The 113,780-nt window shown below is 57.6% G+C and carries 109 protein-coding genes (1 of these 109 running past the window's edge); 58 read left to right on the forward strand and 51 right to left on the reverse strand.

The features are described 5' to 3' along the window. The 6 genes from Q0903_RS17380 to Q0903_RS17405 all read right to left on the reverse strand — a co-directional run. Positions 1-4,446 (reverse strand): calcium-binding protein (locus Q0903_RS17380; RefSeq protein WP_299417432.1); only part of this gene is annotated, 4,446 nt, incomplete at its 3' end. Between the two features lie 1,192 nt (positions 4,447-5,638). Then, positions 5,639-6,919: an FGGY-family carbohydrate kinase gene (locus Q0903_RS17385; protein ID WP_299417434.1), complete on the reverse strand. Its 1,281-nt coding sequence runs from the start codon at positions 6,917-6,919 to the stop codon at positions 5,639-5,641. Beyond that, complete coding sequence (locus tag Q0903_RS17390) at positions 6,916-7,881, reverse strand: class II aldolase/adducin family protein (RefSeq protein WP_299417436.1); 966 nt, start codon at positions 7,879-7,881, stop codon at positions 6,916-6,918. The genes Q0903_RS17385 and Q0903_RS17390 overlap by 4 nt, the downstream gene beginning before the upstream one ends. A gap of 4 nt (positions 7,882-7,885) precedes the next feature. After that, positions 7,886-8,731: a TIGR01459 family HAD-type hydrolase gene (locus tag Q0903_RS17395; protein ID WP_299417438.1), complete on the reverse strand. Its 846-nt coding sequence runs from the start codon at positions 8,729-8,731 to the stop codon at positions 7,886-7,888. 3 nt (positions 8,732-8,734) lie between these two features. Further along, positions 8,735-9,670, reverse strand: coding sequence for an N-acyl homoserine lactonase family protein (locus Q0903_RS17400; RefSeq protein WP_299417440.1), 936 nt, complete (start codon positions 9,668-9,670; stop codon positions 8,735-8,737). Positions 9,671-9,755: 85 nt separating this feature from the next. After that, complete coding sequence (locus Q0903_RS17405; RefSeq protein WP_299031277.1) at positions 9,756-10,424, reverse strand: GntR family transcriptional regulator; 669 nt, start codon at positions 10,422-10,424, stop codon at positions 9,756-9,758. A gap of 132 nt (positions 10,425-10,556) precedes the next feature. On the opposite strand from Q0903_RS17405, the gene ugpC reads away from it, so the two are divergent. The 7 genes from ugpC (at position 10,557) to Q0903_RS17440 (ending at position 17,867) form a co-directional block, all read left to right on the forward strand. Then, complete coding sequence (gene ugpC / locus Q0903_RS17410; protein WP_299417442.1) at positions 10,557-11,645, forward strand: sn-glycerol-3-phosphate ABC transporter ATP-binding protein UgpC; 1,089 nt, start codon at positions 10,557-10,559, stop codon at positions 11,643-11,645. A gap of 33 nt (positions 11,646-11,678) precedes the next feature. Further along, positions 11,679-13,019: an extracellular solute-binding protein gene (locus Q0903_RS17415; RefSeq protein ID WP_299031273.1), complete on the forward strand. Its 1,341-nt coding sequence runs from the start codon at positions 11,679-11,681 to the stop codon at positions 13,017-13,019. 115 nt (positions 13,020-13,134) lie between these two features. Next, entirely contained in the window at positions 13,135-14,052 is a 918-nt protein-coding gene (locus tag Q0903_RS17420; protein ID WP_299417444.1) for a sugar ABC transporter permease, read from the forward strand. Between the two features lie 3 nt (positions 14,053-14,055). Then, entirely contained in the window at positions 14,056-14,991 is a 936-nt protein-coding gene (locus Q0903_RS17425; protein WP_299031269.1) for a carbohydrate ABC transporter permease, read from the forward strand. Positions 14,992-14,993: 2 nt separating this feature from the next. Continuing rightward, positions 14,994-16,133 carry a Tm-1-like ATP-binding domain-containing protein gene (locus Q0903_RS17430; RefSeq protein WP_299417446.1) on the forward strand — a complete coding sequence of 380 codons (1,140 nt, stop codon included), beginning with the start codon at positions 14,994-14,996 and terminating at the stop codon, positions 16,131-16,133. Further along, the gene (locus Q0903_RS17435) at positions 16,126-16,812 is read left to right on the forward strand and encodes a class II aldolase/adducin family protein (RefSeq protein WP_299417448.1); all 687 of its coding nucleotides are present in this window, start codon (positions 16,126-16,128) and stop codon (positions 16,810-16,812) included. The genes Q0903_RS17430 and Q0903_RS17435 overlap by 8 nt, the downstream gene beginning before the upstream one ends. A gap of 170 nt (positions 16,813-16,982) precedes the next feature. Further along, positions 16,983-17,867, forward strand: a complete 885-nt coding sequence (locus tag Q0903_RS17440; RefSeq protein ID WP_299031263.1) for a bifunctional 5,10-methylenetetrahydrofolate dehydrogenase/5,10-methenyltetrahydrofolate cyclohydrolase — start codon at positions 16,983-16,985, stop codon at positions 17,865-17,867. Here the strand turns inward: Q0903_RS17440 and Q0903_RS17445 are convergent. Further along, positions 17,862-18,707, reverse strand: a complete 846-nt coding sequence (locus tag Q0903_RS17445) for a DMT family transporter (protein ID WP_299417450.1) — start codon at positions 18,705-18,707, stop codon at positions 17,862-17,864. The two genes, Q0903_RS17440 and Q0903_RS17445, sit on opposite strands and share 6 nt — an antisense overlap. Positions 18,708-18,964: 257 nt before the next feature. On the opposite strand from Q0903_RS17445, the gene Q0903_RS17450 reads away from it, so the two are divergent. Genes Q0903_RS17450 through Q0903_RS17465 form a run of 4 tightly spaced genes read left to right on the forward strand, consistent with a single transcriptional unit; the run spans position 18,965 to position 22,546 of the window. After that, the gene (locus Q0903_RS17450) at positions 18,965-21,334 is read left to right on the forward strand and encodes an aminomethyltransferase family protein (RefSeq protein ID WP_299417452.1); all 2,370 of its coding nucleotides are present in this window, start codon (positions 18,965-18,967) and stop codon (positions 21,332-21,334) included. Then, a complete protein-coding gene (locus Q0903_RS17455; RefSeq protein WP_299417453.1) occupies positions 21,331-21,702 on the forward strand; it encodes a hypothetical protein in 372 nt (123 codons plus the stop codon). The genes Q0903_RS17450 and Q0903_RS17455 overlap by 4 nt, the downstream gene beginning before the upstream one ends. Positions 21,703-21,704: 2 nt before the next feature. After that, entirely contained in the window at positions 21,705-22,103 is a 399-nt protein-coding gene (locus Q0903_RS17460) for a group II truncated hemoglobin (RefSeq protein WP_299417455.1), read from the forward strand. Further along, on the forward strand, positions 22,100-22,546 hold the full coding sequence (locus tag Q0903_RS17465) for a hypothetical protein (protein WP_299417457.1): 447 nt from the start codon (positions 22,100-22,102) through the stop codon (positions 22,544-22,546). The genes Q0903_RS17460 and Q0903_RS17465 overlap by 4 nt, the downstream gene beginning before the upstream one ends. Before the next feature lie 36 nt (positions 22,547-22,582). Here the strand turns inward: Q0903_RS17465 and Q0903_RS17470 are convergent, their stop codons facing one another. Beyond that, positions 22,583-23,917 carry an NAD(P)/FAD-dependent oxidoreductase gene (locus tag Q0903_RS17470; protein ID WP_299417459.1) on the reverse strand — a complete coding sequence of 445 codons (1,335 nt, stop codon included), beginning with the start codon at positions 23,915-23,917 and terminating at the stop codon, positions 22,583-22,585. Between the two features lie 145 nt (positions 23,918-24,062). Between Q0903_RS17470 and Q0903_RS17475 the strand changes: the two genes are divergently transcribed. After that, positions 24,063-24,461 carry a hypothetical protein gene (locus tag Q0903_RS17475; RefSeq protein WP_299417461.1) on the forward strand — a complete coding sequence of 133 codons (399 nt, stop codon included), beginning with the start codon at positions 24,063-24,065 and terminating at the stop codon, positions 24,459-24,461. A 35-nt stretch (positions 24,462-24,496) separates the two neighbouring features. Here Q0903_RS17475 and glnT read toward each other — a convergent pair whose 3' ends face one another. The 4 genes from glnT to Q0903_RS17495 all read right to left on the reverse strand — a co-directional run bounded on the left by glnT (position 24,497) and on the right by Q0903_RS17495 (position 28,864). Further along, the gene (gene glnT, locus Q0903_RS17480; RefSeq protein ID WP_299031248.1) at positions 24,497-25,825 is read right to left on the reverse strand and encodes a type III glutamate--ammonia ligase; all 1,329 of its coding nucleotides are present in this window, start codon (positions 25,823-25,825) and stop codon (positions 24,497-24,499) included. 66 nt (positions 25,826-25,891) lie between these two features. Further along, on the reverse strand, positions 25,892-27,238 hold the full coding sequence (locus tag Q0903_RS17485; RefSeq protein ID WP_299031246.1) for an FMN-binding glutamate synthase family protein: 1,347 nt from the start codon (positions 27,236-27,238) through the stop codon (positions 25,892-25,894). Between the two features lie 11 nt (positions 27,239-27,249). After that, complete coding sequence (locus Q0903_RS17490) at positions 27,250-27,933, reverse strand: GXGXG domain-containing protein (RefSeq protein WP_299031244.1); 684 nt, start codon at positions 27,931-27,933, stop codon at positions 27,250-27,252. A gap of 1 nt (position 27,934) precedes the next feature. Next, positions 27,935-28,864, reverse strand: coding sequence for a glutamine amidotransferase family protein (locus Q0903_RS17495; protein ID WP_299031242.1), 930 nt, complete (start codon positions 28,862-28,864; stop codon positions 27,935-27,937). Positions 28,865-29,075: 211 nt separating this feature from the next. Between Q0903_RS17495 and Q0903_RS17500 the strand changes: the two genes are divergently transcribed. The 6 genes from Q0903_RS17500 (at position 29,076) to Q0903_RS17525 (ending at position 34,700) form a co-directional block, all read left to right on the forward strand. Continuing rightward, the gene (locus tag Q0903_RS17500; RefSeq protein ID WP_299031240.1) at positions 29,076-30,491 is read left to right on the forward strand and encodes an ammonium transporter; all 1,416 of its coding nucleotides are present in this window, start codon (positions 29,076-29,078) and stop codon (positions 30,489-30,491) included. Positions 30,492-30,512: 21 nt separating this feature from the next. Next, entirely contained in the window at positions 30,513-30,683 is a 171-nt protein-coding gene (locus tag Q0903_RS17505; RefSeq protein ID WP_299031238.1) for a hypothetical protein, read from the forward strand. Positions 30,684-30,843: 160 nt separating this feature from the next. Further along, a complete protein-coding gene (locus Q0903_RS17510; RefSeq protein WP_299417464.1) occupies positions 30,844-31,992 on the forward strand; it encodes an aminomethyltransferase family protein in 1,149 nt (382 codons plus the stop codon). 67 nt (positions 31,993-32,059) lie between these two features. Beyond that, on the forward strand, positions 32,060-32,656 hold the full coding sequence (locus Q0903_RS17515; RefSeq protein WP_299417466.1) for a dimethylamine monooxygenase subunit DmmA family protein: 597 nt from the start codon (positions 32,060-32,062) through the stop codon (positions 32,654-32,656). Beyond that, the gene (locus tag Q0903_RS17520) at positions 32,653-33,615 is read left to right on the forward strand and encodes a PDR/VanB family oxidoreductase (protein ID WP_299417468.1); all 963 of its coding nucleotides are present in this window, start codon (positions 32,653-32,655) and stop codon (positions 33,613-33,615) included. The genes Q0903_RS17515 and Q0903_RS17520 overlap by 4 nt, the downstream gene beginning before the upstream one ends. Positions 33,616-33,632: 17 nt before the next feature. After that, the gene (locus tag Q0903_RS17525) at positions 33,633-34,700 is read left to right on the forward strand and encodes a DUF3445 domain-containing protein (protein ID WP_299031230.1); all 1,068 of its coding nucleotides are present in this window, start codon (positions 33,633-33,635) and stop codon (positions 34,698-34,700) included. Positions 34,701-34,703: 3 nt separating this feature from the next. On the opposite strand, the gene Q0903_RS17530 is transcribed toward Q0903_RS17525, so the two are convergent. After that, entirely contained in the window at positions 34,704-35,333 is a 630-nt protein-coding gene (locus Q0903_RS17530; RefSeq protein WP_299031228.1) for an XRE family transcriptional regulator, read from the reverse strand. Positions 35,334-35,456: 123 nt separating this feature from the next. Between Q0903_RS17530 and Q0903_RS17535 the strand changes: the two genes are divergently transcribed. From Q0903_RS17535 to Q0903_RS17550, 4 genes are all read left to right on the forward strand, one after another. Next, entirely contained in the window at positions 35,457-36,461 is a 1,005-nt protein-coding gene (locus Q0903_RS17535) for a GlxA family transcriptional regulator (protein ID WP_299417470.1), read from the forward strand. A gap of 252 nt (positions 36,462-36,713) precedes the next feature. Next, positions 36,714-37,655 (forward strand): ABC transporter substrate-binding protein, encoded by a 942-nt coding sequence (locus tag Q0903_RS17540; RefSeq protein ID WP_299031224.1) that lies wholly within the window; start codon positions 36,714-36,716, stop codon positions 37,653-37,655. A 71-nt stretch (positions 37,656-37,726) separates the two neighbouring features. Beyond that, the gene (locus Q0903_RS17545; protein ID WP_299031222.1) at positions 37,727-38,746 is read left to right on the forward strand and encodes a glycine betaine/L-proline ABC transporter ATP-binding protein; all 1,020 of its coding nucleotides are present in this window, start codon (positions 37,727-37,729) and stop codon (positions 38,744-38,746) included. After that, positions 38,747-40,720, forward strand: a complete 1,974-nt coding sequence (locus Q0903_RS17550; protein ID WP_299417473.1) for an ABC transporter permease subunit — start codon at positions 38,747-38,749, stop codon at positions 40,718-40,720. A 684-nt stretch (positions 40,721-41,404) separates the two neighbouring features. Here Q0903_RS17550 and Q0903_RS17555 read toward each other — a convergent pair. From Q0903_RS17555 to Q0903_RS17565, 3 genes are all read right to left on the reverse strand, one after another. Then, positions 41,405-41,659, reverse strand: coding sequence for a hypothetical protein (locus tag Q0903_RS17555; protein WP_299417475.1), 255 nt, complete (start codon positions 41,657-41,659; stop codon positions 41,405-41,407). 139 nt (positions 41,660-41,798) lie between these two features. Further along, on the reverse strand, positions 41,799-42,275 hold the full coding sequence (locus tag Q0903_RS17560) for an Ig-like domain-containing protein (protein ID WP_299417477.1): 477 nt from the start codon (positions 42,273-42,275) through the stop codon (positions 41,799-41,801). 405 nt (positions 42,276-42,680) lie between these two features. Continuing rightward, positions 42,681-43,475 carry a hypothetical protein gene (locus Q0903_RS17565; protein ID WP_299417479.1) on the reverse strand — a complete coding sequence of 265 codons (795 nt, stop codon included), beginning with the start codon at positions 43,473-43,475 and terminating at the stop codon, positions 42,681-42,683. Positions 43,476-43,893: 418 nt separating this feature from the next. On the opposite strand from Q0903_RS17565, the gene Q0903_RS17570 reads away from it, so the two are divergent. Genes Q0903_RS17570 through Q0903_RS17600 form a run of 7 tightly spaced genes read left to right on the forward strand, consistent with a single transcriptional unit; the run spans position 43,894 to position 49,629 of the window. Continuing rightward, positions 43,894-44,553 (forward strand): TetR/AcrR family transcriptional regulator, encoded by a 660-nt coding sequence (locus tag Q0903_RS17570; RefSeq protein ID WP_299417481.1) that lies wholly within the window; start codon positions 43,894-43,896, stop codon positions 44,551-44,553. Positions 44,554-44,555: 2 nt separating this feature from the next. Beyond that, on the forward strand, positions 44,556-45,611 hold the full coding sequence (locus Q0903_RS17575; protein ID WP_299031209.1) for a C4-dicarboxylate TRAP transporter substrate-binding protein: 1,056 nt from the start codon (positions 44,556-44,558) through the stop codon (positions 45,609-45,611). Further along, on the forward strand, positions 45,611-46,108 hold the full coding sequence (locus Q0903_RS17580) for a TRAP transporter small permease (protein WP_299031207.1): 498 nt from the start codon (positions 45,611-45,613) through the stop codon (positions 46,106-46,108). The genes Q0903_RS17575 and Q0903_RS17580 overlap by 1 nt, the downstream gene beginning before the upstream one ends. Then, positions 46,105-47,409, forward strand: a complete 1,305-nt coding sequence (locus Q0903_RS17585; RefSeq protein ID WP_299417484.1) for a TRAP transporter large permease — start codon at positions 46,105-46,107, stop codon at positions 47,407-47,409. The genes Q0903_RS17580 and Q0903_RS17585 overlap by 4 nt, the downstream gene beginning before the upstream one ends. Positions 47,410-47,422: 13 nt before the next feature. Then, entirely contained in the window at positions 47,423-48,199 is a 777-nt protein-coding gene (locus Q0903_RS17590) for a cyclase family protein (RefSeq protein ID WP_299031203.1), read from the forward strand. 3 nt (positions 48,200-48,202) lie between these two features. Continuing rightward, positions 48,203-49,132, forward strand: a complete 930-nt coding sequence (locus Q0903_RS17595) for a 3-keto-5-aminohexanoate cleavage protein (RefSeq protein ID WP_299417486.1) — start codon at positions 48,203-48,205, stop codon at positions 49,130-49,132. Then, a complete protein-coding gene (locus Q0903_RS17600) occupies positions 49,132-49,629 on the forward strand; it encodes an OsmC family protein (protein ID WP_299031199.1) in 498 nt (165 codons plus the stop codon). The genes Q0903_RS17595 and Q0903_RS17600 overlap by 1 nt, the downstream gene beginning before the upstream one ends. A gap of 14 nt (positions 49,630-49,643) precedes the next feature. On the opposite strand, the gene Q0903_RS17605 is transcribed toward Q0903_RS17600, so the two are convergent. Next, on the reverse strand, positions 49,644-50,276 hold the full coding sequence (locus Q0903_RS17605) for a TetR/AcrR family transcriptional regulator (RefSeq protein WP_299031197.1): 633 nt from the start codon (positions 50,274-50,276) through the stop codon (positions 49,644-49,646). Positions 50,277-50,637: 361 nt separating this feature from the next. On the opposite strand from Q0903_RS17605, the gene Q0903_RS17610 reads away from it, so the two are divergent. The 4 genes from Q0903_RS17610 to Q0903_RS17625 all read left to right on the forward strand — a co-directional run bounded on the left by Q0903_RS17610 (position 50,638) and on the right by Q0903_RS17625 (position 54,833). Beyond that, positions 50,638-51,789, forward strand: coding sequence for a C4-dicarboxylate TRAP transporter substrate-binding protein (locus tag Q0903_RS17610; protein ID WP_299417488.1), 1,152 nt, complete (start codon positions 50,638-50,640; stop codon positions 51,787-51,789). A gap of 82 nt (positions 51,790-51,871) precedes the next feature. Next, on the forward strand, positions 51,872-52,420 hold the full coding sequence (locus Q0903_RS17615) for a TRAP transporter small permease (RefSeq protein WP_299417490.1): 549 nt from the start codon (positions 51,872-51,874) through the stop codon (positions 52,418-52,420). Further along, complete coding sequence (locus Q0903_RS17620) at positions 52,417-53,724, forward strand: TRAP transporter large permease (RefSeq protein ID WP_299417492.1); 1,308 nt, start codon at positions 52,417-52,419, stop codon at positions 53,722-53,724. Before Q0903_RS17615 ends, Q0903_RS17620 begins: the two co-directional genes overlap by 4 nt. Positions 53,725-53,951: 227 nt before the next feature. Further along, positions 53,952-54,833, forward strand: a complete 882-nt coding sequence (locus tag Q0903_RS17625) for an MBL fold metallo-hydrolase (RefSeq protein ID WP_299417607.1) — start codon at positions 53,952-53,954, stop codon at positions 54,831-54,833. 6 nt (positions 54,834-54,839) lie between these two features. On the opposite strand, the gene Q0903_RS17630 is transcribed toward Q0903_RS17625, so the two are convergent. Then, the gene (locus tag Q0903_RS17630) at positions 54,840-55,073 is read right to left on the reverse strand and encodes a hypothetical protein (protein ID WP_299417494.1); all 234 of its coding nucleotides are present in this window, start codon (positions 55,071-55,073) and stop codon (positions 54,840-54,842) included. A 71-nt stretch (positions 55,074-55,144) separates the two neighbouring features. Further along, positions 55,145-55,858 (reverse strand): LuxR family transcriptional regulator, encoded by a 714-nt coding sequence (locus tag Q0903_RS17635; protein ID WP_299417496.1) that lies wholly within the window; start codon positions 55,856-55,858, stop codon positions 55,145-55,147. A gap of 638 nt (positions 55,859-56,496) precedes the next feature. Here Q0903_RS17635 and aspS point away from each other — a divergent pair. Then, positions 56,497-58,275: an aspartate--tRNA ligase gene (aspS, locus tag Q0903_RS17640; protein ID WP_299031185.1), complete on the forward strand. Its 1,779-nt coding sequence runs from the start codon at positions 56,497-56,499 to the stop codon at positions 58,273-58,275. Between the two features lie 55 nt (positions 58,276-58,330). On the opposite strand, the gene Q0903_RS17645 is transcribed toward aspS, so the two are convergent. After that, the gene (locus Q0903_RS17645) at positions 58,331-58,807 is read right to left on the reverse strand and encodes a hemerythrin domain-containing protein (RefSeq protein WP_299417498.1); all 477 of its coding nucleotides are present in this window, start codon (positions 58,805-58,807) and stop codon (positions 58,331-58,333) included. Between the two features lie 66 nt (positions 58,808-58,873). Continuing rightward, positions 58,874-59,065: a hypothetical protein gene (locus Q0903_RS17650; RefSeq protein ID WP_299031181.1), complete on the reverse strand. Its 192-nt coding sequence runs from the start codon at positions 59,063-59,065 to the stop codon at positions 58,874-58,876. A gap of 152 nt (positions 59,066-59,217) precedes the next feature. Between Q0903_RS17650 and Q0903_RS17655 the strand changes: the two genes are divergently transcribed. After that, on the forward strand, positions 59,218-59,952 hold the full coding sequence (locus Q0903_RS17655; protein ID WP_299031298.1) for a GNAT family protein: 735 nt from the start codon (positions 59,218-59,220) through the stop codon (positions 59,950-59,952). On the opposite strand, the gene Q0903_RS17660 is transcribed toward Q0903_RS17655, so the two are convergent. Further along, the gene (locus tag Q0903_RS17660; RefSeq protein ID WP_299417500.1) at positions 59,949-60,668 is read right to left on the reverse strand and encodes a response regulator; all 720 of its coding nucleotides are present in this window, start codon (positions 60,666-60,668) and stop codon (positions 59,949-59,951) included. The genes Q0903_RS17655 and Q0903_RS17660 overlap by 4 nt on opposite strands. A gap of 131 nt (positions 60,669-60,799) precedes the next feature. On the opposite strand from Q0903_RS17660, the gene mce reads away from it, so the two are divergent. After that, on the forward strand, positions 60,800-61,204 hold the full coding sequence (gene mce / locus Q0903_RS17665; protein ID WP_299031177.1) for a methylmalonyl-CoA epimerase: 405 nt from the start codon (positions 60,800-60,802) through the stop codon (positions 61,202-61,204). A 3-nt stretch (positions 61,205-61,207) separates the two neighbouring features. Then, positions 61,208-61,504, forward strand: coding sequence for a DUF1467 family protein (locus Q0903_RS17670; protein ID WP_299031175.1), 297 nt, complete (start codon positions 61,208-61,210; stop codon positions 61,502-61,504). Here Q0903_RS17670 and Q0903_RS17675 read toward each other — a convergent pair. From Q0903_RS17675 to trpS, 6 genes are all read right to left on the reverse strand, one after another. Further along, positions 61,434-62,159, reverse strand: coding sequence for an EI24 domain-containing protein (locus Q0903_RS17675; RefSeq protein ID WP_299417503.1), 726 nt, complete (start codon positions 62,157-62,159; stop codon positions 61,434-61,436). The genes Q0903_RS17670 and Q0903_RS17675 overlap by 71 nt on opposite strands. Positions 62,160-62,161: 2 nt before the next feature. Continuing rightward, positions 62,162-62,734: a nitroreductase family protein gene (locus Q0903_RS17680; RefSeq protein WP_299417505.1), complete on the reverse strand. Its 573-nt coding sequence runs from the start codon at positions 62,732-62,734 to the stop codon at positions 62,162-62,164. Positions 62,735-62,739: 5 nt separating this feature from the next. After that, positions 62,740-63,846, reverse strand: a complete 1,107-nt coding sequence (locus Q0903_RS17685) for a class II histone deacetylase (protein ID WP_299417507.1) — start codon at positions 63,844-63,846, stop codon at positions 62,740-62,742. A 215-nt stretch (positions 63,847-64,061) separates the two neighbouring features. Beyond that, positions 64,062-64,682, reverse strand: a complete 621-nt coding sequence (locus tag Q0903_RS17690) for a cysteine hydrolase (protein ID WP_299031167.1) — start codon at positions 64,680-64,682, stop codon at positions 64,062-64,064. 95 nt (positions 64,683-64,777) lie between these two features. Continuing rightward, entirely contained in the window at positions 64,778-66,805 is a 2,028-nt protein-coding gene (locus Q0903_RS17695) for a hypothetical protein (protein WP_299417509.1), read from the reverse strand. A 63-nt stretch (positions 66,806-66,868) separates the two neighbouring features. Beyond that, complete coding sequence (gene trpS / locus Q0903_RS17700; protein ID WP_299031163.1) at positions 66,869-67,891, reverse strand: tryptophan--tRNA ligase; 1,023 nt, start codon at positions 67,889-67,891, stop codon at positions 66,869-66,871. A gap of 89 nt (positions 67,892-67,980) precedes the next feature. Here trpS and Q0903_RS17705 point away from each other — a divergent pair, with 89 nt between their 5' ends. Then, the gene (locus tag Q0903_RS17705; RefSeq protein WP_299031161.1) at positions 67,981-68,676 is read left to right on the forward strand and encodes a rhomboid family intramembrane serine protease; all 696 of its coding nucleotides are present in this window, start codon (positions 67,981-67,983) and stop codon (positions 68,674-68,676) included. On the opposite strand, the gene murJ is transcribed toward Q0903_RS17705, so the two are convergent. Continuing rightward, complete coding sequence (gene murJ, locus Q0903_RS17710; RefSeq protein WP_299417512.1) at positions 68,677-70,224, reverse strand: murein biosynthesis integral membrane protein MurJ; 1,548 nt, start codon at positions 70,222-70,224, stop codon at positions 68,677-68,679. Between the two features lie 115 nt (positions 70,225-70,339). Between murJ and Q0903_RS17715 the strand changes: the two genes are divergently transcribed. Further along, positions 70,340-71,284 (forward strand): NAD(P)H-binding protein, encoded by a 945-nt coding sequence (locus Q0903_RS17715; protein ID WP_299417609.1) that lies wholly within the window; start codon positions 70,340-70,342, stop codon positions 71,282-71,284. On the opposite strand, the gene Q0903_RS17720 is transcribed toward Q0903_RS17715, so the two are convergent. The 3 genes from Q0903_RS17720 to Q0903_RS17730 form a co-directional block, all read right to left on the reverse strand. Then, complete coding sequence (locus tag Q0903_RS17720; protein ID WP_299417514.1) at positions 71,269-72,528, reverse strand: MFS transporter; 1,260 nt, start codon at positions 72,526-72,528, stop codon at positions 71,269-71,271. The two genes, Q0903_RS17715 and Q0903_RS17720, sit on opposite strands and share 16 nt — an antisense overlap. A 72-nt stretch (positions 72,529-72,600) precedes the next feature. Beyond that, positions 72,601-75,375 carry a [protein-PII] uridylyltransferase gene (locus Q0903_RS17725; protein ID WP_299417517.1) on the reverse strand — a complete coding sequence of 925 codons (2,775 nt, stop codon included), beginning with the start codon at positions 75,373-75,375 and terminating at the stop codon, positions 72,601-72,603. 8 nt (positions 75,376-75,383) lie between these two features. Further along, a complete protein-coding gene (locus Q0903_RS17730) occupies positions 75,384-76,568 on the reverse strand; it encodes an ABC transporter substrate-binding protein (protein ID WP_299031152.1) in 1,185 nt (394 codons plus the stop codon). A gap of 87 nt (positions 76,569-76,655) precedes the next feature. Between Q0903_RS17730 and rsmI the strand changes: the two genes are divergently transcribed. Genes rsmI through Q0903_RS17750 form a run of 4 tightly spaced genes read left to right on the forward strand, consistent with a single transcriptional unit; the run spans position 76,656 to position 79,800 of the window. Beyond that, positions 76,656-77,519, forward strand: a complete 864-nt coding sequence (rsmI, locus tag Q0903_RS17735; RefSeq protein ID WP_299417519.1) for a 16S rRNA (cytidine(1402)-2'-O)-methyltransferase — start codon at positions 76,656-76,658, stop codon at positions 77,517-77,519. A gap of 11 nt (positions 77,520-77,530) precedes the next feature. Continuing rightward, entirely contained in the window at positions 77,531-77,905 is a 375-nt protein-coding gene (locus tag Q0903_RS17740) for a YraN family protein (RefSeq protein ID WP_299031149.1), read from the forward strand. Between the two features lie 57 nt (positions 77,906-77,962). Continuing rightward, positions 77,963-78,898 (forward strand): glutathione synthase, encoded by a 936-nt coding sequence (gshB, locus tag Q0903_RS17745; protein WP_299417521.1) that lies wholly within the window; start codon positions 77,963-77,965, stop codon positions 78,896-78,898. Beyond that, positions 78,895-79,800, forward strand: a complete 906-nt coding sequence (locus Q0903_RS17750; protein WP_299417523.1) for an alpha/beta hydrolase — start codon at positions 78,895-78,897, stop codon at positions 79,798-79,800. Before gshB ends, Q0903_RS17750 begins: the two co-directional genes overlap by 4 nt. Here the strand turns inward: Q0903_RS17750 and Q0903_RS17755 are convergent. From Q0903_RS17755 to cobU, 4 genes are all read right to left on the reverse strand, one after another. Beyond that, entirely contained in the window at positions 79,772-81,286 is a 1,515-nt protein-coding gene (locus tag Q0903_RS17755) for a YifB family Mg chelatase-like AAA ATPase (protein ID WP_299031143.1), read from the reverse strand. The genes Q0903_RS17750 and Q0903_RS17755 overlap by 29 nt on opposite strands. 88 nt (positions 81,287-81,374) lie before the next feature. Then, a complete protein-coding gene (locus Q0903_RS17760; RefSeq protein ID WP_299417525.1) occupies positions 81,375-82,052 on the reverse strand; it encodes a glutathione S-transferase in 678 nt (225 codons plus the stop codon). Positions 82,053-82,112: 60 nt separating this feature from the next. Further along, positions 82,113-82,697: a histidine phosphatase family protein gene (locus Q0903_RS17765; protein WP_299417527.1), complete on the reverse strand. Its 585-nt coding sequence runs from the start codon at positions 82,695-82,697 to the stop codon at positions 82,113-82,115. Further along, a complete protein-coding gene (cobU, locus tag Q0903_RS17770) occupies positions 82,694-83,215 on the reverse strand; it encodes a bifunctional adenosylcobinamide kinase/adenosylcobinamide-phosphate guanylyltransferase (RefSeq protein WP_299031137.1) in 522 nt (173 codons plus the stop codon). The genes Q0903_RS17765 and cobU overlap by 4 nt, the downstream gene beginning before the upstream one ends. Before the next feature lie 96 nt (positions 83,216-83,311). Between cobU and Q0903_RS17775 the strand changes: the two genes are divergently transcribed. From Q0903_RS17775 to Q0903_RS17800, 6 genes are all read left to right on the forward strand, one after another. Then, a complete protein-coding gene (locus Q0903_RS17775; RefSeq protein ID WP_299031135.1) occupies positions 83,312-84,190 on the forward strand; it encodes an RNA polymerase factor sigma-32 in 879 nt (292 codons plus the stop codon). Beyond that, complete coding sequence (locus tag Q0903_RS17780) at positions 84,187-84,993, forward strand: ChaN family lipoprotein (protein ID WP_299417529.1); 807 nt, start codon at positions 84,187-84,189, stop codon at positions 84,991-84,993. The genes Q0903_RS17775 and Q0903_RS17780 overlap by 4 nt, the downstream gene beginning before the upstream one ends. Before the next feature lie 65 nt (positions 84,994-85,058). Continuing rightward, positions 85,059-86,255 carry a bifunctional phosphopantothenoylcysteine decarboxylase/phosphopantothenate--cysteine ligase CoaBC gene (gene coaBC / locus Q0903_RS17785; protein ID WP_299031131.1) on the forward strand — a complete coding sequence of 399 codons (1,197 nt, stop codon included), beginning with the start codon at positions 85,059-85,061 and terminating at the stop codon, positions 86,253-86,255. Beyond that, on the forward strand, positions 86,252-86,713 hold the full coding sequence (gene dut, locus Q0903_RS17790) for a dUTP diphosphatase (RefSeq protein ID WP_299417531.1): 462 nt from the start codon (positions 86,252-86,254) through the stop codon (positions 86,711-86,713). Before coaBC ends, dut begins: the two co-directional genes overlap by 4 nt. Before the next feature lie 52 nt (positions 86,714-86,765). Beyond that, a complete protein-coding gene (gene moeB / locus Q0903_RS17795) occupies positions 86,766-87,770 on the forward strand; it encodes a molybdopterin-synthase adenylyltransferase MoeB (RefSeq protein WP_299417611.1) in 1,005 nt (334 codons plus the stop codon). A 54-nt stretch (positions 87,771-87,824) separates the two neighbouring features. Next, a complete protein-coding gene (locus Q0903_RS17800; RefSeq protein ID WP_299417533.1) occupies positions 87,825-89,834 on the forward strand; it encodes a M3 family metallopeptidase in 2,010 nt (669 codons plus the stop codon). Here the strand turns inward: Q0903_RS17800 and Q0903_RS17805 are convergent. The 7 genes from Q0903_RS17805 to Q0903_RS17835 all read right to left on the reverse strand — a co-directional run bounded on the left by Q0903_RS17805 (position 89,823) and on the right by Q0903_RS17835 (position 96,955). After that, positions 89,823-90,752, reverse strand: a complete 930-nt coding sequence (locus Q0903_RS17805; RefSeq protein ID WP_299417535.1) for a glyoxylate/hydroxypyruvate reductase A — start codon at positions 90,750-90,752, stop codon at positions 89,823-89,825. The two genes, Q0903_RS17800 and Q0903_RS17805, sit on opposite strands and share 12 nt — an antisense overlap. Then, positions 90,749-91,159 (reverse strand): VOC family protein, encoded by a 411-nt coding sequence (locus tag Q0903_RS17810; protein WP_299417537.1) that lies wholly within the window; start codon positions 91,157-91,159, stop codon positions 90,749-90,751. Before Q0903_RS17810 ends, Q0903_RS17805 begins: the two co-directional genes overlap by 4 nt. Before the next feature lie 69 nt (positions 91,160-91,228). Beyond that, on the reverse strand, positions 91,229-92,368 hold the full coding sequence (rodA, locus tag Q0903_RS17815) for a rod shape-determining protein RodA (RefSeq protein WP_299031122.1): 1,140 nt from the start codon (positions 92,366-92,368) through the stop codon (positions 91,229-91,231). Further along, entirely contained in the window at positions 92,365-94,287 is a 1,923-nt protein-coding gene (gene mrdA / locus Q0903_RS17820; protein WP_299031120.1) for a penicillin-binding protein 2, read from the reverse strand. The genes rodA and mrdA overlap by 4 nt, the downstream gene beginning before the upstream one ends. A 22-nt stretch (positions 94,288-94,309) precedes the next feature. Next, entirely contained in the window at positions 94,310-94,942 is a 633-nt protein-coding gene (locus Q0903_RS17825) for a rod shape-determining protein MreD (protein ID WP_299031118.1), read from the reverse strand. A 6-nt stretch (positions 94,943-94,948) separates the two neighbouring features. Further along, positions 94,949-95,866 carry a rod shape-determining protein MreC gene (mreC, locus tag Q0903_RS17830; protein ID WP_299031116.1) on the reverse strand — a complete coding sequence of 306 codons (918 nt, stop codon included), beginning with the start codon at positions 95,864-95,866 and terminating at the stop codon, positions 94,949-94,951. Positions 95,867-95,908: 42 nt separating this feature from the next. Continuing rightward, on the reverse strand, positions 95,909-96,955 hold the full coding sequence (locus Q0903_RS17835; protein WP_299031114.1) for a rod shape-determining protein: 1,047 nt from the start codon (positions 96,953-96,955) through the stop codon (positions 95,909-95,911). Positions 96,956-97,135: 180 nt separating this feature from the next. Here Q0903_RS17835 and Q0903_RS17840 point away from each other — a divergent pair, with 180 nt between their 5' ends. Then, positions 97,136-97,720 (forward strand): VOC family protein, encoded by a 585-nt coding sequence (locus Q0903_RS17840; RefSeq protein ID WP_299417540.1) that lies wholly within the window; start codon positions 97,136-97,138, stop codon positions 97,718-97,720. Between the two features lie 92 nt (positions 97,721-97,812). Beyond that, positions 97,813-98,688 (forward strand): sulfotransferase domain-containing protein, encoded by an 876-nt coding sequence (locus Q0903_RS17845; protein WP_299417542.1) that lies wholly within the window; start codon positions 97,813-97,815, stop codon positions 98,686-98,688. Positions 98,689-98,711: 23 nt separating this feature from the next. On the opposite strand, the gene Q0903_RS17850 is transcribed toward Q0903_RS17845, so the two are convergent. Beyond that, positions 98,712-99,056: an antibiotic biosynthesis monooxygenase gene (locus Q0903_RS17850; protein ID WP_299031109.1), complete on the reverse strand. Its 345-nt coding sequence runs from the start codon at positions 99,054-99,056 to the stop codon at positions 98,712-98,714. Further along, complete coding sequence (locus Q0903_RS17855; protein WP_299031107.1) at positions 99,053-99,376, reverse strand: NIPSNAP family protein; 324 nt, start codon at positions 99,374-99,376, stop codon at positions 99,053-99,055. The genes Q0903_RS17850 and Q0903_RS17855 overlap by 4 nt, the downstream gene beginning before the upstream one ends. Positions 99,377-99,447: 71 nt before the next feature. Between Q0903_RS17855 and Q0903_RS17860 the strand changes: the two genes are divergently transcribed. Next, complete coding sequence (locus tag Q0903_RS17860; protein WP_299417545.1) at positions 99,448-100,134, forward strand: winged helix-turn-helix domain-containing protein; 687 nt, start codon at positions 99,448-99,450, stop codon at positions 100,132-100,134. 48 nt (positions 100,135-100,182) lie between these two features. On the opposite strand, the gene Q0903_RS17865 is transcribed toward Q0903_RS17860, so the two are convergent. Next, on the reverse strand, positions 100,183-101,622 hold the full coding sequence (locus Q0903_RS17865; RefSeq protein ID WP_299417547.1) for a 2-isopropylmalate synthase: 1,440 nt from the start codon (positions 101,620-101,622) through the stop codon (positions 100,183-100,185). A 150-nt stretch (positions 101,623-101,772) separates the two neighbouring features. Between Q0903_RS17865 and Q0903_RS17870 the strand changes: the two genes are divergently transcribed. Together Q0903_RS17870 and Q0903_RS17875 are read left to right on the forward strand one after the other, a co-directional pair. Then, positions 101,773-103,431: an NAD+ synthase gene (locus Q0903_RS17870; RefSeq protein WP_299417549.1), complete on the forward strand. Its 1,659-nt coding sequence runs from the start codon at positions 101,773-101,775 to the stop codon at positions 103,429-103,431. 170 nt (positions 103,432-103,601) lie between these two features. After that, complete coding sequence (locus Q0903_RS17875; RefSeq protein WP_299417551.1) at positions 103,602-104,399, forward strand: prolyl oligopeptidase family serine peptidase; 798 nt, start codon at positions 103,602-103,604, stop codon at positions 104,397-104,399. Between the two features lie 22 nt (positions 104,400-104,421). On the opposite strand, the gene Q0903_RS17880 is transcribed toward Q0903_RS17875, so the two are convergent. Further along, positions 104,422-105,348 carry an MBL fold metallo-hydrolase gene (locus Q0903_RS17880; RefSeq protein ID WP_299031098.1) on the reverse strand — a complete coding sequence of 309 codons (927 nt, stop codon included), beginning with the start codon at positions 105,346-105,348 and terminating at the stop codon, positions 104,422-104,424. Positions 105,349-105,515: 167 nt separating this feature from the next. Here Q0903_RS17880 and gltX point away from each other — a divergent pair, with 167 nt between their 5' ends. After that, positions 105,516-106,850, forward strand: a complete 1,335-nt coding sequence (gene gltX, locus Q0903_RS17885) for a glutamate--tRNA ligase (protein WP_299031096.1) — start codon at positions 105,516-105,518, stop codon at positions 106,848-106,850. A 7-nt stretch (positions 106,851-106,857) separates the two neighbouring features. Here the strand turns inward: gltX and Q0903_RS17890 are convergent, their stop codons facing one another. Next, entirely contained in the window at positions 106,858-107,418 is a 561-nt protein-coding gene (locus Q0903_RS17890) for a gamma-glutamylcyclotransferase family protein (RefSeq protein ID WP_299031094.1), read from the reverse strand. A 127-nt stretch (positions 107,419-107,545) separates the two neighbouring features. Between Q0903_RS17890 and Q0903_RS17895 the strand changes: the two genes are divergently transcribed. After that, positions 107,546-107,911, forward strand: coding sequence for a glycine cleavage system protein H (locus Q0903_RS17895; protein ID WP_299031092.1), 366 nt, complete (start codon positions 107,546-107,548; stop codon positions 107,909-107,911). Positions 107,912-107,921: 10 nt separating this feature from the next. On the opposite strand, the gene Q0903_RS17900 is transcribed toward Q0903_RS17895, so the two are convergent. The 3 genes from Q0903_RS17900 to Q0903_RS17910 form a co-directional block, all read right to left on the reverse strand. Beyond that, complete coding sequence (locus tag Q0903_RS17900; RefSeq protein WP_299417554.1) at positions 107,922-108,833, reverse strand: inositol monophosphatase; 912 nt, start codon at positions 108,831-108,833, stop codon at positions 107,922-107,924. 79 nt (positions 108,834-108,912) lie between these two features. Then, positions 108,913-111,429 (reverse strand): FtsX-like permease family protein, encoded by a 2,517-nt coding sequence (locus tag Q0903_RS17905; RefSeq protein WP_299417555.1) that lies wholly within the window; start codon positions 111,427-111,429, stop codon positions 108,913-108,915. Continuing rightward, complete coding sequence (locus tag Q0903_RS17910) at positions 111,426-112,121, reverse strand: ABC transporter ATP-binding protein (protein ID WP_299031086.1); 696 nt, start codon at positions 112,119-112,121, stop codon at positions 111,426-111,428. Before Q0903_RS17910 ends, Q0903_RS17905 begins: the two co-directional genes overlap by 4 nt. 50 nt (positions 112,122-112,171) lie before the next feature. Between Q0903_RS17910 and Q0903_RS17915 the strand changes: the two genes are divergently transcribed. Together Q0903_RS17915 and Q0903_RS17920 are read left to right on the forward strand one after the other, a co-directional pair. Next, positions 112,172-112,837 (forward strand): arylesterase, encoded by a 666-nt coding sequence (locus Q0903_RS17915; protein ID WP_299417557.1) that lies wholly within the window; start codon positions 112,172-112,174, stop codon positions 112,835-112,837. Between the two features lie 135 nt (positions 112,838-112,972). Next, positions 112,973-113,780 carry the 5' portion of an NAD(P)-dependent oxidoreductase gene (locus tag Q0903_RS17920; RefSeq protein ID WP_299417559.1) on the forward strand. It continues 515 nt past the right edge of the window, so only the first 808 of its 1,323 coding nucleotides appear in the window; it begins with the start codon at positions 112,973-112,975; its stop codon lies off the right edge, out of view.

Below are 113,780 nucleotides of genomic sequence, written 5' to 3' on the forward strand. Positions count from 1 at the left end.
GTCGGCAAAGACAAAGGTATCGGCGTCGTCCAGACCGGTCAGCAGATCGTCGCCTTCCCCGCCTGTCAGCGTGTCATTGCCCGCGCCACCTTCCAGCGTATCAGTGCCGATCCCGCCATCCAGACTGTCTGCACCGGTGTTGCCACCCAGCAGATCGTCGCCGTCTCCGCCATCGAGGTGGTCCGACCCGTTGCCGCCATCCAGCGTATCGTTGTCGCCCCCCCCTAAGAGAGTGTCGTCCAGATTGCCACCGGACAGCAGATCATTGCCAGCATCGCCATGGATCTCGTCCGCGCCGTTCAGACCCGCAAGGATGTCATTGCCCGCGCCGCCAAAGAGGTCATCACTACCATCCCCGCCGTTCAGGTCGTCATCCCCTTCTCCACCATCCAGCGTATCGTTGCCGAGGTTGCCTTGCAGCGTATCGTTGCCGTTGCCGCCGCTGATCACGTCGGTGTTGCCTCCACCTGTCAGGAAGTCATTGCCATTGAGGCCGATAATTTCGTCCTTGCCGGTGCCGCCACGGATGGTGTCGTCACCACCGCCGCCATTCAGGTAGTCGGCCTGCGCATTGCCCAGCAAGAGATCATTACCCAAATTTCCCGATAGGCTGTCCGCCCCGTCACCACCGCTCAGGGTGTCCGCGCCGCTCCCGCCGTTCAGGGTATCCGCACCAGCGCTACCTTCCAACAAATCGTCTCCGCCAAGGCCGTTGATCTCGTCGTTACCGCCGAGGCCATCAATCGTGTCAGCCTGCGCAGAGCCGTCCAGTACGTCATCGCCTTCGGTCGGTGTCCGCGATATCAACACATCTGCCGCGGTAAAGGTGCCGTTGATGAATTCGAGCAGCTCAACCGAGGTCAGCTGATCAACATCTCCGTTTGCGCCGGTCACAGTCAGAACACCGGAATTTGTCGCAAATGCGTAGGTTTCAAAGGCCTCCGAGAAGCGTGCGGTGTCGCTACCATCCCCGCCAAACAGCGCGTTGTCACCCGTGCCACCGATCAGCAGATCGTCACCATCGCCACCTTCTAGGGTATCGGAACCTTCCGCACCATCAAGCCTGTCGTCACCATCGCCACCGCTCAGGACGTTTTCCTTTACGTTGCCAACAATCCGGTCATTGAGGGCCGTGCCAACGACGTTTTCAATGGACACCAGCGTGTCACCTTGGGCAAATCCACCGCTGCCAACTCCCGCGACTGTGGCGGAGGTATCAAGCTGGACTTCGACGCTTGCGGCGGATGCGGAGTAATCCACTGTGTCGGTGCCGCTGCCGCCGTTGATCTGGTCAGCGCCTGCGCCCGCGATGATAAGGTCGTTGCCGCTGCCGCCATCGACCTCGTCGTCGCCATCGCCACCGGTCAGGGTATCTTGACCACTGCCACCGCTAAGCGTGTCGGCACCTGCGCCGCCATTCAAGAGGTCATTGCTGTCCCCACCAGAAAGACTGTCGTTGCCCGCGTCGCCGTTGACTGTGTCGTTACCAGATTCGCCATCGACAGTATCATCCCCGTCGCCACCGAAAAGCAGGTCATCGTCGTCTTCGCCATTAAGATCATCGTTCCCTTCGCCGCCCGACAGAATATCCGCACCATCGCCGCCATCGATCGCGTCAGTTCCAACGCCGCCATCAAGCGTATCATTGCCTGATCCGCCATCGAGATCATCATCACCTGCGTCGCCGGAAAGCATGTCGTTGTCGTCGCCGCCGTTGAGCCTATCGTTCCCTTCGCCGCCTGACAAAATGTCATCACCATCCTCGCCTGAAAGGCTGTCATTTCCTGCGCCACCGTCAAGCGTATCATTGCCCGTACCGCCGCGCAGGATGTCAAAGCCATCATTGCCAAACAGGGCGTCATCGTCCTCCTCGCCGTTGAGAGTGTCTGCGCCCAGACCGCCGATCAGGCTGTCGTTGTCCAATCCACCAAAGATGGAGTCATCTCCGTCACCGCCATCGATGGTGTCGGCCCCACTATCACTAGATTCGATCGAACCCCCTTCAGTGTCGATGCCACTATCGCCATCGATAAGGTCATTGCCCGCGCCGCCCTCAATGAGGTCATCGCCTTCGCCGCCAAAGATGGTATCGTTACCCGCGTCACCGAACAGCTGGTCCTCACCGTTGCCGCCGAAGATGTTGTCATTGCCCTCGCCGCCTTCGATGGTGTCGTCATTGTCGAGGTGGACGCTGAATTCATCGCCATCATCGCCGATCAGGGTGTCATTGCCCTCGCCGCCCTCGATGGAGTCGTTGCCCTCATCCCCATTGATTGTGTCGCCGCCGCCTTCGCCAAGTATGCTGTCGTTGCCAGTGCCACCGTTGCTTGTGTCAGAGGTGTCAGACCCCGTGATGGTGTCATTGCCCGCATCGCCGTTTAGAATGTTATCTGTGTGACCCGTATCAACGACCCCGTCTGCCGTCGCAAAAATCAGATCATCGCCATCGCCACCGTTGATGGTATCTGTGCCAAAACCGCCGCTCAGGACGTCATCACCCTCACCCCCATCGATGGAGTCGTCATCTTCCCCACCGTTGACTGTGTCGTTTCCTGTGCCGCCCAAAATGTTGTCGTTCCCGTCGCCACCTTCCAGCGTGTCATCGCCATCGCGACCGTTGATAAAGTCGTCGCCGTCGTTGCCGTGGAAACTGTTCGCAACTGCATCGCCGAGAATTTCATCATCTTCGGTAGACCCGATGATGTTTTCAATGCCGTCGATTGTGCCGCCGTTAAGCGAAGCGAACGTACCCAGCAAACCAGATTCCAAATCTATGCGAAGGGAATCTCCGATGATGCTTGTACCTACTGTGGTGAAATCAGCCGTGTCGATCCCATCGCCGCCGTCCAATGCTACGGATTCTCCGTTTGACTCACTTAGAAAATCACCATCCAGATCGACAACAAGCGTATCGTCGCCCACGCCGCCAGTAAGGGTAGCGTTGCTTGACGTGGTGGTCAGCACATCATCGCCGATACCGCCGACTGCTTCCTGATCGTTACCAACGGTCAATGTGTCGTTGAAATCCGAACCAATGGCGACTTCGAAATTGCTGTACACGTCGCCAGTAGCCTCGCCAGCCGTTCCAACACCTGCATCAAGGTCGGCATTCACAGCTTCCAGCACGTCTTCAAACAAAATCGTGTCACGCCCTGCGCCACCGTTCAAGGTGTCGGCACCCGCACCGCCGATGATGACATCATCACCCGCGCCTGCATTAATATTGTCGTCGCCGCCCGCAGCATCAATCGTGTCATTCTCGGATGTGGCGGTGATCGTCTCATCCGCGTCCGTCAGCACAATATCCAGCGCTTGTGTTGCGACAATGGCGAGTTGGATCGCCCCATCTTTGACATAGGATATGGCGACCAAACCGTCATCAAGCAATGTGGCCACGGGGCTTGTAGCACTATCGCCGACATCCAAGGTCAGGGCTACGGAAAATGAACCAGGGTTGTTTGGATCGACGGCCGTAGGTTCGCCGTCCGCGTCAAAACGACGGACGATCATGCGGCCACTATCGTTGTCACGGTCAAACATGACAAGGAAACCGCCGTCTTCCAACGGAACGAGTTCGGGATCGTTGTGTTGGTCAGCGCCGTTGTTAAAAGCACCAAGCGTTACGGAATTGACTGGCGTGCCATCCGCCTCAAAGACCTGATATTCCAGATCATTGTCGGCATCATCCGTCCGCATCGCAACGACAAAGCGGCCCCCGACCAATGCTGTAATCTGGGGTTGCGCGACTGTGTCGTTAACACCCGAGTTTGTCAGGACTGTGGCAACTTCGGTGCCATCCGGCGCCATGATGTGAATTGTAAGCTCAGTATCGGGAGATGTCCCTTGACCATCTGTATCAAGAACAACGACACGGTTGCCGTTTTCCAACAAGGTCGCTTCTTGCAAAGCGCTACCTGCAAAATTTGTGGAAATCTGATTGAACTGGGGTGTTGCTGTGTCCAGCGCGGTAAAAGTCACAAGTTCGCGCACGCCACCCGGACCACCGGTCAAAGTTGCATGAACAGCAACATCGGCGAGTGAGGACCCACTGAGCGCGAGCCCGCGGTTACCACTCTCCAGATCGGGAGCGGTCAAATCATGAAAGATGTCTGTGGTCGTTGCCCCGACACCATTGATGATGGAATAGGATTGTACCTGAATGCCTGCTGATGCCGTGCGGTAGGCGAGGACCAGTTGGTTGTTTTCCACGGCCAGAATTTCTACCCCCGGAGCCGCTCCGATATTGGGCGTGACCAGCGTTCCCTCGGTCCCGATGGTGTTGCCGAACTGGTCATATTGCTGGAAATGCACCACGCCTGACACCTGATACACAATCACAAACGTGCCGTCCGACAGAGTCTGGATCACTTGGTTGTTGTTGTCGATGCCTGTGGATGTGTTGACTTGTTGTGGGGCGTTGAAAATCTGTGGGACTTCGATGGTCATGATGGTTCTCCGTGTTGGGTTTTTGACTCTGCATTTTTGCGTCTTCACGGATTGGTCGGTTGGTTTTGACCAAAAGTTCAAAAAAACTTTACGATCTGTTCATGTTTTTTCATTGCGCATCTTTGAGATGCAAAAGACCAAGCGCCTATGCGACAGCTGATCTTTACATAATATCATGAATTCAGTGGTTTATTCTGGCGTGATGCTGCCTTTCACCCTTGGTTGGAATGCGCAGACATACGCGGCTTCTGCCGAATTTATAAACATCGCTTCGGTCCGCTTGCCCTCTTTCGGATTTGCGGTGTCACATGGTTGGTTTGTCACAGTAGCCCTATGTATCGCGCCGTCTGTACTGATCAAAATGAGTGTGTCTCCGGCATTGCCCTTTCGTTATGAGGGCGAGAATTTGAGGTTTTTAATCGACACATTGCGCGCAGTGGCGTGCCTGTCAGCGGCAACTCCTCCTGCCAGCGCAGGAACAGCGCGTGCTGTAAGCGAAAGACGTAGCGTCTCGCTTCCTCAGGTCCTTGCTGCATGCGGGGCGGATATGACCAATAGGGGAACCCGCCCGCAAGATTATCTCTCTTGCCGACGTGAACGACAGACCCCGACCTGTTTCCAGTGAGCGGGCCAGCCGATGAAAAAGGCCGTTCTAACGAATGACAGATTAAGGCGGTCTTGCAAAAAAATCGGGCAGGGCTTGCTGCGAAGAAGTCGTGCCACTAGGGCGGCGTCCCGAGTGAACGATCAAGGTACAGTGGAATGAATATATACATAGGCCGGAAAACCAATGGTGAAGTCCGGTGCGGGATGTAGAGCTTTGGGCTGAGCGATGAATAAGACGCGACACAAGCACAGGCGTGCGCCGAAAGGTTCAGAGGCCAGTAAGCTATGGGTGTGATTGAAAGCGCGCTCATCCTAACGGGGGCGCATAGTCTATCGGCGGCTGCATAGCCTCTTGAGGCGTGAGGTTTGGCGCAGAGGTGCAGGAAACTGTTCTTGATTTAAGTCATGCGGTGTCTGACACGGCTGTTACGCGTAATCTTGGCCAGTCTGTGAAGCAGCTAAAAGCGCAGAGTGACAGACGCTGTGCCTTTTGCGACTTCCGCAAGGTTGTGCATATATTCCCTTCACTACCCTCGACGCGATCCTACGGATTGGCGGATTATGAAAGCTCTGACTTTATGGTCATTTAGCTTTCCTGTGCGATCAGTTGCGCCACTCCAATTGCCGCATCTGTATATCGGGCCTTTTTGATTTCGAGACCTAATACGCGTGTGCGAATGGCCGTCCAGACGTCGTTGGATGCACCTCCACCAGCCGTTACGAGAAGCGTTGGTTGCTGCGCCCCGCGGGCAGCAATCTCTGCATAGCAGCGGGCCTCAATTCTTGCGATGCTTTCGAGCAGGCCATGGAGGAATTCTGCATCATCTTCAGGCCTTGGTTTCATGCAAGGCGCAAGCATCGGGTCGTTGATTGGAAATCTCTCACCCGCAGAAAGAAGTGGATAATAATGCAAAGGAGATGGTTTTGCGGGATCAATCCGCATTGAGAGCTGGGAAAGCTGCTCAACAGTGAACAGAGACGCCAAAACACCGCCACCTGTATTTGAAGCTCCTCCAACGAGCCATCCATCCCCCAAGCGATGTGAGTAGAGGCCGATCTCTGGCGCATCAATGCGCGTCTCGCTGAGCATTTTAACTGCGAGCGTTGTTCCAAGTGAAGAAACGGCAGCCCCAATCATAAGCGGCGCGGCTGCGAGGAAAGCAGCAATGCTGTCGGTCGTCCCAACGTGAATTATTGTATCAAGCGATAGGCCAATCGCTTTGGCTACTGATGGATCAATCTGCTGGACTGCGGTACCTGCTGGCAAGACTTCTGGCAGGATGCGCTTCGGCAGGCCAACGGCATCGAACCACTCGGGCCAATCGCCTAGTTCGGGATCAAAACCGGTCTTGAGCGTGTTGTTGTAATCTGAAAACGCGCCCCGCCCGATAAGCTTGGCGGCGATAAAATCAGCCTGATGCAGTAGATGCTTGGCGGCCTTTTCACGATCTTCACTCACTAATCTCAAAGCACGGGCCGCGGCAGAGTTGCTTCCGCGTGTGATGTGCGGATCTGGCGCGTAGCGGTCTATTGCTGCGGCTTCGGCCAGAAAGCCGTCGGAGTTATACATCAATGCGCGCGTGACGGGGCGCAGCATCGCATCGGTCAAAACCATGCTGCCTGAGGTCCCATCAATACCGATACGCCCAATTTCGTGGGGATCAATATTTTTCGCTTTGAGTGCGTCGATCTGGGCCTGCAAGCAGTCTGTCGCGCCGACCCACCACGCGTTGGCATCAATACGGTCCGGATCAATTGCAGGGTAAGCGCCGTGTGCAACCGACAAAACCTCTCCGCTGCCGTCCAGAACAGCCGATCTGATGCCGGACGTCCCCAGATCAATCCCTAAAGAAAGCGCGCCTGTCATGTTTTTGCAGCCAATGCCTGACGATATTTTTCAGCGTCCCAGTTGAGGAGTTCGGCCTCTGCAGCATGGCCAATTGCTTGGATATCCCATCCCTCAGGCAGGCGTGACAGAACGTCGGACAGACATGTAAGCATAGCAGTCTGGGCTGGTGTGGCGCCTTTACGCAACGCCACGCCAACACCATCGACCAGAATGGCAGGCGGCGCGTCTTCATTGTCCGTGTTTGGTAGGGCAGGGCCAAGGAACACCACGTGGTCAGGATAGTATGACCCCGACAATGCCTGTTCAGCCGCGTCTTTATCTTGGGCAATCCAACTATGTGCGGTCCAAGCAAAGCCGCGCGGTGGAGGTTGTGTCGGCTGTACGCTTGATCCACGCAGCAACGGCATCTGCAAACGCTGCTCCACAGTTTCAATCAGCATCGCGACCTGCGCCACGGTGTCGGCGCAGCAGATCAGTCCATGGTTTTCGAGCACGATAATCTGCGTTTCATCGGTGATGCGCGCCAGAATTTCGCGAGTAAGCGGCAGACCGGGTTTGGCGTAAGGTACAAAGACGTAAGGTAGCCCTTCGAGCTTTTCCCGAGCTGCCACGCACCCTTGTGGGCTGATGCAATGGGTGAGGGTCGCAATCGAGTGCGTATGTGCAACAACGGCCCAATCAAGTGCGGCATGGAATGTCGTTTCAATGGAGGGTCGCAGGGTGCTGGAAGGATCAAGGACAGTAGTTTTGCAACTGCCATCGCCACTGCCGTGAGCTTCGGCACGGGCGGCATCGCGGTCTACAGCGACAAAGATATCTGTGCATTCTGCATCTGCCAGTTCTGTGCCTGATGCTTTTATCCACATCGTCGCATCTTCTTTTATGGACGTATTGCCGCCCGCGCCCTGTACGCGCAATGGATCGGATCCAAGAGCGGCTGACAAGGCCCGAAAGGCTTTCATATCTGCGGGGTAAGGCATTGATTTATTCCAAATAGGCGAGGGTAAATGTAGGCAGAGGGGCTGCATCGTGGCGGGCGAGATCAGATATTGCCTGCGCGATACCGGTTTCTTGCATAAACGCATGCGCATGCAGACCACCGCGAATGAACGCTGTTGACCACCCTGCCGCCGCACCGCCCGCAATGTCATGTTCTAAGCTGTCGCCCACCATCAATAACCGGTCAGGTGCCACACCCAGCGCAGTCTCGATCGCACGAAAAACAGGTAGATGCGGCTTGCCGTAAAACCGAACGTCGCCACCCGAAACCAGATGATCATGGGCCAGTGCTCCGGGTGACACAACAATTGCCCCGCCTGCACGTGGCGACGCACGATCGGGGTTGGTACACAGCACGGGAATATTGCGTTTCTTCGCATGTGCGAGTGTTCTTTGGTACGCGTCCGTTGGTGCGCTGTCGGGCAGTCCCATCAGCAAAATGGCATCTGCCGCTTCTACATCATCTGTCAGTGTTAACCCGAGACCATCTGACCAGTTTTCCGCATCGCCGGTATCGCGTGTGATCGGGCAGATTGTTCTGTAGGGCAGTTGGCCTTGCGCAATATCGCGGTACAAGGCCTCGCCTGAAGTCATAACTTGTTCAAAAAGATATGTCGGGAAGCCCATGGCTGCAATTCTTGCTGCATTCGGATCGCTGCGTTTGCCGGAATTTGATAACACCGCCAGCCTGATGCCTTTGGCGTGCAGTGTTTCTAGCGTGTTGATTGCATGGGGGTAGGGGCGTGTCCCATCATGCAACACGCCCCATTGATCCAATACAATCGCATCAAACCGATCAGCAATTTCGATCAGGTTTTGAATGATCTGCAAGTGTCAGTCCTCGGCCATATCCAACGGATCACGCAGGCTTGCCAAATAGGCGGGCACATCAGCTTTGGCCATGGCAGGCGCCGCTTTCTCTACGGCTCCCGCGGGCATATCTCCGAAATAAAACTGGAAACCAGGGATGACCTGCCGGCGCTTGCGCAGGGGCATGCCTTCATAAGGAAACACGTCGGAGCGTGCATTTGCTCCTTCATCATGGCAAGGCAGGATATAGTCAGCGCGTTTGTCGAGCTCTTCAACCGATTTCCAGCCTTCGTAGCTGCTGACAAAACGTGCAGGCACCCAATAGCGCCACCCTTCGGCTTCGCAGGGCTCAAGATTTCGCTCCTGAAAGATTGCATCACCTGCGATTACGATATCACCCGCCGAAGTCGCAACAGTAACTGCCATGTGACCGACGGAATGCCCCGGTGTGTGGAACATCGTGATGCCGGGAAGGACCTCGGTTTCATCCTCAACCGCTTCGAAGACACACCCAGCATAGGCAGGTTCAATGCCCAGAAATCCAGATTCGTAAGTCCGGTAGTACAAAGGCAACGGATTGTAGGCCATTTCGATCTCGGCCTTCGGCGCAATGTAGCGGGCGTTTTTGAACTTTTTCATGTTCTGCACGTGATCCCAGTGCAGATGGGTAAAGACAATCGCATCAATTTCGTCGGGGTGGACGCCGAGTTTCTGTTCAAGATGCTCATGCACCTCAAGACAGCCCCGTTTTTCACATTTGTGATGGTACTTTGTTGCGCGTTCTTCGTCACACAGTCCTGTGTCGATCAGAATTTTATGGGTGCCGGTATCAACGTAATGGCAATAACAAGGGTTCCAAAATTTGCGCCCGGCAGGACCTTTCCAGAACGTATACGTTCCGAGGTCAGCCTGAAGCCAGCCCGTGTTAATCGGATAAATTTTTGTTTCCTGTACGCCCATTAGTCTCTCCATTCGCAGTTAGTCAAACTTTGTATACAAATGAACATTCTCATATGCAAAGGCAACCCAAAATGCGAAGGCAGCGTCAGTTTGCAGCCAGTGTTTGACGAAAGCTCGCCGCCATGTGCGCGCGCATGCCATTGGACGCCTCGGTCGAATCTTCTGAAAAAATGGATGCAATCAGCTCTTCATGGCTCTTCGCAGAGGCGATCAAATCAGCCTTCTGCGCGAATTTCTTTGCGCGAAATGGCCCTGTACGGCGGCGAAATTCGCCTGCAAGTTCTGCCATGTATGGGTTTCCCGTGGCGCGATAAATCGCTTCATGCAGGTTCTCGTTAGCGCGTTGGTAGGCCTCACGCTCGCCTGTTTCGGCGGCGGCAACACAAGCTGCTTGGGCCATTTCGATTTCGACTCGTGCCAATAATGTAAGGCGTTGTGAGGCGATCCTTGCGCAGGCGGCTTCAATTTCATGCATAGTTTCAAATATTTGTGCAAGTTGTTCGCGGGTGTATTCCGCAACGCGCACGCCGCGTTTTTCGCCGGGAATTAAAACGCCTTGAGCGACCAGTCGCGACAATGCTTCGCGTACCGGAGTGCGTGATACACCGAAGCGTTCTGTCAGTGTTACCTCGTCAAGTCGCTCGCCCGGAGCCAGAGTGCCGGCGGCGATGTCGTTCATCAACTCGGTCTCGATTTTTTTGACGGTGCTGCCCCGCGGGGTGCTCGTAGATTTCACGCTGGTTTGTTTCGGCATAGGATATTGCGCCCTTGCTGCATGTACATTGAGCAATAGCAATATCGAAGATAGTCACAAAAAGCAATTTTGGATATTTACATTTATTTTTGTATACACAATGTTACCTTTCAAGTGAATGTGAGGAATCTAATGCCGACAATACGACTTGAACGGCTGGTAAAGCGGTATGGCACGGTTGAGGTCCTGCACGGGATTGATCTGGATATGGCTGAACATGAGTTCACCGTTCTGGTTGGCCCGTCTGGTTGCGGCAAATCGACGACCCTGCGGATGATCGCGGGTCTTGAGGATGTGTCGGACGGCGAAGTCTATATGGATGACAAGCCGATCAGCGCGCTTGATCCGAAAGACCGCGATATCGCCATGGTTTTTCAGGACTACGCACTCTATCCGCACATGAATGTTGCGAAAAACATGTCGTTCTCCCTGCGGCTGCAAAAGCGGCCCAAGGCGGAGATCGAAAAGAAGGTTCTCGAAGTCGCCAAGATGATCGGCCTTGACCAGTTCCTTGATCGCAAGCCTGGAGAGCTGTCGGGTGGCCAGCGCCAGCGCGTTGCTATGGGGCGTGCGCTGTGTCGTGATGCCAGCACGTTTCTTTTCGATGAGCCGCTGTCGAATTTGGATGCAAAGCTGCGGGGGCAAATGCGTGCAGAGCTTGCGCTGATGCGCCAGACTGTCAAAAAGAATATGATATACGTGACCCACGATCAGATCGAAGCGATGACGCTGGCCGACCGCATTGTTGTGATGAATGGCGGATATATCCAGCAGCAGGGCACCCCGTCCGAGTTGTTTAAAAACCCTGTAAACAAATTTGTAGCCGGATTTCTCGGATCACCACCTATGAACTTTCTTGAGGCTGATCTGGTCGATGAGGCTGGTGTGCTTCATGCCAAAGGCGACGGGTTCAATGTCAGGCTGCCAGAAGAGTTGGCCAACCGTGCGCGCCAGCTGTCGCTGACGTCTGCAATACTGGGGATGCGTCCGTCCGATCTGGAATACGATGCGGATGCGCCGACTGACACTTCATTTGATCTGAATGTGGTGATTTCCGAATACGTTGGAGCACAGTCGGTGCTGATCTGTTCATGCGGCGACGCCAAGATCACCGTTGAAATCAAATCTGAAACACCAATTGCGCTGGGGGAAACCCTCCGCTTTGCAGTGCGGCCAGACGGGCTTCATCTGTTCGATCCAAAAACCGAGGCGGCGCTCTAGCGCGCCTGTAAACGAAGCATCTGGGAGGATAAAATGCTGAAGTTACTTACATCAACCACCTTTATCGCGGGGACGGCGCTGTGTAGCGTCGCATTCGCGGATGGGCATTCCGATGGGCCGTATGCGCCCTATAAAGGCACGACTCTGGTCGTGAATTTTCCGTCCCATCCACACTATAATGCAGTGCTGGAGGTTATTCCGGAATTCACTGCACAAACTGGCATCGAAGTCGAAGTTGACATGTTGCCATACCTTGACATGCGCGAACGCCAAACGCTTGAATTATCGCTTGATGAAGGCGCCTATGACATGATCGCATATGTGGTCTTTTCCAAGGCTGACTATGTCTATGCGGACCAGATCTACAACCTCGCGCCATTCTTTATGAACCCGCGTTTGGCTGATCCAAACTATGATGCTGCTGACCTGATTGACGGCTACGTCCAGAATATCGGTGTGGCAGGCGGTGAAAAAGGCTATCTTCCAGGTGCTACAGGGTCTCTGTACGGATTACCGTTCGGGTCAGAGACGTCTGTAATGTATTACCGCACAGACGTATTTGAAGAACTGGGTCTGGAACCAGCGACCGATTATACAACCTTGTTAGAGCAGGCCTGCGCTATTCCGGCGGCGAAACCCGGGATGGGCGGTGTTGCCTCACGCGCAGCGTCGGGTCATCAGGCTTCGCACGCATTCTTGTTGCACCTTGCCCCTCTGGGCGGACGTATCTTTGATGCAACTTGGAACCCGACGATAAATTCCGCTGAAGGGGTCGCAGCGGCCCAAGCCCTCAAAACCATTGTTGATTGCGGGCCTGAGGGGTCCAGCGCATTTGGTCCAAGCGAGGCCGCAAATGCATTCGCACAGGGCCAGGCCGCGATGTTCATTGATTCAATCGCTTTCGCAGCAGGGTTTGAGGATGAAAGCCGTTCGAAAGTTGCGGGTAATGTCGGTTGGGCCGCACACCCAGCAGGCGTACGCGCGGCATCCCAGACTGGTGGTTTCGGTATCGCCATTCCGCGGAATGCAGAAAATCCGGAGGCAGCATTTCTGTTTGCACAGTGGTTGACCTCGAAAGAAGGCGATCTGGCGGTGGCAATGGCTGGTGGTAATCCATCGCGGTTCTCTACCTACCAGAATGCTGAACTAAACGCGAAATACCCATGGTCCGCCACCTTTGGTCAGGCCTTGGAAAATGCTGACCCGGACTGGCGTCCGATCATCCCACCGTGGGGCCGTATCAATGCAGATATCGGTACAACGATGTCCCAAGTTCTGACCGAAGACCTTGATATTCAGGAGGCTCTTGATGGCGTGGCAGAGCGTACGCGGACATTGATGGAACAAGAAGGCTACTACGTCTGGCAAAAATAAGTTTGTCGTGAGGCCCGCAGCATAGCGCGGTGGGCCTCATCTCTTTCCTTCAGGCGCTCTGTATCGCGTCTGGAGGTTTGGTTTAACGTGACCCAGCAATTCCGAAAGCACCCCTATGGCACAGCGTTCATCCCTTAACCGCATCACGCCCTACATGTTCGTGGCCCCTGCGGCGTTGGTGATGCTCCTCGCGTTGTTTTATCCCATCAGTTACATGATATGGGGTAGTTTTCGCGATTGGGATCCCAGCCAGTCTTTGTCCGAGACCGAATTCGTCGGTTTGGCGAATTATGCCAAACTGCTGGTCGATCCGGCATTTCATGCATCCTTCTGGGTGACCATCGTATTCGCCTTCACCGTTGTGACGGTTGAGATGGTGCTAGGTGTGGGCCTTGCGCTGCTGCTTGATCGCAATATCCGCGGCATGTCTGTCTTACGTACTTTGTTCATTCTGCCGATGATGATCGCACCCGTCGTGGTAGGCCTTGTCTGGCGGTATATGTATCATCAGACTTACGGCACATTTAACAGATTTCTGGAATCTATCGGTCTCGAAGGGATCAACTGGCTGGGGCAGAACCCGTTGCTGTCGGTTATATTAGCCGACATTTGGCAGTGGACCCCGTTTATCTTCATCCTGTCGCTTGCCGCGCTGCAATCGCTGCCCAAATCGGCGCTTGAGGCGGCGCGCATTGATGGCGCGACAGGGTGGCAGCAGATCATCCATATCAAAATTCCGCTGATGCTGCCCGTCCTGATTGTCACGATGCTGTTGCGGCTGATTGATGCCTTCAAGGTTCTCGAAGTGATCCTTGTACTTACCGGAGGTGGTCCGGGTTTGAGCACTGAAATACTTGCTCTGCGGATTGCCCGCACTGCGCGGGAATTCAGGGAGCTGGGAGAAGCAGCCGCGATGTCAAATTATCTGTTGATGCTGCTAATGGTGTTAACCTTGGGCATGTTCGCCTTCACCCGCTGGCAAGAAGCGCGTGCGCGTAAGCTGAAATTCGCAGCGCAGTCAGAGGAGGTTTAAGCTATGGCCGACACCAATTACCAACGCCAGAATCCTGCATATTACGCTTTGATCGCCTTGCTGATCTTCATGTCTGTTGGGCCTGTGATCTTACTGCTGGTAAATTCCTTCAAGCTGGATGTTGATATCACATCAGGCGCAGCGGGTCTGTTTTTCATGCCCACAATCCGCAACTACGAGACGGCGCTGTGCGACATCCTTTGGTATGAGCCTGAACACTTGCGGTTTTGTACTATCCGCTTTGGCGGTGCATTTGTGAATTCGTTGATTATCGCGCTGGTGAGCACAGTTTTGACATTGGTTTTTGGGTGTATGGCCGCCTACGCATTGGTGCGTTTCAGGTTTATGGGCCGCGATTCCCTGTCATTATCCACGCTAGCAGTGCGTATGATCCCACCTGCAGTCCTGTTGGTCCCTGTCTTTGGCCTTTGGAACAACGCCTTTTGTCTCGATAACGACTACGGTCTCGGGATGTGGATACGCGAAATGTTTGGGGGCCGCGGGGATGTCTGTCTTGCAGGCACACATAGCGGCATTATCCTGATCTATGTGGCCATGAACCTGCCGTTTGTGATCTGGATTTTGCAGAGCTTTATTGTCCAAGTGCCCCCCTCTTTGGAGGAAGCCGCGCGGGTCGACGGGGCGGGGCCATTTCAGGTGTTCTTCCTTGTGGTCCTGCCGCTGATCAAACCAGGCCTCGCGGCGGCGTCGATTTTTACATTCCGTATCGCGTGGAACGAATACCTGTTGGCTTCGGCCTTGGCAGACCGAGACACGATGACGGTGCCGATCCTGATCGTAAACAATTCCAGCGAGTTTGACGGGCTGGGTACCATCATGGCGACAGGCATGCTCCTCGCTATCCCGCCGATCTTGTTTACGCTGTTTGCATCCAAGCAAATCATCACAGGCATGACTGCTGGGGCCGTGAAGGGCTAGCAATGGCACGCGTTCTCCTGATCGGTACATTCGAGACCAAACGACAAGAACTGTCCTATCTTGCTGCAGCATTACGCGCGCACAATCTTGAGGTTGAGCTATTAGATGTGTCGCTGGACTCAAAGGGTGCCATCTGGTCCGGAGCTGAGAAGCTGGCACAGATGGCCGCCCGAGCAGAGGCCGCTGCCATGAAGATAGAGGAGCGTCACGTCGATTGTCAGGTAGCAATTGGCGTTGGCGGTGGTACAGGCGGAGAGATTGTTTTGGCCGCAATCAAAGGACTTCCCCAGACCTATCCAAAGATCCTCATTACAACGCTGGCGTTTGATCCACGCCCTGCGCTGGCGGATAGTTCGATCACCATCATTCCTACGCTTTGCGATATCGAAGGACTAAATACTCAACTCCGCCAAGCCTTTGAAAACGCGGCGGCAGGGGTGGCAGGCCTCGTTAAAGCGCGCCGCGTCGATCGTACGGACAAGCAAACCATCGCACTGACGACCCTTGGCGCAACGGGACCAGCGGGGTCACAGATTGCGCGGGGCCTTTCGGACGCTGGATACGAAACTACTGTTTTTCATGCCAACGGCTATGGAGGGGCTGCATTTGCGCGGTTCGTTCGTGAGGGCCACGCGGATGGAATTATCGATTTGAACGTTCATGAGTTGGGCCGCATCCATCTGGCGGGCGCGCATGTAGACATGCCCGAACGGTTCACGGCCGGGGCAAGTCTTCCCCGTGTCGTCCTGCCCGGAGCCCTGAACTTTCTGGGCCTCGGCGCGCTCGAAACCATTTCGCCATCCTACCTCGATCGTCCGCACTATCGCCATACAAACCAGTTTACCCATATCAAACTGACCCATGATGAAATGGTCGCGCAGGCGACAAGACTAGCGGCGATACTGAACAAATTAGACGATTGCCATGTGATCCTGCCAATGGGGGGCTTCAGCCATGAAGACCGCGCTGGCGGCGCTATTGAAGATGAAGCCCTGCGCAATATTGCAGCTGGTGTGCTGGAGAATGCGGCACGTTCCTATACCATCCAGCGCCTGACCTACCATATCAACGCACCCGAGACCGCGCATGCCGCCGTTGGTCTTTTGCATTCAGCCCTCACACAAAGGAATAATAATGTCTGATCTTACCCGCTTTGCCGATCTGCACCAAAAGATGGACGACCTTATCTCCATCGCTAAACGCTGTTTTGCAGGTGGATTACAAACCAATGCGGGTGGCAACCTGTCGGTACGGCTTGATGCACGTGATGCTATTGTTATCAAACCCTCAGGCGTAGGGTTTTTTGAGTGTAGCCGTGACAACCTACAAGTGGTGCTGCTCGACGGTACGATACTGTCATCTGCCGAGGGACTGAAGCCGTCAAAAGATCTGGACTTTCACCTCGATCTGTATCGCATCCGTGAAGACATCAATGCCATTGTACATTGCCACAGCCCATGGGCTACGGGCTATGCGAGTGCTGGCATCGAAATTCCATGCTTGACCGTCCAAACGATAGAGAAAATCGGGCGGATGCCATTGATCCCTCTGTCGGCTGCTGGTGGGCCACAAACCGAAGTCGAGATTAGCCCGTTTTTCAAAGATCCGACCGTTCGCGCGGCTGTGCTTGCCAATCATGGCACAATCGGCGCTGCCGGAACCTTGCTGGCCGCCCAGTACCTCGCCGAGATCATCGAGGAGACAGCCCAGATTGCCTATGTGCGTGACACACTTATGGCGGCACATGGCAAAACAACCGCCGACTTGCCAGAATACGGTACTGCTGATGATGCGCGCGCGGGACGTCGCGATGACCACTGAATTAGAGGCTTGAGGCGTACTCATGCCAAGAAGCTTCTTCTAATCTGAAACAGCGTGGAGAGGTTTGGTGTGGCGGAATCTGTTGAAGCGTTGTCGTACTGTTGATTGACAGGATTTATCTGCTCACGCCATGTGGTCAGCGACTGCTTCACATGACCGGATACACTCAAATGTCTCAAAAAACCAATCGTGGCGATCACCGATTTATTGATGGTGTTACCGTGAAAAAGCGTATCCTTGCGGAGGTGCGCGGCTATGTAGCAAGCGTGGCGGCGCTGCCGCGCCTTGTGTCGATCCTAATCGGGGATGTGCCAGAGGCAGCCGTCTATGTCCGCAATCAGGTGCGCGGGGCGGAACAGGCAGGCATACCTTTCGAACAGCTCAACTGGCCCTCCGACATCACCCAAGAAGAATGTAAGGCACGGCTGATCGCTATGAATGATGATCCGTCGGTATTGGGAATTATTCTGCAGCGTCCGGTACCCGCGCATATCAACGTCCGCTCGCTGCAATCTGCTATCCATCCGCTCAAGGATGTAGAGGGCATGAACCCGGCCTCTATCGGCAACATTGTCTATTCCGATGTGGCACTGGCCCCTTGTACGGCTGCGGCAAGTGTAGAGCTGATCAAGGAAACAGGTCTTGCGCTAAAAGGCCTTGAAGTTGTGATGATCGGTCATTCAGAGATTGTCGGTAAACCAGCGGCGATGATGCTGATGGCCGAAGGATGTACTGTGACTGTGTGCCATCACATGACGCGCTCTGTTGCGATGCATTCGCGGCGCGCCGATGTTGTGGTGGTGGCCGTGGGCAAGGCGCATCTGGTTGGCCCTGATATGATCAAACCGGGGGCTGTCGTGATTGATATTGGCATCAACCAGATTGATACGGAAGACGGTGTTAAGATTGTTGGCGATGTTGATACTAACGCTGTATTGGAAGTGGCTGGCTGGATAACACCAGTGCCAGGTGGTGTGGGGCCTGTGACGGTGGCTATTTTGATGCGCAACGCTATGGTCGCTCATCAGCGTCAGATTGCGGCAGGCTGGCTATAACGCCAGATACCCGACCCCGCAAAATGCAACGATACAACCACCCCATTGGGTCGCTGACATACGCTCTTTGAGCAAGAGCCATGCCAGCAGGATTGTAAGCAGTCCGAACATCGACGATGTTACAGCAGCGTATTGGGGGTCTGGAAGACGGCCTGCGGAAAGTACACAGAGCAAGGCAATTCCATCTGCGACCCCCATTGCGATCAGAAGCGGCAGCGCGCGTTTGCCCGGCCAGAAGGGCAGTCTGAATACCAAGAGGATCAGAACCGTCAGCCCCACTGCGAGAAGGCGGGTGACCAGTGTGCTGGGCATCTCGCTGCTTAGATCGGCTGCGTGTTGGCCCAATGCAAAAGTCCCCGCAAACCCGACAGCAGCGATGAGGGAGAAGAGGACGGTTGGCCCCTTTGGGGGCGCGCCATCCGTACTGGTGTCCGATAGGGCGGCCACGATTGCAACGCCAAACACAATTCCAAGAACAGCGGCCCATTGCAAAGGGGTGATGAAAGTTCCGCTTGCTGCGGCAAGTCCAACAGAGAGTATGGGATAAGCGGCAATCAAGGGTGCGACCAGCCTGACGGGGCCGCGCTCGAATGCGAAATATAGACCAAATGTAGCCACAACAAAAAACACACCCGCACCAAGCGACAGCCACAAGGCCTCACCCTCAACTGGAGCAAAGCCACCCGTGGCGCCCATCAGCCCGAGGTGAAAGATCAACCCTGTGAGCAAAACGGTGAAGATGCACGCGCTCAGCGGTGTTTTCTGGCTTAGAAAGCGCACGCAGATATCATGGAACCCCCAACACAAGGCCGCGATCATGCCGAGGACAAGAGTGTTCACTTACTGCGCCTGAAGAAAGGAATCATGAACACCAAACAGGCGAGCAAAAAGAATACCGATCCGAACATTGCCCAGAAGTTGCCTATGGATGCGATGCAAAACCCGATTGCAGAGATTACAAACAGGATCCAGCCTATAAAATTTATACGATGATCGGTCATTTGGTTCGATTTTGTTTGATGTGACGCTTTGCGTATGTATTCTCACTGTTAAATATTTATTCCGCTCATGCAACAGCGGGTGGTTGGAGGAATTTGATGTTAGACGACTACCCCAGAGTACAGCCGGGGCCACCAAAGCCCAGTAAAATCATTCAACCGAATGTGTTTTCGCTGCCGCGCGGAACAGAGCGTTATGTTGTTGAGGGGCAGGGCGCAGTGCTCATTCCGCTTGAGACGGGCGATCAGATCACGGTGATAAACGATGAAGGCGGTCAGCAATGCGAGATCGTTGTTGTTGATGCATCAGGGCGCAATGATGCGGGCGTAATCGGCGCCACATCGCAAGGGGATGCGGGCGGCCTGAAGGCGCTATTGTCTGGCGATGATCAGTCCTTGCGCGGTCTGCGCATGGGACTTGATGCGCGCAAGATTGATGTGGGCGCAATGCAAGCTGTGCATTTGTTCGAGGCGACCAGCCCGCCCAAGGCCGAGGCCAGCTTCACTGCCTCGCGCGATGGGACAGTCATCATTGCCGCACCCGGTGACAAGATGGATTTCGAGCGTCAGAACACTGCAACGCCGCTCACGGTGATGATCAAACGTGCGACGATCAAGATGCACACGCAGTTCAAGCTGCCTGATCCGCTGGCCGATCCGATTGCCGACATCCGCGTCCATACCCAAACGGCGGAATCGTTCTTTGTGAAAGCGGGGGACTATATCCAGATTATTGATGTGGACGGACGCCAGTGTTCTGACTTTGAGTGTTTTTCCGCGCGCAAGTTGGACAAAGGGATCGAACATGCGCTTGATGTGACCACAACCCGCACGTTGATGGGCCACGCCTATCCGATGCCGGGGTTACACGCGAAATACTATGATCAGGAGATGCTGCCGCTTGTTGAAGTGGTGCAGGATACCTGTGGCCGTCACGATGCTTTTGCTATGGCCTGTACCGAGAAATACTACAACGACACCGGCTATCCGGGTCATGTTAATTGCTCGACGAATTTCAATCACGCTCTCAAAGACTACGGTGTTGCGCCGCGCCGTGGCTGGATGGCGATTAACTTTTTCTTCAACACTTCGCTGGACGAACATGGCGTGATGTACGCGGATGAGCCGTGGTCACGTCCTGGTGATTATGTGTTGCTGCGCGCATTGACCGATATTGTCTGCGTAAGCTCCGCCTGTCCTGACGATACAACAGCCGCAAACGGTTGGAATCCCACAGATATTCATGTCCGCACCTATAGCGGCAAAGAGACATTCCAGCGGGCGATTGCGACCCGTGTGACCCCAGATTCGGAGCCGAAGATGACTAAACAAACAGGTTTCCACGAGAAATTCGCCGAGCATACGCGCAATTTTGTGGAGTATAACGGCTATTGGCTGGCCAGCTGCTATGCTGATGCCGGACCCATTGAGGAATACCACGCCTGCCGTCAGAAATGCGTGATGATGGATCTGTCGCCCTTGCGCAAGTTCGAGATTATGGGACCAGACGCCGAGGCGCTGTGCCAATACGCCTTTACCCGCAATATGAAAACGCTGCCTGTGGGTGGTGTGGTTTATACCGCCATGTGCTTTGAGCATGGGGGCATGGTCGATGATGGTACTGTCTTCCGACTGGACAAGGACAACTTCCGCTGGATCGGCGGGAATGATTACGGTGGTGAATGGCTGCGCGAGCTGGCAGAAAGGCTGGAGCTGAAAGTGCAGGTGCGTTCTTCCACCGACCAGTTGCACAATGTCGCTGTGCAAGGGCCCGAGAGCCGTGATTTGTTGCGTAAGATCGTCTGGACTGCGCCGCACAACCCCGAGTTTGATCAGCTGGGCTGGTTCCGCTTCACGCCTGCGCGTCTGAATAACGAGAGCGGCACTGCATTTGTCCTCAGCCGTACAGGGTATACGGGTGAGCTTGGCTATGAGGTCATGTGCCACCCCAAGGATTGCGCCGAGATTTTTGATGCGATCTGGGAAGCAGGACAAGAGCACGGAATCAAGCCTATGGGCCTTGATGCGCTGGATATGGTGCGGATTGAAGCGGGGCTTATCTTTGCGGGTTATGATTTCAGTGACCAGACAGACCCTTTTGAGGCGGGCATCGGATTTACTGTGCCGCTCAAATCCAAGACGGATGATTTTATGGGCCGCGATGCGCTGATCCGCCGTAAGGAAAACCCCATGCGCAAGATGGTCGGCATCGAGATCGACAGCAATGTTGATGTGGCTCACGGCGATTGTATCCATATTGGACGCGCACAGATTGGGGAGGTCACATCGGCCGTCCGTTCACCTCTGCTGGGTAAGAACGTTGCGATGGCGCGGATTGATGTGGCGCATGCGGCAGCTGGTACGGCGATCGAAATCGGCAAGCTGGACGGACATCAAAAGCGTATTCCAGCAGTTGTTGCCGAGAACCTTGCGGCGTTTGACCCGACCAAGTCGCGCCCGCGCTCATGATGCGCTTTGCCTGCATCTGCGCGCTGGTTCTCAGCGCGGGTGCAGTGCATGCGCAGTCGGTCAAACTGGCCGCGCATGAGATCACTGTCCTGCTGTCGGGTAATACGGCAGTGGGGGAGTGGGACGGCACGCGCTATCGCCAGTATTTTGATCCAGATGGGTCAACCATCTATGCGCAGGAGGGCACCCGCTCTGCGCGGGGTCAGTGGCGTGTGGAAGGCGACGAATACCAAAGCATCTGGCCCAATGACACGGAGTGGGAGGGATGGTTTGTGATGGAATATGCAGGCGATTGGTATTGGGTGAGCAAGACAACGCCCCCAACCCCCTTCAAGATTGTTGTAGGTGAACAGCTTATTACGGAGTAGTTATGTCAGTACTGGACGACATCGGTGGCGAAGACCGCCTGCGTTTGTTGGTTGAGCATTTCTACGACCTTATCGAAACATTGCCAGAGGGGTCGAACTTGCGCCGTCTTCATGGACGCGGGCACGGTGTGGACCATGCCCGCACCGAGCAGTTTAATTTCCTGTCCGGTTTCATGGGCGGGAGGCCCTATTACAAAGAAAAATACGGGCATATGGATGTGAAGCTGATGCACGCACATGTCCCGATCCGGCACGAAGATGCGGATAACTGGATGACCTGTATGAACAAGGCGCTGGACGACGAAGGGCACGAGGGCCCGCATGTGGACAAGCTGCGCGCTGTTTTTCAGCGGGTTGCGACCGTTCTGATCAACGATGTGGCGGACTGGGAAGACACATGAGGGCTCTGCGGACCTTGGGCCGCACCCTCGTTTGTGGCGGGACCATTGGGTTGGCCGGGGTCGCACAGGCCGACACGTTTTGCGACGCTATCAAGGATGCGGCGGGGCAGGTGGCAACTGCCTCAATCACGCTGCCACAGATCAAAGCGCCAGCGACTTGCACCGAGTTTATAACCCTTGGCGAGGGCCCATCGCGCCGATGCACGTGGGCGTTTGAGTACCGCGATCCCGCTGCGCAAATAGCATTTGATATGTTGGGTACAGCCGTTGCAGAGTGCTTTGGCCCCGAGGTTCAGATGACCGAAGACAAAGACGTGAACCATCCCGATTTTTATGCGCTTCAGAGTTTTCGAGCGGAGGGGCATATGGCGGCTGTGTCGCTCAAGGACAAAGCGGCACTGTCCGAGACATTCGTATTTTTGCGCATCAAAAGCGCCAAGTAGAGGGCGGGGCAGGCAAACCGCCGCCGCCCTCTTTCATCAGTTTTGCAAGTAGACTTCCAGGCTATCGTCGAGCGCATCTTTCCACGGTGTGTGGTGCTTGGGTGCCATTGTGCCTGTGATCACGGATTTATAGCCGTTGTCGCGGAAAGTCATGATGCCCGCCTTCTTATGGCCTTTCCATTCTTTGAACGCCTGACAGGCCCCTTCGACGTCGAAAGTGGGGTAATCCGTCTCGGTGATCAGCTCTTTGATGTAGTCGCCCTGATACCAGATCGCGTCATAGTCATCCTCGCCTGCGTCTTCGCGTGCAATCCGGTCGGCAACGTCTGCCTTCATCGCGTCGGCATCGGGCAGGGCGATCCGGTCCATGATAACATCGCGGATGTACCATGCTTGGGCGTCGAACATGTTGAAGGTGAACCATTGGTCCTGCATCCCGATGTAGAAAAGGTCGGGCTCATGGATATACGCGACCCCTTTGTAGAGGTCCGAGGTGGCCAGACGGTTTGCAGTCTTGAGGCGCAAGCTGTCGGGCAGGAAGGAGAAGTGGTGTTTGTAGCCTGTGCACAGGATGATCGCATCCACATCGCGGCTTGTACCATCTTTGAAATGGGCGGTGTTGCCATCAACATGCGTCAACAATGGCACTTCGGCCCAGTTGTCGGGCCAATCAAAACCCATGGCGGCGGTCCGGTGGCTGACGGTGATGGTTTTCGCGCCGTATTTCCAGCACTGGCTGCCAATGTCCTCGGCGGAGTAGCTGGTGCCGACGATCAGGATATCCTTGTCCTTGAACTCCATTGCGTCGCGGAAGTCATGGGCGTGCAGAACGCGGCCCTTAAAGCTCTCGAAGCCGTCAAACTGGGGGACGTTTGGTGTGCTGAAGTGGCCCGAGCAGACGATGACATGATCAAATTCTTCGGTGTAGGTGTTGTCGTTGGGCAGGTCACAGACGGTGACGTTGAACCTGTCGCCTTCCTTCTCGACCCAGCGCACGGCGGTCTCGAATCTGATCCAATCGCGCACGCCTGCTTTTTTCACGCGGCCCTCGATATAGTCGAAAAGCACGGCGCGCGGGGGGTAGGATGCGATCTGCTTGCCAAAATGTTCTTCAAAAGAATAGTCGGCGAATTCCAGCCCCTCTTTGGGTCCGTTAGACCAAAGATAACGGTACATCGAACCATGCACAGGCTCGCCATATTGATCCAGACCTGTGCGCCATGTGTAGTTCCAAAGCCCACCCCAATTCGATTGTTTTTCAAAACAAACGATTTCGGGGATTTCGGAACCCTGAGATGCTGCAGATTGAAATGCACGCATCTGCGCAAGCCCTGAGGGTCCAGCTCCAATAATTGCAATTCTCTTTGTCATGATCTGCGCTCCTCTGCGTAAAATTGTTCACCTCGATAGTACATGCATAGGGGACCTTGAGTAAACTTATTTTCCTTTTGGGAAATTTTTCTGCATAAAGAAACGGCACACTTCAAGTCCGGTAAATGTGGCAAGGATGAACGGCATGACCCAGAGAAAACCACATATTACGTTTTGGATTGCCGCTGGTCTGGGGCTTGTTTGGTATCTGGCAGGCTGCATGAATTACATCGCCCAGACGAACCCTGCTTCTGTGGCGCAAATGCATGAAAGCTACCAGTTGATCATCAAGGCACGGCCGGCGTGGGCAACGGCTGGTTTTGCCATCGGTGTGTTTGGCGGAGCGGTGGGCTGCATCCTGATGCTGTTGCGCCGCAAGGTTGCCGTTGCCGTGCTTGTTCTTTCGCTAATGGGTACTTTGCTGACAGGCGTTTTTATAACGCTGTTGGTAGGGCTGGCACCGCCCGTGGTTTTGTCCACATTGATCGCGGCGGCGCTGCTTTGGTACGCGACGATTGCGCGTCGGTCTGGTTGGCTGGCTTAGGCTCCGCCCCCTCGCGATCGAGAGGGCGGCCGCCATCAGATATCCATTGTGTTCGCTTTTTCCCAAGATGAGAAGTGGTTACAGAAATCATTCCATTCTTGCATCTTCATCTTTAGATAGGCCGCAGAGAATTCCTCGCCCATGGCAGCTTTGAGCCCTCCGTCCGCATCATAAGCACGCAGCGCATCCAGCATGTTAAGCGGCAATTTTGGAGCATCTGTGATTGTATGACCCTCGGCATACATATCGATGTCATGACGTTTGCCTGGGTCAGCCTTGGAACGGATGCCCGACAGGCCTGCCGCGATGATGATCGCCTGAAGCAGATAAGGATTTACAGCACCATCAGGCAAGCGCAATTCGAACCGTCCGGGACCGGGTACGCGGACCATGTGCGTGCGGTTGTTGCCTGTCCACGTGACCGTGTTTGGCGCCCATGTAGCCCCTGACATAGTGCGCGGCGCGTTGATCCGTTTATAGCTGTTCACGGTCGGGTTAGTGATCGCGGCAAGCGCGCTTGCGTGCTTCATAATCCCGCCAAGGAAGTGCTTGCCACGCTCGGACAGGCCGACTTCGCCTGTTTGGCCTTCGCCTTCGCCCGCAAAGACATTGACCTTTGATTCTGAACCGGGAGCATCCCAGACAGAAACGTGGGCATGGCAGCCGTTGCCTGTCAGCCCCTCGATTGGTTTTGGCATAAAGGTGACGCGATACCCGTGTTTTTCAGCCACGCATTTGGCCATAAATTTGAAAAAGCTGTGCTTGTCCGCGGTTTTGAGCGCGTCATCAAAGTCCCAGTTCATCTCCCACTGGCCATTCGCATCTTCGTGGTCGTTCTGGTACGGGTTCCAGCCCAACTCAAGCATGTGGTCGCTGATCTCGCGGATCACATCAAGGCGGCGCATGAAGGCTTGCTGGTCGTAACACGGCTTGGTCGCGGTATCATATTCATCGCTGATCTGGTCGCCAGCGGGGGTCAGCAAGAAGAACTCGGCTTCGATGCCGGTCTTGACATGCATGCCTTCCTCGGCGGCCTCGGCGATCAGTTTGCGCAACACGTTGCGGGGGGCTTGCGCCACGTCCTCGCCCTCCATCACACAGTTTCCCGGAACCCATGCAATCTCTTTGTTCCAAGGCAGGATAATCACTGCTTCAGGGTCTGGCACGGCCAGCATGTCGGGGTGTGCGGGGGTCAGGTCAAGCCACGTGGCAAACCCAGCGAAACCTGCACCGTCTTCTTGCATGTCCGCTATGGCGCGGGCGGGGACCAGCTTGGCCCGTTGTCCGCCAAACAAATCGGTAAATGAAATCATGAAATATTTGACGCCGTTTTCTTCGGCGAATTTTGCGAGGTCAGTTGCCATGCGATGTGTTCCCTGTTGTGGAAAAAATGGGGCGCGGTCTGAAATCAGCCGCGCCCTCGTTCTGGATTAGTAAGATGTATTGGGTTTGCCAGGATACCAGTTGGTGCCTGCCAGCGGAATTTGGGCCATTGCGGCCGCTTCCATTGTCAGTGCCACGAGGTCTTCTGGCTCAAGGTTGTGCAGGTGGTTTTTGCCACAGGCGCGCGCGATGGTCTGCGCTTCGAGCGTCATCACCTTGAGGTAGTTCTTGAGGCGGCGGCCCCCTTCGATGGGGTCGAAACGCGCCATCAATTCCGGGTCTTGGGTCGTGATACCGGCAGGGTCGCGCCCTTCGTGCCAATCATCATACGCACCCGCCGTGGTGCCAAGGGCGTTATACTCCGCCTCGTACTTGGGGTCGTTGTCGCCAAGAGCAATCAATGCGGCCGAGCCAATGGCGACAGCATCGGCACCCAGCGCCATTGCCTTGGCCACATCCGCGCCAGAGCGGATGCCGCCCGACAAAATAAGCTGTACCTTGCGGTGCATGCCAAGGTCCTGGAGGGCTTGCACTGCGGGGCGGATGATCGCAAGCGTAGGCTGGCCCACGTGTTCGATAAATACGTCCTGCGTGGCGGCAGTCCCCCCTTGCATCCCGTCCAATACGATTGCATCTGCGCCCGCTTTCACCGCGAGAGTGACATCATAGTAAGGGCGCGCACCGGCGACTTTTACGTAGATCGGCACTTTCCAGCCCGTGATCTCACGTAGCTCGAGGATCTTGATTTCGAGATCGTCCGGGCCTGTCCAGTCGGGGTGACGACACGCAGAGCGTTGGTCGATTCCCTTGGGGAGGTTACGCATTTCGGCCACGCGGTCCGAAATCTTCTGACCCAGCAGCATGCCGCCACCGCCTGGCTTGGCGCCTTGGCCAACCACGATCTCGATCGCATCAGCGCGGCGCAGGTCATCTGGGTTCATGCCATAGCGCGAAGGCAGGTATTGATAGACCAATTTGTTAGAGTGGCCGCGTTCTTCTGGTGTCATGCCGCCATCGCCAGTGGTTGTCGACGTACCGGCAGCCGAGGCGCCGCGACCCAATGCTTCTTTCGCGGGACCTGAAAGCGCGCCAAATGACATGCCTGCGATCGTGATCGGGATGTCGAGGTGGAGCGGGTTTTCGGCGTGCAGTCCGCCGATAGTGACAGAAGTTTCACATTTCTCGCGGTAGCCTTCGAGCGGGTAGCGCGAAATGGAAGCACCCATGAACAGCAGATCGTCGAAACTGGGCAACTTGCGCTTGGCCCCGCCGCCGCGAATGTCGTAGATGCCCGTCGCTGCCGCGCGGCGGATGTCCGAATTTACATCGGGTGTAAATGTCGCGGACAGGCGGGGCGTGGTTGCCGGGATACGCTTTGGGTCTTGGTCATTCATCTGATGTATCCTTAATACGCCGCAGCGTTATCAACGTCGAAGTTGTAGAGGTTTCGGGCGGAGCCATAGCGTGTGAACTCGGAGGGGTCGGCATCAATGCCTGCTTCGTCGAGCAACGCTTTCAGAATTTCGATATGCTCTGGACGCATCTCTTTTTGCTCGCAATCGGCCCCCAGTGATTTGACAGTGCCGCGCACAAAGAAACGTGCTTCATAACAGCTGTCGCCCAGTGCATCGCCCGCATCGCCGCACACAACAAGGTTGCCTGACTGGCCCATGAAGGCGGACATGTGGCCGATGTTCCCTTGAACGACGATGTTGACGCCTTTCATGGAAATCCCGCAGCGAGAAGATGCGTTACCCTTCACGACGATCAGGCCGCCATGGCCTGTTGCACCGAGGTATTGGCTCGCGTCGCCTTCGATGACGATTTTGCCAGACATTATGTTCTCGCCGGTTCCAGGACCGGCGGAGCCATGAATGTTCACGGTCGCTTGCTGGTTCATGCCAGCGCAATAGTAACCTGTGGACCCTTTCACCGTCACTTCGATGGGCGCATCCAAACCACACGCGATTGCGTGGGCTCCTTTTGCATTTTCAATGGTCCAAGCCGTTTGGTTTGTCTCGGCTGACTGGGCATGCAGCGTTTTGTTGACTTCGCGCAGGCCAATTTCTTGTAGGTCGAGTGTTTGCATATCAGGCGGCCTTTTCAGAGGTGGTGGGGGCCGCATCATGGCTCCAGAAATAGACGGTTGCCGGCTCTGGCTCCCAGACGCGTGCGTTTTCGATCCCTGGCAGATCAACGAGCGCACGGTACTCCGAGCCAAAAGCCACATATTGATCGGTTTCGGCCATTACCGCAGGCTTGCAAGCGATCGGGTCACGTACCACGCCAAAGCCGTCTTTGGTCCCGACGACAAAGGTGAAAAAACCGTCCAGATCATCGAGTGAACTTTCCAGTGCTTGCCCCAGCGTTGCGCCGTTTTGCATTTGCCATGTGAGGTAGGCTGCACCGACTTCGGTATCATTCTCGGTTTCGATATGGATGCCGTCGCGGCGCAGTTTGCGGCGCAGCGAATTGTGGTTGGACAGCGATCCGTTGTGGACCAAGCACTGGTCATCACCTGTATTGAACGGGTGAGCGCCCATTGTCGTCACTGCTGATTCGGTGGCCATGCGCGTATGCCCGATTCCGTGGGTTCCAGACATCTTTGACAGGTCAAACTGTTCAGCAACGTCCTTGGGAAGCCCAACTTCCTTGTAAATTTCGAGGCTATCTCCACGGCTCATTACCCGGATAGCGGGGTCGATTTCGTGCAAAACGGTACGGGCTTTTGCCGTTGTACCAGCTGGAAGGTCCAAAATCGCATGGGTGCTTTTGACTGACATCTTTACTGTGCCGTCCAACGCTTTCGACAGCCTTCCATCAAGCCCGGCAAAGGAGGTGTCAGGTGTATCGGACTGCACGGTCATTTTGGTGCGACCCGTTGTTCCTCCACCATAAATTGCAATCCCCGCACTGTCAGGGCCCCGATCTGTCATCGTGATCAACATCGATGTCAGCATCTCACCCAGATGTGGCTCCAGCGACTTGTCCTTCAGGAACAGTCCAACGATTCCGCACATATTCTCTTCCCCGACTCACAACGCGACCCAGATGTCGCACTTCAGCTGAACGCTATCACCAATTTAAAAGAACTCAACCATCAGGAAACAATTTTTCACTTTAGGCAAAAAATTCTAGGCTGATTTAAAAGATCGTGTTTAACATGCCGCAGCAGCCACAACAAAAAAAACAGAGCTGCGGCCAACAGAATTCCAATGTGGGGACTAAACGATGGAAGAACAAATTGCCGAACTTGCCGCTAAACTGGCAGAACTCGAGGCAGCAAGTGGAGGGGCGGTTGTCACCAACACGATGTTTGCGGAAATGTTCTATTATATCACCATTCCGTTAATGATTATCATTCATGCGGGTTTCCTCGCATACGAGATGGGATCGTCGCGGCTCAAAAATGTGTTGTCGTCAGGTGTGAAGAACATCCTCGCGTTCGCGTTTATGATCCCAACCTTCTACTTCTTTGGCTGGTATCTGTACTGGGCGCTGCCAACAGGCTTCACCGGATCGGCAGGACCTGCTGGTATCTCTGGTGGCGCATATGCGGCCTCCATCGCGCTTGGATGGGGTGACGGCGCCCAATACATGGGGCCGAACATTGCGGATAATGCCTCGGGTGTATTCTTTGGTGCCTTCGCCATGTTCGCTGCAACAACGGCGTCGATCATGTCGGGTGCTGTGATTGAACGCATCCAGACAATCGGCTTTATCATCCTTGCTGTTGTGCTTGGCTCATTCGCATGGGTAGTTGCCGCCGCTTGGGGTTGGCACGCTGATGGCTGGTTGGTCACACAGTGGGGCGTCCATGACTTTGGTGCTGCGGGCCTTGTGCACGCTGTTGCTGGCTTCTTTGCTTTGGGTGTTCTCATCAACCTTGGGCCGCGCATCGGCAAGTTCAACGCCGATGGTTCTGCCAACCACATTCCAGGCCACAATATGCCGCTGACCGTTGTCGGTCTGATGCTTATTATTGTGGGGTTCTGGGGCTTCTTGATGGCCTGTGTGATCGTTCCGGGCGAAGCATGGTCGTGGTACGGTGACAAGATGGCGACGATCTATGGCACGCCAATCACTTTGTCTGCGCTGTCGTTTAACATCCTGATGGCAATAGCCGGCGGCATCATCGGTTCGTGGTTGTTCACGCGTGATCCGTTCTGGATGATGTCTGGCGCACTCGCGGGTATCATCTCTACCGCTTCTGGTCTGGACATCTACTTTCCCGCGATGGCCTTTATCATCGCATTCTCGGCTGGTTTGATCCTCAAGCCTTGTGCGGACTGGCTGGAGAATCGCGGAATTGATGATGCGGTTGGCGCCGTGACTGTTCACGGTACGATCGGTTTGTACGGTGTGATCATGCTGGGTATCTGGGGTGCCGGTTATCCCTCGCTGCAAGGTGCTGCAGGCGAAGTGCCGACGATCAACCTACTGGGTCAGATCATTGGTGCGGGTGTCTTCTTCCTGCTTGGGTTTGTGCCGGGTTATGCCTGCTCGTGGATCCTCAACAAGCTCGGGATGCTGCGGGTGCGTGAGGGGGCTGAACTTGCTGGTATGGACCTCGTGAAAGTGCCTGCTGAAGGCTATCCTGAATGGGGTGGCGAAGCCCCCATCACACCAGCTCACCCTGCAGAATGATTACAATCAAAGGAGAAACTCATGTTTCCATATGAAGAAGCGTCTTGGAGTGCCGTTGACGGTGCAATGTTCATGGGTTGGGGCAGCGCGATGCCCGGGATAACCACGTTCATCGCCGCAGTCATCTGTGTGGTCGTGTTGGTAATTGGCCAACGGTCCGAGACAGCCAAGGCCAAAACATTCGACCGCTAGGGCCGAACACATGATACAAGAGGAAGGGCTGCCAGCATTGGCGGCCCTTTCGTGCTTTTTGCCTATCAGGAAAAAAAGTTGCTTCTTATTCTTGCTTTTTGAACGGGGCTGGGGCTGAATACCGCACAACAGAAAAGAGTCGTTAACAGGGGACACACACATGGCCATTCTATGGAGACATTCCGCACTTGCACACCGTCACGCAGCCATTGGCGGTGAGTTGGAGGACTGGAACGGCATGGGGACTGCGTGGTTCTATGACCACACGCCCGAACGCGCGAAAGCAGACTATGAGGCCATCCGCACCAAGGCGGGGCTGATGGATGTGTCGGGCCTTAAGAAAGCGCATGTGGTCGGTGCCGATGCGGCTTATGTGATTGACCGTGTGACAACCCGCAATGTGGAAAAGATCGCACCTGGGCGTTCAACCTATGCGTCTATTCTGAACGCGGATGGCAAGTTTGTAGATGACTGCATCATCTATCACCTCGCGGTGAATTCATGGATGGTCGTACTGGGTACTGGCATCGGGCTAGAGCAATTGGGCACTGTTGCTGCCAACAAGAACGTGAGCGTTCTGTTTGATGACGATTTGCATGACCTATCGTTGCAGGGGCCTCTGTCGGTTGACTTGCTGGCCGAGGAAATTCCGGCGATCCGCGATCTGGCCTATTTCGGCATCATGCAGACGCGTTTGTTTGGCCGTGATGTTATGATTAGCCGCACAGGCTATACGGGCGAGCGTGGTTACGAAATTTTCTGCCGTGCGAAGGATGCTGTGCATCTGTGGGACAATATTCTGGACGCGGGCAAGGATATGGGTGTGCGCCCGTGCCAGTTCTCGACCCTCGATATGCTGCGCATTGAAAGCTATCTGTTGTTCTATCCCGGTGATAACTCCGAAACCTTCCCTTTTGCGGATGAGCCATGTGGCGACACGCTGTGGGAGCTGGGTCTGGAGTTCACAGTCTCGCCTGGCAAAGAAGGCTTTATCGGTGCCGAAAACCACTATGCTTCCGAAGGCAAAGAGCGGTTCAAAATCTATGGTGTTCAACTCAGCGACAGCATGGACCAGATGGAAATGCATGCACGCGTGCTGCGCGACGGCAAAGACATCGGTGTTATAACCTATGGTCTCTCTTCGGAGCTGAACGGATACAGTGTAGCGATTGCGCGCATTGATCCGGATGCAGCCAAGCCAGGCACCAAGCTGACGGTCGTGCAGCCTGACGGGACCGAGCTTGCTGCGACAGCGGAAGAGATGCCGTTCTATGATAAAGACAAATCAGTGCGCACCGCCAAGGGGTGATCTGATCGGGGCGCGGGAGAATATCCTGCGCCCTTCTACCATTTGAAGTGTACTCCAAGGGTTTTAGATGTCTAAGTTCACATTCCCCCAAAGCATTATAAGCCGTCCTGTCTACGGCAAACTCGAGCCGCGTGCGGGGTCGGCGCATTTGTTCATTGCGGATGCAGAAGGGGCCGAGGCGATCCTTGATCTGGCGACCCCTGATTTGATGAAGTCTAGCCATATCATCTACATCGCTAAAGGCACGGATTTTGAGGGCGCGTTACGCGCATTGAACCCTGCGATGTTCTATGCGGGCCCAAGCTATGGCGCGGCAGAGCAGCGTATTCACAAGGCGTTCACGGATGCGACGATGGGCCTTCAGGTCTATTTGTCGGGCACCGAAAGCCTGATGGGCCAAGCACAATACGCCGCCATGCAGGCGGGTATTCCACATACGGCCATCCAGACAGAGCATCGCGGCAGCGTGGCGCGGCGGATGCAGTGCGTGCACTGCAAAGGTATCACCGAAGACGTGGAAACAGACCCATTTGTGTGCAGTCACTGCGGGCTGAACCTGTTCGTGCGCGATCACTATTCGCGCAGGCTTGCCGCCTATCAAGGCGTATGCATTGATGCAGAAGATCCGGGCAACGTGCCCGCACCAAAGGGGATCTACGAATGAGCGGGGCACAGACAATTGATGTACAGGTGACCGAAATCGTTCCGCTGAACGATCTGGTAACCCGGTTCAAGTTCGAGCGCGTCGATGGCGGTCTGCTGCCCACGTTTTCGGGGGGGGCGCATACGGTGGTCGAGATGCGCGACGGGGATATCACACGTCTCAACCCATATTCGCTTATGTCTGACCCGATGGACCAGAGCGCCTATACAATTTCGGTACGTCGTGATGATGAAGGGCGCGGCGGATCGCTGTTTCTGCACACTAAAGTTGCAGTGGGCGACAAGATGCGGATTTCCTATCCCGTCAACCTCTTCTCGCTGGATCTGAGGGCGCGTAAGCACTTGTTTATTGCAGGCGGCATCGGCATCACGCCCTTTCTGTCCCAGATCAAGCAACTGGAGCGGTTAGGGGGCGCGTGGGAGCTGCATTACGCGTGTCGCAGCGAGGCGCTCGGTTCTTATGTGGATGAGCTGACCAGCCACCATCCGAACGAGACGCATGTCTATTATGACGATCAAAAGCAGGCGATTGATCTGGCCAATTTGCTGAATGGGCAGCCTTTGGGCACGCATGTCTATGTGTGTGGTCCAAAAGGGATGATCGACTGGGTCCGAAAGGTGGCTGCCGATGCGGGATGGCCCCGCGAGGCGATCCACTATGAGGAGTTCCTCGCACCACAGCCTGGCAAGCCGTTTGAGGTGAAGCTGGCCGTTTCGAATAAGGTGATTGAGGTTGGCGAAAATGAAAGCCTGCTGGAAGCGATGGAGCGCGAAGGGGTGGATGCGCCGTATCTGTGTCGTGGCGGTGCGTGTGGCCAATGCGAGACAGCGGTCATCGACTACAACGGCACATTCGTTCATCGCGATCATTGGCTTGAGGAAGTCGAACACAATAGCGGCAAAGTCATCATGCCTTGCGTATCCCGCTTTGAGGGCAAGACACTGGTATTAGATCGCTAAGGCGACGGGAGATAGACATGACAATTCAATTCAACGACGAAACCTTCCGCGACGACTATTCGTTCTATAATTCGGAGCGTGCGATAAAACGCTTTCCGTTCCCGTTTCATGAAGACAGCTACATGTATTCCGTGAACATGGAGCAACACCGCGGCGGGCCTAAAGACTCGATCTATGAAAAGCGGTTCGATGTGGATGAGCACTATATCTCAGAGATGCGTGACCGCGCTATGGTGCTGCGCGATGATCCGCTGCGCTGCCAGTCGTTGCCGCATATGACGCTGGCAGGCTGGGACCTGCTTGAACTGATCATGGTGAGCAAATCCGAAGACTATCCCGACCTTTTCGAGTTGCACCGTGACGGCGATAAATGGCGGTGGATCAATAAACCGCTAGGGATCGACGACACGTTTACATTCCTTGATGAGACAACCCTGCCTTATGGCCCGATGGAATATATCACCCGTCAGGCGCAGGGTGACTTTGCAGTGCTGGACCAGCGTGATGACAACCTGTGGATGGATGCAGGAATGATCACGACCCAAGCTGACTGGTCACTGGATTTCGATCTGGGAATGAATTTTTTTGAATGGCACGCCCCTGTTCCGCTGGCGCACGAGAAGGGCATCTTTGTGCGTGCATTGAAGTTTTTGCTCAATATCCAGCAAGGTGCGCCCGCGCGGCGGCTGAACTGGACCATGACGGTAAACCCGTTGCTCGATACCTCGCCCGAGAACTATCACAAATGGGGTATTCAGAAAACCACGCTGACGCCCGAGAACATCGGTGCCAAACAGCATTTGCGGGTCGAGTTGCAGACGTTTTTCCGGTTGCCGCGCTCGAACGCGCTGGTCTTTCCCATCCGCTGCTATTTGTGCAGCTTTCAGGATCTGATGACCGCACCCAAATGGGGCCGTAGATTGCACCGTGTGATCCGTGATCTTCCCGAAGAATTGGCGACCTACAAAGGCTTTATAGATAACCGTCCAATGATGTTGGACTACCTGTCAAAGTTTGACGACGGGCTGCCCACATCACCGGGCATCTGGCCTGAATTCGATACTGAGCCTGCATTGCAAAAGTAGCGGTTAGCCGTTCTGCGGATAGCTGATGACGGCAAGATAGCGCGCAGGAAGTTTGACCAGCACTTCGGGACCATGCGGTGCGTCCGCATCAAAGAATAGAGTATCGCCGGGTTTGAGAGGGTAGACCTCATCGCCATGGCGATAGTCAACCTCGCCTTCGAGCATATAGATCGTCTCGATCCCTGCGTGCTGGAAAGTGGGGAAGACGTCCGCTTTGTCAGATAGGGTGATCATGTAAGGCTCCACGATCACACCGCTTGCGTTTGCCCCGATGTGGCCCAAAAGGTTGTATTGGTGGTTGGCGCGGGTGCCTTCACGCTCCAGCTCCACTCCTTCACCACCCTTTGTGTGCACCGCCATGCGCGCTTCTTCAAATCCGCGAAAGAACGAGGTGAGCGGGACAGACAATGCGTTGGCCAGTGTCTGTAGTGTCGTCAACGAAGGAGAAGTATTGCCGTTTTCAATCTTGGAAAGCATGCCGATAGACAGTCCCGTCGTTGCTGAAAGCTCGGCTACGGTGATCTCCTGCTTTTTGCGAAAGGCCCGCACTTCGCGCCCGATCGCTACTTCGAGAACCTTTTCGCGGCTTGTTCCGAGGCTGTGTGGGTCTTGTACTAGGGAAAGCGGTGTCATGTGTCGGTCCATTGGCTGATTATCATCCGAGATATCCTTTAGGCTATGGGTGGCAACCCTCACGCAGATTTTTTCCGAATATTCAGGCTAGCCTAGCATAAAATATTCCTGTTAGGATAATTTATGACCCGTGATGAAATTACTCAGCTTAGTTTTCTGATTTTCCCCGGATTTCCAATGGCGTGCCTCACGTCCATGATTGAGCCGCTGCGAGCTGCAAACGAAATCGCAGGCAAGACCGCATTTGGATGGAAGCTCGTCTCCGAGGACGGAAAGCGCGTGGAAGCAAGTGCGGAAGTCTGGTTCGAGCCGGACATGGCGTTAGCAGAGTGTGAAGACATTGATCATTTGATTTTGCTCAGTGGTCCTTCTTCGAAATTTACCCAGCCCCAACCGTCCGAGGGAAAACTGCGCAAGTTAGCGCGTCATGGTGCAGTGATTGGCGCTGTGAGCGGTGGTGTGTTTCCTCTTGCGCGCTCAGGCTTGCTGGAAGGTCATGCTGCTTCTGTTCACTGGTGCTATGAAGCTGCTTTTGCCGCCGAATTTCCGGAAATTGAGGCAACTGAAGATGTGATTGCCATCGGTGGCCGTCGCATGACCGCGTCAGGAGCGGCAGCGGCTTTTGACTTGGCCTTGCATCTGGTGGAAGCGTCACTTGGCGCAGGCGTCGCAACAGAGGTAGCGTGCTGGTTCCAGCACCCTTTGGTGCGGGGGCAAGGGGTGATACAGCTTAAACCGACTGTCGAAGCCGAGAGCACCAGCGACATGCTTCCTGACATGGTCCGTCAGGCTGTCGAACTATTTTCGGAAAATATCGAAGATCCCATAAATATTGCGGATGTCGCCAATATCGTTGGGGTCTCCGCGCGTCAGCTTGAGCGGTTGTTTTTCAAGGCTACGGGCAAGACGCCTTTCCAGTACTATCGTTTTCTGAGAATGCACAAGGCACGTCAGCTTTTACACTACAGCAAGGAAACCCTGCCCCAGATTGCCCTCGCTGTGGGATGCTCAACACCTTCTTCGATGAGCCGCTCGTATACGGAAGTGTTTGGCATCAGCCCAGCGGAAGACCGGAAAAAGGTGAACATGTTTCGGGTGCGCGATAACTCAATCGCTCCTCCTGCCTAAATTAACAGCCTTTTGGTGTGGGTTTGGGTAAGTTTCTGGTAACATGGACAATATTTGCAAACTGCAGCACCCTCGGCGTTTGGGAATTGTCACCAATAAGAAAAAAACTTGATTGTGAGGAAAATCGTGCCAAGGTGCGTGTGGATAGACTGTAGCGACGAACAGAATCGCTGAAACAACAATCCAAGCAGCCGATACTTTTTGGCCGCATCAGGCACCGCCAACAGGTGCAGTCTAATAGGGAGAATAAACATGAGAAAAATGACAACAGCTTTGACCGCTGGCGTGCTGGCGCTGACGCCGTTGATGGCGTTTGCAGCAGACAGTGACGATCCAATCGTTATTCCAATCCACAACTGGTCGAGCCAGATCGTGATGTCCAACGTTATGGGCCAAATTCTGGAAGCCAACGGTAACAACGTCGAATATGTGACCACAGACAGCCAAGCGGTGTATGAATCCGTACGTCTAGGCGATGTGACGCTGGAGATGGAAGTTTGGGAGGGCGCGTTCGGTGCCTCTTTCCGTGCGGCACAGGAAAAAGGCGGCATCGTAGATGTGGGTGATCACGCAGCAGTCACACGCGAAGACTGGTGGTACCCGATGTGGACCAAAGAGGCATGCCCGGGCCTGCCATCATGGGAAGCTTTGAATGATTGCGCTGCTATCTTTGCCACGGCAGAGACGGGCGACAAAGGCCGCTATCTTGATGGGCCTGTTGACTGGCTCAAGCACGGTCAAGAGCGTGTTGCGGCGCTGGACATGGACTTTGTTGTTGTAAACGCGGGTTCCGCAGCAGCACTTTGGGCTGAAATCGGCGCAGCCGAAGCAGATAAGAAGCCTGTTGTGGTCTTCAACTGGACACCAAACTTTGCCGAGGCTGTTTGGCCAGGTGAGTTTGTCGAGTTCCCCGAGTGGGTAGACGGCTGTGACAAAGATCCGTCCGTAGGTCCAAACCCTGATGCGCTTTATGACTGCGGCAACCCTGCCAAAGGCTACATGAAGAAAGCTGCGTGGGAAGGCATGGAAGCAAAATGGCCATCTGCCTACGCAGTGCTTGAGCAAGTGAGCTTTACCAACCCGCAGATCGCCGAGATGGCCAAAATGGTCGACATCGACGAGATGGAGCCTGATGAGGCAGCCGAAGCATGGTTGGAAGCAAACAAAGATGTCTGGGAAGGTTGGGTAAAGTAAACCCGAACTATTTCAATCGTCATACCCCCGTCCGATCTTTTCGGGCGGGGACATTTTCTACAAGGATTCCCATGTCAGCCGAAGCCCCCGTCATTTCCTGCAAAAACGTATGGAAAGTATTTGGTCGTAACCCGCAAGAATTCCTCAAGAACATGACCCCCGGGATGAGCTTTGATGACATGCGCGATGCGGGATACATTGCTGGCGTCAGAGATGTTTCGCTGGATGTTCACAAAGGTGAGATGCTGGTGATTATGGGGCTGTCGGGCTCTGGTAAATCCACGCTGGTACGCTGCTTTTCGCGCCTTCACGAAATTACGGGCGGCACGATTGAGGTTGAAGGGCAGGACATCATGTCTCTGGCCGAAAAAGACCTTATTGAACTGCGCCGCTCCAAAATGGGAATGGTGTTCCAGTCCTTTGGTTTGTTGCCGCACCGCACTGTTCTGGACAATGTCGCCTTTCCTCTGGAAATGCGTGGCCAAGACAAACACACCCGGCGTGAACGCGCGCTCGAAGTCGTGAAACTGGTGGGACTTGAGGGGCGCGAAGACTATTTCCCGCGCGAACTCTCTGGTGGCCAGCAGCAGCGCGTGGGCATCGCCCGCAGTCTCGCGATTGAACCGGATATCTGGTTTCTGGACGAGCCGTTCAGCGCGCTCGATCCGCTCATTCGTAAGGAAATGCAGGATGAGTTCCTGCGCCTGCAACAGCTTTTGAACAAGACTATCGTTTTTATCACTCACGACTTTGATGAGGCCCTGCGCCTTGCCGACCGTATCGCCATCATGAAGGATGGCGCGGTAGAGCAATGCGATACGCCCGATCAGATCGTTTTGCATCCTGCCACCGAATACGTCCGCAAATTTACCGAAGACATCGACAAAGCCCGTGTGGTCCATGCTGGTGTCTTGGCCACGGCGGATACAACAGGTGAGGGGGAGCCGGTGGACGCGAGCCTGACAATCAAACAACTTGCCAAACAGATCGTGCATGACACCCGTGCGGTTATTCCTGTGGCGCGCGACGGCAAAGTCATTGGAGGCATGAACCGTGATGATGCTCTAACGATATTGTTGGAGAATGACTAAATGGCCGATATCGCAGTTCACAGCCATGCAAGGACGCCGCTGACACGAGGCCAGTGGTCGCTTGTTTTTGTAGGGGTCGCCGTTTTGGTTTCAGCCTTGCAATGGATGAATGTGCTGCCTGCGTGGCTGCACCGCCTTCCCGAAGCGATGATCCCGAATTTTGCGCTCTGGCTCGATGCCATATTTAGCTTTGTGAAAGACGACCTTGGCCTGCTCAAGCTCACTCGTTTTCTCACAGGTGGGTTAGAGTGGATGCTGGACGCATCGGGTAACATCTTTTTTGGCAAGCGGCGCTGGCCCAACATCGGACCGATCCCGTGGACCGCAATGGCCGCAGTCGCGGCGGTCATTGGTTACTATCTCGGCGGCTGGCGTTTGGCGCTTCTTGCGGGTGGCACGCTTGTTTGGACCGCCCTGATCGGTCAATGGAAAATCGCGATGCAGACAATGTCGGTGCTGGCGATTGCCGCCCCGCTTGCGTTCGTGATCGGTCTATCGCTGGGGATCGCTGCGTGGAAATACAAATGGTTTGATAACCTTATCAAACCTGTTTTGTCTGTTCTGCAAACGCTACCCTTCTTTACCTATCTTTTGCCTGCGGTCATCTTTTTCAAGGTGGGGCCAACGGCTGGTGCTGTTGCCACCACAATCTATGCAATTCCGCCGATGATCCTGATGACATCGCTCGGCCTGCAAAAAGTTTCTCCTGAAGTGGTTGAAGCAGGCAAGATGAGCGGCTGCTCAAAGTATCAGATGTTGCGCCATGTCTACCTGCCATCTGCCCGTACCGAGATTTTGGTCGGCGTGAACCAAGTTATCATGCTGTGTCTGGCGATGGTTGTTCTAACGGCCTTCATCGGCATGCCGGGATTGGGCGCAAAACTGCTGGCAATGATGGGCAGCTTCAAGCTGGGCCGTTCGTTCGAGATCGGCGTCACCATCGTTTTACTGGCCGTGATGCTGGACCGTCTGTCCAAAGCATGGGTCGTCAAACAGCCAGAGCATTTCGAACGCGGCACACCTTACTGGAAGCGCCATCAGATGCTGTTGCTGGGGATCGCGCTTTTTATCGGTTTTACCTTGCTGTCGATGGTACTGCCAATCGCGTCCGTAATCGGGCGGGGGCAGGATTTCAGCCAAGGCAGGGAGCTTGATAACCTCATCAAAGGGTTTCTCGCCATTGATGGGGTCCAGGCTGTCACGGGTTTCTTGCGCGCCTTCATCAATGTCAAAGTACTGATCCCGTTCCGAAACTTCATGCTGTCCATTCCGACACCTGCATTGATCTTACTTGTAACAGCCTTTGCATTGGCTCTGGCTGGACGCAAACAGGCGCTCTATGCGGCGATCTTCTTTTCGCTGGTGGCTTTGTCAGGATGGTGGGATCGGGCGATCATCACACTTTATTCGGTTATCTCTGCGGTATCTTTGGCGGCACTTCTTGGTCTTCCAATTGCTATCATCGCCGCGCGTTCAGAAAGTTGGTCGAGGCGTGTTTTGCTGATATGCGACACCGCACAGACCTTCCCGAGCTTCGTTTATCTGATCCCCGCGATTATGTTGTTCGGGATTACAGACATAGCCGTGATCTTTTCGATCCTCATTTTCGCCATGGTGCCGCTTATGCGCTACACGATCGAGGGCTTGCGCACAGTGCCGCCCGAAATGACCGAGGCGGCTGACATGGCCGGGGCTACCCGTCTGCAAAAACTATGGAACGTACAGTTGCCGCTTGCGCTGCCGACAATGGCAATCGGGTTCAATCAAGCGATTATGTTCGCTTTCTTCATGGTGATCATTGCCGCATTCATCGGGACACAAGACCTTGGCCAAGAGCTGCAACGCACTCTGGCTGGAACTGATCTGGGCAAGAATTTTGTACTGGGTATCTGTGTGTCGTTAATGGCGCTTACGTTTGATCTGACAATCATGAAATGGGCCGCCGACAAGAAGCAAGCGCTCGGGTTGCCGTAACACTCGATTTCAGCTCTGGATATTTGCGGACAGATGATTGAAGCGGTCACAATCACCCGCAAAATATGAGAAACGCAGTGCAGTCTGGTTTTTCATAGCGACGCTTTGCAGAATGGCCCGTCAGGTGAAGGGCCATTCAGTTTCATTCCAGTCTGTCGTCAGCAAATAGCTGCTGTCTGCAACGTCGATCGACTGTCGTTCATAAAACACAAAGCCGCTATTGCAATAAAGTGGTCCACCTGTACCGAGAGAGAACTCTGTCGGGATGCCGCTTGTTGAAACGCTGCAAAATAGTCGTAGAATTTCAACTGAAGGTCCGCGTCGGTTTCTACTTTTGCTGTGGCTTTCGTCAGCACTTTTTAGGCAAAGCCGCCATCCCCATTGACATCAAGATCTGCAATCGACCCCGCAGTGTTCGTGTCACCGAATTAGAAGTCCACCTCATTTCCGTCTTCCAGGATGTGTCTGCCGGAAAGGTGTTCTGGGGTCAGCCTGTTGGATTGCATGTAGCTGAGATCGGCGCACAGAACCCGAGGCACCGCCACCGGCGGAGACATGGGACGTCACACCGACGCCCAGTGCTCCTGCGTCTACTTGAAAAAGTGTCTCGCTGAACCCTTCGTCAAATCTGGCGGTATTGCCAAGGTCATAGCTGAACGTGTGACGACCTGAGTCTTCCGGTGCCTAGATACAGGCATCGTTGAATGTGACCGTATTCGCCACCGTACCGTCAATATGGGATGCCCCTATCTGCTTCGTTACGCTGCTAAAGCCTGTGCCAAGAGCCGTACTCGCTTCGCCAACGACTGACAGCTCACCGTCGATGAACGCGTCGATATACCTCGTTGGTACAGTGTAGAGATCGTCTTCGTTGGTATGGTCGGTAACTTTGATGATGAATTGATCAAAACGATCAGTCGCGGTGATTTCTACAGACACATCGGATCGTCGATGATCGGAGTGACAAAGATATCGATTTCACTCGAGTCAAACAAAAGCCCAGTATCGTCAATAGGGCGTGCTTCGACTGTCTGTGTGGACAAATCATCCGGGAATCTCGGGGCATATTCGACGCCGTCTATTCGACCGTGATGAGCGCACTTTCTTGTGCGCCCGCTTTGTCAGTGGCCATGAGTACAAATTTCTCAGTTGTATCAAAGCCAAATACGCGACTGACTGGAACCTCGGGCGGGTCATTGACAGTGGCAATTGTCACTTCGATCTTGCCACGGCCTCTGGCCCTGATGTCGTCTACACTGTTGTAATTCAGGGTCGTCTGACCGTGATATTCGGGGTTTGGGGTGAGTGTCTCGGATTGGCCGTATGGCGCAACCGTTACAGTGGTCGTATCAACCGGATCAACAGCATGGATGCGCCGAACAAGACCGCCGTAGGGGTCTGTATCATTGCCCAGCGGCGTGATGACAAGCGGCGTATCCTCTACCCCTGCAGCGACATCATCGCCAGCAATCGGTTTGTCTTCTACACTAACGATTTTGAGTTCGAAGACACCAAAGCCGTGCTGGAGCGCTTCATCAGTGACCGAGTGATGCATCGTCTGGGTGACGGTTTCGCTGCACGCAGATGGTCGAATTGCCCAGAAGGAAAGAACTACATGTACCCTGAAATGACGATCCCCGCATACCCGCCGAACTCATCCATATCTCGGCAGAAGCGGTAGCTTAACTGATCGTCCTCATTCAAATCCTGAAATTGTGTCTCTACCGCCAAGCTCGGTATACCGCACACCATCAATTCCGGTACGCAAATCCACCTGTCTGGCCAGCATCGAATCCGCATAGGAGATTGTGTCAAAGCCTTCGTCGGCTTAAAAAACATCAGTTGCCGCACCTCCGGAAATCAGCTCGTCTTCAGAGCCGCCTTGAATGGTCAAATCACTCCAAGACCCATCTGCGTCGGCAAATGTGCCATAGCCATTGTTGCCCGATGCCCAAGTAACCTACATGAAATCTGTCACGCCCAGATAGCCGTCTACCAGATCAATTGTGCCTGTGGCGTGTAACTGCGCGGCTGCATCCGCGGACACTGTTGCTGTGGTGCCGCCCGCGACGACATCAAGACCGCGCATACCGACGAACGACTGCCTGCCATCGTCCATCTGCACATGCCGATAGATCAAAACGCCGTTGTCTGCATAGAAGGCGCTGGTAACTTTGTCCCAAGCGCGTGGTCCAGCGCTATCGAAGGTTCGAACGTTGGTGTCCCAGCCAGATGCATCCATTGTGTCTTTGGCGATACGCCTTTTGCTTACGCCGTTTGCATATGTGCTTTCAATCCTGTGGGCATCGCTCGCATCAACCCGGTCATTGCGCACTCTCAGGCTTGCAAAATAGCCTGTCGTCAAGACAGTGGCGTCATCATTTGTGCGAACTTGCCGCGTACTGTCTCCAGTGAGATCATAGGTTTTGACAGTGCTCGCCCATCCGAACGCATCTGAGCTGTCGAGCCGTGTTGAGGTGGTGTCCGATAGCCCTGCTGGCAGCGTTTTGATCTGGCTAGGGCCATCATCATAGTCATAGGTTTTACTGTGCCAGCTGACCACATTGTTTTCGGCACTGTCTACACGCTCGGTTCTGATCCCTGCTACATATGACGTACTGATGGTGCGCCCGCTATCATAGCTAAGGTTATAGGACGCGACGCGCACCAAGCTATCGAATGTTCTGGAAATGCGCGACCAGCCACATACGTCTGAAAAATCCGTTGTCGTATTGGATGCTAGGACGCCGTTCACGTATGCGGAGACGATCTATCTTACGTCATCCAAGGTAGTGGCCTGCTGGGTTCTAAAGCTGACTGTCCTATAAAACTCGCGTGCGAAAATAACTACTAAAGTTAGTCTACAAATGCTGTCCGCTGGTGGACGCTCAACGCGTCGATACTAAGACAGTGATTGAAGGCGGTGTTGTTAGAGTATCACGCAAGCCGCTGGTTGCAGGGGCTGCGGCGTGTGCTGGGCCGTCAAAAAACACACGGCGTGGCGCACAGCTGATGGCGGTCAAACCCCGAGGGTGTTCAGCGATGTATAGTTCCTTGTTTGGTGCCATATGCGGACAATCTGGGCTGGGTGCATCTAGAAGGCGTTCGCCTGATAGAGTAATTTTTGTCAGAATTCATTTGACTGATCGGTCAGTCAGTTGTTCATATGCTGTATGCAATCCGCGAAAATCAAACAAAAAGACGACATAGCCACGGTGCTGCACGGTATCCTCGCCGCAGCGGAGGTCGAGTTTGCGGAGGCTGGCTTTGAAGGCGCGGGTATGAAGGCTATCGCCACCCGCGCGCAGGTCAGTCAGGCGTTGCTGCACTACCATTTCGGCAACAAGGACCGTTTGTACAGTGAGGTGATCCGCCACCGCTCGCGATTGATCAATGAAGCGCGCATTGCGTTGCTGGATGATGTTGATCTTGGGGCTTCTGATGCGCTGGAACGGGTTGTGGATGCGCTGTTCAGGCCCACTCTGGGGCCAGAGGGCGGCGGAAAGGCCTATGCGCGTATTTTTGCGGGCCTCATCGTAGGGCGCGCGCGGGATCAAGAGTTGGTGCGCGAGTGTTATGACCCGACAGCTCAAGTATTTCTCAAAGCGATGGAACAGACCGGCCTGAACCGTGTGAACGCGGGCATGACCTATCAATTCGCCCTCGGCGTGCTGGCATCGGTGATCTCGCGGGACGGACGGATGGAGCGTCTGATGGGCCAGACAGGCACAACCGACAATGAAGAGCTGATTGCTGCGCTGGTTGGGTTTGTAATCGGTGGGACAAAGACATTGCAAGAAACAGGAAAGTCGAAATCTAACTGGGAGGAATGAAAATGAAATGGACACAAATAACAGCAGCGGCAACGCTGGTCTGCATGGCAGGTGCTGCATCTGCCGAGAATTACAACGCAACGGTCGTTGCAGGACATCCGGGCGTTTTCCGCTGGGTGAAAATGATCGACGAGGCCTTTGTGCCGCAGGTACAGGCCGCACTTGAAGGCACGGGCCACACGATGAGCTTTGATGGCCAGTATGGCGGCGCTATCGCCAAAGTCGGCGACGAGTTGGAGACAGTCGAGGCGGGCTTGGCCGAGATAGGTATTTGCCAGTCCTTATTTGATCCGGCCAAACTGGCTGTGCAGAACGTCACCTACTACACCCCTTTCGTGAGCGATGATCCGAGACAGGTGTCAGAGTTGATGGACAAGCTGCACCGTGAAGATGACCGCATGACAGCGTCTTATGCTGACAATGGTGTTGTTTATCTGGGCGCGCCTGTGGGCATTGATGACTATCTGATGATGACGAATTTTCCTGTGGCCGGATTGGCCGATTTGGAAGGGCGCAAGATTGCCGCTCCTGGTGCTGCGCTGAACTGGCTGAAGGGGACGGGCGCTGTTGGCGTATCGGGCAACCTGACCACCTATTACAACGAGTTGAAAACAGGGGTGTATGACGGTGTGATTGTCTTTGCTTCTGCGGCCTTGCCGGGCAAGCTGTATGAGGTCGCGCCCTACGTGACCCGCGCTGGTCTGGGCGCGCAGTTTGCCGGTGGTTTGTGCGCAAATGCTGACTGGCACGCCAGCCTGCCGGATGAGGCCAAGGATGCGCTGAGTGCAGGCGCGGATGCTGCGCGGGAGTGGTATCTTGCGTCTTTGGAAGACGGCGTTGCCACCTCGATCAAAGTGATGGGCGAGAACGGCGCGACGATCACAGATGCATCCGACGAGATGCGCCGCGCTTGGGCCGCAGGTATGGATAACGCAGCCAAAGAATGGGCGGCGGGGCTGGACGCCCAAGGCAAACCGGGCACGGACATCCTGAGCCTGTACATGCAGTCTATGCGTGATGCGGGTGCAACCCCGCTGCGTGATTGGGACAAAGAGTGATGCGAAACCGGCTGCTGGCGACACTCGACCATGTGACGCTGGCGGCCAATGTGGTGGGGTCGCTCTTGATCCTTTCGCTGGTGGTTTTGATCACGGCTGATGTGGCGGGGCGCAACCTGTTGGGTGCGCCCCTGTCTGGCGTGCCCGAGCTGGTATCGTTGTCGATTGTGGCGATTGTATTCTTACAAGCGCCGCAAGCACTCAAAGCAGGCCGAATGACCCGTAGCGATGGGGTGATCGACGTCCTTCACGCGCGGTTTCCAAATCTGGCCCGCTGGCTTGAAACGGTCTTTGATCTGGTTGGCATCGCTGTTTTGTCAGCAATTCTATACGCACATTGGCCGATGATGACCCGTGCATGGACACGCGGAGATTTCGTGGGCGCTGTGGGTGATTTCACCGCTCCCACTTGGCCTGTCAAAGCCATGCTGGCGCTGGGCTGCATCCTGCTTGCGCTACAATTTGGCGCGCGGATCGTGCGGAGGTTCGTGCGATGACACCCTTTGATATCGGCCTGATTGCTCTGGCCGTCATGGCGCTGTTGGTGCTGTTTGGGATGTATGTGCCGATTGCACTGATTGCCTGTTCCTTTGTAGGTGTCTGGGCGATCAAAGGCTCGCCCCTTCTGGCGTCCAAAATGTTGGGCCTGTCGGCGAATGATGCGATATCGTCCTACTTCTTTGGCGTGGTCCCGCTTTTTGTTCTGATGGGTTTTGTGGTGAGCGAGAGCGGCATGGGCCGCGATGCCTTTGATGTGGCTAACGCCGCGTTTCGGCGGATCAAAGGGGGCTTGGGCATCGGGACCATTGCCGCCAATACGATCTTTGCTGCCATCACGGGCATCTCTATCGCCTCCGCCGCTGTCTTCACCAAAATCGCTGTGCCAGAATTGCGCCGTCACGGCTACACCGCACGTTTCTCTGTGGGGCTGGTCGCGGGGTCCTCCGTGCTGGGCATGCTGATTCCACCCAGTCTGCTGCTGATCCTTTACGGTCTGCTGACCGAGCAGAGTATTGGTGATCTGTTTGTTGCAGGCGTCGGGCCAGGACTGCTGCTGGCGCTGCTTTTCGGCATCGGCACGATCCTGATGGCCATCTTCGCCCCTCGTTTCGTCGGTGAAAACCTCAGCCAGAATGAAGATGCGCTGACCAGCTTTGAACTGCTTGCCAAAGGGCTGCCCATCACCGCACTGATCACGCTCGTTTTGGGGGGTATCTATGGCGGGTTGTTCACACCTGTCGAGGCGGGGGCCATAGGCACCGTGGGCGCTTTGCTGATCGGATTTGCCAAACGCACGCTGTCGGCTGCTGGGTTGTGGCGGATACTGGTCGAGACGGGGATGGTCACCGCTTCGGTCTGTTTCCTGATTATCGCAGCCCAGATGTATAGCCGCATGTTGGCCTTTTCCGGTTTGCCGGGCAGTTTTGGTACGCTTGTTACGGATGCAGAATTGGGGCTGATCGCGCTAATCAGCCTCTATTGTCTGGTGGTCATTCTGTTCGGGATGATCCTCGATTCATCGTCGATCATGCTGATCCTCGTGCCGCTTATGCTGCCTGTGTTGCAGCCAATGGGAGTCGATCTGATCTGGTTCGGGATTGTGACAGTGATCGCCATCGAAATCGGTTTGCTTACGCCGCCCTTTGGCATTTCGGTCTACGTCATAAAATCCACGCTGGACGACACCTCGATCACCTTGTCGGACATTTTTATCGGGGCGGCACCCTTTGCCGCGATGATGCTGGTGTGTCTGGCTATCGTGATCGCATTTCCTGCTCTTACGACTTTCCTGCTTTGAAAGGACCTAACCTATGCCAAGACGTTTTGTCGATTTATCCGTCGCGCTTGAGGCGGATATCCAATCTGATCCCGACATCATGCTGCCGCAGATCGAATATTTCTCCCATGACCAGACAGCAGGGCAGGTGGCAGGCTTTTTCGAAGGGCTGAGCCACGATGAATTGCCCGGTGGCGAGGGCTGGGCCATAGAGCGGTTGCAGATTGCCACGCACAACGGCACCCATCTGGACGCGCCGTACCATCACCATTCAACCATGAACAACGGCGAACGGGCGATCACCATCGATGAGGTCCCGTTGGAATGGTGTTTCGGGAATGGGGTGAAGCTGGATTTTCGCCATTTCGACGATGGCTATATCGTGCAGCCCGATGATGTAGAGGCCGAGTTGAAGCGGATCGGCCACAATCTTGAGCCGCTGGACATTGTGCTGGTCAACACCTCGGCGGGTGCGCGGTACGGGCACCCGGACTACCTCGGGCGGGGCTGCGGCATGGGGCGCGATGCCACCATGTATCTGCTGGAGCGTGGCGTGCGTCTGACAGGTACTGACGCATGGAGCTGGGATGCGCCGTTTAACATCACAGCCGAGCGGTACGCGCGCGACAAAGATGCTTCGATCATCTGGGAAGGGCATCGCGCCAGCATGGAGATCGGCTATTGCCACATCGAAAAACTTGCACAACTCGACCAACTGCCGGGGGATGGTTTTCTGGTCTCGTGCTTTCCTTTCAAGATCAAGGCGGCCTCGGCGGGATTCACCCGCGCTGTCGCGATATTCGAGGAGTAGGACATGGGTAAAACAATCATCACCTGCGCCATTACGGGCGCTGTGCATACGCCCACGATGTCAGAGGCGCTTCCTGTTAACGCGGATATGATTGCCGAGCAGGCGATTGCCGCCGCCAAGGCTGGCGCTGCGATACTACATTTGCACGCGCGCCACCCTGATACTGGCGCGCCGACAGTCGCGCCTGAGCATTTCGCGGAGTTTTTACCGCGCATCAAGGCAGAGACGGATGCGGTGATCAATATCTCCACAGGCGGCAACCCCGTCATGACCGTGGAGGAGCGTATCCCTGCGGCGCGCCAGTTCAGCCCGGAAATGTGCAGCCTGAACATGGGGTCGATGAATTTTGCGCTGCATCCGATGGCCGATAAGTACGACACATGGAAGAACGACTGGGAAGAAGGTTATATCAAAGGGTCCGAAAACAACATCTTTCGCAATACCTTTCAGGATATTCGCATGGTGGCCGATGCGCTGGGCGGGCCTGAACATCGCGTGAAGTTCGAGCATGAGTGCTATGACGTGGGCCACCTCTATAACCTCAAATTCTGTTTGGACCGCGGCATGTTCAAAGCCCCGATATTCTTGCAATTTGTCTTGGGCATCCTTGGCGGGATCGCCGCAGATATCGACAATCTGGTGTTCATGAAACGCACGGCGGACAAGCTGTTTGGCGATGACTATCAATGGTCTGTTATCGGCGCAGGCGCGCAGCAGATGAAACTGGCGGCTGTTGGCGCGCAGATGGGCGGACACGTGCGTGTGGGACTTGAGGATTCGCTGTTCATCGCGCGGGGGGAGCTCGCTACGTCAAATGCGCAACAGGTCGAAAAGGTGAAAGGTATACTCGCGGCACAGGGCAACCAGATTGCCACACCGCAAGAAGCGCGCGCGATGCTGGGATTGAAAGGCGCAGACGCGGTGAATTTCTGATGAGCATTGAGCAACCAAAAGAGCCGCTGACCGTCACCTTCACATGCGAGGGCCGCGCAGTGGGCAAGATGCGCAACGAGCTGGACGTGGCCATGACCGAACCCATGGTCGAGCGGTTTACAATGGCCACGGACGAGGGGCCGTTTCATGGTGGTGATGCGACCGCGCCCCCGCCGCTTGCGCATTTTATCGCGGGTTTGACAGGCTGCATCATGACCCAGCTGCGGGCATTTGCCAAACGAATGGACGTGGTGATTGATGATCTCAGCGTGAACGCCGAGGTCAAATGGCAATGGACCCCAAAGGGCCGGATATACGAGACAGCGCCAAAGTCGTTTCATATCGACGTATTGCTAGAAAGCTCGTCATCGCTAGAGGATCAAATCGCATTGGTGCAAGCCGCCAAGAAGGGCTGTTTCGTGGAGCAAACGCTGGGGCAGGCAAATACTGTTACACACCGGATCAAATCCGGTGACGGGTTTGTTGCGATCGACTAGGTCGTCCAGAAGCCCTAGCGCACCATCCCGTGCAACACCGTTCGCGCAAGCGTACGTGCGATCTGGTCTCGGTCGGCATCGGTTTGATCGGGGCGCACGCGGTACCAATCGACCAGACCGTTCAGCGCACCCATCATAACGCGACCCGCAATCTCGATACTTGGCACATCCAGTGTACCATCGGCCAATCCTGATCTCAGGACGTCACGGTACAGATCTTCATAGTCGTTACGCTGTTTGATCAGCTCGGACAGCACGGCGCGCTCTGCCTCGGTGGTGGAGCCGCGCAGGTATATCTCAACCCCCAGTCGGATGCTGCGCTGGTAGGGCAGGGTGTCCATCATGACGCGGGCATGGGCTGTTGCCATCGCCTCCAGCTTTTCATGGCAGGGGATCGGGAGAAGGAGCAATGGTTCAATCGCGTCAAAACAGAACTGCATCGCCTGACGGTGGACTGCAAAATAAATCGCGTTTTTGGAACGGAAATGGTGATAAACCCGCCCTTTGGTCGCGCCTAAAACATCGGCAATGTCGTCAATCGTCGCCTTTTCCAGCCCTTTGAGCATAAAGCATTGTGCAGCAGCCTCGATGATCTGCTGTCTGCTATCGCCTTTGGCGTTCGCAATCTGTGCGGTCTGGGCTTGCATATCTGTCCCTCAAACGGTGTGCCCTGTCGTCATCGGGCGGTCTCATTTTTCGCGCGCTGACGCTGCCAAAGTGTACGGCGCGGCCTAACTTGTTACTGGCGTAATGTCAGATCACAAAATCAGTCTCAGCGCAAAGGCGCAACGCTACGTCTCTCGGTACTGTGTCGTTTCACTATTGACAGTTGCCCGTCCAGTCCCATTTTTAAACATACTACCGAGAATGTTGTCGCGGCAAGGCGCCGCGCTCAACGATCAGGTCGATATGCCATCGGGAATGGATGGCACAGCACCAAAACAGCGAATCCGGATCGGCCTCGTGCCGTCATCTCGGGCTAAGTGAAATAACATGGGAGGACATAATATGACTTACAAAACCAGCCTGACATTGGCCGCCACAGTCGTTGCCGCCGCCATCGCAGGCCAAGCGGCCGCGAAAGAGCGGTTGAACTTTGCGTACGGTTACCCAAACACATCTGCCATCGGACAAGCTGTTGATGATTACGCGGCTGCCGTTGCCGAGCGTTCCAATGGCGAGATTGACGTGACAGGCTTTGCCATGTCGCTGCTGAGCCTGCCAGAGACATCACCCGGCGTGCGCGACGGTCTGGCTGACGTAGGCTTTGTACTGCCACCGTATTATCCCGCAGAATACCCGACCAACCTGTATTTGCACGAGATGAACCTGCTGATTAATCTGGTAGAAAACCCGACCGGCAAAGAGCCGTTGGCGTTTGCCGGTGCGATGCTGGAGTACACTTTCAACAACTGCCCAGAGTGTATGGCAGAAAATGTCGCGCAAAATCAGGTCTATACGGGCGGCGGGGTGACTCCGCTGTACAACCTGCTGTGCAAAGACGTGTCTGTCACCAGCATCGAAGACCTGAAAGGTCTGCGCTTGCGTGCTGGCGGGGCAGGCTTTGTCCGTTTTGCCGAAGCATTCGGCGCTCAGGGCGTTCGCTTGCCCGTTTCCGAGGCCTATGAGGGTTTGGATCAGGGTATTATTGACTGCGCCATGCTGTCGGCACCCGAACTTACAAACTACAACCTGCACGAAGTCGTCACCGACATAACGCTTGCCGTACCAGGTGGTGCATTCGCGGGCGTTTCCTCGGCCAACATCAATGCCGACCGCTGGAAAGCGATGGATGACGCGGGCCGCGAGGCGCTTTTGTGGGGCGGTAGCCATATGACAGCAGACGTCACGTGGAACTTTTACACAGATGACAGCGCCGCGATCGAGCATGCCCGCGGGAAAGGTATCAAGTTCCATCAGGCTGATGCCGAACTGCTGGCAGCCGTAAAAGACTTTGCGAAGGCCGATCTGGAAACAGTTGCTGGCTTGTTCAAAGAAACCTACGGCGTTGAGCGTGCGAGCGAAATTTCGGCAGATTTTGCACCGCTGTTGGAAAAGTGGAACGGTCTTGTAACCGATGTCGACAGCAGCGATGCCTTGCAGCAGCTGTTCTGGAACGAGGTAGTCTCGAAGGTTGATCCAGCCACATACGGCCAGTAACCCGATGATTGCCTAACCAAAAGGGGCGCGATTAGCATAGTTTGCCGCGCCCCGAATTTCCTTTTCCAGAATGGACTTTCCCATGAAACCCGTCGCATCCGTGATCTCATGGCTTATCTCCGGAACATCAACCATTGCCGGCATAATGGTGCTGCTGCTCATCGCCCATGTATCGTTGGATGTGGCAATGCGGTTTGTGTTCGAGACACCTTTGAATTCTACCATCCTATACGTTTCTGCATTTTATATGGTCTCAATCGCCTTTCTCCCGCTAGCCGCGGTCGAGCAGCGCGACAGCCATATCGCGGTTGAGTTGTTGGTTGAGAAGTTTCCAACCAAAATACAGAGCTTTCTTGCAGGGGTTGCCCTGCTTCTTACGTTCATCGTTACAGCCGTTGTTGCCTTGCGCACGGGCGACGAGGCATTGGCCAAATACTTGGGCGGTTCCTTCTCCATCGAGGCGGGTGGCAAGGTCATCACGTGGCCTACCTATCTGGCGCTGCCACTGGGCTTTGGTCTGATGGCGATCGTTGCCGGTTGGAAGCTGATCTGTCTGGTAATGGGTCGCCCGCACGGGCTTGAAGCGCTCAAAGTCGAAGACCCTTACCTTTCTGGCGGAGATGCCCGATGACCGAGCTTCAGATCGCGGGCATATTCATTGCCGTTTTGCTCGTCATGATCCTGATGCGGATTCCCATCGGGATTTCACTGATCGCTGTGTCCTTTGTCGGCCTTTGGCAGATGTTCAACTGGAACATCGCGTGGGGCAGTCTGGGGATTGTACCTTATAACTTTGCAAATTCATGGGTGCTCAGCTCGATCCCCGCGTTTTTGTTTATGGGGTTCATCTGTTATCATACACGCTTGACACAGGGGTTGTTTAACGCCGCTCAGGTCTGGCTGTCCGGGCTGCCTGGCGGCCTGGCAATCGCGTCTGTGTTTGGGTGTGCGGGCTTTGCCGCTGTCACGGGGTCGTCTGTGGCGTGTTCGGCTGCGATGGGCAAGATCGCCGTGCCTGAAATGGTGCGCAACCGCTACAGTGCGGAGCTGGCGACAGGTACGGTTGCCGCCGCTGGCACCATTGGCGCGCTGATCCCGCCGTCCATCCTGATGATCTTGTACGGGATCATCTCGCGTCAATCTGTCAGCTCTTTGTTTCTTGGTGGTTTGGTGATTGGTGTTATCACGCTCTTTGCGTATATTGCGGTGATCCTTATCCGCGTAAAGCTGAACCCCGATCTGGCACCCCCCGTCAAGATCGAGGCAACGCGGGCCGAAAAGTTCAAGGCGCTGGGTCAGACATGGCCTGTGCTGTTGATCGTGATCGGCGTGTTTGCGGGTTTGTTCGGCGGCGCCTTTACGCCCACAGAGGCGGGGGCGATTGGCGCAATGCTGTCGATGCTGGTGGCGCTGCTCTATCGTACGCTGACGTTCAAGGCCTTGCGCATGGCCATAACCGAAACGCTGACAACCACGGCCGCTCTGCTGATCATCGCAGTCGGTGCCAGTTTGCTCACCCGCTTCTTGGCGCTGTCAGGGATCGGCGATGCGCTGTCCGATACTATTCTGGGCTTTGGCGTGTCGCCCCTGATGATCATGCTCGGGATCGTGGTGATCTATCTTGTTCTTGGCATGATGCTGGAGCCTGTTGGTGCCATGCTGCTAACCCTTCCGATTGTTTTGCCGATTGTCGATGAGACGGGTTACAGCCTGCTTTGGTTCGGGGTGTTGCTGGTCAAGCTGTTGGAAATCGGAATGATCACACCGCCGATGGGAATGAACGTCTTTGTTATCAAGGGAGTCGTTGGCAATATAGCAACCCTGTCGCAGGTCTTTCGGGGGGTGTTTTGGTTTGTTGTTGTTGATCTGGTAATTGTCGCTTTCATGATCGCCTTTCCCAATCTGGTTCTGTTCTTACCGAACCTTGTGAACTAACGCTGGCAAGCGGACAGGATGCACCTGACAGAGAGCCGAACGCCACGTCTTGGAGATGTGGCGTTTGTCTTTTCAGTGTATCCAGAACGATAGAGTGATCCGGTGCTGGTCACGGGCTTTACAGATGCTAGTGTTGGGGCAGAAATTCGGTAAAAACAACGGCACCGGCGGGCTTTGCGCCTGTTGCATAGGGCCGCAAAATGACAATCAACCTGATGGAGGACGCAATGGATTATCCCGTAGACATGACCATCACGCCGGAGGTATCGGCCCATTTCGATGACGCTACAAACACGATTACCTATGTCGTCAAAGACCCCAGCAGCAAACATTGCGCGATCATCGATAGTGTAATGGACATCGATTATGCCGCTGGCCGTATCACTTACGACCATGCGGATGCGTTGATTGACGAGATCGAAAAGCAGGAATTGATGCTCGACTGGATCATCGAAACCCACGTGCATGCAGATCACCTAAGCGCCGCCCCTTATCTTCAGCAAAAGCTAGGGGGTAAGATTGGCGTTGGTGAGAGGATCATCGACATTCAGGAAACCTTTGGAAAAGTATTCAACGAGGGAACGGAGTTCCAGCGGGACGGGTCACAATTCGACGGGCTGTTCAAGGACGGGGATACCTACCAGATCGGGAACATGCAGGCCTTCGCGATGTACACGCCGGGCCATACCCCAGCCTGTATGGTCCATGTGATCGGCAATGCGGCCTTTGCAGGGGATACACTATTCATGCCTGACGGCGGCTCGGCACGCTGCGACTTTCCGGGTGGCGATGCGGGGATGCTTTTTGACAGTATTCAAAAAGTGCTTTCACTGCCTGATGATATGCGGTTGTTCATGTGCCATGACTACGGTCCCAATGGCCGTGCGATCCAGTGGGAAACCACCGTTGCCGCGCAAAAAGCAGACAATATTCATGTTGGTGGTGGTAAAACCCGCGAGGATTTTATCAAATTTCGCACTGAACGGGATGCACAACTCGCTATGCCCAAGCTCATTATCCCCTCGCTACAAGTCAACATGCGCGCGGGCAACGTTCCTAAAGACAGCGACGGTAATGCCGTGCTCAAAGTACCGGTAAACGGGATCTAGGGTACGTCAGACCGTTTTTGCAATCTGCGTGACATAGGCCGAAATCGCCAGCATCGTCACAGAATGGGAAGCGCTTTTGGTCTGGGCCAACTCATAACCTGCCGACTCCAGCAGCTTGGCGGCCAGAACCAATTGGCTTTGCGCTATCATCCGCGGCTCCGAACAGGCATCTTTCATCGCGTCCGCACTGATCAGCTTTTCCAGGTCACGTATCGCCTGAGGTGTGTCCGAGTCTGGCATCGCGCCCTCCGCTTATTGATCTTCGCAGAATAACAGCTTTTTGCTTTGTCGCGAACTACGTAGTTGCGTGTCTAAGCGTCTATCAAAACCAAACCGCTACCGATGCCGCGAATTGCCGCACTTGTACGGTCATTTACGTTTAACTTGGCGTAGATGCGGCGGATGTGGGCATCGACCGTGTGGGGCGACAGTGTCAGAATATCGGCGATAACGGAATTGCTTTTGCCCCGTGCGACCCAGCGCAGTATTTCCAGCTCGCGGCGGGAAAGCTCGACCATCGGCTTCTCTTGTGCCCTCAGCACACAGGCGCGCAGATGGCCTGCTTGGGCCACACATTGGATCGCCCATATCATTTGGGGTGACAGGTCAATTTCCTGTTCGCCAAAACCCAAACCGACATAGGCGTTTTGCATCGCGGGGCCAAATACGTACAGGGCCAGACCGTCACCAACATGCGCTTGCGCCATCAGTTCCAGATAGCGTTTGCTGTCTTGCGTCGTCGGGGCAAGGTTTGCAGCGTCATGCCAATAAAAGGGTTTCGCCATGCGTGCGGCCAGTTCGGGGATAGGGTCAATCTGGACGAGGTTCTCTTCGATATACTTGCACAGCCATGCTTCGGGAAACCCCTGCGCCTTGATACTAGAGGGCGTCCCGTCTGCGTTGGTTGCATGATAGCTGGCCATGCGGACCCCGATGCTTGTGAAATACTTTGACAGTACTTTCCACAGGTCTTCTTTGGTTTCCGCTTGATGAATGTTGAACATAACGGTGTCTAGGTGATGCATCACAGTAGCCCTATGTTGGCGCGGCACGTCGTGATGGCGTTTTAAACCATCGTATTGGTACCCTAACAGAAATTCCGCCAGATACCTATGCGCGGTTGTCGCGTTGGACCGTGCGCACAAGGAAATTGACAGGGTCGCAGTCCCGAACCCTGTGTAGGGCTTGGGTTCTTTGGTATCTGGCGGCCCGTTTGAGGGCAGAGGATCACGGCTCGTGCCAGTACAATTGCAATGGTTTCAGAGTGGTTTTGAGAAAGTCGGCCTTGTTTGGATGCGGATGGGCAACCTCGCACGCCTATCAGCCGCGCTGCGGCCTAGTTGTTGGACCAATCCCGTCTATTGAGGTGTGCCAAACGGCATGGCGGTCCAATCCACTGCCATACTGACCTGCGCATTGACGTGGGCCAATCGCGCTTTCGCTGGCAATCGCCAGTCACGATCGGCGTAGGACGACGGGTTGATCGCCAGATGGCTGAATAATCGTGGCTGAAATATGCTGACGAAAGCCCTTGAAATGCGCCGATTCTTGGCGCGTCCTCTTGACTTCGTTGCCTGTGCGCGGTGTAGCTGCGCGCGATATATCCGTTACGCGCAGGCCCATCCGCTGCGCCACAATTGCCCAAGATCCAAGAGGGACCGCCATGCACGCCTACAGAAGCCAGACCTGCGCCGAACTGAATGCCTCAAACGTCGGTGACAAAATCCGCCTGTCGGGCTGGGTCCACCGCGTGCGCGACCACGGTGGCGTCTTGTTCATCGACCTGCGCGACCATTACGGCATGACGCAGCTGATCTGCGATCCCGACTCTGCTGCATTTACCGAGGTGGAAAAGGTCCGCTCCGAATGGTGTATCCGCATTGATGGTGAGGTAAAGGCGCGCGATGCTGATCTGGTGAATTCCAAAATCCCCACAGGCGAGATCGAAGTTTTCATCCGCGAGATCGAAGTGCTGGGCCGTGTGAACGGTGATCTTCCCTTGCAGGTATTTGGCGAGCAGGAATATCCCGAAGAAACGCGCTTGCGCTACCGATATCTTGATCTGCGCCGTGAAAAGATGCAGCGCAATATGGTCCTGCGCTCGGATGTTGTGAGCTCGATCCGCAAACGGATGTGGGATCAGTCTTTCAAAGAATTCCAGACGCCAATCATCACGGCGTCCAGCCCCGAAGGTGCGCGTGACTTTTTGGTGCCGTCGCGCCTGCACCCGGGCAAGTTTTATGCCCTGCCGCAAGCCCCCCAGCAGTTCAAACAGCTTTTGATGGTCTCGGGCTTTGATAAGTATTTCCAGATCGCGCCCTGTTTCCGCGATGAAGACCCACGCGCCGACCGCTCGCCAACAGATTTCTACCAGCTTGACCTAGAGATGTCCTTTGTCGAGCAGCAGGATGTGTTCGACACTATTCAGCCCGTACTGACCGGTATTTTTGAAGAGTTTGGCGGCGGCAAACCCGTCGATCAGGAATGGCCGCAGATTTCGTATAAAGATGCGGCACTTTGGTATGGCTCTGACAAGCCCGACCTGCGTAATCCCATCAAGATGCAGGTCGTATCCGAGCATTTCGCAGGTTCGGGCTTTGCCATTTTTGCCAAACTGCTTGAGCAGGAAGGCACGCAGATCCGTGCGATCCCTGCCCCCAAAGGCGGCAGCCGCAAATTCTGTGATCGCATGAACGCTTTCGCGCAAAAAGAAGGTCTGCCCGGCATGGGCTATATCTTCTGGCGCGATCAGGGCGAGGGGATGGAGGCCGCAGGGCCACTTGCCAAGAACATCGGACCAGAGCGGACAGAGGCCATCCGCCAGCAGCTGGGTCTGGGTGTGGGTGATGCAGCGTTCTTCCTCGGCGGCAAGCCCAAAGCTTTTGAAAGTGTTGCAGGCCGTGCGCGCAATGTCATCGGTGAAGAGCTGGGGCTGACGGATATGAACCGCTTTGCCTTTGCGTGGATCGTCGATTTCCCGATCTATGAAAAAGACGAAGAGACTGGCAAAGTTGATTTTGAGCATAACCCTTTCTCTATGCCTCAGGGCGGTATGGAGGCGCTGAACGGCGACCCGTTGGAGGTATTGGGATATCAGTATGATTTGGCCTGCAACGGGTACGAATTGGTGTCAGGCGCGATCCGGAACCACCGCCCCGAGATCATGTTCAAAGCCTTCGAGATTGCGGGCTATGGTGAAGAAGAAGTGCGCAAGCGGTTCGGCGGTATGGTCAACGCGTTCCAATATGGTGCCCCGCCCCACGGCGGCTGTGCCGCAGGTATTGACCGCATCGTGATGCTGCTGGCCGAGGAAAGCAACATCCGCGAAGTGATCTTGTTCCCGATGAACCAGCGCGCCGAAGACCTGATGATGAATGCGCCGAACGATCCAATGCCCGATCAATTGATGGAGCTTGGTCTGCGCGTTATTCCGCAAGACTGATTGCCTCTCCAGAAACAACAAAAGCGCCGCAAGACCCTGCGGCGCTTTTGTCATTTCAGTCTTCCAGGCTGTCGGCTTTCTTCTTTTCGATCAACGCACGCTCTTCTTTTTTGCGCGCCTCGAACCGCATGCCAAAACCGTTGTTCTGCTCTTCGCCGATCACTTTTTTTGCACGCTCGAACACTTCTTGTTCTTCTTCGTCCATGTGATGCTCATAATCATGCTTGAGGGTTTTGAAGCGGGTCAACCATGCGGGTGATGACATGTCGGTCTCGTTCAGTTCTTCCATCAGATCGTCGAGCTGCTGATGTTCGTGCACAGAATGTCGTGCAGCATCTTGCCCCCAAGTCTCGGAAATCAGTTTCGAATAAAACGTCTCTTCCTCTGCGGCCGCGTGGGATTTAACATCGTTGTAAAACGTCTGCCATGCTTGGCGACGCGTGTCGCTGTCGCCGCTGGTGTCAGCTAGTTTGGCGAGCAGATCGCGGTGGGTATTGTGGTCGGTTTTGATGGCGTCATAGATGGATGGCATGACTATCTCCTTTTGATGACTTGCCAACCAAACACGCGCATACCCCCTCAGGTTCCCGAACTGCGCCTATTCATTCTGAATGAAAGGCCGTTCGGTTGATAGAAACTCGCCCAGATTACCGCCGATTTCAGTGGTCCCGTTGGCGATGTTCACAGCGGCCATTAGCCCCAGACCTACAACTGCCGCCGTTAGAACAACCCAGTCAACGGTGACAGCGCCTTGGGTATCGCGCATAAAGTGGTGGAGAAAACTCTGCATGGCTGCATCCTGTTGTTGCTTCCCGTCTTGGATTAGGGGCCAAATGTGGCGGGACTGCGAGATGCGACCATGACAAATGCAGCGCATTTTAGCGATATAGTATGCTGTATTCTGTGCTTGGCGCGCGGAGCGATGCGGCCTATCACAGTGATATGAACAGATTTACCACTTCCCAAGCGCCACTTGGCGCACCCGTCGAAAACTGGGCGCCGCCGCCCGCGCCCGATTGGACCCGTCTCGACGGCAAGTATGTGCGTCTTGAATTGCTGAACGCAGAGGCGCATGCAGCGCTGCTGCACCGTGCCTATGCGGGGCATGATGAGGTCTGGGACTATCTGCCCTATGGTCCGTTTTCCTCGGCGTCACAGTACCATCGTTGGGTCCGCGATAACGCAGGGCAAGATGATCCGCGTTTCTATGCGATCAAGAATCTTGAGAGCGGCGATTGGGAAGGAGTGGCGAGCTATCTGCGTGTGTCCCCCGACGCAGGTTCGATCGAGGTGGGACACATCAACTATAGCCCTGCGTTGCAGCGAACCCGTGCAGCAACCGAGGCCATGTATCTAATGATGTCTTGGGCGTTCGAGGCTGGATACCGCCGCTACGAATGGAAATGCAATGCCTTGAACTTTGGTTCGCGCAGGGCGGCGCAGCGATTGGGCTTTAGTTTTGAAGGGGTGTTCCGTCAGGCTGCCGTAGTAAAGGGACGTAACCGTGATACGGCTTGGTTTGCTGCGATAGATGCAGACTGGCTCTCGTTGAAAGAAGCATACGCGGCGTGGCTGTCGCCAGCCAATTTCGATGATCAGGGACAGCAACGCGAGCGTCTGGGTGATATGACCCGTCTTGTTCGCGTGGCCGAAGACCCTGCATTGCTACCGCGCTAGATTGCGATCTTGGTTGCAAGCCGCTGCTGGATCAGTCCTGCGATGTGCGCCGTCTCAGACGTGGCAGTTTCGCCCGCCGCGCGTCTGAGCGCAAGCGCGCGGGCCGCATTCTCCATCCTGTCGTCCGCGACTGAACGGGCAACCCCCTCAAGAAATTGTGCGATATAGTCTAGCGCGTGATCATTCGGCGCATTGTCCAGCAGCTCTGCGGCATAGTTGATATCGTCGTGATAGGCGATCTCGTCGGGTGAGACTTGCTCATCCTCGATCACGCGCAGGCCAGCGGGTTGCCGGTTTACAGGTAGGGCGGCCAGCACCATCTGCTGAAACACCGCCAGTGACGTGATCGGTTTGCCCAGAAAACCCTGTGCACCTGCGGCCATTGCCTCGGCCTCCAGCGCGTCATCGCCTGATGTGCCCAAAACAATGCTCCTTTCCGTCTCAACTTGTGCCAGTTCAGCAATCAAATCTGCGCCATTGCCGTCGGGCAGTCCCATGTCAACCACCACAACGGACGGGCGGTACACCTGCAAATGCCGCCGCGCGGAGCGTATGCAATCAGCCCGTCTGATGCGCGCGCCTGACCGCAAGCACAACAGGCGCATTGCCTCGCAGGCATATCTGCTATCCTCGACCACCAGAACGGTGAGACCCAACAAGGGGCGTGTGGCGGTAGGGGCCGGATAATTGGCTGCGAACGGGTCGGTCGTATCCATAATGCTCTCCGATTCCATGGCTATGACCCATCGTTACGCAGTCATACCTAAGAGAGCGTTAACGCGCCGCATTGCACGCGCTGCTTTTGCAGACCATAACCGCTCAAACCCTATAAGATGAGGAGAATACAATGATTGGACGTCTTAACCATGTGGCTATTGCCGTGCCGGACCTTGAGGCCGCAGCGGACCAGTACCGCAATGCGCTGGGCGCAAATGTCGGCCCCGCACAGGACGAGCCTGACCATGGCGTGACTGTTATCTTCATCGAGTTGCCCAACACCAAGATCGAACTTCTGTACCCGCTGGGCGATGATTCCCCGATTCAGGGGTTTCTGGACAAGAACCCGGCAGGCGGCATCCATCACATCTGCTATGAGGTTGATGACATTATCGCTGCACGTGACCACCTGAAATCGACAGGCGCGCGGGTGCTGGGCAACGGCGAGCCAAAGATCGGCGCGCATGGCAAACCGGTGATCTTCCTGCATCCCAAAGACTTTAACGGCGCGCTCGTCGAGCTGGAGCAGGTGTAAAAGATGGGGCCCGTTTCCGCCGCCGTCCTTTATGCCGTGGTCTGGTTCATGTTGTTCCTGATCATCCTTCCCATCCGTGTCCAGACGCAGGGTGATTTGAAAGACGTCGTACCAGGCACCCACGCAGGCGCGCCAGAACACCACCATTTGGGCAAAAAAGCCCTGTGGTGCACAGGCCTGTCATTCCTTATTTGGGGGGCCTTTGTGGCCATCATCCTGTCAGGCGTGATCAGCGTGGATAATCTGGAGGATTGGGTGGGCCGCGGCGCCCCTGCGGCAGCATCTGAAACAAGTGAGTAAACGTCGCCGCCCCTAAAATGGGAATCACGAGGTTCAGCAGCGGGATCGAAAGGGGCATCGCCATCAAGATACCCGCAGCCCAGATTGTGAGGAAGTGCTTGCGCCGCAGCTCCCGCGCACGCTTGCGGCCAACGCGGCGCATGGCGGCGAGGGTGTAATACTCTCGCCCCAACAAAAAGCCGTTGATTGCCCAGAAGATGAAAATCGCGATGGGCGCAAAGACCACGTAGAGGATCAGCGCCAGCAGATTCACCCCTATAATCACACCCAGAAACCCGACTGTGTCTCGCAGCCCTTCCATGAAAGGCGTGCGGGGCTGTTGGGGGATATGCGGATAATGCACCGCTTCTACAGCGTCTGCTACATCATCAAGAAATAGCGACGTGATGGCCGAGGCTACTGGCACCATCAGAAACACCGACAGCACCATCATCACAAGAACTGCACCCCAGCTGAACACATCGTCCAGCCATTGCACTTCTCCCAGCAATGGCAGGGTCACACCATCGCCGATCAGCCAGCCCGCGACCGACGACAACAGGTAGGCAAAACCGATCAGCAGGGCCAGTGCACCGCCCACACCTGTGAGAAACACCCGTCTGAAGCGCGGGTCCCCCAACTGGCCGAGGGCCATGCCGAAGGCAGAGAAGATCATGCTCAGAGCCATGTAATAAGGTTCTCCAGCTGCGGGCGTGGGCGTTCGGGCGGTGCGCTTGTTTCCGTCCCGATGTGGATGATACCTGCAATCCGTTCATGCGGGGCCAGATCGAAACCCTGCTGCATGAACGTCCGGTCATGGCTGGCCCATCCGCTGAGCCAGTTGGCCCCCCAGCCAGCAGCCAGTGCGGCGTTCACCAGCGCGACGCAAACGGCGCCCGCTGAATACGTCTGTTCCAGCACAGGGATTTTTGCCGATGGTTTCTGCACCTCGATCACGGCAACAGCCAGATGGCCTTGATCAAACTGCGCGCGGCCTTTTGCGACCTGTTCGGGGTCCAACGCCAAAGCTTCGCCGCGTTGTTGGGCGAGGGTGGCAAGAGGCGGCATGGCGGCAGCGTTGATAATAATAAACCGCCACGGCTCAAGCTTGCCATGATCAGGGGTGCGCGCGGCGGCAGTGAGCAGCTGCATCAGTGTCGCATGATCGGGCACTGGCGTTGTCAGTGTCTTTGCGGGCCGCGAGCGGCGTGTCAGCAGGAAATCAAGGGCGGCAGGGTTGGGCGTGGGCATGGTGTTTACAGTCCTAGTTCTTTGGCCAAGTCGTCTATTACCTCTTTGTGGAAGGCTGTGACGCGGGGGTTGGGCTGGCGTATTGTAAGGGTCTCGTGCAGCGGATCCGGTGCGCGGATGTCCGAGCCGCTCAGCGCCTCCATCACAGCATGACCGCAGAAGGGGACGTAGACTTCGGAATAGCCGCCCTCATGCACCACGACCATTTTGCCGTTACAAAGGCGGACGGCAGTCTGTTTGATGCGGGCGGTCATATCGCCGAAGGTCTGCGCCATCGCCAGCATGGAGCCAAGCGGATCGGGTGCTGCGCAATCATAACCGCAGGCGACGATGATGACATCGGGGGCAAACGCCTCTATCTGCGGGATCACGACCGTGTCGAGGGCGTGCAGATAGCTCTCGTGCCCTGTGCCGGGGGGGAGTGGCAGATTGAGGTTGAACCCTACGCCAGCGCCAGTGCCACGATCATGCAGTGCGCCTTTCGTCGGGGGATAGTTGCCCTCTTGGTGCAGGGATATGGTCAGCACATCGTCGCGGCCGTAAAAGGCGGCTTCGGTACCGTTGCCGTGATGCACATCCCAGTCCAGCACAACCGCGCGCTTTATGGTGCCTTCGGCCAAAGCGGCCTCGACCGCGATGGCAATATTAGCCAACAGGCAGAACCCCATCGGCGTGTCAGGTTCACAGTGATGGCCGGGCGGGCGCGAGAGGGAATAGGCGTTTTCCAGATCACCCGTAGCGACAGCGCGGACAGCTGCGGTGGCCAGCCCTGCCGAGAGGGCCGCTATCTCGTATCCGTCTTTGGCAAAGGGGGCGTGGTGACCCAATTCACCGCCACCTGCATCCGAAGCGGCCTTGAACCGATCAAGGTAGCTGGCAGGGTGAACCCGCAGCAATTCGTCTCGCGTGGCGGCGGGTGCGCTGCGCATATCCAGTTCGGCAGACAGACCTGTGACATCCATCAGGTTCTTGAAACGTCGTTTTGTTTCAGCACTTTCCGGTAGGCCACCTGCTGCCAGAGGCTGCACCAGACCACCCAGCGGCAGAGTAGAGGCATAGTTGCCGCCTGCGTGCCAGAATGTGCGTTCATCCCAGAAAAAACCTGTGGTCATATTTGCCTCCTCGTGCTGTGGCTGAGGGTGGCAAAGGGCGTGGAGAATGTCCACGGCTATGCGGCCTCGTTTGTGGGTGCCTGTACGCCTTGCGTCATACATGGTCAGGCCGCCCGCTGCATCATGGGGCTATTTGGGGGGCGGTTTCTAGTTCAGGACGCGCACAAGAGATGTGCGGAACGTGTTATCTGGTGTTTGGCCCTCGTTTCAGGGCTTCAGAGCGCTTGCATGGCTGCAATAGCTTGGGCGCGTGTTACGCGTGCGCCAGTTTGCAGGTATTCCATGGCCTTCAACGCAGCCTCGTGCGCGTCTAGCGAGGAGCCTGCAACGCAGTCTTCTAGCACGCGGCAGAAATAGTCGTGTTGGTGTCCATCAACGAAAGTATAATGCACACACACATCGGTGAGCCCACCTGTCAGCAGCAGAGTATCAACCTTCAACCCTTTGAGAAGTATTTCAAAATCAGTGCCGAAGAAAGCGGAATAGCGGCGTTTCCGGATCAGATAATCATTCGGCAGAAAGCCCATTTCCTCTACGGCGATGTCAGTTTTCGGGTTGTCCTCAAGACAGTGGATGTCCTCATCCCCGTCAAGCTCGCGACCGAAATCTACCAGATCGGGACGGTGGACCTCTTGGATGAAGATCACCGGAATATCCGCGGCACGGGCGGCATCAATGGCCCCGCGTGTGGCCAACATTCTGTCGCGGTATCCAGCCATGTTATCGATCGAGCGGACGGCGCTGTCGTCGATGAATGTGCTGGCCTGAATGTCGATCACAATCAGCGCGGCGCGTCCTTCGATCAGTGCGCGTGAGGGGCGGTTCTGGTTTGCCATTGAGGGGCTCCATGATCTGCAAAAAGGTGTGTCACCCTGCGTACACCCCCAGTGCACCCCCTGTACACCGTCTGGTGCAAAAGATGCGGCCCCGCCTAGATGATTTCTATTGCGTCGAGGACGCCTTGTGCATCGTCCAGAAACACGATGGACAAACGCTGGTCGGTGTTTGTCACGGTGTCGGTATAGCTGATCGAAAGCAGCCCTGCCGAGACCTCGGCGGAGGCCGCATCAAAGACAGCGTTGCCGGTGTTGTAAAACCGCAGGCTGTCGCCTTCGCCTGTATTAAAGTCGTCGATGGTTGCATCGGTGGCGCTGCGGGTAAATTCAAACACATCCGCGCCTGCACCGCCTGATATCATATCGAGACCCGCGCCGCCGAAGATCGTATCATCACCACCGCCGCCATGGATTACTTCGTTCGCGTCCGAGCCCCAGACAAGATCATCGCCTTCGCCCGCTTCGATTTCTATCTGAAGGCCTGCAAGGCTGTAATCGGGGCTGGTAAGATCGATAATGTCGTCGCCGTCAAAAGCCTCGATGCGCTCAACCCCTGCAAAACGTGCAGTGCTTGCCTTGCCCGTACTGTCGGTCAGCAGCCTCGCGCTTGCGTTGAAGTCGGAGAACGCATCGTGGAGAAAGAAGGCCTCGTTGCCGCTGCCCAACTGGATGGTATCAATGCCAGCACCTGCATGGCTGACCGCTTCGAGCTTTGTATAGCCTTCGATGCTGACGCGCATCTGGGTGCCTGTTTGTGTGCTGCTGCTGACGTTAAAGGCCATGTAGCCCGCCGCATGCTGTGTTTGACCACTGAGGATCATCACATCGTCACCGAGATCTGCGCCGATCAGATCGGCACCGCCACCGCTGTCCAATGTATCGTTGCCTGCGGCCCCGATCAGGACGTCGTCACCCTCCCAACCATAGAGGTGATCGGCTGCGGCTGTGCCGCGCAGAATGTCGTCTTGTGGCCCGCCGAGGGGTTCTGTGGAGCTGAGAATGCGGCCTGCGGGTGTCGGGGTGTCGGCATCATTGCCCCAGGCAATGGCAAGGGAGCCACCTGAGAGGACGGCCACTTCTGGCGCGTTGGCCCCAGGTGTATCGCCATAATCTATGCGAAAGACGTTTCCATCGCGGGTGCCGTCCGCGTTGAACCGCTGGCCAAGTACCTGGTAGTTCGCGCTGTCGCCGATGGTATCCCAGACGGGACGTGCATCAACCACAGCGATAAACCCGCCCGAAGGCAGCGCGGCCAGACTGCCGCCTGAAATGCTGCCTGTCTCAAACGTGTCGGATACATCGGCGCGCAACGTACCATCGGCGTTGAAAATCTTGATCCCTTGGGTGCTGGACGCAGCAAAGCCGCCATTGGCCAGACTGACAATATCAGCCGAGGCCGTTTCGCCGGGCTGAAAGGTGAAAAGATCGCGCTCGGAAGTGACAGCGCTGAAGCTGGCATCGACGATTATGCTGGTGATTTTACCACCCTCGCCGATTGGGCTGCTTTCCCAAGCCACGACCATGTTACCACCGCTCAGCGCGGCAATGGTGGGGAAGTTTTGGTCGTTGATGGTTGTTGTATTGATCTGGGTACGGGCGCTGCCGATGGTGCCATCTGCGGCGACGCGCTGGCCGAAGATACCTGCACCGTCGCCGTCATCATAGGGCGCCCACCGCTCGTGCGCCCACCATGCTACGCTATAGCTCCCGTTGGCGAGGGCGGCGACAACGGGTTCACGGCCATAGCCGTGGAAGGTTTCGGATAGCACCGCCCCCTGTGGGGTAATAACGGCAGTAACTGCGCCGTAAGCATCGAACTTGTTGGGCAAACGGCCATCATAGGTCGCGTGCCATCCCACCGCGACATTGCCATTCGACAGCAGGGTCGCATCATTGAATATCTGGCGGCCCAGTGTGTCGGGGCTAATCTCGAAAAACGGGACGCGGGTGGTGCCATCGGCGTTGAGGATGGTGGCTGCTGCGGCAAATGTGTTGCCTGACTGCATCGTGCTGGCGACGAAAAATCCGCCGTCCTGCAGCGCCGTAATGCGCGGATGGTCTACACCTGTTTCATCAGTGTCGAGGTTGGAGAGGTCAAAATCAAAGAAAACGGGCGTTTGCATGATAGTCCATTGGCTGAGCGTTTAGCCTACCCTGCCTTATCGATCACCATAGCGATAGGGGAATTACCCGACCATCCCCACGATTTCATAGGTCTTTTTCAGGATCGGCTCGGTAATCTCGCGGGCTTGTAGTGCGCCTTTGGCCAGCAGGCGGTCGATCTCGGCGGTGTCGTCCATCAGGCGGGCCATTTCGCCCGATATGGGGGCGAGTTTGTCTACTGCCAATTCGACCAGCGCGGGTTTGAAGGTGCCGAATTGCTGGCCACCTACATCTGCGAGCACCTGCTCGACGGTTAGGCCGCTGAGGCCTGCGTAGATATTGACCAGATTGCGCGCCTCAGGGCGGTCTTTGAGGCCTTCGACCTCTGAGGGCAGGGCATCCGGGTCGGTTTTGGCCTTGCGAATTTTCTTGGCGATCGTGTCGGCATCATCGGTCATGTTGATGCGGCTGGCGTCGGACGGATCGGATTTGGACATCTTTTTGGAGCCGTCGCGCAGGGACATCACGCGGGTAGCGGCACCTTCGATCACAGGCTCGACCAGCGGAAAGAAATCAACGCCGTAGTCGTGGTTGAATTTGGCGGCGATATCGCGGGTCAGCTCGAGGTGCTGCTTTTGGTCCTCGCCTACGGGGACGTGGGTGGCGTGGTAGACCATGATATCGGCAGCCATCAGCGCAGGATAGCCGAACAGGCCAAGCGATGCGGCCTCGGCGTTTTTGCCGGATTTGTCTTTCCACTGGGTCATGCGGCCCATCCAGCCCATGCGCGCCACGCAGTTAAAGATCCAGCCCAACTGCGCATGCTCGGGCACTTGGGACTGGTTGATGAGGATGGATTTCTCGGGCGAGATACCGGACGCGATGAAACCTGCCGCCAGCTCGCGGGTGTTGTGGCGCAGGGTGGCGGGGTCCAGCAGCTTGGCGGTGATGGCGTGAAGATCGACCATGCAATAGACGGTCTGGAAGTCGCCTTGGTTTTGCATGTCCACGAACCGCTTGATCGCACCGAGATAATTCCCCAGCGTGAGGCCGCCCGAGGGCTGGATGCCAGAGAAAACGCGGGGGGTGAATGTGGTTTCGGTCATGGAATGCTCCGCTTGGGGCTGGATATGCTGTCGCGATGGGCTTACCCATGGCGCCACGTCCCGTCAACCGAACCCATGAGAGCATCTGCATGTCTGATCAGACCGAGCCTGAATTTGAATCGCCTTTTAACGCCATTCCCTTTGTCGTTATTGCCTTGTTTGTCATCATGGCGGGCATCGAGCTGGTGTTGACGGCTGGCGAGGCGGGGCTGATTGGCGGGCCGCAGGCTATTGGCTGGCGGCTGGGGCTGGTGCGCGACTGGGGCTTTGCAGGCAATTATGTGGATGCGATGCTGGCGCAGGGGTATTTCCCGCCCGAACATATGGCGCGGTTCCTCACTTATCCTTTTATCCATCTGAGCTTCACCCACGCGCTGATCGCGATCGTGCTGATGCTGGCGCTGGGCAAAATGGCGGCCGAGGTGATGGGCCAGTTTGCCATGCTGGCGCTGTTTGTGCTGTCGGGCATCGGCGGGGCGCTGGTCTATGCGCTGCTGCTGGATGATCGGGTGTGGCTGGTGGGGGCTTACCCTTCGGTCTACGGATTGATCGGCGGATACAGCTTTTTGATGTGGCGCAGGCTGGCGGCCACAGGTGGCCAGCAGATGCAGGCCTTTACCCTGATCGGGATGCTGATGGGTCTACAGCTGATCTGGAGCCTTTTTGCCTCGGTGGGCTATGGTTGGGTGGCGGAGCTGTCCGGCTTTTTCTGCGGCTTTTTGCTGTGTTTTATCTGTGCACCCGGCGAATGGGCGCGGATATTACAAAAGCTGCGGCAGCGGTAGTTAGCTGCCACCGCGCCGCAAGGCTGATTTGAACTCGGACAATTTGAACGCGCCCAATGCTTGACCCGCGCCGAAATAGGCCACTGCCCCAATGCCCAGCAGGATCGTAAGACCCAGCGCGCGCCACCATGGCACAGCCATCAGCGTGCTGAGCTGGATATTGAAGAACCACAGCGCCACACCCATCACGAGGCTGGCCGCGATAATGCGCCAGATGCGGCGGCGAAAGCGTGCATCGACCTTTGCCGCATCTCCAAAACCCCGCGCCCCGAGCGCCAGCAGGGCATACATGGCCCAGCCTGCCACCGTGGCGGCAATCGCAGGGGCAAGCCAGCCTACATAGGGCGACAGCCCCACGGCAAGTGCGGCATTTACCACCATCGCAACAAGCGCAAAGTAGAACGGACGCCGCGTGTCTTCGCGTGCAAAATAGAGCGGCTGGATGATCTTTTGCAGCACAAAAGCGGGCAGGCCGAGGCCATAGATCATGACGGCGGTGGCGATAGCGGCACTGTCGTCTGTGCCGGATGCGCCACGCTCGAACAATACCGATACCAGCGTTAGCGGGATCACGATCAGCGCCACAGCAGAGGGGATGGTGAGCGCGAGCGATATTTCGGCGGCGCGGCTGAGGGCAGTTTGCGCGCCTGCATCATCGCCTGCGCGCAGACGGCGTGACAGATCGGGCAGCAGTACGATGCCCACGGCAATACCCACCACGCCCAGCGGCAGCTGGTACAAACGGTCCGCCGCGAACAGCCAGCTAACTGCATTTTCATATTGCGAGGCGACGAGCTGACCCACCACCAGATTGATCTGCATCACCCCCGAAGCAAGGGCCGCTGGCAGGGCAATGACGACCAGATCGCGCATGTCGCGGTTCCAGCGGGGGCGTTTGGGACGCAAGGAAAACCCTGCCTGCGCCGCCGCGCGCCATGTGAGTGTCAGTTGTGCCACCCCTGCCAGCGGGATCGCCCAGATCAGCCAGTTGATCGCATCGCCGTCCGTTAATGCGCCAAGCGTCAATGCGCCGATAACGAAGATGTTGAGCAGGACAGGCGCGGCGGCGGCCACGGCAAAGCGGCCTGTGGCGTTCAGGATGCCCGAGAATAGCGCCGAAAGGGACATAAACAGGATATAGGGAAAGACGATGCGGCCAAAGCCGACCGTCAGGTCAAAGCGGCCATCCTCGGAGAAACCCTCGGCGGTGGCCCAGACCAAGGCAGGCATGAACACCATACCAAGCCCGGTGAGCAGGGTGACGATAAAGAACAGGCCCGAAAAAGCGTTTTGGGCAAAGGCGGCTGCATCTTCGCCGCCCTCAAGGCGTTTTGCAAACATTGGCACGAAGGCTGCGTTGAACGCGCCTTCGGCAAAAAAGCGACGGAACATGTTGGGCAGGCGAAACGCGGCCACAAAGGCATCCATCAGCGGCCCTGGCCCGATGAGTGACAGGATCATGACCTCGCGTATGAACCCCAGAACGCGGCTGAGCAGGGTCCAGACCCCTACGGTGAAAAAGCTGGACATCAGGCGGATGGGTTTCATGGGGCGGGCCTTTGGCGTTGCGCGTCTGTTATGGCCTAGCGATTGGGCGGCGGTGTTGCAATTGCCTTTTGTGGTGCTTGCGCGGGGTCGTGATATTGCCCACTGTGCGCCGGATATGATCAGCAAACGCATTTTTCTTACAGGGGCCACAGGGACGGCAGGCCGCGCCACGCTGGCCGCGCTGCAGGAGGCGGGCCATGATGTGGTGTGTTTTGCGCGCAGTGCCGTTGATCTGGGCGGCGAGGTGCGGGTGGGTGACATCGGCGATGCAGCCTCGCTGGTGCGGGACGGCTTTCGCGGGGAGGCGTTTGACGCCGTGATCTCGTGCATTGCCTCGCGCAGCGGCACGCCGCGGGACGCGTGGGCGGTGGACCATGACGCCAATCTGTCGTTACTGCGCGCCGCGCGGGAGGCAAGCGTGGGACAGTTTGTGTTGTTGTCCGCGATCTGTGTGCAAAAGCCGCTGCTGGAATTCCAGCGTGCCAAGCTGGCGTTCGAGGCGGAATTGATCGCCTCGGGGCTGACCTATTCCATCGTGCGGCCCACGGCGTTTTTCAAATCCCTGTCGGGGCAATTGGACCGTGTGCGGGCGGGCAAGCCGTTTTTGGTATTCGGGGACGGAACGCTGACCGCCTGCAAACCGATCAGTGACCGTGATCTGGGCCGCTATATCGCGGGATGTCTGGAGGATGCTGCGCGGCATAACGCTGTGTTGCCCATCGGTGGACCCGGCCCTGCGATCACGCCGCTGGATCAGGTGGCCGCACTAGAGGCGATTTTGGGCCATGAAGTGCGGGTCAAGCGGGTGCCTGTGGCAATGATCAGCGCGATACGCGGCGGGCTGCGCATCGCCGGACGGTTCAGCGGTAAGCTGGCCGAAAAGGCGGAACTGGCGGGTATCGGGCGCTACTATGCGACGGAATCAATGCTGGTCTGGGACGGGGCGCGCTATGATGCGGAGGCCACGCCCGAGACGGGCGCCGACACACTGTTTGAATTCTATGCGCAGGTGATAGGTGAAGGCCGCAGCGTGGCGCTGGGGGATCATTCGGTTTTCTGAGGCGGTGCAATAGCGATGTGCCGCGCCGTCAGCGCAAGCAGCGCAAGGCAGGCGATCCCGCCGATTGTGTACCAGCCAAGGATACGTTGCAGATCAGCGGCGGGCAGCAGCCCTGCGTCTTGGGCCGAGGTGGCGGCCAGCAGCAGGGTCACGGCAAAGAAAACCTTTCCCCCAAGGCTTTTGAGCGAGAGATATGTGGCGCGGGTGCTGCTTTCCAACAAGGGCTGGATGCGGGCGAGGATGAAGGGATAGGCCAGCGAATCCGGTACGATCCGCAGCAAGAGGACGCCGATCACCAGCACGGAGGTGCTGGCAGCGAGGGCGGCAACAAGCGCGATTTGCAGACCAAAGGCGCAGAGCAACAGCAGCGGCAGGCCCAGTGCCGCGCGCAGGCGTACCGCAACCAGAGAGGCCAAACCGGAGATCAGCATCATTGCAGAAGTCACGGCACCACTGACCAACGGTGCTTCGGCGGCAAGGCCCAGTTCGTCAAGTGCTGTGAGGATAAAGGGCTGGCCAAAGACAAATGGTAGATGGCTGTAGGCATACATCAGCACCGTCAGCACAAAGAGCCATGCCAGCACGGGATGGACAAGTGCCGCGCGCAGCTCACCCGCCTGGCTGCGCAGGGTGGGGGCGGTCTGCGTTTTGCGCGGCGGTTCGGCCATGCGCAGCACAAGCAGGGTGGCGATCCCGTAAGACAGGGCGGTAGCGTAGAAGGGGAGCGTTGCAGAATAGAGGCTCATTGCGCCGCCGATCACAGCCGAAAGGGCAAAGCCTGCGAGGGTAAAGCGCCACGCGCGCAGCTCTTGCGCTTCGACCTCGTCTGCGCGGCCTGATGCCTCTAGTGCCTCGTAAAGCAGCGAGGAATCAGTGCCGGATTTGAACGCGGCACCTGCGCCGATCAGACATTGCCCCAGCGCGAAGGCCGCAAAGCTGCCCCCCATTGCCAGCGCGAGGCAACCCATCACATAGCATACTGTGGACAACAGCAGGGTCGCCCGCCGCCCGATGCGGTCGGAGAAATAGCCCGACGGCACCTCCAGCACGGTGGTGGCAATGTCGTAGACGGAATAGAGGATGATCGCCTCTGCGCCCGAAAGCTCGGCCTGAAAATACAAAAACCACACTGCCTGCCAGAACAGCAGGCTGTTGAAGAGCTGATACCAAGGGATCAAGGCGATGGTCTGGCTGAGGCGCAATGGGCGGGCCTTTGGCTGGAGTTCGGTGCAGCTTAGGCGCATATGCACGCAGCGAACAGACGCAATAGACGCAGCGATGCTGTTTGGGGCGGGTTTGCGGTTGTCGAGCGGCGCCTAGGTATCCGCGCGGGCGACGCCGTCTGTGATGGCTTCGCGCAGGCGTTTTTCCAGCGTGCGCTGTTTGCTTTCGCTATAGTATTTAAGACCGAACATATCCTTGACGTAGAAGGTATCGACCACCTGTTCGCCATAGGTGGCGATGACGGCATTGGCGATATACACATTCAGCCCCGCCAGCGTACGCGCCAGATCATAGAGCAGGCCGGGGCGGTCGCGGGTATCGACCTCGATGATGGTATAGATTTCGGAGCCGTCATTATCGAAGGTGATATGTGTCGGCACGCGGAAGGCTTTTTCACGCTTTTTGACCTTGTCGCGGGATTTGAGCGCGTCGCGGGTGATGACCTCGCCGCGCAGGGTTTTTTCGATCATCTGGCGCAGGCGGGGCAGTTTGGAGGCCTCATAGGCGTTGCCTTCGCTGTCCTGAATCCAGAACGCATCGGTGACATAGCCATCTTTGGTAGTATAGCTGCGGGCATCAACAACATTGGCCCCCACAAGTGCCAAGGCTCCCGTGAGCCGTGAGAAAATGCCGTGATGGTCGGGCATGACAAAGCATGCGCGGGTGGCATCACGGTCCTCGTCGGGGTGCAGATCAATGTTGATCGCCTCTTCGTCCAGATCGCGGAAGAGTTTTGCAAAGGCCACATGGGCTGTCACGTGCAGACCCTGCCAGTAGGGATCATAGTGGCGCGCCGTTTCGACCTGAAGCGCCTTTTTAGGCCAATCGGGCAAGGCTGCGCGCAGGGTCTTCTTGGCCTCGGCGCCGCGGTTCTGGCGGTTGAGATCTTCCAGCCCCGTCTCGAGCGCGCGTTCTGTCTGGCGGTAAAGGGCGCGGATCAGCACGGCCTTCCAGTTGTTCCATGTATCAGGGCCTACGCCGCGAATATCACAAACCGTCAGGACGCAAAGCAGATCAAGGCGTTTGACTGTTTGCACCGCTTTGGCAAAGTCGCGCACGGTGCGCGGATCGGCGATATCGCGTTTCTGGGCCATATCGGACATCAGCAGGTGATAGCGCACCAGCCATTCGACTGTCTCGACTTCGTCTTGTTTCAGCCCCAGTCGCGGGGCGACTTTGCGCACGATTGCGGCACCGAGGATCGAATGATCCTCTGGACGGCCCTTGCCGATGTCATGCAGCAGGAGAGCGATATAGAGAACCTTGCGGTTGACCCCGCGTTTGAGGATGGAGGACGCAACGGGCAGCTCTTCCTCAAGCTCGTTCTTTTCGATCATCGCAAGGTTGGCGATGGTCTGGATCGTGTGTTCGTCCACGGTATAGCTATGGTACATGTTGAATTGCATCATCGCCACGATCGGCTCGAATTCAGGGATGAAGGCGGCCAGCATCCCCAGCTCGTTCATGCGGCGCAACGCGCGCTCGGGGTTGCCGTGTTTAAGCAGCAGATCGAGGAAAATGCGCTGGGCCTCGGGATCATTGCGCACGCTGTCGTCGATCAGGTGCAGGTTGGCTTTGACCGTGCGCATGGCGTCGGGGTGGATCAGCATACCTGTGCGCAACGCCTCTTCAAACAAGCGCAGCAGGTTAAGCGGGTTGGCCAGAAATGCCGCTTCGTCCTTCAGGGCGATGCGGTTGTGGACCACGACGTAGCCCTCTTTGATGCGGGGACGGCGGCGGAAAAGCCGCTCCAGCAGGGGTTCGGATTTGACGTGCATGTCTTCGAGTTTGGTCAGGAAGATGCGGGTCAGATCGCCCACGGCGGTGGCATGGCGGAAATAGGCCTGCATGAAGACTTCGACTGCGCGGCGGCCTGCGCTGTCTTGGTATTGCATCGCCTCGGCCACGCTGACCTGCATGTCGAATGTCAGCTGTTCGGTGGCGCGCTTTGTGAGCAGGTGTAGATGGCCGCGCACGGCCCAGAGGAAATTCTCGGCCTCTTTGAAAGTCTCGTATTCATCGGCGCGGAACACGCCCTTGTTCACCAGATCGGCGGAATGTTCGACGCCGTGGATGAATTTGGCGATCCAGAACAGTGATTGCAGGTCGCGCAGGCCGCCTTTGCCTTCTTTCACGTTCGGCTCGACCACGTATCGCTGGCCTTGTTTGAGGTGGCGGCTGTCCCGCTCGGCCAGTTTGGCCTCGATGAAATCGCGGCCCGAGCCCGAGAAAAGCTCACGCTTGAGTGTCGCGTCCAGCTCTTCGGCAAGGGCCGTGTCGCCGCCTACATAGCGATGCTCCAGCAGTGCGGTCTGGATCGTGTAGTCTTCGCCCGCCAGTTGCACGCAGTCGCGGATGGTGCGGCTGGAATGACCGACCTTTAGTTTCAGGTCCCACAGGATATAGAGCATCGCTTCGATCACGCTGCTGGCCCATGGCGTAATTTTAGCAGGCAGAAGGAATAGCAGGTCCACGTCCGAGTAGGGGGCCATTTCGCCGCGGCCGTAGCCGCCCACGCCGATCACGCTGAGCGGGTCCGCGTCTGGCGGGGCGGGGTGCAGACTGTGGGTGGCCACATGCAGGACGGATTTAACCATACCGTCCGTGAGGTAGGTATAGGAAGTCGTCATCGCAGCTGCATCAAAAGGAGCCTCGGCAAAGGCGCGCGCGATGGCTTCGCGTCCTTGTGTCTGTGCTGCGCGCAAGATGCGGACTGTTTCGGCGCGCAGGGCAGCGGGGCTGCTATCGGCTTTTGCTGCGGCTGCAAGCTCGGCGTTGATTGCGGTGCTGTCGTAAATATCTTTGGGGTCGGCCCCCAGACGCGGCGCTTGGGCCACGTCTAAGGTCCAATTTTCAGGGTCGTTCATGCGCTTGCTCAGAAGCCCGCGCCGCCAAATGCTTTGGGCGCGTTCTCGAGAAGGACAACTTGATTGCCGCGCACAGTTGCTACGGCCAGCCCGCGCTGGTTGGTGCCGTCCGCGCGCAGGCGGAAGATGCCGTTGGCCCCTTTAAAGCCAGCACCTTGGGTTAGCGCCGCGCCTGTCAGCGCGTTTTTCTTGCCGCTGCTGACGAGGGAGCCGATAGCCGCGACCCCGTCAAACGCAAGGCCGGCAATATCCAGCGGGCGCTCGCCATAGGCGCTGTTATAGCGCGCGGCGAAGGCGGCACTGGCACCCGGATCGGGCAGGGCAAACCAGCCGCCCTGTACTCCCGGCAGTGCGAGGGTCTGTGCGGGGATGTCCCAGCGCGTCAGCCCGATGAACTGCGATGTGGAATTGGTCACACCTGAGGATGGCAACAGATCCGCCAGCAATGGCAGGGCGGTAGAGGAATTGGCGGTCATGAACAGTGCATTTGCACCCGAGCTTTGGATGGTGGCCTTTACCTGTGGCACGGCGGCCCGCACGGCTTCTTGGCTGAGCGCATATTCGACGGTGCCGGACAGGGTCGCGCCATTGGCTGAGATCGCTTTTTGAATGGCGTTGCGGCCGAGCTGCCCGCCGATGTCATTGGCGTGCAGGATCACGATCTTTTCTTTGCCCGCGCGTTTTGCGTAGCTGACCAGCCGCTGTGCGGTATTGTCGAATGTGGGCCCAAGCACAAAGACGTTGCCGCCTGCGATGGTGGTGTTGTTGGAGAAGGAAAGCACATTCACGCCAGCCTCGGCTACAGCCACGCCTGCGGCATTTGCAGCTTCACCATAAACCGGACCAAGGATGATCTTTGCACCATCGGCGACCGCTTGGGCTGCGGCGGTTGCGGCGGTGCCTGCCTTGCCTGCGGTGCCATAAACCCGCAGGTCGATCTTTACACCGTCCAGATCGCGAATCGCCAGACGGGCGGCGTTTTCAAGATTTTTCGCCAGCAGATTGTCCGAGGCTGTGCCCCCGCGCGGCACCAGCAGGGCGACAGGCACAGGAGCGTTGGGGTCGATGTTGGGCCCGCCTGCGCGGCTCAGGCCGCCCAATGCGGAAGGATCACAAGCTGACAGCGCCAAAGCGACGAGCGGCAATAACAGCAGCCGAATGGGCTTTCGGATGGTGCGTAGAATGGCAAACATGGTAACGGTACTCCCCAGTAATGGCGCGAACTTTGGTCCGTGCTGTCGTTGCCGCAATCATATCGTGTCCAAGGGGCGGGTCCAGCGTTGAATATCCATAAGCAGAAGTTAGCACCCGGAATTACATTTGTGGGTGTCCCTATAGGCACAGCGCGCGATATTACGTTGCGCGCGCTGGATGTGCTGGCGAGCGCCGATCTGTTGGCTGCGGAGGACACGCGCAGCTTGTTGCGGTTGATGGATATCCACGGCATCGCACTGGACGGGCGGCGGATCACCGCGCTGCATGATCATTCGGGCGAGGGGGCTATGATGCGGCTGGTCAAGGCTGCGCAGGAGGGGAAATCGGTGGCCTATGCCTCGGAGGCGGGGATGCCGCTGATTGCCGATCCAGGGTTCGAGCTGTCGCGCGCGGCGGCGCTGGCAGGGGTGCCCGTGACCTGCGCGCCGGGCCCGTCGGCGGTGCTGACGGCGCTGGCACTGGGCGGGCTGCCTACAGACGCGTTCTATTTTGCCGGGTTTTTGCCAAATGCAAAAGCTGCGCGGCTGGCTGCGATCGAAGGGCTGCGAGATATTCGCGCCACGCTCGTATTTTACGAATCGCCCAAGCGCGTGGGGGCAATGCTGCGCGATGCGCAGACAGCGCTGGGGGCTACTCGTACTGCGGCTGTGTGTCGTGAGTTGACCAAGAAATTCGAAGAAGTCCGCCGCGGCACGCTGGAGGAACTGGCGGATTTCTACGCCACCACCACGCCCAAGGGTGAGATTGTCGTGCTGGTGGACCGTGGTGATTTAGAGAAAATTAACTCTGGTGATTTAGATTCGGAATTGAGGGAGGCGCTTGGGGATTTGTCCATGCGCGATGCAGTGGATCTTGTTGCGAAGGCACATGGTTTGCCCCGCAGGCAGGTGTATCAGGCTGCACTTGAGCTGAGTAAGCAAAAAGGATGACGGATTTGACCATGCCAAACACGCGAAACCACCGTGGTGCAATGTCGTTTCATGCAGGGCTGGCCGCAGAGGGGCGGATCGCGCAAGATTATGAACGGCGCGGGTTTTCGGTGGCGCGACAGCGTTGGCGCGGAAAAAGCGGCGAGATTGATTTGATCGTGCGGGACGGCGATGGTCTGATCTTTATCGAAGTGAAGCAAAGCCGTAGTTTTGAGCGGGCAGCACAGCGCGTAAGTGCGAGCCAGATGCGGCGTATATACTCCTGCGCGGAAGAATTTCTTGGCACACAGCCGCGCGGCAGTCTGACAGATGTGCGGTTTGACGTTGCACTGGTCAATGGTCACGGCGAGACACAAATCATCGAAAACGCCTTCGGACACTGCTGAGGGCATTGCGCCTTGCGTCTTGCTTTGTCATCAAGATGACAACAGTAAGGACAGCTCATGAAAATAGCCTTTCAGATGGACCCGATCGGGGACGTGAACATTGACGCAGACAGCAGTTTCCGCCTTGCCGAAGAAGCGCAGGCGAGGGGCCATACGCTTTTCTTCTATACGCCTGACCATTTGGCCTATCAGGAGGGGAGGATCACGGCGCGCGGACATGATATGACCGTCCAGCGGGTTGCAGATGCGCCTGCAGTGCTGGGCGACATGCGCGAGGTTGATCTGGCTGATTTTGATGTGGTCTGGCTGCGTCAGGACCCGCCGTTTGACATGCATTACATCACGTCCACCCATTTATTGGACCGGATTGCCGAGACGACACTGGTTGTGAACAATCCGTTCTGGGTGCGCAACTATCCTGAAAAGCTGCTGGTGCTCGATTTTCCCGACCTGACGCCGCCGACGACCATTGCCCGCGATCTGGATACGATCAAAGCGTTCAAAGAAAAGCATGGTGATGTGATTTTGAAGCCGCTTTACGGGAATGGTGGGGCAGGTGTTTTCAAGCTGACCCGCGATGACCGAAACCTCAGCTCGCTGCACGAGTTGTTTACCGGTTTCTCGCGTGAGCCTTTGATTGTTCAAAAGTTTCTGCCTGATGTCTCCAAAGGGGACAAGCGCGTTATTCTTGTGGATGGCGCACCTGTGGGGGCGATCAACCGTGTGCCGGCGGCGGGGGAGACGCGCTCGAACATGCATGTGGGGGGGCGGCCAGAGAAGGTGGGCCTGACCGAGCGGGATCTTGAGATTTGCGAGCGCATTGGCGGATTGTTGAAGGAGAAGGGTCAGGTGTTTGTCGGGATCGATGTGATTGGTGACTATCTGACCGAGATCAACGTGACGTCTCCCACCGGTATTCAGGAGCTTGAGCGGTTTGATGGTGTGAATATCGCAGCAAAAATCTGGGATGCAATTGAGGCCAAGCGCGCATGAGTATTATGCAGCGCATTCTGAACCCTTGGTTGCGCGCGGTGGAAAAGCGCCGCATGAAAACTGGCACGCCTGCGCAGCTGCGCCGTGCGCTGGCCGGGCAATCACGTATGTTTTTTCACGCGCCGCGCGGGACCGTTTATGCGCAAGAGACATATGACGACGTGCCGTGTCTGGCGGTGATGCCGCGCGGCGCGTCCGAGGAGCGCGTTTTGTTCTATATCCACGGTGGCGCGTTTGTGTTCGGCAGCCCCTCTACCCACAGCGCGATGGTCGCCAGTCTGGCGCAGCGGATTGGTGCGCGCGGCGTGATGCCGAAATACCGGCTGGCACCTGAGGCGCCTTTTCCAGCTGCCCCCGATGATGTGCGCGCTGCTTGGGAAGGGCTGCTGCGCAGCGGGGTGACACCGGAGAGTATCGTTGTTGGCGGTGATAGTGCGGGCGGTGCGCTGGCCTTTGGGCTGGTTGCGTCACTGCGGGCCGAAGGTGCGCCGATGCCTGGTGCTGTGTTCGGATTTTCGCCTCTGACAGACCTGACGCATAGCGGTGAGAGCTTTCGTACCAATGCCGAGGCAGATGTGGTTTTGCCCGCAGAGAGTGCGGACAAGTTGGGAGCGTTGTTCTTGCGCGGTGCGTCCCCAGAAACGCCAAGCGTGAGCCCGCTGTTCGGGGATTTCGAAGGCGCGCCGCCTGCGTGGATCACTGTGGGCGATACCGAAGTTTTACTGGATGACGGGCGCAGGTTGGCCGAAAAGCTAAGATCGCAAGGCGTGGATACAACGCTGCAGGTGGAGCGTGATCTGCCCCATGTCTGGCCGATCTTTCATAACGTGTTGCCCGAGGGGCGCCAGACATTGGATGCCTTGGCGCAATGGATCAGGCAACGGCAAAACTGGGTAGTCTGAAGCTGACCGCCTCGGCGATGTGGGGTTTTCGTACCTCTGCGGAACCGTCCAGATCGGCGATCGTGCGCGCCACCCGCAAGACACGGTGATAGCCGCGCGCAGAGAGGCTGAAGCGTTCTGCGGCGCGCAGCAGCAGCTCACGGCCTTCGGCGTCGGGGGCGGCCATCTGTTCCAGCATCTCTCCCTGTGCATCGGCGTTGAATGTCATTGAAGGCTCATCCGCAAAGCGTGCATGTTGAAGATCGCGGGCGGCGGCCACGCGGGCTGCCACGGTGGCCGAGCTTTCGCCCGCAGCAGGCAGATCGAGGTCGGTATAAGCCACGGGCGGGACATCGACACGCAGATCGAAACGGTCCATCAGGGGCCCCGAAATGCGGCCGAGATAGTCGTCTCCACATTGCGGAACGCGGGCGCAGGCGCGTGCGGGATCTGGCAGGTAGCCGCATTTGCAGGGGTTTGCAGCGGCGACGAGCATGAATTTGCACGGATACTTCACGTGGGCATTGGCGCGGCTTATCATGACTTCGCCTGTCTCAACGGGTTGACGGAGGGATTCCAGCACGTTGCGGGCGAACTCGGGGAATTCATCCATGAACAGAACGCCATTGTGGGCCAGGCTGACCTCGCCGGGTTTGGCGTTGCGCCCGCCGCCGATGATCGCGGCCATCGAGGCAGTGTGGTGCGGCTCTCTGAAGGGGCGATTGCGGTTGATGCCGCCCTCGTCCAGCAACCCTGCGAGTGAATGGATCATGGAGGTGCCGAGCGCCTCGGAAGCCGATAGCGGCGGCAGAATACCCGGAAGGCGCGCAGCCAGCATGGATTTGCCCGACCCCGGTGTGCCGACCATCATAAGGTGATGACGCCCCGCTGCCGCAACTTCGAGCGCGCGTTTGGCACGTTCCTGTCCTTTTACCTCGCGCAGATCGCGGCTGTGATCCAGCGGCGCGACCTCGCCCGGTTCGGCGGGAGGGAGGGGGACCTGACCCGTGTAGTGGCGCACCACATCCCCCAGCGACGGTGCGGCGATGACTTGGCAGGCGTTTACCCACGCCGCCTCGGCACCTGAGCCTTTGGGGCAGAGCAGGCTGCGGTCATGTTCGGCGGCGGCCATCGCCGCAGGCAATGCGCCGACCACGGGCACCAGAGAGCCGTCGAGCGACAGCTCGCCCAAGGCGACAACGGTTTCAATCACGTCCTTTGGCAAGATATCGAGGGCTGCCAGCAGGGCCAGCGCGATGGGCAGGTCAAAATGGCTGCCCTCTTTGGGCAGGTCGGCGGGCGACAGGTTGATGGTGATGCGTTTGGACGGCAGCGCGATTGCCATGGAGGTGAGAGCGGTGCGAACGCGGTCCCGCGCCTCGGACACGGCCTTGTCCGGCAGGCCGACCACTGAAAATGCGGGCAAACCAGGCGTGACGGCGCATTGCACCTCAACGATGCGCGCCTCAACCCCCTGAAATGCAACGCTATACGCGCGTGCGACCATGCCACAACCCCATCCTTACCAACGGGTTAACGGTACGGGGGGAGAGTTTAAGAAAGGTTAACGGATGCGCTGTCAGGGAGTGGAAAATTCAGACGGGCCAAGGCTCTGTTCGGCCTTTGGGTGGGTAGGGGAAGGGATCGTAAGTGGTGCGCAGTCCTTCGGCGCGCCACTGCTGAAAGGCGGGATCGCCCAGAGTGGTTGCGCAGTATGCCGCTGCGGTCTCGGATACGGGTAGGGCGTAACCTGTGATGCGGGCGCACACGGGGGCATAGAACGCGTCGGCCAGTGAATAGGCACCAAACAGCCACGGCCCTTCGGTGGCTTTTTCACGAGCATAGGCCCACAGTGTTTCTATGCGCGCAAGGTCTGCCAGAACGGCATCGGAAGGCGAGAAATCAGCGTCTATATGGGCCAGTTGCATCGGGCAATCGCCGCGCAACGCCCCAAAGCTGGTGGTCATTTCCGCACAGAGCCAGCGCGCGCGGATGCGGGCAGCCGGATCTGCGGGCCAGAGCGTGGATTGGGGGTGCCGCTCGGCCAGTGTCTCGGCAATGGCGAGGCTTTCGCCGACCACGTCCCCTTCGGGTGTGCGCAGGGCAGGGACCAGACGGGCGGGGGCCAGCGGGGCCATATCCTGCGCCATTGTTCCGCCATAGAGGCCGATCATATGGGTGCGGAAAGGCAGGTTGAATTTATGCAGCATAAGCCAGCCGCGCAAAGACCAGCTTGAAAACGTGCGGTCACCGATAAAGAGATCATATTCCATGGGTTTGGACATTAGGGGCATCAACGCAGGCGTGCAAATTCCATTCTGTGTGTAGCCCCATCACGGGAGGTGATTGATCGCATGCGCTTCCCATGCATCGTTGCCTTTGTGGTGCAGGGTTGTGACCGAGATATTGTCGATCTTGTGGGCCATGGCCTGATAGGGGGACACGCCAAGGGCGCGCTGCACTTGGGTCAGGATCACACCAAAATGTGCCACGGCGATGATATGGCCGCCTGAATGCGTCTCGTTCAAACGGTCCACTACGGCGTCAACGCGGGCGCGGGTCTGATTCCAGCTTTCGCCATCAGGGGCCTGAACGTCACCCGGCTTTTCCCAGAACGCGCGGCTGAGGTCGGGGTCGCGTGCGGCGACAGCCTCAAAGTGCATACCGTCCCAGACGCCGAAGTCCATCTCGCGTAGATCGACCTCATGGGGGAGGCGGGTATGGCCTGCGGTGTGCAGCACGTCTGCCGTATGGACCGAGCGGATGAGATCGGAAGATACCAGTACCGCGTCTTCGGGCAGGTGCGCGCGGACGCGGTTGATCAGTGCTGTATCCGAAAGGTCGGCAGGCACATCGCGCCAGCCTACAAAGGTCTTTTCATGGGTTGGTCCGTGGCGGACCCAATGCCAAGTGGTCATGGGAGTGTTCCTTTCAGGACTTGGGGCAGGCCAGCGACGATCATCACGGCCAGATCGGCCTCGCGGGCCAATGCGATGTTGAGCCTGCCCTGTGCCTCGCGGAATTTACGTGCCAGTGCGTTTTCAGGGACGATGCCATGGCCGACCTCGTTGCTGACGATCACCCAAGGGGCGGTACAGCCGCGCAGGGCGGCCAGCAGTGTTTCGGTGGCACGATCCAGATCGGCCTCTGCCATCATCTGGTTGCTGAGCCACATGGTGGCGCAGTCGATCAATGCGGGGGTGTCCGCGCTCAGGCTGGCAAGCGGGGCGGTGAGATCCAACGGCTCCTCTATCGTTGACCAGCGTGCGTCGCGGCGCGATTTATGCACTTTAACCCGCAAAATAGTTTCATCATCCAATGCACGACCTGTGGCGAGGTAGGTGCAATTCAAGCCGCTGGATAATATAAGATTTTCGGCCCACTCGGATTTGCCTGAAGCGGCGCCGCCTAGAATGAATGTCCCTTTGGGCAACATTTTTCGTAACCTTTTGTGAACCGATATGCACTTTCATGCGTATCTATAACAAAGCGTCACCACAAGGTGACCATTTCACCCAGGGAGACGGAACAGATGGCGATTGGAACTGCGCAGGACTTTTCACTCACACGCACTGCGATGAAAGCGGAGCTGCTGGATGCTGAAACAGAATTGAGACTGGCCTACGCATGGCGGGATGACCGGTGCGAAGAATCTTTGCACCGCTTGATCACCGCATACATGCGTTTGGCGATTTCTATGGCGTCAAAGTTCAAGCGGTACGGAGCGCCGATGAATGATCTCATTCAGGAAGCGGGTCTGGGGCTGATGAAGGCTGCGGACAAGTTCGATCCTGACCGTGGGGTGCGTTTCTCGACCTATGCGGTCTGGTGGATCAAAGCCTCTATTCAGGACCATGTCATGCGCAACTGGTCGATGGTGCGCACGGGTTCAACCTCTTCCCAGAAATCACTGTTTTTCAACATGCGCCGCGTTCAGGCGCGTCTGGAGCGTGAGGCTGCATCCGCAGGAGAGACGCTGGACAAGCACCAGCTGTTGCAGATGATAAGCACCGAGATCGGTGTGCCGTTGCATGATGTGGAGATGATGGAGGGGCGTCTGTCCGGCTCGGATTATTCGCTGAATGCTACGCAGTCGTCAGAGGACGAGGGGCGGGAGTGGATTGATGCGCTGGAAGATGACAGCGCGCAGGCCGCCGAACAGGTGGAGCATAGCCATGATACCCAGCAGTTGCGTGAGTGGCTGTTGTCGGCGATGTCGGCCCTGAACGAGCGGGAGCAGTTCATTGTGCGCGAGCGCAAACTGCGCGATGCGCCCCGCACGCTGGAAAGCCTTGGCCAAGAGTTGAGCCTGAGCAAGGAGCGTGTGCGTCAGCTGGAAGCCGCCGCATTTCAGAAAATGCGGAAATCCCTTGAAATGCAATCGCAGGAAGTGTTTCATTTTCTCACATGATACCAGTACCCTCCAATGTAGTGAGTGCAGGCGCGGCCCTATGGGTCGCGCTTTTTGCGTCAGGAGCGGCGGCTGAGATACCGCAGGCCGCGTTTGACGCGCAGATCGTTGTTTTGGGAGAGCAGCACGACAACCCTGATCACCATGCGCGTCAGGCGGCGTGGGTGGCCGCACTTGAGCCTAAGGCGTTGGTGTTCGAGATGCTGACAGAACGGCAGGCGGTGGCGGCAAATGGCCCTTGGGAAACGCAGGATGGACTGGATGCCGCGACAGGGTGGAGCGAGACATCGTGGCCGGCGTTCGCGATGTACTTTCCCATATTTGACGCAGCGCGTGATGCGGTGATCTATGGCGCTGGCGTGCCGCGCCCTGCGTTGCGGGCGCAGTTGGAGACGCCGCTTGCCACGCATCCGCTGGCTGCCAAATTCGGGCTGGACCAGCCCGCGGACCCTGAGGAGCAATTGGCGCGGGAGGAGTTGCAAGCACAAGCACATTGCGACGCCTTGCCCGAAGAGATGTTGCCGGTGATGGTGAATGCGCAGCGTATCCGTGATGCGGCCTTGGCAGACGCGGCCCTGCGTGCATTGGACCATACAGGCGGGCCCGTGGTTGTGATCACTGGTAACGGACATGCGCGGGCCGATTGGGGCATGCCTGCGCTTTTGGCCCATGCCGCGCCTGATGTGCCTGTCTTTGCGCTGGCGCAGGGCGAAGACGGTGGCGCGGTGGGGGGTGCGTTCTCGCTTACGTTGGATGCGCCCGCGCCTGTGCGCGGCGATCCTTGTGCGGCCTTTACCCAGTAGGGTCTGGCGCTGGGCAGACCTGCCGCCTATGTTGAGGGCCGAAGTGGCGGACCAAGGGGCGCAATATGCTAGGTGGCAAACATATCCTGCTGATTATCGGTGGTGGCATTGCGGCGTTTAAATCGCTGGACCTGATGCGCCGCCTGCGCGAGCGCGGCGCGGTAGTGACCCCTGTTTTGACCCGCGCGGGTGAGGAATTTGTCACCCCTTTGTCTGTCTCGGCGCTGGCGGGGCGCAAGGTGCACCGCGATCTGTTTGATCTGGATGACGAGGCAGAGATGGGTCATATTCAGCTGAGCCGTGTGGCCGATTTGGTGGTTGTCGCCCCTGCCACCGCTGATCTGATGGCCAAGATGGCGGGCGGGTTGGCCAATGATCTCGCCTCGACCCTGCTGTTGGCCACGGATACGCCCGTGATGATCGTGCCTGCGATGAATGTGCGTATGTGGGAACATGCCGCGACCCAGCGCAATCTGGCAACGCTGCGCAGTGACGGTATCGCGGTGGTTGGCCCGAACAATGGCGATATGGCCTGCGGCGAGCATGGTCCGGGCCGAATGGCGGAGCCGCTGGAGATTGTCGCCGCCGTCGAGGCCGCCCTGACCGACGGGCCGTTGAAAGGCCGCCGTATCCTTGTCACCTCTGGCCCTACACATGAGCCGATTGACCCTGTACGCTATATCGCCAACCGGTCGTCAGGGGCGCAAGGCACGGCGCTGGCGCGTGCGTTGACGGCATTGGGTGCGCATGTGGTATTTGTAACGGGGCCAGCCGATGTCGCGCCCCCTGACGGTGTCGAAGTTATTGCCGTGCAGACAGCGCAGCAGATGAAGGCAGCGGTAGAGGCGGCCTTGCCCGCAGATGCAGCGGTGTTTGCGGCGGCTGTTGCCGACTGGCGCGTCAGTTCTGCCTCTGACCGCAAATTGAAAAAGACCAAGGACGGGTTGCCCGTGCTGGAGTTTGCCGAAAATCCAGACATTCTGCGCGGGGTCAGTGCAATGGCCGAGGGACGGCCTGCACTGGTTGTGGGATTCGCCGCCGAGACAAATGATGTGATCGAGAACGCCACGGCCAAGCGGCTGCGAAAGGGCTGCGACTGGATCGTGGCCAACGATGTTTCACCCGAAACGGGGATCATGGGAGGCATCGAGAACGCGGTGACGCTGATCAGTGATGCGGGGGCCGAAGAATGGCCGCGCATGTCCAAAGACGCTGTGGCGCAGCAGCTGGCCGCACGGATCGCGGATGCGATCACCACATGAGCGGCGTTGACATTCGGATGATGTGGGAGGCGGAGGCCGATAGCACGCTGGGCCTGCCGCGATACGAGACAGCGGGCGCAGCGGGGGCTGATCTGCGGGCGAATTTCGCTGACCGTGTGGCCGTGACCTTGGCGGTGGGCGCGCGTGCGTTGATCCCGACGGGTCTGCGGCTCGCCATTCCCGAAGGATTCGAGGTGCAGATCAGGCCGCGTTCGGGGCTGGCGCTTAAACACGGGATAACGCTGCCCAACAGTCCCGGCACGATTGATGCGGACTATCGCGGCCCGCTGGGCGTGATTGTGATGAATGCTGGCGGTGCGCCTTTTGTGATCGAGCACGGGATGCGGATCGCGCAAATGGTGGTCGCGCCCGTTGTGCAAGCTAGGTTCCACAGCGTGGACGCATTGGAAAGCACGGCGCGCGGCGCTGGCGGCTTTGGCTCCACCGGAACGGAGTGAATTTGTGCTTGTTGTAATTCTTGCAGGCCTCATATGGGGCCTAGGCGCTGTGATGCGCACGCCGCGTTCGGCGCGGTGGACCATGATCGGCCTTCTGCTGGTGTTGGCGATTGGTGTGCAGTTGGTTCTGGTTGACGGCCATCCGTTGCGGCAGGCGACGGGGGGCAGTGCCGCGCTCTGGCTGATTGTGGCGGGTGTGGGCGCCGTGATTGCAGCCTATTCACGTGTCATTGGTCGGCTGCGTGCACAGACAGGCGTTGACGATGAAAAACCGGCCCAAGCGCCAGCACGCCAAGGCAAATTTTCGGACGTTGAGCTGAACCGCTATGCGCGCCATATCGCGCTGCGCGAAGTGGGTGGTGCGGGGCAGAAAGCGTTGCGGGATGCCAAGGTACTGGTGATCGGCGCGGGCGGGCTGGGCGCGCCTGTGCTTCAATATCTGGCTGCAACAGGCGTTGGCACCATTGGTGTGATCGACGATGATGTGGTCGAGAACACAAACCTTCAACGGCAGATCATTCATAAAGACGCCTCAATCGGGATGCCCAAGGTGTTCTCGGCCCAGATGGAGATGAGCGCGCAAAACCCGTTTGTTCAGGTGCGTCCCTATAACCGTCGGCTGGACGATAGCATCGCGCCCGAATTGATTGCGGAATATGATCTGGTGCTGGACGGCACAGATAATTTTGACACGCGCTATCTGGTCAATGCAACCTGTGTCGCGGCTGCTGTGCCGCTGGTGAGTGGCGCGTTGAGCCAGTGGGAAGGGCAGCTGAGTGTCTTTGACCCTGCGCATGGCGCGCCTTGCTATCAGTGTATTTTCCCTGCCGCCCCTGCACCCCATCTGGCGCCCAGTTGTGCCGAGGCGGGGGTTATTGGCCCCTTACCCGGTGTGGTGGGGGCGATGATGGCAATGGAAGCGGTCAAGATCATCACCGGCGCAGGCACTGTGCTGCGCGGCCAGATGGTGATTTATGACGGTCTTTATGGTGAGAGCCGTAGCATCAAAGTAACCCCGCGCGCGGATTGCCCTGTTTGTGCTGCTGCGCGCCCCTGAGAATTGTATCCCTGCCACCGCGCGCCTAGTCTGAAGCGCAAAGGAGAAGACGCTATGAACCCGCTGCTGCAAGACTGGAAGACCCCCTTTGGTATCGCGCCCTTTGACGCGATTACCGATGATGATTTTGCCCCCGCGCTGGAGGAGGCTTTGGCCGCGCATAAGGTCGAGATGGAGGCGATTGCCAACAATCCCGAGCCTGCGACCTTTGCCAATACTATCGAGGCGGCAGCGAAAACGGGACAGTGGCTGGATCAGGTCTTGGGCGTGTTCTTTACCGTGGCCGGGGCAGACAGCAACCCTGCGCGCGAGGCGTTGCAGCGCGATTTTTCGCCCATGCTGTCGGCGCATTTTGCCGAGATATCATCAAACAAGGCGCTTTATGCGCGCTATGATGCAGTTTGGAACGCACGGGATACGCTGGACCTGACGCCCGAGCAAGAGCGCGTGCTGATGCTGGAGCATCGCGGGTTTGTGCGCGCAGGTGTGGCGCTGACAGGCGACGCCGAAGTGCGGATGAAAGAGATCAAAAGCCGTTTGGCTGTGCTGGGAACGCAGTTCACGCAAAACCTGCTGGCGGATGAGCGCAGCTGGTTCATGAAGCTGGACGAGGGCGATCTGGACGGATTGCCCGATTTTGTGATGGATGCGGCGCGCGCTGCAGGCGAGGAGAAAGAGGCAGGCGGCCCTGTTGTGACGCTGTCACGCTCGCTTATCACCCCATTCCTGCAATTCAGCCCGCGCCGTGACCTGCGCGAGATTGCCTTCAAGGCGTGGGAAGCGCGGGGCGCAAACGGGGGCGAGACGGACAACCGTGCAATTGCTGCCGAAACGCTGGCGCTGCGCAAAGAGCGCGCCGCGCTGTTGGGCTATGACAGCTTTGCCGATTATAAGCTTGAGACTGAGATGGCCAAAGAGCCAGCCGCCGTGCGCGACCTGCTGATGCAGGTGTGGGAGCCTGCAAAGGCGCAAGCCAATGCGGATGCAGAAGTGCTGACAAAAATGATGCACGCCGATGGTGTGAACGGTGATCTGGCCCCGTGGGACTGGCGCTATTACGCGGAAAAGCGTCGCGCGGTTGAGCATGATCTGGATGAGGCCGCGCTAAAGCCGTATTTCCAGTTGGACCGTATGATCGAGGCGTCATTCTCTTGCGCGACACGCCTGTTCGGGCTGGAGTTCAAACCGCTGGACGTGCCGCTGTACCATCCCGATTGCCGCGCATGGGAAGTGACGCGGGACGGCCAGCATGTGGCGGTGTTTATCGGTGATTATTTCGCGCGGGGGTCCAAACGCTCGGGCGCGTGGTGTTCGGCCATGCGGGGGCAGGCAAAATTCCCCAAGGTGCAATCGCCTGTGGTGATAAATGTGTGCAATTTCGCCAAGGGTGATCCGGCGCTGCTGTCATATGATGATGCACGCACCTTGTTTCATGAGTTTGGCCATGCGCTGCACCAGATGCTGTCGGATGTGACCTATGAGAGTATTTCGGGCACCTCTGTGGCGCGCGATTTTGTCGAGCTGCCAAGCCAGCTGTACGAACATTGGCTGGACGTGCCGGAGGTATTGGGAGAGTTTGCGACCCACGCCACCACAGGCGAGCCGATGCCGCGCGAGATGCTGGACAAAGTGCTGGGGGCCGCGACCTTTGATATGGGGTTTGCCACGGTGGAATATGTCGCCTCGGCGCTGGTAGATCTGGCGTTTCACGAGGGCACGCCGCCAGCGGATGTGATGGCAAAACAGGCCGAGGTTTTGGAAAGCATCGGGATGCCGCAGGCGATCACCATGCGCCACGCCACGCCGCAGTTCGCCCATGTCTTTGCGGGTGACGGATATTCCAGCGGCTACTACAGCTATATGTGGTCCGAGGTGATGGACGCAGACGCGTTTGAAGCCTTTGAGGAGGCAGGCGGCGCGTTTGACCCCGAGCGTGCGCGCGCGTTGGAGGAGAACATCCTGTCTACGGGCGGCAGCCGCGATGCAGCAGAGCTGTACATCGCCTTTCGCGGGCGTTTGCCCGGAGTTGAGGCGTTGCTTAAGGGGCGCGGCCTAGTAGCCTAATTCGCGGTCTACCAGATTGATGAACGGCTCGCCCGCCTCACCGCGGCGGATGTTTTCCGCTATCGTTTCGCTTGCGGTTTTGGCGCGGGTCTCTGCGGCGATATGGGGGGTGACGGTCACGGAGGGGTGCGCCCAATAGGGATCATCCTTGGGCAGCGGCTCGGTCCGGAAGACATCCAGCGTGGCGTGGGCAATCTGGCCGCGGTCGAGTGCCGCGAGAAGGGCGGCATCGTCGATCAGCGGGCCACGGCCAGGGTTGATGAGGAACGCGCCGCGGGGCATCTGGGCCAGCGTTTGCGCGTTAATAAGATTGGTTGTGGCGGCGGTGTCGGGCAGCAGGGTGACGGCGATTTCCGCCTGTGCCAGCGCACGGCGCAGCCCGTTCTCACCATGCAGGCAAGTGACACCCGCTACTTCTTTGGGGCTGCGAGACCAGCCTGTGACGGAAAAGCCGAGTTTGAGCAGCATTTGTGAGCAAGCTGTGCCAAGCGCGCCGAGGCCGAGGATCACGACAGTGCGCTCGGCCGCGAGGGGGGGCGTGTGGGGCTTCCAAACATGATTGGGGTTCACGATATGGCGGTCCATACCGAGGTGATAACGCATCACATGCCCTGTGACCCATTCCACCATGCCCGTTGTCAAACCCGGGTCGACCATACGGGCAAGCGGGATTTTCAGCGTCTTATTACCTGTGATCTGCTCGACCCCTGCCCAGAGGTTCAGCACGGCCTTGGCACGGGAGTAGGGGGTGAAATTCTGTAGGTCGCTGTTGGGAGCATAGACGATATAATCAACATCAGCGGGCGCGATATCCTGCGCCAGATTGGCGGGAATACCTGCGCGGATCAGGGCATCGCGCAGGGGCTTTTCGTAGATGTCCCAGCGCGATGGATGGGCGGCAAAAAGGACGTTGATCATGTCGCAAAGGCTCCTGCCATGTCGGCAAGGCCTTTGACCTCGACGGGATTGCCCGAAGGGTCGGTAAAGAACATCGTCGATTGCTCGCCCGGTTCGCCTTTGAAACGGGTCTGGGGGGCGAGGATGAAATCAACGCCTTGCGCTGTCAGGTGATCGGCCAGCGTGCGCCATTGGTCGAAGGGAAGCACGATGCCGAAGTGGGGCATAGGCACTTTGTGATCGCCGACCAGACCTGTCGCGGCCACGGCCATGGGTGTGCCCAGATGGCATGACAACTGGTGGCCGAAAAAGTCGAAATCGACCCATGTGTCGGTGCTGCGCCCTTCGGTGCAGCCCAGTAGCCCGCCATAGAATGCGCGGGTTGCATCAAGGTCGGTTACGTTGAAGGCAAAGTGGAATATGGACATGGGGCGCGGCCTTGGATCATGGAATATGCCTCAGGCATAGCGCAGGGTCGAGCGCAGTGCAAAGCCCCCCTAGCGGGGCCGATGCACATGGGCTGATTGGACAAGCCCGAACGCGAGCATGAGCACCAGCATCGCCGAGCCTCCGTAGCTGACCAGCGGCAGCGGGACGCCCACCACAGGGGCTAACCCCATGACCATCGACATGTTGACGGCAAAGAACAAAAAGAAGTTCAGCGCAATACCGAGGGTGAGCAGGGAGGCGAAGCGGTCTTTGTTGAGGATGGCCGAGACGACGCAGAAAATGATGATCAGCGCATAGAGTGCCAGCAGGGAGATACCGCCAATAAAGCCGAACTCTTCGGCCAGAGTGGTGAAGATGAAGTCGGTATGTTTTTCAGGCAGAAAGTTCAGCCGTGACTGGGTGCCTTGCATAAAGCCGCGCCCTGTCCAGCCGCCGGACCCCAGCGCAATTTTGGACTGGGTAATGTGATAGCCCGCGCCCAGCGGATCGGAGCTGGGGTCCAGAAAGGTATCAATGCGGCGGAACTGATAGTCTTTTAGCATTTGCCAACCCGTGCCGCGCGACTGGAACACGGCTGTGACAAGCCCGATTGCCGCTGCGATAACGGTGGCGAAATAGGCCCAATGCACCCCTGCCAAAAACATCAGGCCGCCCCCTGCGGCCATCAGCAGGATTGCTGTGCCAAGGTCGGGCTGGCGCAGCACCAGCGCGGTCGGCACGATGATAATGAGGACAGGCAGTAGCACCCAGAGCGGATGGGAGGTTTTCTTGGTTGGCAGCCAGTCGTAATAGGCTGCAAGGAACATCACGAGGGTGATCTTGGTCAGCTCGGAGGGTTGCAGGCGCACGAAGCCCAGATCAATCCACCGCTGCGCACCCATCCCGACAGAGCCGAAGAACTCAACCCCGATGAGGAGCATGACAGAAATGCCGTAGGCCAGCCCCGCAAGGTTGCGCCACATCCAGATGGGCACCATGCCGACTGCCACCATGAGGGCGAGCCCGAGGGCGAAACGCTCCATCTGCGGTGCGGCCCACGGGTTGTACCCACCGCCTGCGACGGAATAGAGCATGAGAAACCCCGTGCCAGCGACAGCGCAGAGCAGCAGCAGCAGGGGCCAGTTCAGAAACAGTATCTTGCGCAGACCGGTCGGGACCGATTTGACGGTATATTCAAGATAGCTCATGCCTGATCCTTGCCCTTTTTGATCCGCGCCTCGGGCTGTACATCGCGCAGCTTGCGCTGTTGGGTCTTGATGCGGCCACGGTCGGCGGTTGGATAGGCCTCTAGTGGTGGTTCGCCTTCATAGAGTGCCTGTAGCATGACATCGCGTGCGATGGGGGCCGCAGCGGTAGAGCCGCCGCCGCCATGTTCCACCAGTACTGCGCAGGCATAGCGCGGATTGTCATAGGGGGCATAGGCGACGAACAGAGCATGGTCGCGCTGCTCCCACGGGACTTCGCTGTTGTTGACCACGGCGGAGCGTACCTGACTGGTGCCTGTTTTGCCCGCCATGCGCATCCCGTCGGCGATGATGCGGCTGCGGTAGGCGGTGCCGCGCCTGTCGTTGACGACCGAATACATGGATTTGCGCATTTTGCGCAGGTTGTTTTCCTTCATCTCCAGCGGGGTGTTGCCCTTGATCGGTTCTTCGATCCCGTTGATGGATTTGACAAGGCGCGGTGTGACCTCGCGCCCTGTGGCAAGGCGCGCTGTCATCACAGCCAGTTGCATGGGCGAGGCCAGCATAAAACCCTGACCGATAGAGGCGTTTACGGTATCACCGATCACCCATTCCTCGCCGCGCTGGCGCAGCTTCCAGTCTTTAGTCGGTGTCAGCCCCGAATTGACAGAGCTGAGCGAGAGATCATGTTTGATACCGAGGCCAAAACGGTTGGACATCGCGGTGATCTTTTCGATCCCGACTTTGAGCGCCAGATCGTAGTAATAAACATCGCAAGACCGTTTGAGCGATGTTTCCAGATCGACCCAGCCATGGCCCGAGCGTTTCCAGCAGTGAAAGCGCCGCCCGCCGACCTCTAGGTGGCCGGGGCAATAGACGGTCTCGTCCGGGCCGATGATGCCTGCCTCGATCGCGGCCATGGCTGTCATCATTTTGAAGGTGGAGCCGGGAGGATAGGCACCCTGTACTGTTTTGTTGACCAACGGGCGGTATTTATCCGTCAGCAGCGGGTCGTAATCCTTGGACGAGATACCGCCGATAAAGAGGTTCGGATCATAAGAGGGTGCAGAAGAGTTAGCGAGGATATCGCCCTTTTCGCAATCAATGATCACCACGGCGGCACTTTCGCCCTGCAGACGCGCTTGCACGTAGTTTTGCAGTTTTGCGTCGATGGTTAGTTGTAGATCGGCGCCTGACTGGCCTTCGCGGCGGTCCAGCTCGCGCATGACGCGGCCTGTGGCGTTGACCTCGACCTGTTTGGTTCCTGCAACCCCGCGCAGGGCGTTCTCCTCGCGGGCCTCGACGTTGATCTTGCCGATCTGGAAGCGCGGGATGCGCAGCACGGCATCGGGATCTTCCAGTGCATCAAGGTCTTTTTGGCTGACGCGGCCTACGCGACCGACCACATGCGCAAAATCCGAACCGCGTGGATAGACGCGTGTGCTGCCGACCTCGGGCGAGACACCGGGGAGTGCGGGCGCGTTTACCGATACAGCGCTCACGGCGTCCCAGCTTACATCCTCGGCGATGGTAACGGGGAGAAAAGGGGCAGAGCGTTTCAGTTCACGCAGGGCGTTTTCGGTTTCTTCCGGTGTCAGATTGATGAGAGTTGCAAGACGGTTGAGCACGTCCTCCATATTGCCGGCATCTTCACGGACCATCACAATGCGGTAGCTGGGTACGTTCTGGGCCAGCTGTATGCCGTTGCGGTCGAAAATCTCGCCGCGTTTCGGAGGAATCAGGCGGATGTTGATGCGGTTTTCTTCGGCCAGCAGGCGAAATTGATCGGCCTGATCGACCTGCAAATACCGCATACGTGCAGCCAGACCGCCCATAAACAATAGCTGCGCACCGCCCAATAGGGCAGCGCGGCGGCTAAGTTTCATGTGGCTTGCATCTGTTTCGGCGCGCGAACGTCTCATGCTATCTGCCTCAATATCTTGGTCATGACCGCCCACCAAGGCTGTCGAGTTCCCCGGGTGCTGCGCGGCGCACGCCCATCAGCGAACGGGTGACAAGCACCACGGCGGGGTAGATCAGTATCGTAACCCCCAGTTCAAGCAGGCTGAGCCTGAGTTGTGGGGGCGGTATCAGCAAAAGAGATAGCACAATCCTGTTGGTCAGCAAAATACCTGTCAGCAATACCGCCACAGCGACCCATTCGGCCCCGAAGGTAGCGTCGCGCAGGGTGCGGCTGCGGCCTTTGAGATTTTCACAGGCCAGCAGGGCCAGCAGCGCCCACAGACCGGGAGGGCGTTGCAGCAAAAGGTCAGCCAGCAGAAATATAAGCGCCAGCAGCAGTGTCGGCACATATTCGGGACGCCGCAGGGACCACGCAAAGGCAAAAGCGATCAGCAGGTCGGGTCCGATCAAAATGCGCTGGGTGCCTTGATCCAGCAAGGCGCGCAGACGCGCCTCGGCGGGATCAATGTTGGCCAGCGGGGGGGAGAGTTCGGGCGCGAACAGGCTGACGGGCTGGGTATCAATCGGGAGCAGGTGAAAGAATACGATCAGCAGGGCAAGGGCGGTGAACAGTGCACGCATGAGCCACAGTCGGGCTGGAGAAAGCTCGTCCATCGCCGGTTACTCGGACGCAGCGGCAGGACCCGCCGCTGCAACAGGATTGGCCGATGCTGCGGGTTCTCCTGTGGTAATGACAGAAGGGCGATCAACCAGCGCGGTAGTGCCGTGATGGCGCAGCACACGCAGGAACTCCAGCCGCTCGAAATCGGCGGCCAGACGCACGCGCAAGCGGCCGCCAGGATCGGCGGCGATCTGCCCGATCAGCAGGCCGGCGGGAAACACACCACCATCGCCCGAGCTGATGACACGATCACCGGGGCGGACAAGATCGGGGTTTTCGAGAAAATCAATCGGCGGCGCGGCAGAGTTATCGCCAGCGACAATGGCGCGTTGGCCTGACGGCTGGATCACAGAAGGAATACGGCTGCTGGCATCGGTGAGAAGGATCACGCGGGCCGTATTTTCGCCGACACCCGAGATGCGACCCACAAGGCCGATGCCGTCCATGGTGGCCCAGCCTTCAACCAAACCGTCGCGTGCGCCGACATTCAGCAACACCGACTGGCGGAAGGGCGAACCGCTGTCGGCCATCACGACACCCGTCACATAGGTAAGGCGTGGATCAAGGCGCACCTTGTTGAGGTCGAGCAGGCGGGCGTTTTCCTGCTCTAGCTGCAGGGCGGCCTCTTTCCATGTTTGCATGCGGCGCAGTTCGCTGCGCAGTTCTGCGTTTTGTTCGGACAGGCGCTGGTAGCTCTGGAAATCGCGCAGCAGGTTGACCGCCCCTGTTACGGGTGCCATCGCCCAATCAAGGTTTGGCACAAGACTGTCTGTGACTTGGGCGCGGAAACGCTCAACCCGCGGGCTGTCGATGCGCCAGAGGATAAAGACTGCGGCGAGAATAAGCACCAGAACAGCGGTAAGCAGCCGCCGCAGCGGGCCTGTATAGTCGTTCGAGTTGTACTTGTCTCTGGCCATGCCGGCGTGAGGCCTTCCTAGCAGAGCGCCCCTGTGGCGCGGTTAGCTGTCGTAGTCGATAGCGTGACGCAACTGCTTTTCATACTCAAGGGCTTTGCCAGTTCCGAGGGCCACACAATTGAGCGGCTCATCCGCAACCGAGATCGCAAGACCCGTCTGTTCACGCAGCGCCAGATCAAGATCGCCCAGCAGCGCACCACCGCCCGTCAGCATCACGCCACGGTCTACGATATCGGCGGCAAGATCTGGTGGCGTTGTTTCCAGCGCGGTCATCACGGCCTCACAGATTTGCTGTACAGGCTCGGCAAGGGCTTCGGCAATTTGCGCTTGGGTCACTTCGATCTCTTTCGGAACGCCGTTCAGCAGATCGCGTCCACGAATTTGCATTGAGGTGCCGCGCCCGTCGTCGGGCATACGCGCGGTGCCGATAGAAGTCTTGATGCGCTCCGCCGTAGTTTCACCCACCAGCAGGTTTTGCTGGCGGCGCAGGTAGCTGATGATCGCCTCGTCCATACGGTCACCACCGACACGGACCGAACGCGCGTAGACGATATCGCCGAGCGACAGCACAGCGACTTCCGTGGTACCGCCGCCGATGTCTACAACCATGTTGCCTGTGGGGTCGGTGATGGGCATGCCCGCACCGATGGCCGCTGCGATAGGCTCCGCGATTAGGCCAGCGCGGCGTGCGCCCGCACTCAGCACCGACTGGCGGATTGCGCGTTTTTCAACGGGGGTCGCACCGTGGGGCACACAAACGATGATCTTGGGTTTGGAAAAGGTCGAGCGTTTGTGGACCTTGCGGATGAAGTGTTTGATCATCTCTTCGGCGGTGTCAAAGTCGGCAATGACACCTTCGCGCATGGGGCGGATCGCTTCGATGCTGCCCGGTGTGCGGCCCAGCATCAGCTTGGCATCCTCGCCCACGGCCAGCACTTTTTTCACGCCGTCCTTGACGTGATAGGCCACGACCGAAGGCTCGCTCAGGATGATGCCTTTGCCTTTGACGTAGACCAGCGTGTTGGCGGTGCCCAGATCGATCGCCATATCTGACGAGAACAGGCCGCGGAGGTTACCAAAGATGTTCATGTGGGGCAGCACCTTGCAAAATACGTCTATGCCCGCGACTCTGGCAAGTGCAAGCTGCGCCCTTATAGGGGGGTGTGGCGTTGGATTAAAGGGCCGTTCACGCACATTCGGCATGATTGCGCCGCAGCATTCGGGGCGCTGGCAGGGTAATTGGTACCGCTAATAGGAAGAGGTTGGAAAATGAAGAAGATACAAACACTTGGTGTGCATCATATCACGATGATGGGTGCGGACCGCCAGACCAGCATTGATTTCTGGGAAGGGGTGCTGGGTATGCCTTTTCTGTTTGACCAGCCCAATCTGGATGATCCTGACGAGGGGCATCTGTATTTCGATCCCGGTGACGGGCGCTTGATTACGATTTTCACAAACGAGGCGCGCAAGCGTGTGCATAGCCGCACGCCCATGGACGCAGGCTGTGTGCATCATGTGGCGTTCGAGGTGGACCGTGCGATGTTTGACCAAGTGCTGGCACGGCTGGAAGCGCGGGGCATCGGAAATTCGGGTGTCAAAGATCGCGGCTTTATGCACTCGATCTATTTCAAAGACCCGTTGGGCCTGTTGATCGAACTGGCGTGCTATACGTTCATCCCGCCGCGCGGCAGCAGCCATGCCGAAGTGATGCTGGAGGCGCATAAGCTGCGCGTGGCGCGCGGGGACAAAGCGATTGAGCGGGAGCATCTGGCGGATGCATCCGTTATGATTGTCGAGCGGTCGCAGGGGTCGTTGAGTGAGGACCGCGGGCCGAAGAACCCCTATGGCTAGGGGCTGCACCGCAGCATCGGGCCGCTTTGGTGTTGCTAGAACGTCTTGCTCCGCCTTTTGTATGGTGGCCGCAGTGATGAGGGAGGCCCGACATGACTGACCGAAAGCTGTACCTTGGTCCGCTAACGGACAACAGGCGATGGGACATGGTGAACATCCGCCGTGACGATGTGATTGTGGTCACACCACCAAAGTGTGGAACCACATGGATGCAAACCATCGTTGCGCTGCTGTTGTCGGGTGATCCTGACGTCGAGACGGAACTGTCGGTTCGTATGCCGTGGGTCGATATCCGCTTTCGCGAGATGTCCGAGGTCGCGGAGCGGCTGGAGGCGATGACGCATCGGCGCAGTATGAAAAGCCACACACCAATGGACGGGCTGCCCCTGGCGGATCGCGGGCAGTATATCTGCGTGTTTCGCCACCCTCTTGATGCGCATTTTTCGTACCGCAGCCATATCCGGAATATTCCGATCACGTTTTTTGATGGCTGGTATCCCGAGGATGACACAGATGGCATCACATTTCGCCGGTTTCTGGATGGCGGGCCAGAGGGGTTTGATGGCGATGCCATGCCGTTGGCGCATATCGTGCGGCATTACAAAGCGGCCAGTGCTGTCGCGGACCGCCCAAATGTATCGCTGTTTCATTACGCCGATATGACCCGCGATCTGGCAGGCACTTTTGCGCGGGTTGCAGCCTTGTTGGGTGTGGACCATCCGCCGCACGTAATGGCGCAACTGGTGCAGGCGGCGACATTCGACAACATGCGCGCCAATGCCACACGGTTTGCACCTTCGGGCGGCAAGGGGTTCATGCGCTCGGACACCGATTTTTTCCAAAGCGGAAGCAGCGGAAAATGGATCGGCACCCTGAGCGAGGAAGACCTCAGCGCCTATGACTACCTGATGGAGGGGTATCTGTCCGACGAAGAGCGTGCCTGGCTGGAGTATGGCGATGCAGGTTAGGGCGCGCGCGGGCCTTGCCTGCATCAGCCGTGGCGGTCCTTGCTGTCTGTTGGTGCTTGCGCGCGGTCGAACATGCCGTAATCGCGGATCACATGGGCGATGCGCAGGTGGTAGTCGGTGAAGATACCTGCGCGTCCAGCAGATTGGGCGCTGCGGTGTTTGGTGAGGCGGCGCCAGTTGGCCACCGCCTCTTCATCGCGGAAAAAGGAAAGGGAGAGGAGTTTGTCGGGGTTGGTCAAGCTCTGGAAACGCTCGACGGAGATGAAACCGTCTACCTCATCGACCAAGGGGCGCATGAGGGCGGCCATGTCCAGATAATCGGATTTACGGTCGGGGTCGGGCAGCACTTCGAAGATAACGGCAATCATGCGGGCGCTCCGTGGGGGGCGGAGGCGAGGGTGAGGAAGGTACGATCCTCGCGCAAGAGAAACCTTTCGGATTGAGCGAACTCATAGTTCTCGCGGCCCAGCGGATCAGCAGCAAGACGCGCGCGATAGGATTCGTATTCTGCCAGCGAGGGGATGTTGTAGATGCCGTAGGCCAGGGTGGAGGAGCCTTCGTGGGGTGCGTAATAGCCCACCAGATCAGCGCCACAGCGCGGGATGGCTTGGCCCCAGTTGCGCGCATATTGCTGGAACTGGGCCTTTTTGGTGGGGTCGATCTGATAGCGGATGATACAGGTAAGCATGGCGTTTCCTTTTGTGTGATGCCCTTTTGTAGTCCGTTGCGCGGTGGCAATGCTTCGGCTACGGTCGAACTATGAAAGAAGGTCCAGATATCGCCCGCATTGCGGCCCTGATCGGCGATCCGGCGCGCGCAAATATCCTGAGCGCGCTGATGAGCGGCAAGGCATTGACCGCGACAGAGTTGGCCCATGAGGCAGGTGTGACGGTGCAAACCGCCAGCGCGCATCTGGCCAAGCTGGAAGCAGGCGGGCTGACGCAGATGCGCAAATCTGGGCGGCACAAATATGTTTCGCTGGCGGGGCCGGAAGTGGCGGATGTGCTGGAAGCGCTGATGGGCCTTGCGGCAGGTACGGGGCATCTGCGCACGCGCACAGGGCCAGCTGACGGCGCGCTGCGCGAGGCGCGGGTGTGCTATAACCATCTGGCGGGCGCGCGGGGTATTGCGATGTTTGATGCCATGGTCGCACGCGGGCATTTGCTGCAGGCGGATGATGACGTGACGTTGAGCGATGCAGGCGCTGCCTTTGTCACGAACTTTGGTATTGATCTTGCGGCGTTGTCAAAGGCGCGCGCGCCTGTCTGCCGCGGCTGTCTGGACTGGAGTGCACGGCGCATCCATCTGGCAGGCGGTCTGGGCCGCGCGATGCTGACACAAATCGAGCAGCGCGGCTGGGCGCGGCGGCAAGCGGGCAGCCGCGTGGTGGCTTTTACCCCCAAGGGCCGTGCGGAATTCGACGCAGCGTTTGCGTTAAGGGACTAGCATTGGTCCCGCTTTGACAAGGCGGAGTGCAGCACAGCAGCGGCGGTATCAGCCGTCTGACGGGGCCTCTTGTGGTTCGGCGACAGGCGTGGCCAAAGCACCATCTTCCCAGTCGCCAGAGGCTTCTTCGCCCGTGGCATAGCGCATTGTGCCAGCGCCTTGGCGTTTGCCATCCTTGAACATGCCAACATAGATGTCGCCGTTGGCGTATGTCGCGGTTCCCTGGCCTTCGATCTCGCCGCCCGCCCATTCGCCTGCATAGACAAAGCCGCTGGCCATGGTGATGGTGCCTGTGCCTTCGCGGCGACCATCCTTGAATTCACCCACATACACGGTGCCGTCGGGATAGGTTGCTGTGCCAGTACCGTGGCGCAGGCCTGCTTTCCATTCGCCTACATAGGTGCGCCCGTCACCGTAGGTGAGCGTCCCTACGCCTTCGTTGCGGGCATCTACGAAGCCGCCTTCATAGATCATGCCATTGGGATATGTAGCGATGCCCTGTCCCTCGATCACGCCAGCGGCCCATTCGCCCTCATAGGTAGAGCCGTCGGGGTAGGTGATTTTGCCAATGCCATCTGCAAGGTTATCGACGAACTGCCCCGTTTGCACCGAACCATCAGGATAGGTGACAGTGCCTGTGCCTTCGGCGCGGCCCTCGGCCCATTCGCCCTCGTATTTATAGCCGTCTGCACCCGTAAATGTTCCGATGCCGTGGCGTTGGTCGTTCAGATATGCGCCGACATAGACATCGCCCGCAGCAGTGGTGGAAGTGCCCGTGCCTTCGCGGCGGCCTTCAACCAGATCACCTTCATAAGTGTCGCCGTTGGCTTGTACGATCTTGCCTTTGCCATTCAGCTGACCGCCTGACCATGTTCCCTCCAGCGTGAAGCCTTCGGGATGGGTCAGCGTGCCGGGACCAGAGCGTGCGCCATTGACGACCGTGCCTTCATAAATGGCACCCTCTGCGTCTTTGATAACGGCTTGGCCTGTGGCTTGGCCGTCTACCCAATCCCCTTTGTACTCGTATCCTGCGGCTGTCGTGAGCACGCCCTTGCCGTGGCGTTTGCCCGCGCGAAAGCCGCCTTCGTACCGCTCGCCACTGGCGTGGATCGCCACACCTTGTCCAACGATGGTACCCGCCTGCCATTCGCCTTCATAGGTGCCGCCATCGGCCATGGTGATTTTGCCGATGCCTTCGGGTTTGCCTTTGGCAAAGTCGCCTTCATAGACCGAGCCATTGGGGAAAGTGGCGATTCCCTTGCCTCTGATCTCGCCCTCAACCCACTGGCCGCTGTACTGATAGCCGTTGGGCAGGGTGTAGGTGCCTGTGCCGTGTTGAAGCCCGTCTTTGAATGTGCCTTCGTACACGCCGCCATCGTCGTATTGCTTGCTCAGCACTTGGGTGTTCTGCGCAAAAGTGGGCAGGGCCAGCGGGGCAGCCAGCAGGGGGGCGAAAGCGGCAGCAAGAAGCAAGGTGCGGAAGGTCATGGCGGTCCTGTCATCTGGATCGGTAGTGTTACGGGCAGACTAAGGGCGCGCGGGGCGGGGGGCAACGGCCTTTTGCCGCGCTGTGCTTTGCAGGGCTTTCCCTTGGGCGGTGATCTGCTACATCGTGGGACAACTGGGAAAGGGTCAATCATGGCAGAGCGGTTTCGCATCACATTGGGGCAATTGAACCCTACGGTCGGTGATCTGGCGGGAAATGCTGCGCTTGCGCGCGATGCATGGGCGCAGGGGCGCGATGCGGGCGCTGATCTGGTGGCGCTGCCCGAGATGTTCATCGCGGGGTATAACGCGCAGGATCTGGTGATGAAGCCAGCCTTTCAGCGCGATGTAATGACCCATATCGAGGCATTGGCAGCGGAGTGCGCAGACGGTCCTTCGCTTGCGATTGGCGCGCCGATTGTGGAAGAGGGCAAGCTGTATAACGCCTATCTGATCCTCAAAGGCGGCAAGATCGCCTCACGCAGTCTCAAGCATCATCTGCCCAATGAAACAGTATTCGACGAGGTGCGCATCTTTGATTCCGGACCACTCGGGGGGCCTTATTCTGTCGGCAATACGCGGATCGGCAGCCCGATCTGCGAGGATGCGTGGCACGAGGATGTGGCCGAGACGCTGGCCGAGACGGGCGCGGAGTTTTTGCTGGTGCCCAACGGCTCGCCCTACTATCGCGGCAAATTCGACACGCGGTTGAGCCATATGGTGGCCCGTGTGGTCGAGACGGAACTGCCGCTGATCTATCTCAATATGGTGGGTGGTCAGGACGACCAGATTTTTGACGGCGCAAGTTTTGGCCTGAATCCCGGTGGCAAGCTGGCGTTCCAGATGCCTGCTTTTGATGCGATGATACAGCACATCGACCTTGAGCGCGGGGCAGAAGGCTGGCGCATTGTCGAGGGTGAAAAGGCCGTGCATGCAGAGGCCTTTGCGCAGGATTACCGCGTGATGGTGCAGGGTTTGCGAGACTATATGCGCAAGACGGGGTTCAAAAAAGTGCTACTGGGCATGTCTGGCGGAATCGATTCGGCGCTGGTGGCGACGATTGCCGTGGATGCGCTGGGGCCGGAAAACGTGCGCTGCGTCATGCTGCCGTCAGAATATACGTCTAAGGCATCCTTGCAGGATGCGGAGGCTTGCGCCTCGGCGTTGGGTGCGCGGTATGACTATGTGCCGATCAAGACGGGGCGCGATGCGATCACCCAGACGCTTGCGCCGCTTTTTGCAGGGACTGATGAGGGGCTGACCGAGGAAAACATCCAGAGCCGTCTGCGCGGGTTGCTGCTGATGGCGCTGAGCAACAAGTTTGGCGAGATGCTGCTGACGACAGGAAACAAATCCGAAGTGGCCGTAGGCTATGCCACGATCTATGGCGATATGTCGGGGGGGTATAACCCGATCAAGGACCTGTATAAAATGCGGGTGTTTGAGACGTGCCGCTGGCGCAATGCGCACCACGCTGACTGGATGATGGGGCCAAAGGGTGCCGTGATCCCTGACAACATCATCACCAAAGCGCCCTCGGCCGAGTTGCGCGATGACCAGAAAGACAGCGATAGCTTGCCCGATTACCCCGAACTGGATGCGATGCTGGAGATTTTGGTAGATAATGATGGCGCGATTGCTGATTGCGTGGCGGCGGGGTTTGACCGTGATGTGGCCAAGAAGGTCGAACATCTGATCTATATCTCTGAGTACAAACGCTTCCAATCCGCACCGGGGCCACGCCTGACAAAAGGGGCGTTCTGGCTGGACCGCCGCTATCCGATTGCGAACCGCTGGCGCGATCCGAGCTGAGTGTGACGTCCGCGCGGGCGCCAAGTTTTGAGAAATTCTGCGCACGGGGATAGGATTGTGCGCAAATTTGACTGCGTTGCGGGATGCCGCGTTCACGCAAAGGTGTGGCGCTATGGGTTTGCATCACCGTGGCTGTTGGCCCATCGTTGCACGAACGCGGGGAGCCTGTAATGCGGTACATTCTGACACTTTTGGCCATGCTGAGCGCCCCTGTTGCGCATGCCTGTGGCGCGGACAGCGACTGTGCGGTAGGCGAGCGGAGCTACCGCATATCGCTTCCTGAAGGGGTAGACGCACCGGTGGGTGCAGTCATCTGGGCGCATGGCTACCGCGGATCGGCGGCGGGGGTGATGCGTAATGGCAGCTTGCGCAGGATGGTTCACGCGCAGGGGCTGGCCCTGATTGCGGCGCAGGGTGTGGGTGGCACGTGGGATTTGCCCAATGGCCCGCGCACAGCAGACAGCACCGGCGCGGCCGAGTTCGCCTATTTCAATGCAGTGATTGACGATGCTGCGGTGCGGTTCGGGATTGACCGCGCGCGGCTGGTGGCGAGTGGATTTAGCGCGGGTGGGATGATGGTCTGGAACCTCGCCTGTGCGCGGCCAGATACATTTGCGGGCTTTGTGCCCATCTCAGGGACATATTGGCTGCGGCCACCCGAAAGCTGCGCAGGGGAAGTGGCGAGCATTGTTCATATTCACGGTGATGCGGATAAGACGGTTCCGCTGGACGGACGCCCCATTGGGGCCACGCATCAGGGTAAGGTATCCGAGGCCTTGGGGATGTACGCAGATCATGGCGCGTTTGGTGTGGGGCAATCGCGCAAGGTGGGTGGACTGCGCTGTGTCGAGCAGCGCAACGCTACGGGCGCTGTTCTGGAGTTTTGCCTGTTCAGCGGTGGCCATTCGTTTCGGACAGAATATCTGGCCCACGGGATCGAACGGCTGAAAGCGGCAGGGCGGCTATAGTACCGCCCCGCGCGCAAGGGTATCAGAGCAACAGCTGGTAGCTGTGTGGTACATAGGCGAAATTCTCGCCTGCCGTTTCGACATAGCCAAAAGCGGGCCACGGCATGTGATAGCCGACAAACGGAATGTTATCTGCAGCCATCATGTCCAGCATTTTACGGCGGGTCGCAGCGGCGGCTGCTTTGTCCATGTCAAAGCGGACTTCCCAATCGGGGTAGGCCAGCGACCAGACATAGTGGTTCGCGAAGTCCGCACCCAGAACCAGCTGTTTGCCATCGGACTCGATCATATAGGCCATGTGGCCGGGCGTGTGCCCGAAGGCGGCCATGGCCGTGATGCCTGATGCGACGCTGCCGCCATCCTCCAGCATTGTTGTCTGCTCGGCCAGTGGTGCCATTTTGCCGTCGAAATTCTCGTTTCCGGTGCCGGACCACGCGTCGAATTCTTTGCTGCCTGTTACATAGCGGGCATTGGGGAAGGTTGGTGTGCCATCGGTGGACAAGCCGCCAATGTGGTCGCCGTGCATGTGGGTAATCACGACCACGTCGATCTGGTCGGGTGTATAACCCGCTGCGGCCAATGCCGCTGTGGTGCCTGCGCCGCTGAGGCCTGTATCAAACAGGATCAGTTCGGCGCCCGTATTGATTATGGTGGGCGTAAAGAAGAACTGCGCGGCATCAATTGGCAGTTTTGCGGCGGCCGAGACGCTGTCGAAGGTTTCTTTATCCACATTCATGCCAAAAATTGACTGTGGATCAGGCCGTGTAGCAGTGCCTGCGAGCAGGGTCGTCACGTCAAAGCCGCCCAGTTTTACACGCTGGTAGGGGGCTGTGCCTGCGTCCATCATCGGGGCTGCGGCACGCGTCGCAGTGGCCGTTGCAGCGGCGAGCGGGAGGCTGGCTGCACCAGCCAAGGCCTGACGGCGAGAAAGAAAGGGGGATTTGATCATGGTTAATCTCCTGTTGTGTGTGATGTGCAAGATAGTGCTGCTTATGGGGTTGGCGAGGCTTTGGGGCGTAATTTGCGCTGACAGCTTCGCGAGGCCTGTGCGCCCGCGCTGCCAACTGGACAAAACGGCGGCACTGTGACAGCAAGCGCAGCAACAGGAGGCTCCCCATGTCTGACACAACCATTACACGCTTCGCGCCTTCGCCTACGGGCTGGATACACGTGGGCAACCTGCGCACAGCGCTGATGAATTACCTGATCGCCCGCAAGGCGGGTGGCACGTTTATCCTGCGGATTGACGATACGGACCCTAACCGCTCCAAGGAAGAGTACGTGGACGGGATCAAGCGCGATCTGGAGTGGTTGGGCCTGCATTGGGACCGTGTCGAGCGGCAATCCTTGCGATTGGAGAAGTATGAGCAGGCCGCTCAAGAGCTGCGCGATATGGACCGTTTCTACGAGGCGTTCGAGACGCCAACCGAGCTGGACCTCAAGCGTAAAAAGCAGCTGAATATGGGCAAGCCGCCGGTTTATGACCGTGCTGCTCTTGCGCTGGACGAGGAGGCAAAAGCAGCCCTGCGTGCAGAGCGTGGTAGCGGTGTGTGGCGCTTCAAGCTCAAACATGAGCGGATCGTCTGGAACGACGGTATTCTGGGAGATGTGAGCATTGATGGTGCGTCAGTCTCTGACCCTGTATTGATTCGCGGCGACGGCCAGATTTTGTACACGCTGGCCAGTGTGGTGGATGATACGGAGATGGGCGTGACCCATGTTGTGCGCGGCTCGGACCACGTGACCAATACGGGCACGCAAATCCAGATCATGCAGGCGCTGGGCGGTACGGTTCCGCAGTTTGCCCACCATTCGTTGCTGACCGGCCCGCAGGGCGAGGCGCTGAGTAAGCGCCTTGGCACCCTCGCGCTGAAGGATCTGCGCGAAGCGGGGATCGCCCCGCAGGCATTGCTGAGCCTGATGTCGCGGCTCGGTTCTTCCGATCCGGTCGAATTGCGTACGGAGATGGATGCGCTGATTGAGGGGTTTGACATCTCGCGCTTTGGCTCTGCGCCGACGAAATTCGATGCCGAGGACCTCAAACCACTGACAGCGCGCTATTTGCAGACACTGGAACTGCCGGACGTGGCCGAGGATATTCGTGCGCTGGGCGTGCCAGATGACAAGGCCGCGCAGTTCTGGGCCGTTACGCGTGAGAACATCACCACGTTGCACGACCTCAAGGCATGGTGGGCAATGTTCAGCGAAGGCGCAGAACCTTCGATTGACGACGAGGACCGCGAATTTATCGCCCAAGCCATGACGCTGCTGCCTGAGGGTGAGTTTGACGAGACAACCTGGGGCACCTTCACCGCGGCCGTCAAAGAAGCGACAGGGCGTAAGGGCAAAGGCCTGTTCATGCCGCTGCGCAAGGCGCTAACCGGTCAAGCGCACGGGCCAGACATGTCGGCCGTTTTGCCGCTGTTGCAGGTGATCAAGGCGCGGGGCTGAACCGTCGTTATCCCGTTATGATCGGGGTGCCACGTAAAGCGAGGTGTTGATCAACCAACGCGGTTTCTTGCGCGCCCAGCGTTTGTGCGCGGGGGTATCTTGGTGCGGTGCGATCATCCAGAACAGGCGTATCCCAACCATCGGTTGTGGCAAAGAAGTTTGCCACGCCGCCCGCGCCGAATTCGGCCAGATAGCCCTGCACGACAACATCGAGATAGCTAAGCAGAATGTGATTGCCGCTGTGTTCGACCCATGTCTCGGCGGGCACTGCATAGTGTGAAATATCGGTTGCACGATCGCGGGGATGCTGCACTGAATCGCCCGAAGCGATGCGCGCATAGCCGTATTCACGCGCGTCCAATGCGGCCCAATCGGCATTGGGTACTTCGGCAATCAGCCCGTCGATGGTGGTGTCAGCATCGGCTACCACGCTAAGAAACGCGAGACCGCGGGTTTCGGTATAGACCCATTTGCGCCGCCATCCGACCAGCTGTGCGCGGTGCGCTTGCGCGTAGGTATGGGTGGCGCGGTTAACGAGGCTGCCGTAGCCAAAGAAACAAGGATGCATTGCGGGCCTTTGAATTGGAAATCAGGGGGCTACATAACCATCGCTGCCGCCTTTGGGCAACCATACAAAGGGCGGATTGAAAAAGCCTGCGTGCTTTGGCAGAACAACAGGGCGGAGGGTCAGATAGATGAAATTTACAGAAGAGCATTTGTGGCTGCGGATCGAGGACGGCGAGGACGAAGTCACCGTGGGCCTGAGCAGCTATGCAGCGGGTGAGTTGGGCGAAGCGAAATACATCGAGCTTCCCGAAGAGGGCGATGTCATCTCGCTTGATGATCCTGTGGTGGTCATCGAGGGCGGTGAAGATGCCGTTGATATCCTTGCCCCGCTGGACGGCGAAGTGACCGAGGCGAACACCCGCCTGATCGATGCGCCCGACATCATCACCGACGACCCGCAGGGTGACGGCTGGCTCTTCAAGATGAGCATTGATGATGCGGACGCGCTAGAAGATTTCATGTCCGAGGCGGCGTATCAGAAATACATCCGCTAGGGCTTAGGGCTTAGGGCTTTGTGGTGTCATGCTTTGGCGCAGGCTCGGCCAAGAGAAAGCTGAATACCTTCTTCAGTTTATTCCACGTAGGCTTGTCCGGTGCGATCAGCAAATGACCGCTGGTGCGGCTGGCGGTGTAGTCGCCCCCGTCGAGCATTTCTACATGTGCGCCTGCGCGCGCGGCAATCAGCGCACCTGCAGCGTGATCCCACGGGTGCAGCAATGCTGTCAGGCTGAAATCGACATGTCCCTGTGCCAGCATGCGGTATTCATGGGCCGAGCAGCGCAGCGTGCTGACGCGTGCAAAGCCGGGGAATGTTGCGGCCAACTGTGCCTGCTGCGGTTTTGCGAACAGATGCAGGGGCAGAATTCCCGACATCTGCTCCAGCGGTTTCCCCATCGCGACCTTGAGGCTGCGCGCAGCACCAAAGGGGCGCTGTAGCTGAGGCGTCATTTCTTCGTCCGCTACAGCCCAGTCATCGGCTACGGGGTCGTAGATCAGGCCAAACACGGGTTTGCCATACCGCGTGGCAGCGACGATCACGCCAAATACGGCCAGACCGTGCGCAAAATTCCATGTGCCATCAACAGGATCAATGTGAAACGCCAGTTGTGCCTCGGCGATACCGTCAAGGAGTTCAGGTTTTGCTGCGACGGCTTCTTCGCCGATGACCAGCGCAGTAGGAAAGGCGATTTGAAGTGCGCGTGTGATCATGGCTTCGGCGCGGGTATCGGCATCTGTCACAAGATCGGTGGCAGATGATTTGGTGCGGACTTCGCTGTCTGACAGGCGGCGGAAGCGCGGCAAAATCTCGGCACGCGCGGCGCGGCGCACGATGTTGATAATCTGGGTGCGCTGGGCGGGTGTGATTGCAGGCGGCAGGGTTGCAGGCAGGGTATCATTGGGTTGTGTATCAGACATAATGGCGCTCCTTGTTGGGGCTGTTCTACGCGGCTGGGGCCGCAAGGCAAAGGGGGAACCGCGCGCTGTTTACTTCCGCTTATTCCCGCGCGCGCAGAACACGGGCAGGGCGGGCTGCCAATGCGCGGCGGGCAAAGCCGAGGCCCGCCAGAACGGTGGCCACGATACCCCCCGTGATGATGAGCAGGGCAGAGGGCCAGATCACTGCATAATCCGTTTCCATCACGAATGTGCTGACGGCCCAGCCGCCCAAGATACCCGCCAGCAGCGCCACCGCCCCTGCGGCCAGCCCCAACAGGGCCGCGCGCAAGATAAAGCTGGCCGCGATCATGCGTCGCGATGCGCCGAGGGTTTTGAGCATTGCAGCCTCATAGGTGCGCGCATCGGCCCCTGCGGCGGCGGCCCCGATCAGCACCAGAAATCCGGTGAGCAGGGTTGCTGTGGCCCCGTAAGATGTTGCTGCGGCAAGACCGCCCAGCACATCGGCCACGCGGTTGATTGCGTCGCGCACGCGAATTGCAGTGATGTTGGGATAGGCGCTGGCAAGATCGCGCAAGATCGCAGCCTCGGCTTTTTCTTCGGCATAGACTGTCGAGATAAAGGTATGGGGCGCGCCTTGCAGGGCGCTTGGGTTCATTGTGAGGATAAAGCCGATGCCAGCGGTGGAGAAGTCCACCTCCTGAAAGCTGGCGATGGTGCCAGTGATGTCACGGCCAAGAATGTTGACGGTGAGCGTGTCGCCCAAGGCGAGGCCCATCTCTTCTGCTTCTTCGGCAGCAAAGCTGATGAGCGGGGGGCCATTATATTCGGCGTCCCACCATTCCCCTGCGGTGATGTTGGCATTCTTGTTTGCAGTGGCGGCATAAGTGACGCCGCGATCGCCCTCTAGGACCCAATGGTCGCCAGCGGTGTCACGGGCGGGCGCGCCGTTGATCTGGGTGATCACGCCGCGCAGCATGGGCGCGCTGTCGATGCGGCTGACGGCGGGGTCGTCCTGCAGGCGCTGGGTATATCCTGCCATCTGGTCACGCTGGATATCGACAAAGAAATAGCTGGGCGCGATATCGGGCAGGTTGCCTGCGATGGCTTGGCGCAGGTTGCCGTCGATCTGGCCGACAGCGGCCAGTACTGACAGGCCAAGGCCGAGGGACAACACCACTGCGCCCGCGCCTTCGCCCGTGCCTCCAATCGCGGCCATAGCCCACCGCAGACGGGGCCGCCCGCGCACACGGTGGCTGAGGGTGCGTGCGGCAATACGGATGAGAAATGCTGCCAATGCCAGCAGGGCAAGCGCCCCTGCGATCCCGCCCAGTGTCCACAGGGTGAGCCACCAGCTGCCGTTAAACCAGCCCGCAAGGCCGACCAGTGCTGCGATGGCTGCGCCTGTTCCAAGGACAAAGGGCAGGGCAGGCAGCCGCGTGGCGCCGTCCCACGCATCGCGAAACAGCGTCGCCGCGCGCACGCGGTCCGTGCGGGCCAGCGGCCAAAGGGTGAAGACGAACGCGGTGAGCAGACCGTAGAGTGCGGCCTCGACCAACGGGGCGGGATAGATGCCAAAGGCCGCAGGCACGGGCAGGCGCGCCTCAAGGATCGGCGCAAGCGCGAGAGGGGCAATCGCGCCCAAGACAACGCCGAGGCTGACCCCGAGCAAGGACAGGATGCCGATCTGGATGAAATAGGTTTGAAAGATCGTCGCGCGGTCGGCTCCAAGCGCACGAAGCGTGGCGATGACTTCGGTCTTGCGCGCCAGATAGCTGCGCACTGCCGCCGAGACACCCACACCGCCCACGGCAAGGCCCGACAGGCCAACAAGGATCAGGAAGGCGCTGAGGCGATCCACGAATTGCGCCACACCCGGCGCGCCGTTGCGCGCATCGCGCCAGCGCATACCGCTGCTCTCGAAAGTCTGTTTGGCCTGTGCCTCTACCTCCGGTATGGTTGCGCCTTCGGGCAGGCGCAGGCGGTATTTGCTGTTAAACAATGTCCCTGGGGCCAAAAGGCCCGAGGCAGCAAGGCTGTCGCGTGTGACAAGTGTGCGGGGGCCGAGGGCAAAGCCAGCAGCGGCGCTGTCGGGTTCACGGGTGATCTCGGCGCTCAGGCGATAGTTTTGGGTGCCAAGTGCGAAGACGTCCCCGAGGCCAAGACCGAGGCGGTCGATGAGCGCGCGTTCCATCACCGCACCTGGAATGCCGTCCTGCGCTGCGAGGGCTTCGGCCAGCGGGATATCAGGGGCCAGCTGCACGGTGCCAACCAGCGGATACAGATCATCAACTGCTTTGACTTGAGTAAGCGCGCGGTCATCCCCCGCCACAGCCATGGAGCGGAATTCGGCTATCTCGGACACCGCAGTGGCGTTGGCTTGCATCCATGCGGCCTCGGCCGCATTGGCAAAGCGGTAGGTCAGCTCAAGCTCGGCATCGCCGCCGAGCAGCGCCGCGCCTTCGCGTGCCAGCCCCGCCTCGATCCCCGAGCGGACCGAGCCTACGGCGGCGATGGCTGCGACACCAAGCGCGAGACAGGCGAGAAACAGGCGAAAGCCGCGCAGGCCGCCGCGTAATTCACGCCGTGCGAATTTGGTGGCAAGCTGAAGGCTCATGCGGTGGCGGCTTTTTCGGGGGCGCTATCCAGTTGACCATCGCGCAGGGCGATCACGCGGTCACAGCGCGCTGCAAGGGTATCGGAGTGGGTGACCAGCACCAGTGTCGCGCCGTGCTGGTCGCGCAGATCGAACAGCAGGTCCATTATCGCGCTGCCGTTGGCGCTGTCCAGATTGCCTGTCGGCTCATCCGCCAGCAGGATTGCAGGGCGTGGCGCGGTGGCACGGGCAAGCGCGACGCGCTGCTGTTCCCCCCCCGACAGCTGCGCCGGATAGTGACCTGCCCGTGGGCCGAGGCCCACAACCTCCAGCGCCGCTGCCGCGCGGGAGTACGCATCGGCGTGGCCTGCGATTTCCAGTGGGGTGGCAACATTCTCTAGCGCGGTCATGGTGGGGATCAGGTGGAAGGATTGGAACACGATGCCCATACGGTCGCGGCGGAACCGCGCCAGCGCGTCCTCGTCCATGGCTGTAAGATCCTCACCCATAGCATGTACGCTGCCGCCAGTGGCCTGCTCCAGCCCGCCCATGACCATCAGCAACGACGATTTGCCAGAGCCGGATGGCCCGATGAGGCCGATGCTCTCACCCGCTGCGACCTCTAGGCTGATGCCGCGCAAGATATCGACGGGCCCAGCATTGCCATTCAGCCGCAGGGCTGCATTTGATAGAGAGAAGATCGGAGCGGTCATAGGGTGGCCTTTGTGTTGGCGTCCCTACGGGATATGGAGGGAATATGCAGATGCGCAAGGTTTTGGCAGCTTTTCTTGTGATTTGGGCCGGTTTTGCAGGCGCCCAACAACAGGCGCAGGCCGAACAGGTCGTGATTGCCGCCTTGGGCGATAGTCTGACCCAAGGCTATGGTTTGATGCAGTCCGACGGATTTGTCCCACAACTCGAAGCGTGGCTGAAAGATCAGGGACAGGACGTGGCACTGATCAATGCTGGCGTGTCCGGTGACACCACCGCTGGCGGGTTGGCGCGCGCTGCGTGGACGCTGACGCCTGATGTGGATGCGATGATTGTCACACTGGGGGGCAATGATCTGTTGCGCGGCCTGCCGCCTGCACAGGCCCGCGCGAACATCGAGGGCATCTTGCAAGCTGCGCGTGACGCGGACGTCGAGGTCTTGTTGATCGGGATGCAGGCACCTGGCAACTTCGGCCCCGACTACAAAGCCGAGTTTGACGCGATTTATCCTGACTTGGCGCAGGCCTATGGCACTATTTTCCTCGACAGCTTTTTCGCGGGGCTAAGCGAGGACGGTGCGCCAGCTGATCCAGCGGCCTTCCGCGCGTGGTTTCAGGCGGATGGTATTCATCCGAACCGCGCTGGTGTGACGCGCATTGTGCAGGGGATAGGGCCGTCCGTCTTGGCCTTGATCGAGGCGGTGCAGGCGGGGCAATAGAGGCGTGCCCTATTTTTGAGCAAGGCAATGCGGGTCGTGCTTTTACACGCTTTGCGATAATTTTTACCAGTTGATAAAAAAATTGACCTGTGCCAGCGTTGATCCAGACCCGATGATCAAGGCAGAGGAAAACGCATGGTAGACAAGGTTTTTGAGCCGGGAGTACAGGCGGGCCGTTTGGACCCAGAGACTTATGAGGCGCATTTTGCGGATTTGCATGGGCCGCTGGACGGGCATGAAGCCTTGGTCGCGGCGGACCGCTGCTATTTTTGCCATGACGCGCCTTGCATCACCGCCTGCCCGACCGAGATCGACATCCCCCTGTTTATTCGCCAGATCGCGACAGGTACGCCGGATGCTGCGGCCAAAACGATCCTGACCCAGAATATCATGGGTGGCATGTGCGCGCGTGTATGCCCGACAGAGCAATTGTGCGAAGAGGCGTGCGTGCGCGAAGCCGCCGAGGGCAAGCCGGTGCTGATCGGTCAGCTACAGCGATATGCTACCGATCATCTGCAAGCGCAGGGTGTGCATCCGTTCACCCGCGCCGCGTCTACGGGTAAGCGTGTGGCAGTGGTGGGCGCGGGGCCTGCGGGCCTGTCTGCTGCGCACCGTCTGGCGATGCTGGGGCATGATGTGGTTGTATATGACGCGCGGCCAAAAGCAGGCGGTCTGAATGAATACGGAATTGCGACCTACAAAACCCCTGATGGTTTTGCCCAAGGCGAGGTGGACTGGCTGCTCAAGATCGGGGGCATCACGGTTGAGACAGGGCGCGCGCTGGGTGCTGACCTGAGCCTTGAGGCTTTGCGCGCCGAATTTGATGCGGTGTTTCTTGGCATGGGCCTGAGCGGTGTGAACGCATTGGGTGCCGAGGGCGAAGAGAAGGACGGTGTGCTGGATGCGGTGGATTTCATCGCTGATTTGCGTCAGGCCAGCGATG

Source organism: uncultured Sulfitobacter sp. (assembly GCF_947502895.1).
In the GTDB taxonomy this organism is placed as follows: Bacteria; Pseudomonadota; Alphaproteobacteria; order Rhodobacterales; family Rhodobacteraceae; genus Sulfitobacter.

Coding starts and splice junctions, on each gene's coding strand:
- Q0903_RS17385 (WP_299417434.1), bottom strand. CDS start 6,919: ATGACAGGCGCGCTTTCTTTAGGGATTGATCTGGGGACGTCCGGCATC.
- Q0903_RS17390 (WP_299417436.1), bottom strand. CDS start 7,881: ATGCCTTACCCCGCAGATATGAAAGCCTTTCGGGCCTTGTCAGCCGCT.
- Q0903_RS17400 (WP_299417440.1), bottom strand. CDS start 9,670: ATGGGCGTACAGGAAACAAAAATTTATCCGATTAACACGGGCTGGCTT.
- Q0903_RS17405 (WP_299031277.1), bottom strand. CDS start 10,424: ATGCCGAAACAAACCAGCGTGAAATCTACGAGCACCCCGCGGGGCAGC.
- ugpC (WP_299417442.1), top strand. CDS start 10,557: ATGCCGACAATACGACTTGAACGGCTGGTAAAGCGGTATGGCACGGTT.
- Q0903_RS17415 (WP_299031273.1), top strand. CDS start 11,679: ATGCTGAAGTTACTTACATCAACCACCTTTATCGCGGGGACGGCGCTG.
- Q0903_RS17420 (WP_299417444.1), top strand. CDS start 13,135: ATGGCACAGCGTTCATCCCTTAACCGCATCACGCCCTACATGTTCGTG.
- Q0903_RS17425 (WP_299031269.1), top strand. CDS start 14,056: ATGGCCGACACCAATTACCAACGCCAGAATCCTGCATATTACGCTTTG.
- Q0903_RS17430 (WP_299417446.1), top strand. CDS start 14,994: ATGGCACGCGTTCTCCTGATCGGTACATTCGAGACCAAACGACAAGAA.
- Q0903_RS17435 (WP_299417448.1), top strand. CDS start 16,126: ATGTCTGATCTTACCCGCTTTGCCGATCTGCACCAAAAGATGGACGAC.
- Q0903_RS17440 (WP_299031263.1), top strand. CDS start 16,983: ATGTCTCAAAAAACCAATCGTGGCGATCACCGATTTATTGATGGTGTT.
- Q0903_RS17450 (WP_299417452.1), top strand. CDS start 18,965: ATGTTAGACGACTACCCCAGAGTACAGCCGGGGCCACCAAAGCCCAGT.
- Q0903_RS17455 (WP_299417453.1), top strand. CDS start 21,331: ATGATGCGCTTTGCCTGCATCTGCGCGCTGGTTCTCAGCGCGGGTGCA.
- Q0903_RS17460 (WP_299417455.1), top strand. CDS start 21,705: ATGTCAGTACTGGACGACATCGGTGGCGAAGACCGCCTGCGTTTGTTG.
- Q0903_RS17465 (WP_299417457.1), top strand. CDS start 22,100: ATGAGGGCTCTGCGGACCTTGGGCCGCACCCTCGTTTGTGGCGGGACC.
- Q0903_RS17470 (WP_299417459.1), bottom strand. CDS start 23,917: ATGACAAAGAGAATTGCAATTATTGGAGCTGGACCCTCAGGGCTTGCG.
- Q0903_RS17475 (WP_299417461.1), top strand. CDS start 24,063: ATGACCCAGAGAAAACCACATATTACGTTTTGGATTGCCGCTGGTCTG.
- glnT (WP_299031248.1), bottom strand. CDS start 25,825: ATGGCAACTGACCTCGCAAAATTCGCCGAAGAAAACGGCGTCAAATAT.
- Q0903_RS17485 (WP_299031246.1), bottom strand. CDS start 27,238: ATGAATGACCAAGACCCAAAGCGTATCCCGGCAACCACGCCCCGCCTG.
- Q0903_RS17490 (WP_299031244.1), bottom strand. CDS start 27,933: ATGCAAACACTCGACCTACAAGAAATTGGCCTGCGCGAAGTCAACAAA.
- Q0903_RS17495 (WP_299031242.1), bottom strand. CDS start 28,864: ATGTGCGGAATCGTTGGACTGTTCCTGAAGGACAAGTCGCTGGAGCCA.
- Q0903_RS17500 (WP_299031240.1), top strand. CDS start 29,076: ATGGAAGAACAAATTGCCGAACTTGCCGCTAAACTGGCAGAACTCGAG.
- Q0903_RS17505 (WP_299031238.1), top strand. CDS start 30,513: ATGTTTCCATATGAAGAAGCGTCTTGGAGTGCCGTTGACGGTGCAATG.
- Q0903_RS17510 (WP_299417464.1), top strand. CDS start 30,844: ATGGCCATTCTATGGAGACATTCCGCACTTGCACACCGTCACGCAGCC.
- Q0903_RS17515 (WP_299417466.1), top strand. CDS start 32,060: ATGTCTAAGTTCACATTCCCCCAAAGCATTATAAGCCGTCCTGTCTAC.
- Q0903_RS17520 (WP_299417468.1), top strand. CDS start 32,653: ATGAGCGGGGCACAGACAATTGATGTACAGGTGACCGAAATCGTTCCG.
- Q0903_RS17525 (WP_299031230.1), top strand. CDS start 33,633: ATGACAATTCAATTCAACGACGAAACCTTCCGCGACGACTATTCGTTC.
- Q0903_RS17530 (WP_299031228.1), bottom strand. CDS start 35,333: ATGACACCGCTTTCCCTAGTACAAGACCCACACAGCCTCGGAACAAGC.
- Q0903_RS17535 (WP_299417470.1), top strand. CDS start 35,457: ATGACCCGTGATGAAATTACTCAGCTTAGTTTTCTGATTTTCCCCGGA.
- Q0903_RS17540 (WP_299031224.1), top strand. CDS start 36,714: ATGAGAAAAATGACAACAGCTTTGACCGCTGGCGTGCTGGCGCTGACG.
- Q0903_RS17545 (WP_299031222.1), top strand. CDS start 37,727: ATGTCAGCCGAAGCCCCCGTCATTTCCTGCAAAAACGTATGGAAAGTA.
- Q0903_RS17550 (WP_299417473.1), top strand. CDS start 38,747: ATGGCCGATATCGCAGTTCACAGCCATGCAAGGACGCCGCTGACACGA.
- Q0903_RS17560 (WP_299417477.1), bottom strand. CDS start 42,275: ATGCATCACTCGGTCACTGATGAAGCGCTCCAGCACGGCTTTGGTGTC.
- Q0903_RS17570 (WP_299417481.1), top strand. CDS start 43,894: ATGCAATCCGCGAAAATCAAACAAAAAGACGACATAGCCACGGTGCTG.
- Q0903_RS17575 (WP_299031209.1), top strand. CDS start 44,556: ATGAAATGGACACAAATAACAGCAGCGGCAACGCTGGTCTGCATGGCA.
- Q0903_RS17580 (WP_299031207.1), top strand. CDS start 45,611: ATGCGAAACCGGCTGCTGGCGACACTCGACCATGTGACGCTGGCGGCC.
- Q0903_RS17585 (WP_299417484.1), top strand. CDS start 46,105: ATGACACCCTTTGATATCGGCCTGATTGCTCTGGCCGTCATGGCGCTG.
- Q0903_RS17590 (WP_299031203.1), top strand. CDS start 47,423: ATGCCAAGACGTTTTGTCGATTTATCCGTCGCGCTTGAGGCGGATATC.
- Q0903_RS17595 (WP_299417486.1), top strand. CDS start 48,203: ATGGGTAAAACAATCATCACCTGCGCCATTACGGGCGCTGTGCATACG.
- Q0903_RS17600 (WP_299031199.1), top strand. CDS start 49,132: ATGAGCATTGAGCAACCAAAAGAGCCGCTGACCGTCACCTTCACATGC.
- Q0903_RS17605 (WP_299031197.1), bottom strand. CDS start 50,276: ATGCAAGCCCAGACCGCACAGATTGCGAACGCCAAAGGCGATAGCAGA.
- Q0903_RS17610 (WP_299417488.1), top strand. CDS start 50,638: ATGACTTACAAAACCAGCCTGACATTGGCCGCCACAGTCGTTGCCGCC.
- Q0903_RS17615 (WP_299417490.1), top strand. CDS start 51,872: ATGAAACCCGTCGCATCCGTGATCTCATGGCTTATCTCCGGAACATCA.
- Q0903_RS17620 (WP_299417492.1), top strand. CDS start 52,417: ATGACCGAGCTTCAGATCGCGGGCATATTCATTGCCGTTTTGCTCGTC.
- Q0903_RS17625 (WP_299417607.1), top strand. CDS start 53,952: ATGGATTATCCCGTAGACATGACCATCACGCCGGAGGTATCGGCCCAT.
- Q0903_RS17630 (WP_299417494.1), bottom strand. CDS start 55,073: ATGCCAGACTCGGACACACCTCAGGCGATACGTGACCTGGAAAAGCTG.
- Q0903_RS17635 (WP_299417496.1), bottom strand. CDS start 55,858: ATGCATCACCTAGACACCGTTATGTTCAACATTCATCAAGCGGAAACC.
- aspS (WP_299031185.1), top strand. CDS start 56,497: ATGCACGCCTACAGAAGCCAGACCTGCGCCGAACTGAATGCCTCAAAC.
- Q0903_RS17645 (WP_299417498.1), bottom strand. CDS start 58,807: ATGCCATCCATCTATGACGCCATCAAAACCGACCACAATACCCACCGC.
- Q0903_RS17650 (WP_299031181.1), bottom strand. CDS start 59,065: ATGCAGAGTTTTCTCCACCACTTTATGCGCGATACCCAAGGCGCTGTC.
- Q0903_RS17655 (WP_299031298.1), top strand. CDS start 59,218: ATGAACAGATTTACCACTTCCCAAGCGCCACTTGGCGCACCCGTCGAA.
- Q0903_RS17660 (WP_299417500.1), bottom strand. CDS start 60,668: ATGGATACGACCGACCCGTTCGCAGCCAATTATCCGGCCCCTACCGCC.
- mce (WP_299031177.1), top strand. CDS start 60,800: ATGATTGGACGTCTTAACCATGTGGCTATTGCCGTGCCGGACCTTGAG.
- Q0903_RS17670 (WP_299031175.1), top strand. CDS start 61,208: ATGGGGCCCGTTTCCGCCGCCGTCCTTTATGCCGTGGTCTGGTTCATG.
- Q0903_RS17675 (WP_299417503.1), bottom strand. CDS start 62,159: ATGATCTTCTCTGCCTTCGGCATGGCCCTCGGCCAGTTGGGGGACCCG.
- Q0903_RS17680 (WP_299417505.1), bottom strand. CDS start 62,734: ATGCCCACGCCCAACCCTGCCGCCCTTGATTTCCTGCTGACACGCCGC.
- Q0903_RS17685 (WP_299417507.1), bottom strand. CDS start 63,846: ATGACCACAGGTTTTTTCTGGGATGAACGCACATTCTGGCACGCAGGC.
- Q0903_RS17690 (WP_299031167.1), bottom strand. CDS start 64,682: ATGGCAAACCAGAACCGCCCCTCACGCGCACTGATCGAAGGACGCGCC.
- Q0903_RS17695 (WP_299417509.1), bottom strand. CDS start 66,805: ATGCAAACGCCCGTTTTCTTTGATTTTGACCTCTCCAACCTCGACACT.
- trpS (WP_299031163.1), bottom strand. CDS start 67,891: ATGACCGAAACCACATTCACCCCCCGCGTTTTCTCTGGCATCCAGCCC.
- Q0903_RS17705 (WP_299031161.1), top strand. CDS start 67,981: ATGTCTGATCAGACCGAGCCTGAATTTGAATCGCCTTTTAACGCCATT.
- murJ (WP_299417512.1), bottom strand. CDS start 70,224: ATGAAACCCATCCGCCTGATGTCCAGCTTTTTCACCGTAGGGGTCTGG.
- Q0903_RS17715 (WP_299417609.1), top strand. CDS start 70,340: ATGATCAGCAAACGCATTTTTCTTACAGGGGCCACAGGGACGGCAGGC.
- Q0903_RS17720 (WP_299417514.1), bottom strand. CDS start 72,528: ATGCGCCTAAGCTGCACCGAACTCCAGCCAAAGGCCCGCCCATTGCGC.
- Q0903_RS17725 (WP_299417517.1), bottom strand. CDS start 75,375: ATGAACGACCCTGAAAATTGGACCTTAGACGTGGCCCAAGCGCCGCGT.
- Q0903_RS17730 (WP_299031152.1), bottom strand. CDS start 76,568: ATGTTTGCCATTCTACGCACCATCCGAAAGCCCATTCGGCTGCTGTTA.
- Q0903_RS17740 (WP_299031149.1), top strand. CDS start 77,531: ATGCCAAACACGCGAAACCACCGTGGTGCAATGTCGTTTCATGCAGGG.
- gshB (WP_299417521.1), top strand. CDS start 77,963: ATGAAAATAGCCTTTCAGATGGACCCGATCGGGGACGTGAACATTGAC.
- Q0903_RS17750 (WP_299417523.1), top strand. CDS start 78,895: ATGAGTATTATGCAGCGCATTCTGAACCCTTGGTTGCGCGCGGTGGAA.
- Q0903_RS17755 (WP_299031143.1), bottom strand. CDS start 81,286: ATGGTCGCACGCGCGTATAGCGTTGCATTTCAGGGGGTTGAGGCGCGC.
- Q0903_RS17760 (WP_299417525.1), bottom strand. CDS start 82,052: ATGGAATATGATCTCTTTATCGGTGACCGCACGTTTTCAAGCTGGTCT.
- Q0903_RS17765 (WP_299417527.1), bottom strand. CDS start 82,697: ATGACCACTTGGCATTGGGTCCGCCACGGACCAACCCATGAAAAGACC.
- cobU (WP_299031137.1), bottom strand. CDS start 83,215: ATGTTGCCCAAAGGGACATTCATTCTAGGCGGCGCCGCTTCAGGCAAA.
- Q0903_RS17775 (WP_299031135.1), top strand. CDS start 83,312: ATGGCGATTGGAACTGCGCAGGACTTTTCACTCACACGCACTGCGATG.
- Q0903_RS17780 (WP_299417529.1), top strand. CDS start 84,187: ATGATACCAGTACCCTCCAATGTAGTGAGTGCAGGCGCGGCCCTATGG.
- coaBC (WP_299031131.1), top strand. CDS start 85,059: ATGCTAGGTGGCAAACATATCCTGCTGATTATCGGTGGTGGCATTGCG.
- dut (WP_299417531.1), top strand. CDS start 86,252: ATGAGCGGCGTTGACATTCGGATGATGTGGGAGGCGGAGGCCGATAGC.
- moeB (WP_299417611.1), top strand. CDS start 86,766: ATGCGCACGCCGCGTTCGGCGCGGTGGACCATGATCGGCCTTCTGCTG.
- Q0903_RS17800 (WP_299417533.1), top strand. CDS start 87,825: ATGAACCCGCTGCTGCAAGACTGGAAGACCCCCTTTGGTATCGCGCCC.
- Q0903_RS17805 (WP_299417535.1), bottom strand. CDS start 90,752: ATGATCAACGTCCTTTTTGCCGCCCATCCATCGCGCTGGGACATCTAC.
- Q0903_RS17810 (WP_299417537.1), bottom strand. CDS start 91,159: ATGTCCATATTCCACTTTGCCTTCAACGTAACCGACCTTGATGCAACC.
- rodA (WP_299031122.1), bottom strand. CDS start 92,368: ATGAGCTATCTTGAATATACCGTCAAATCGGTCCCGACCGGTCTGCGC.
- mrdA (WP_299031120.1), bottom strand. CDS start 94,287: ATGAGACGTTCGCGCGCCGAAACAGATGCAAGCCACATGAAACTTAGC.
- Q0903_RS17825 (WP_299031118.1), bottom strand. CDS start 94,942: ATGGACGAGCTTTCTCCAGCCCGACTGTGGCTCATGCGTGCACTGTTC.
- mreC (WP_299031116.1), bottom strand. CDS start 95,866: ATGGCCAGAGACAAGTACAACTCGAACGACTATACAGGCCCGCTGCGG.
- Q0903_RS17835 (WP_299031114.1), bottom strand. CDS start 96,955: ATGAACATCTTTGGTAACCTCCGCGGCCTGTTCTCGTCAGATATGGCG.
- Q0903_RS17840 (WP_299417540.1), top strand. CDS start 97,136: ATGAAGAAGATACAAACACTTGGTGTGCATCATATCACGATGATGGGT.
- Q0903_RS17845 (WP_299417542.1), top strand. CDS start 97,813: ATGACTGACCGAAAGCTGTACCTTGGTCCGCTAACGGACAACAGGCGA.
- Q0903_RS17850 (WP_299031109.1), bottom strand. CDS start 99,056: ATGATTGCCGTTATCTTCGAAGTGCTGCCCGACCCCGACCGTAAATCC.
- Q0903_RS17855 (WP_299031107.1), bottom strand. CDS start 99,376: ATGCTTACCTGTATCATCCGCTATCAGATCGACCCCACCAAAAAGGCC.
- Q0903_RS17860 (WP_299417545.1), top strand. CDS start 99,448: ATGAAAGAAGGTCCAGATATCGCCCGCATTGCGGCCCTGATCGGCGAT.
- Q0903_RS17865 (WP_299417547.1), bottom strand. CDS start 101,622: ATGACCTTCCGCACCTTGCTTCTTGCTGCCGCTTTCGCCCCCCTGCTG.
- Q0903_RS17870 (WP_299417549.1), top strand. CDS start 101,773: ATGGCAGAGCGGTTTCGCATCACATTGGGGCAATTGAACCCTACGGTC.
- Q0903_RS17875 (WP_299417551.1), top strand. CDS start 103,602: ATGCGGTACATTCTGACACTTTTGGCCATGCTGAGCGCCCCTGTTGCG.
- Q0903_RS17880 (WP_299031098.1), bottom strand. CDS start 105,348: ATGATCAAATCCCCCTTTCTTTCTCGCCGTCAGGCCTTGGCTGGTGCA.
- gltX (WP_299031096.1), top strand. CDS start 105,516: ATGTCTGACACAACCATTACACGCTTCGCGCCTTCGCCTACGGGCTGG.
- Q0903_RS17890 (WP_299031094.1), bottom strand. CDS start 107,418: ATGCATCCTTGTTTCTTTGGCTACGGCAGCCTCGTTAACCGCGCCACC.
- Q0903_RS17895 (WP_299031092.1), top strand. CDS start 107,546: ATGAAATTTACAGAAGAGCATTTGTGGCTGCGGATCGAGGACGGCGAG.
- Q0903_RS17900 (WP_299417554.1), bottom strand. CDS start 108,833: ATGTCTGATACACAACCCAATGATACCCTGCCTGCAACCCTGCCGCCT.
- Q0903_RS17905 (WP_299417555.1), bottom strand. CDS start 111,429: ATGAGCCTTCAGCTTGCCACCAAATTCGCACGGCGTGAATTACGCGGC.
- Q0903_RS17910 (WP_299031086.1), bottom strand. CDS start 112,121: ATGACCGCTCCGATCTTCTCTCTATCAAATGCAGCCCTGCGGCTGAAT.
- Q0903_RS17915 (WP_299417557.1), top strand. CDS start 112,172: ATGCGCAAGGTTTTGGCAGCTTTTCTTGTGATTTGGGCCGGTTTTGCA.